Origin of the sequence: Helcococcus ovis, from assembly GCF_004524775.2 — a bacterium.
Taxonomy (GTDB): domain Bacteria; phylum Bacillota; class Clostridia; order Tissierellales; family Peptoniphilaceae; genus Helcococcus; species Helcococcus ovis.
Genome location: NZ_CP119081.1, coordinates 403,700 through 519,042 on the forward strand (window position 1 = coordinate 403,700; position 115,343 = coordinate 519,042).

The window sequence follows — 115,343 nt, forward strand, 5'->3', positions numbered from 1 at the left end:
GCAAAAAGAGTTAGAAGAACAAAAATTAATGGAACAGTTAAAAGAAGATATAAAAGGAGTAAATGCAAAATAGTTTGCATTTTATCTTTTTTTATCATACAATTATATTAACTTAATAATATTATCAAGAGAGACTGAGGGAATAGCCCCAATGAAGTCCGGCAACCTATTAAGTTAGGTGCTAAATGCTACAGGTGATCACCTGAAAGATAAGACAGACAGCCTTACTTTTCAGTGAGGTATTTTTGTTTTAAATAAAAATTATTTTAAGAAAGGAAGAGTTATGAAAAAATTATTAACATCAGAATCAGTTACACAAGGTCATCCGGATAAAGTATGTGACCAAATATCAGATGCTATTTTAGATGCTTATTTAAGTCAAGATGAAAATTCAAGAGTTGCATGTGAAGTCGTAGCTTCTTATAACACTTTGTTTATAACAGGAGAAATCACATCAAAAGGCAATGTAGATGTAGAACAAGTTGCAAGAGATGTTATTGCAAAAATAGGATACAATAAAAAAGAATATGGTTTTGAATCTAAAAATTGTGAAATTATTATAAAATTAAATGAACAATCTCCGGATATTGCATTAGGAGTAGATAATTCTCAAGAAGCTAAAGGACACAGCACTGACCCATATGATAAAATCGGGGCAGGAGATCAAGGTATGGTATTTGGATATGCAACAGATGAAACAGAAGAATATATGCCAATGCCTTTGATTCTATCCCACAAGCTAGCTAAGAAACTAGCAGAAGTTAGAGAAAATGGAGAACTAAGCTATTTAAGACCAGATGGGAAAACTCAGGTAACAGTTGAATATGTTGATGGTAAGCCTAAAAAGATAGAAACGATTTTAATTTCAACGCAACATGATGAAGACGTGACATTAGAAACAATTAGAAAAGATTTAATGGAAAAAGTTATTGCACCAATAATTGATAAATCTCTTGTGGATGAAAATACGAAATATCTTGTAAATCCAACAGGTCGATTTGTTATTGGTGGACCTGTAAGTGATAGTGGACTAACAGGAAGGAAAATAATAGTTGACACTTATGGGGGCTTTTCAAGACATGGCGGTGGAGCATATTCAGGAAAAGATGCATCTAAAGTTGATAGATCTGCATCATACATGGCAAGATATATTGCTAAAAATATGGTTGCAGCAGGACTTGCTAAAAAGTTAGAAGTAGGAGTTGCTTATGCAATAGGAATCGCAAAACCAGTTTCAATTTATGTGGATAGCTATGAAACAGGTGTTTTAGATGATGATAGATTGACAGAAATTGTTAAAGAAAAATTTGATTTAAGACCAGCAGCAATAATTGATACTTTAGGATTAAAAAAACCAATATTTGCACAAACTGCAGTATATGGACATTATGGTAGATGTGATGTAAATTTACCATGGGAAAGATTAGATAGAGTTGAAGAATTGAAGAAATTAATATAGTAAACCAAAAATCAACTTACGGCACTAGTCCTCGCTTCTTGAACTGTCCAAAAAAGTTGATTTTTGGTATAACTTTTTTGGACAGTTCACCTGTGGAACTAAGGAAGTGTCTACGTTGATTTTTGGCTTTTTATTAATATAAAATATATTTTGCAGTCAATATATGAAACTTTCATAAATTAATAAGATTATTTCTAAAGTATGATATATTATAAAATAATTTATAAGGTAACACTTATTTGTTTTAAACTAAAAAATAGAAAAAAATATATATTGATTGATAGTTATGAATTAACAAAATATTAAAATAATATGTTAGGTAATAATAGATATGTGACAAAAAAATAAAAAAATAGGAAGCCATCTGGTAATATAAATTTAACAACAAAAAAATTATCAGAAAGAAAGGCTTCCTATGAAAACTAGTATAACAGAAGAAATGAGATTTCGTCAAAAAGTTGTGGAATATGCGATAAAACATAAAAATAATGCAAAGGCTGCAAGAAGATATAAAACTAGCAGACAACAAGTACAAAGATGGCTAAAAAAATATGATGGAACAGTAAAATCTTTAGCAAATAAATCAAGACGTCCACATAGTCATCCTAATGAACATACAAAAGGTGAAATAGAATTACTTAGAAAAAAATATCAATATCACAAACATGAAGGACTAGGTCAGGTATATAGAAAATGCCTTGATTCAGGATATAAAAGAAGCTATGGTTCAATGTGTAAACAAATAAAGAAATTTAAGAATTATGAGAAACCTAAGAAAATAAGCTATCCAAAAAGCAAATATAAACCATTAAAAGGAACTTACCCAGGTGAATATGTAGAAATAGATGTAAAATATGTACCACTTGAATGTATTGGATTTAAGAGTAATTATGAAAGGTATTATCAAATAACAGCAATAGACTTATACAGTAGAAAAAGAAAACTTAAATTAGTGGTTTTTTGTCAAATAGTGTTGGTAAAGAATTAAAGTAATATATTTAGAGAATTAGAGAGTAAAATTTCTAATTCTCTTTTTAATTTCTTAACATCTTTTTAAGTTTTCTAGTAATTAATATTCTGTATTCACCTTGGAAAAATGGTGTAGTAGAAAGAAGTCATAAGATAGATAATGATCTATTTTACAGTAAAAAAAGAGTTAAGAGCGAAGAAGAAATGTATAAGGCATTTCAAAGATATAGCGTAAGAACAAATAATATAGCAAGAAGAGTATTAGAATTTAAGATACCAAATTAAATGGTTGAGGGATATTTCAAAAGAGCATCATAAGTCTACAAAGAATGCATATTCCAGTCAAGGGTCGCTTCGCTTTTTCCTTGACAGAAATATGCATTCTTTGTTAATGCTTATTAAGCCCTTTGAAAAATATTATTAGATTGGTTTCTTGTCACATATGTTTGACAACTCTAGATAAATTAACAAAATATTAAAAAAATAATTATTGACATATACAAAAAAATAAGTACTATTATATAGTAGATATTGTATTTAAACATAATATTAAATTTTAATTAAATATTTTCAATCTCTATCTACTAAATTTATTTTGTAAAGGAGGAACATATGTGGATTAAACCTAAAGTGATAGTTGCACCTATGTCTGTAATTGACATATCAAGTAATCAGGTAGCATGTGATAGAATTAGTTGCTGTTAGTGGAGAAAAAATGGAAAAAATTATTAACGATTTTAATTCTTATGAATATTTTAAGGAAATTGCATATAATAATAATAATTTATTATTTTCTGCAGAAATAGACGTAACTGCAAGATGCAATGCTAATTGTATTTTTTGTTTTCAAGGGAATATTCATAATGAGAAAGGTAATCTTACTCTATCAGATTATAAAACTTTATTGAATGATTTAAGAGAAATGGGAGTTTATAATCTTGGTTTTTCTGGTGGAGAGCCTTTTTGTAGAGAGGATTTTTTAGATATTTTAGATTACTCAAAAAAATTAGGATTTAGAGTTTCATTTATTACCAATGGACAATTAATGAAATTTAGTGATATTGATAAATTATATAAAATTAATGTCGATAGAGTAACTATTAGTTTTCATTCTTTAAATAGAAGTACATATAATTCCATTTTCGGCATTAATAAGGAAACATCATATAATAGAGTATTGTCAAATATAAAGTATATATTAGATAAAAATATACCAATAGGAATTGCTGTTACAGTTACTAAATATAATATTGATGAATTGGAACATATCAAGAACTTTTTTATTAATCTAGGAGTGCAAGAAAAATATATTAACTTTAATATGTTGCTTACAGGAGCAAAAAATATAGAAAAATTAAGACCTACAATTGAACAAATAGAAAGAAATAAATATTTATTAAATTATAATAAAAAAAACAGTAATGGATTTTTATGCAGTGCTGGAAGAATTTCTTGCTCTATTGATTCAAGAGGTAATATTTATCCGTGTACATTTTTTAATTTTAGTGCTGGGAATATTAAAGATAATTCTATTAAGCATATATGGAATAATTCTCATTTATTTAAAATTATTAGAAGTATAAATAGTAAGCATTTTGATAAGTGCAATAGTTGTAAGAATAGATTAAAATGTAATGTATGTCTGGTTACAAATATTAATGAGACTGGAAATATTTTTATTCCATCTGAGGAATATTGTAATTCAAAGGAAGGAAAAATAATAAATGAATAAAGATATATCATATACAATATTAACAAATAAAACTTTAATAGTTAATAAAGGTAATAATAAATCTATAGTTTTAGATAAAAGCGGTACAGAAATTTGGCGTTTAATTCTTGATAAAAAATCTAAAGAAGAAATAATTGAAATATTATCAGATAGATATAAGGGTTTTAGTGATGAAATAAAAAGTGACGTCTCAGAATTTTTTGAGATATTAACAAAGTACGAAGTGATTTGAGGCTTGATATGGATAATTTTAAGAAATATAAATCTAAGACAATAAGTATAATTTCTTTTATTATATTTATTTTATTACAACTTATAACGTTAGTTCCGCCCATTATTATGAAAAATATAGTAGATGAATATATTCCTAAAAATAGTGTAGATAAGATTTTCTTAGGTATATTTTTATTTGTCCTAATTCCGTTTACATATATTACAATTCAGGCTATATTTAATTATATAACTATTGTATTTGCAAGAAAAAATGGTAATAAGTTATCTATAGATATTTTAAGTAATTTAATTAATCAAAATAAATCTTTTTTTGATAAAAATAATTCAGTCGAGTTGGCTACTTATGCTTCAAAGGAATCTGTAAATTATATAAATTTTTATGTATCTGAGCTTCCAAAATATTATGGCTTTATAATTACTTGTGTAGTGATTTTTGGATTAATATTAAGATATTCAATTTATCTATCTTTATTGCAATTATTTATTATACCTTTAGCTATATTTCCAATTAAAATAATATCTTCAAAATTAGATAAAAACATACGTAGTGTTTTAGAAAATAATGCTAAGTCAAATCAAATTAGAGCGGATATATTTAAAAGAATAGATACGGTAAAATCTTTAAGAATTGAGAACCAAAAGATTGATGAGGTTAAGGTAATAAATTCAAAAACATCAAAGATATGGGGGAAAATAGCAGCACTAGATATGATAACGGGTATTTGGATGACAGGATTTTTATCTATGTTATTTACCGGTTTAACATTTGGTATTGGAGCATATATTATTAGTCAAAATATCGAAATGATTTCTATTGGTGAATTGATATCTATACTCTCATTAGTTTCTATTTTGTATGTAAATATAAATAATATATTTAGAACTAATATTGAAATAAAAAAACATGATGCTGAAAATCATAAGTTATTTTCATATTTAACCTTAATAGGCGAGGATACGAAAGACAAGATAAATCTAAACAGCATAGATAGCATAAAAATTAACAAACTAAGTTTTTCATATAATGAAAATAAAAGTATAATAAAAGACTTTGATTTTGAATGTAAAAAAGGTGATTTTATAGGATTAATAGGGAAAAGTGGAGTAGGGAAATCTACCATTTTTAATTTATTACTTAAATTTTATGATGTGGAAAACAATACAATATTTTATAATGATATAGATATTAATAAAATAAACCCGTTAAGTATTAGAGATAATGTAACAAAAATTTCACAACAAATTGATTTATTTCCTGGAACTATTGAATATAATCTAAGACTTTCAAATGAAGAAGTATCGAATGAAGAAATACACGAAATATTAAAATTCGTTAAATTAGATAATTATATTTCAAGTTTAGAGGAGGGTATAAATACCGATATAGGAGAGGCTGGTAAGCTAATGTCCGGTGGAGAGATGCAAAGATTAGCATTAGCACAAGGTTTACTTAGAAAAAATAAAGTGTTATTACTGGATGAAATAACATCAAATATTGATAAGAATACGGAAAGAATTATTAGAGAAAATATACTGAAATTGCATAATACAGGGGAATATATTATAATAGCAATCAGTCATAACAAGGAATTTCTTGAGGATTGTGATAAAATTTATGAACTTAAATAGAATTAAAATAATAATTTTTTAATGTCTTTATCATTAAAATAAGGGAAAATAGAAAAACTAAAATAAAAAAAATCAACGTAGGCACCTCCGCAGAGTTCGCAAGAACTAGAGGATTAGTGCCGAGAGTTGATTTTTTTATTCTTTAATAAACACTAACCTATTTTCTTCTGACAATTCTTCACTATATGACAATTCATCTTTAATCTTTTTTAATTTTTCTGTAGATTTAATATTATTTTTTGCAAGATATGATACCATCCATCCACGTCCTTTTTTTGAGGTTGTTGAATGAGTTTTTAATTTACCATTTTTATTTTCATAAAATTCAAAGTCTATCCAATTGTAGTTTGATTTATCGAATAAATCTGAAAATTCATTACTTGCAAGGTTTAATACAGTTTCACCATTTGGAATTTCTAGATTGTATAATGGTTTCCAAAAGGATTTTAGAGTTTTATTATCAATTTTTATTTTTGATAAAAAGTCCAGTCTATACGGCTTTATAAGTGTATTTGGTAAAATAGGGCCATATAGAGCAGATAATATAAGTAAATGTTGATTCAAATATTTTAGTTCTGCATCATTGAATGAAGATGGATTCATAGTTCTGTAAGATAGACCATTGTACATGAAAAGAGCAGGGTAAGTTACATTCTTTCTGAATTCTGAAATGTAGCCTTTTACTGTTTCTAAAATATTTTCATTAATTTTTAATTTTTTCTTTAACTCTTCATCTGATAATTTTTGTAATTCATTAATTATTTTGTGTGTTTCTTCTGTTAAAATCCAATCTGTATCAATTGGATTTTCTAAATTCATATCTTTTGTAGGTGAGAATATTATTTTCATAGTAATCCTTTCTAGTTTAATACTTTAATTATAGCAAAAAATACAAGAGTTTATGTGATATAATTTATATAAGTGAGGTTTTATGGATTTAGAATACTTTATGAATGAGGCAATAAAAGAGGCTAAAAAGGCTTTAGAAAATGGAGAAGTTCCAATTGGAGCAGTTGTGGTTTTAGATGGAAAGATTATTGGGAGAGGACACAATATGGTTGAAACTAATAATCATGCATTTGAACATGCAGAAATAAACGCAATAAAAGAAGCTGAAGATTATATTGGAGATTGGAGACTTGATGGTGCGGTTTTATTTACTACATTGGAGCCATGTATAATGTGTGCAGGGGCAATAATTCATAGTAGGATTAAAACTTTGGTATTTGGTGCGAAGGATGTGCAAAGAGGATTTGCAGGCTCTATATTAAATGTTGTTGATGATGGTATTTTTAACCATAGAGTTGAGGTTGTTTCAGGGATTAAATCTCAAGAATGTAAAGAATTAATAGATAATTTTTTTAAGGAAAAACGTAAGAAGAAGTAGGTGATATACATGGAATTTACACATTTACATTTACATACAGAATATAGCCTTTTAGATGGTTTTGCTAAAATTGACAAAGTATTAGATAGATGTGTTGAATATGGAATGAAATCTGTAGCGATTACAGACCATGGAGTGATGTTTGGAGTTATAGATTTTTATAAAAAGGCAAAAAAAAGAGGAATAAAACCAATTATTGGGTGTGAGATATATTTAAGTGAGGGCTCTTATTTAGAAAAAACACCTCAAAATAAAAAAAGATATCATTTAATTTTACTTGCTGAAAATTGGATAGGATATCAAAATTTAATAAAAATTGTTTCAGAGAGTTTCATCAATGGATATTATTACAAACCTAGAGTTGATAAAAGTGTATTGAAAAAATATTCTGAAGGGATAATAGCATTGTCAGCTTGCATGAGTGGTGAAGTCCAAATTCATATAAGAAATAATGAAATAGAATTTGCTAAAAAATCTGCTTTAGAATATAAGGAAATATTTGGTGAAGATAACTTTTATTTAGAATTACAAGATCATGGGCTTTTAGAACAAAAGAAAATTAATAAATATCTAAAAGAATTTAGTAAAGAATTAGAAATTCCACTAGTTGCTACAAATGATGTTCATTATACAGATCAGGAAGATGCAAAAATTCAAGATATTTTAATGTGTATATCAACAGGAAAGACTGTTGATAATCTTGATAGAATGAGATTTCCAAATTCTCAATTTTATTTTAAGAGTCCTAAAGAAATGGAAAAATTATTTCAGGATACTCCAGAGGCACTTATAAATACACAAGTTATAGCAGAAAGATGTAATGTTGATTTTAAGTTTCATGATATGCATTTACCATTTTTTGATATTCAAGAAAATCATGAACAATATTTAAGAGAACTTGTGTTTAGCGGACTTAAAAATAAATATAATGAATTAACTGAAAATATAATAAATAGAGCTAATGAAGAACTTGATATAATCAATAAAATGGGTTTTACGGATTATTTCTTAATTGTATGGGATTTTATTGACTATGCTAAAAAGCAAGGTATAGCTGTAGGACCTGGAAGAGGGTCAGCTGCCGGGTCAATAGTTTCGTATTCATTGGGAATTACAGGATTGGATCCTATAAAATATGATTTACTTTTTGAAAGATTTTTAAATCCTGAGAGAGTATCAATGCCTGATATTGATATTGATTTTGATTATGAAAGAAGAAATGAAGTAATTGAATATGTAAAAGAAAAATATGGGGAAAGTAATGTGGCTCAAATAGTTACATTTGGAACGTTAGCTGCCAGAAATGCAATTAGAGATGTAGGTAGAGTTACATCAGTTAATAGTGATGTTGTTGATAAAATTGCAAAGCAAGTACCTCAAGAAATAAATATGACTATAAAAAAAGCTCTTAATATCTCGGAAGATTTTAGAAAGTCTTATGAGGCTTCCGATGAAAATAAAAAACTTATTGATACAGCGATGCAAATAGAAGGAATGCCGAAAAATACATCTACTCATGCAGCAGGTGTAGTAATAGCATCTAAACCATTAAATGAATTTGTCCCATTATATATAGGAGATAAATCTATTCTTACTCAATACAATATGACGGAACTTGAAGAATTGGGTTTATTGAAAATGGATTTTTTAGGTCTTCGTACGCTGACAGTTATAAGTGATTCTATAAAATTGGTAAAATACAATAAGGGAATAGATATAGATATTGAAAATATAGATTTAAATGATAAAGAAGTTTTGAATATTTTTAATGTTGCAGAAACAATAGGGGTATTTCAATTTGAATCAGAAGGAATGCGAGCGTTTTTGAAAGAATTGAAACCTACGAGGTTTGATGATCTTATAGCAGCAAATTCACTATTTAGACCTGGCCCCATGAATGAAATTCCAAATTATATCAGAAATAGACACAATAAAGAGTTAGTAACATATCTTCACCCTTTATTAGAATCTATTTTAGAGCCAACATACGGAACGATAGTATTTCAAGAACAAGTTATGCAAATTGTACAGAAGTTAGCAGGTTTTTCATTAGGAGAAGCTGATAATTTAAGACGTGCAATGGGGAAAAAGAAAATGAAAGTCATGGAAGAAAATAGAGAATATTTTATTTATGGAAGGATTGAAAATGGAGAAATATCAGTTCCGGGATGCCTTAGAAATGGAATTGATGAAGATATAGCAAATAAAATTTATGATTTGATGATTGATTTTGCAAAATATGCATTTAATAAATCACATTCTGCGGCATATTCCTTTGTTGCATTTCAAACAGCTTGGCTTAAAGTTCATTATCCGGAAGAGTTTATGGCATCATTATTATCTTCTGTAATGGGAAGCTCAGACAAAGTTTATCTTTATATAAAAGAAGCAAAAAAAATGGGAATAGAAATATTATTGCCTAGTGTAAATTCATCTTATAAAAATTTTTCGGTAGAAGGTAGAAAAATCAGAATTGGACTTTCTGTAATAAAAAGCTTAGGAGTTAATATTGTTGAAGCAATAGTAAATGAAAGAAAAAAGGGCAAATTTAAGGATTTTGATGATTTTGTTGAAAGAATGGTAAATAATTCAGAAGCCAAACTAAACAAAAAATCTTTAGAATATTTAATTTTTTCCGGAGCTATGGATGGATTTGGACTGAATAGAGCACAGATGGTTTCAATATGTGAAAGAGCTGTAGAGAGATATTCAAAAAGCAATAACAATATAATTGGACAGGAAGATATATTTTCAATGATAAATGGAAATAATTTTAAAATTGAAGTCCCAAAAATACCGGAATTTTCAAAGGTAGAGATGTTAAAAAAAGAAAAAGAATATATAGGGGCATATATTACAGATCATCCTTTTAGTTCGTATGAGAAATTAGTTTCCAATTATGTTGATTTTACTACATTAGATTTAATTGAGGAAAAAGTTAAATATGATAAAAATGTAATATTTTCTGGCATAATAATTTCAGTTAAAGCAATTTTTACAAAACAAAATAGAAAAATGTGTTTTATAGAGTTAGAAGATATTTACGGAAAAATAGAAGCTGTTGTTTTTCCGCAAATATATGAAAAATACAAGGAAATATTAATAGAGGATAAGGCGGTTCTCATAAATGGAAAATTACAAATAAATGATAATAGAGTTGCAAATATAATAATTAATAATATAAGAGAAATAAATAACGAAATTTTTTCACAAAATAGTGAAAGAAATGGTATAATATACGAGGACAAAGTTCTATATTTAAAAATGAAATATTCAGATAAAAATATATATTCTAAAATTAGAAATGAATTACTTAAATATAAAGGAAAATCTGAGGTAGTTATTTATTTTTATGATATAAGTAAATCAGTTTCATTAAAAAATATAAAAATAAATTTAGATTTAACTTTGATAAATAGTTTAGTAAATTTACTAGGCAATGATAGTGTAATAATAAAGTAGGAGGAAGTATGAAGACAATTGGTATCTTGACTTCAGGTGGAGATGCACCTGGGATGAATGCCGCTATTAGAGCTATTGCAAGAACTGCATTTGCAAATGGTTTAAGAGTAAAAGGAATAAGAAATGGTTTTGATGGTTTAATCAAAGGTGATATATATGAAATGAATATATCATCTGTAGCAGATATTGTTCACAAAGGTGGTACAATTTTAGGTTCTGCAAGATCTTTGGAATTTAAGACTAAAGAAGGTCAAGACAAAGCTATGGAAATCATTAAAAACTTTGATATAGATGGAATAGTTGTATTAGGTGGAGATGGATCATTCCAAGGAGCAAATGTATTACATGAAAGAGGAATTAAGACAATAGGGATACCATGTACCATTGATAATGATATGGGATATACAGATTGGACAATAGGGTTTGATACAGCCGTTGAAACATGTAAAGAAGCTATAAGCAAATTAAGAGATACATCATCATCTCATGGTAGAGGAAATGTGGTTGAAGTAATGGGAAGAAACTGTGGGGACATTGCACTTTATGCAGGTGTTGCAGGAGGTGCGGAAAGTATTTTAGTTCCTGAAGTTCCGGTTGATATGGAACAGGTTATTTCAAGAGTTCAAAGAGGTAAAGCTAGAGGTAAATTACATCATATCGTTGTTGTAGCTGAAGGTATAGGAAATCCACAAAATATAGCAAAAGAAATCCAAGATAAAACAGGAGTTGAAACAAAATTAACTATTTTAGGTCATGTTCAAAGAGGTGGAAGCCCTGCATTAAGAGATGCAATCATGGCAAGTGAAATGGGGGTTAAGGCTGTTGAATTGTTGATGGAAGGTAAGAGCTCTTTAGCAATTGGTATTAAAGGAGGCAAAATATTTTCAATGTATATACCGGATGCTATAAAAATTAAGAGTGAATTTAACACGGAATTATACACGATAGCTAGTATATTAGCAAATTAGGAGGGATTATAATGAAAAGAACAAAAATTGTATGTACAATTGGACCGGCTTCTGAATCAGAAGACAAATTAAAGGAATTAATGGAAATGGGAATGAATGTTTGTCGTTTGAATTTTTCACATGGCGATCATTCAGAACATTTACAAAGAATTCAAAATATTAAAAAAGTTAGAGAAAAATTAGGCAACTATACTGCGATTATGTTGGATACAAAAGGACCAGAAATTAGAATTGGTACTTTTAAGGATGGTATGGTTGTAAGTTTAAAATCCGGGGATAAATTTACACTAACAACAAGAGATATTGTTGGTGACCAATCAATCGTTTCAGTTTCATATAAAGATTTACCAAAAGATTTAGTTCCGGGAAATAGAGTTTTAATTGATGATGGTTTAGTAGAATTTGTCGTAGATTCAATTGAAGATACAGAAATTCATACAACTGTTGTTAACTATGGTGATATTAAAGATAGAAAAGGATTAAATGCACCAAGTATCAAAATTAATCTACCAGCATTAACAGAAAAAGATATTAATGATATTAAATTTGGTGTTGAAAACGGAATTGATTTTATTGCAGCATCATTTATCAGAAAAGCAGATGACGTTTTAGCAATTAGAAAAGTTTTAGAAGAATGTGGCGGAGAACATGTACACATAATCTCAAAAATTGAAAGTGAAGAGGGTGTTGAAAATTTAGATGAAATCATTGAAGTATCAGATGGTATAATGGTTGCTAGAGGGGATTTGGGTGTTGAAGTTTCAAATGAAAGAGTTCCTTTGGTACAAAAAGAAATTATTAGAAAATGTAATTTATTAGGAAAACCTGTTATAACAGCTACTCAAATGTTAGATTCAATGATAAGAAATCCGAGACCAACAAGAGCTGAAGTAAATGACGTTGCTAATGCTATTTTAGATGGTTCTGATGCAATTATGTTATCAGGAGAAACAGCAGCAGGTAAATATCCGGTTGAAGCTGTAGAAACGATGAAAAGAATTGCATTACATATTGAATCATCAATTGACTATAAAAAAGCTGTTGAATCAAGAAAAGAATGGATTGAAAGTGATCCAACTAATGCAATTTCTAATTCGGTATCAAGAATTGCAGAGCAATTAAATGCTAATGCTATTGTTGCAGCTACAACATCAGGTGGTACAGCAAGATCAATTTCTAAATTTAGACCTGAAACTCAAATTATTGCTACAACACATATCCCAGAGGTTGCAAGAAAATTATCATTGGTATGGGGTGTTTATCCAATATTAACAAAGAGAGTTGAATTAACAGATCAATTAATTGACAATTCAATTTCAGAAGCACTGAAAAATAAATTTATCAATGAAGGTGATTTAATAGTATTATCAGCAGGGATTCCAGTTGCGACACCTGGTTCAACAAATATGTTAAAAGTTCATACTGTTGCTAAAATTCTTTCACAAGGACAACCAATAGGAAAGAGTTCTGTAGTTGCGAGAGCTTGTGTTGTTGAAACATCAGAACAACTAAAGGATAAATTTATGGATGGAGATATTATTGTTGCTAAGTATACAGATGCAGAAATGATTCCATTCATTGAAAAATCAGCAGGTATTATTGTAGAACAAGGTGGTTTGACATCTCATGCAGCAATTACAGCATTAAATTACAAATTACCGGCAATTATCGGTGCTGATTTGACAAAAGAAAAGATTGAAAATGGACAATTAATAACATTAGACGCTTATGCAGGTATCGTATACGACGGTTCAGCAAAAGTTATGTAATAAAAAAATTTAAGTATAATTTAAAATATTAAAATAAACAAGGGGGTATAGCAAAATAACTAAAAATGTTATTTTGTAATTCTCCCTTGTTTTATTTTTTTTTATTTATTTTTTTGAAAACTTTCGCATTAAATTTTATTTTATTAAAATAAATTAACTTTTTTGTAACTTGTGTAATGTTTTTTAATCTTTTTGTAACTTTTTGTGTTATAATATTTTTTGGGTAGGTACATATGATTAGATTTGAAAATGTTAATAAAAAATATTCAGATAAAATTGTAGCGATAAACAATGTTTCATTTGAAGTAAAAAATGGAGAATTTGTATTTATTACAGGTGCAAGTGGAGCAGGAAAATCTACAATTACTAGATTATTATTAAAAGAGATAGACCCGGATGGTGGGAAGTTATATCTGATGGATGAGGATATTACAAAAGTTTCAAGAAGAATGATTCCAAAAATAAGAACAACAATAGGAGTAGTTTTTCAAGATTTTAGATTATTAGCAAATAGAACGGTTTATGAAAATATAGAATTTGTTTTAGATGTAAAAGGTTTATCAAGAAAAGATAAAAGAGAAAAGATAGATGAAGTATTAGATATTGTTCATTTAAAGCATAGAAAAAAGGCTTATCCGAATGAATTATCCGGAGGGGAAAAGCAAAGATTATCTATAGCTAGAGCGTTATCCATTGAACCAAAGATAATATTAGCTGATGAACCAACCGGTAATTTGGATCCTAATACTGCGTGGGAAATTATGGATTGTTTTGAAGAAGTTAATAAAAAAGGCACAACTGTAGTTATAAATACACATTCAAAGGAAATTGTTGATAAAATGCAAAAAAGAGTAATTTCTTTGGCAAACGGAAATATTATTAGAGATTCCGTAGGAGGTTATGATGAAAGCATTTAGAAAATTAATTAATACCCTTAAAGAGGGACTTAAAGGAATATGGAAACATAAAAATTTAGGTCTTGTATCAATAACATCGACATTTTCTACACTTTTTGTAATAGGTATTATAATTATTATTACAGTGAGCATAAATAATGTAGCTTTACAGATACAAGGTAAAGTAAATGATGTTGAAATTTTTATAAAAAAAGATGCTACAGAAGTGCAAATTGCAGAGTTAAAACATAAAATAGAAACATCTCCAATAAAAAAGATTGTAGAATATAGATCTTCAAAACAGGCTTTGTCTATAATGAAACAGAGTTGGGGTGACAATTCTAAGTTGCTGGATAATTTAGAATTGGAAAAAGTTTTACCATCATCATTCATAGTAAAATTAGAAGATATATCTCAAACTAAAGAATTTGCAAAATCTTTACAAAGTGACAATATCATTGAAGAAATAAATTATTATAAAGATTTAGTTGATAAAGTTTATAAAGTATCAAATTATGTAAAAATATTTGGAGCGATTTTGGTTGCTGTATTGATGGTAGTATCATTGTTTATAATTTCAAATACTATAAAATTAACAGTAGTTTCTAGGATAAATGAGATTGCGATAATGAAAAACGTTGGTGCAACTAATAATTACATAAGAATACCATTTATTATAGAGGGGATTTTTTATAGTTTATTAGCATCTATATTATCATTTATGGCTGTGTATTACCTATATAGATTTGTTTATATAAATTTTGGGGCGAGATTACAAAGTAACTTTACAATATTAAGTTTAATTAACCCTGAATTGTTGAAAGTAAGTTTATTCCAAATTATTAATTCATTGGGATTAGGAATAGGTGTAATAGGATCAATTTTCTCAATAAGGAGATATTTAATTAATAGAGAGGTAAAATATGTCAAGTAGGAAAAAATATATAAGATTTACAGCTTATGTTTTATCTATGATTTTGTTATTTGGAAATACAAAGTTTAATCATGCTTCTAATTTAAATCAAGAATTAAATAATACAAAAGATTCTTTGAATAAAATTGATTATGATATTGAAGCTAGAAATTATAAAATTGATAGTTATCAAGAAGAAATTGATGTAAATAAGGATGTTAAAAAGTCAATAAATGAAGAGCTTTTGAAATTGCAGAAAGATAAAGCCTCTCTAGAGGAGCAGGTTGGTTTTTTAAATGGTGAGATTCAAAAAACTTTAAATAAAATCTATGAAAATGAAACTCAAATTTTAGAAATAAAAGATAAAATAATTAAAAATGAAAAAGAAGTAGAAGAAGTAAAGAAGAAAATATTAAAAAATACAAAATTATTAAAAGAAAGATTAGTAATTATGTATAAAATGGGAGATGCTCAAAAAGTAGAGGTTTTATTATCATCGAAAAATTTTAATGATTTTTTATCAAGAAATAAGATGATGACAACAATTACAAAAAATGATAAAAGTTTAATTCAAACATTAAAAACAGATAAAGAAAAATTAGATAAATTAATAAATGAATTAAATGGTCAGAAAAAAGTTTTAGAAATTACAAAACAAAATCTAAAAAAAGAAAAATCTGATTTAGATTCTCAGAAATCAGTTAAAGATAAATTGTTAAATGAAGTAAGAGCTAAAGAAGGGGAAAAATCTAAAAAGATTGAAGAATTAGATAAATATATAAGTGACTATGAATCAAAAATAAGTGAAAAGATTTCTGAAAAAAGGAGTTTACAAGAAAAAAAAGAATCTTTACAAAGTGAAATTGCAGATTTGGAAAGAAAAATTGAAGAAGAGGCTGAAGAAGCAAGATTGGAAGCTCTTAGAATCAAGAAAGCGGAATTGGATGAAATAAATACTTCAACTCACAATCATGGCAATGGTCAATTAGCATGGCCAACTGATGCAACTTATATTTCAAGTTATTTTGGATGGAGATCCGGTTTTACATTACAAGATGGTTCTTGGTATAATGGAGGATTCCATACTGGAGTGGATTTAGCCGGACCATTAGGCACAAATATATATGCAGCAGAAGATGGGGTTGTAACATTTGCCGGATGGAATGATTATGGTTATGGGAATTTAATTATAATTGATCATGGCAATGGAATGACAACAAGATATGCTCACCTAAATAGCGTACCTGTTTCGGTTGGACAACGTGTAAGTAGAGGACAATATATTGCTCCTATGGGAACTACGGGATATTCAACCGGTTCACATTTGCACTTTGAAGTAAGAATAAATGGAGAAGCTCAAAATCCATTGTCTTATATTAGGTAATAAGATTAGGTACTATTACAAAATGACATTAGGCTATTTTGTAATAGTACCTTTTGTATTATATGTAATATGTAATATAATATATGTATAATTTTTGGAGGTAATATGAATAAAAAAGTTAAAATTATTATGTATTCATGTATTGTTGTTTTAATTTCTTTGGTTAGTTTTAATTTTGGAAGAAAGAGTATGCAACAAGATATAAAAAATACAACAATAAATTCAAGCAAAAAAGAAATTAAAATATTAAATTTTGATAGAGTTAATAAAAATATTTCATCTTTAGTTGATTTGATAGAGATAAAATATTTACACAAATTTAAATATGAAGATTTAGAACAAGGTATATATAAAGGTATGATTGATTCATTGAAAGATCAATATTCAACATTTTTTAATGAAGAAGAATTTAAGGAATTAATGAATCATACTTCAGGAGAATTTTCAGGGGTTGGTATACAAGTAGGGGTATCTGAAGATGGATATATTGAAGTTATTGCACCAATAAAGGGATCTCCTGCTGATAATGCAGGTGTTAAACCGGGAGATAAAATTTCTAAAATAAATGGTGAAGTATTTTTAGGAAAAGATTTAAATAAGGCCGTTAAAATAATGAGAGGAAAAGAAGGCGAATCAGTTGTTCTTACAGTAAAAAGATTAATAGACAATAAAGAACAAGATATTAATATTAAAATTACAAGAGCTGTAATTAATTTAGAGTCTGTATATCCAAAAATGTTGGATAATAATATTGGATATGTTTTAGTAACAAATTTTCAGGAAAATACAGCTAAAGAATTTGAAAAAGCTATAAAGGACTTAAAATCTCAAGGTGCTCAAAAATTGATTTTGGATTTAAGAAATAATCCAGGAGGACTTTTGGATTCGACGGTAAACATTGCAAATATGTTAATGAATAAAGGGATACTTATAACTGCTAAAGATAAAAATGGAAATGTGGAAAAATACGAGACTAAAGATGGTACATTAACAGATATGCCGATGGTAACATTAATTAATAAAGGTTCTGCATCAGCATCAGAAGTTATGTCCGGAGCATTAAAAGATAGAAAAAGGAGTATACTTGTTGGTGAAAATTCATATGGTAAGGGAGTAATTCAACAAATATTTCCATTTAATATAGATAATAAAAAAGAAGGATTAAAGATTACTATAGCTGAGTTTTTCACACCTAATGGAAATCAAATAAATAAAAAAGGTATAAAGCCTGATTATGAAGTGAAAATTCCGGGAAACGTGAAAAAAATAGGAGTTGATAATTTAGAAAATGATACACAACTACAAAAAGCTATTGAATTATTAAAATAAAGAAAAGAGTAATAATGACAGAATTTAATTTACAATCAAAATTTAAACCGATGGGAGATCAATCAAATGCAATAAAAACTTTGGTTGAAGGATTAAATAATGGAGATAAATTTCAAACATTAAAAGGTGTAACTGGTTCAGGTAAAACCTTTACTATGGCTAATATAATACAAAATGTAAATAGACCTACTTTAGTTTTAGCTCATAATAAAACTTTAGCTTATCAGTTATTTCAAGAGTTTAAGGAATTTTTTCCAAATGATTCTGTTGAATACTTTGTATCATATTATGATTATTATCAACCTGAAGCCTATGTATTTGCAACAGATACATATATTGCTAAAGATTCGTCAATAAATGATGAAATTGATAAAATGAGACACTCTGCAACAGCTGCTTTATATGAAAATAGAAATGTAATTATAGTGGCATCAGTTTCTTGTATTTATGGTTTGGGAGATCCGATTGATTATGAAAAGATGACAGTATCTTTAAGACCCGGAATGGAAATAGAAAGAGATGAAGTTTTAAAGAAATTAATCAATATACAATTCATGAGAAATGATATCGATTTTTCAAGAGGTACATTTAGGGTTAGAGGAGATATTGTAGATATATTTCCTGCTAATGCTACTGAAAATATATATAGAGTAGAGTTTTTTGGGGATGAAATAGATAGAATCTCAGAACTTAATTACTTAACTGGTGAAGTCATAAAACATTTAAATCACATCATGATTTTCCCGGCATCTCATTATGCAACTTCTAGAGATAAGATAAGTCTTGCAGTTAAGAGTATAGGTGAAGAACTACAAGAAAGATTAAAATGGTTTAATGATCATAATAAATTATTGGAAGCCCAAAGATTAGAGCAAAGAACAACCTATGATATTGAAATGCTTACAGAAGTTGGATTTGTATCGGGTATTGAAAATTATTCAAGACATTTAAGTCAAAGAGCTCCCGGTTCTAGACCATTTACATTATTAGACTATTTTCCAAAAGATTGGCTTTTGCTAGTTGATGAGTCACATGTTACTTTACCACAAGTTAGAGGAATGTATGAGGGAGACAGATCCAGAAAACAAAACCTTGTAGATTATGGATTTAGGTTACCATCAGCACTTGACAATAGACCTTTAAAGTTTAATGAGTTTGAACATTTGATAAATCAGGCTATATTCGTTTCAGCAACACCTGGAGAATATGAAAAAAATCATCAAAGTATAGAAGTTGAACAGGTTATTAGACCAACAGGATTGTTAGATCCTATAGTTGAAGTTAGACCAACAGAAAACCAAATTGATGATTTGTTTAATGAAATTACAGAAAATACAAAAAATGGGTATAGAACGCTTGTAACAACATTAACAAAAAGAATGGCAGAAGATTTGACTGATTTTATGAAAGATCATGGTATAAATGTTACCTATTTGCATTCAGACATAGATACAATAGAAAGAGTTGAAATTTTAAGAGATTTAAGACTTGGGAAATATGATGTTTTAGTGGGGATTAACTTATTAAGGGAAGGTTTAGATCTTCCTGAAGTGTCTTTGATAGCCATTATGGATGCGGATAAAGAAGGATTTTTAAGATCTGAAACATCTTTAATCCAAACTATTGGTAGAGCTGCTAGAAATGAAAATGGTAGAGTAATAATGTATGGGGATTCTATTACAAAATCAATGAATGTAGCGATAACTGAAACTAATAGAAGAAGAAAAATTCAAGAAGAATATAATAGAAAACATAATATAAAACCAAAATCAATTATAAAAGAAATTACAAATATCGTTACTGTATCAATGGCGGCTGAAAATTCTGAAATATATAAAACGGATACAAAATCTGTATCAACAGAACAAATGCATGAAATCATTGTAAATCTTGAAAAAGAAATGATTTCTGCTGCTGAAGTTTTGGATTTTGAAAAAGCAGCAAATTTAAGAGATCAAATAAGAAAATTAAAAAAAGAGTATGGAATTTAGGTGATTAGATGAGTTTAGAAAAAATAATAATAAAAGATGCAAGGGTAAATAACTTAAATCACATTGATCTAGAATTACCTAGAGATAAGATGATTGTTTTTACTGGACTTTCCGGTTCAGGAAAATCTTCTTTAGCGTTTGATACAATTTATGCAGAAGGGCAAAGAAGATATGTAGAGTCATTATCATCATATGCTAGACAATTTTTAGGTCAAATGGATAAACCTGAAGTAGAATCTATAGAGGGTTTATCCCCTTCTATTTCAATTGATCAAAAAACTACTAATAGGAATCCACGTTCAACAGTTGGAACTGTAACTGAAATATATGATTATCTAAGATTGTTGTTTGCAAAAGTTGGTCTTCCTCATTGTCCTGTATGTGGAAAAGAAATAAAAGCTATGTCTATCGATCAAATGGTTGATAGAGTATTAGAACTTGAAGAAAGAGATAAAATTTTAATTTTGTCACCAGTTATTGTTGCAAAAAAAGGTGAACATAAAAAGATTATTGAAAATATAAAGAAACAGGGATTTACAAGAATAAGAGTAGATGGAAATGTTTTAGATTTATCTATTGATGAAATCGAATTGGAAAAAAATAAAAAACATGATATTGAAATAGTTGTTGACAGATTAGTTATTAAAGATGGTATTGAATCAAGATTAGCCGGTTCGTTAGAAACTGCCTTAGATTTATCTGACGGAAGGGTTGTAGTTAATGTCATAAATAAAAAAGAATTTGTTATGTCATCATCACTATCTTGTCCTGATGGACACATGTCTTTAGGGGAAATATCTCCAAGATTATTTTCATTTAATGCTCCTTTTGGGGCATGTAGTGCATGTGACGGTTTAGGATATCATAAAGCGGTAGATCCGGAACTGGTAATACCTAATTATGAGGAATCTATCGATGATGGTGCCATTAAACCATTTGCAACAGCAAAAAAAGGGACGTTTTACTACGAAATATTTAGAGAATTAGCAAGGTTAAATAATTTTGATATGCAAACACCATTATCAAAAGCACCTAAAAAATTAATTGATGAAATACTTTATGGTTCGGATAAAAAATTAAAAATTAATTTTTCGTCACATTTTAAAGACGGTGGGAAAGATTTTAAAGTTGTAATGTGGGAAGGAGTGATTGAAAATTTAACAAGAAGACAAAATCAAACTTTTTCTGATGCAATGAAAAATAAAATAGAAGAATTTATGTCAGAGAATCAATGTGAAGTTTGTCATGGAAATAAATTAAAACCTGAAGTTTTATCCATTACAATTAATGATAAGTCTATTATTGAGGTAACTGATTTATCAATTAGAGATGCATACAAATTTATAGAAAATATTAAATTTAGCGAGTCACAAAGTATTATTGCTCAGCCTATAATTAAAGAAATTAAAGCAAGATTAAATTTTTTAAATGAAGTAGGATTAGATTATCTTACAATGTCAAGACAAGCGGGCACCCTTTCAGGGGGAGAATCTCAAAGAATTAGACTTGCTACACAAATTGGTGCTGGATTAGTAGGAGTTGTTTATGTTTTAGATGAACCAAGTATCGGTTTACATCAAAGAGATAATGAGAAATTGCTTAAGTCATTAAGAAATTTAACTAATTTGGGAAATACATTAATTGTTGTAGAGCATGATGAGGATACTATGAAGGAATCCGATTTAATTGTTGACATTGGGCCAGGGGCAGGTGTGCATGGTGGTAATGTCGTTGCTAAAGGTACTTATAATCAAATAATGAAGAATACTAAATCTATTACTGGTCAATATCTTTCGAGAAAAAAATTCATACCTGTTCCTGCTAAAAGAAGAAAACCATCTGGATTTATTGAAATAAAAGGGGCTAGACAAAACAATTTAAAAAATATTGATGTAAAAATTCCTTTAGGAGTAATGACATTAATTACAGGAGTTTCAGGATCTGGAAAATCATCACTGATTAATCAAATTTTTTATAATGGACTTATGAAAAAATTACATGGTTCAAGAGTTATAGTTGGAGAACATGATGAAATAACAGGTGTGCAACAAATTGATAAAATTATACAAATTGATCAAAGTCCGATAGGTAGGACACCACGTTCAAATCCTGTGACATATACAAAGACATTTGATAATATCAGAGATGTTTTTGCGATGACAAATGAAGCTAAAATGAGAGGATATGATAAAGGCCGATTTTCATTTAATGTAAAGGGAGGACGTTGTGAAAATTGTGATGGCGACGGTGTAATAAAAGTTGAAATGCACTTCTTACCGGATGTTTATGTTCCATGTGAAGTGTGTGGAGGTAAAAGATACAATAGGGAAACACTTCAAGTAAAATATAAAGATAAAGATATTTCGGATGTATTAAATATGACTGTTGAAGAGGGGCTTGAATTTTTCAAAAACCATGAACCAATAAAAAGAAAACTTCAAACATTAAATGATGTTGGGTTATCATATATCAAATTGGGGCAGCCATCAACACAACTTTCAGGTGGGGAAGCTCAAAGAATTAAGTTATCTAGCGAACTAGCTAAACGTTCAACAGGGAAAACTCTATATGTTTTAGATGAACCAACAACAGGTCTTCATACGGCTGATATTCATAAATTGGTTAAAGTATTAAATGATTTAGTAGAAGCAGGTAATTCGGTTGTAGTAATTGAACATAATTTAGATGTAATAAAAACAGCTGATTATATCATTGATTTAGGACCTGAAGGTGGAGATGGTGGTGGTATGATTGTCGCAGAAGGTACACCTGAAGAAATAGTAAAAGTAAATGAATCATATACAGGAAAATTTTTGAAACCTTATTTGGAAGAAAAAAATAAATAAAATATTGATTTATATAATTTAATATGTTATTATATTCCAAGAAAAAAATTAGGAGAAATAATATGCTAAAAAAATCAATTTTAACAATGGATAAATTAAAGAAAAAAGATATTTATAACATTTTAGATGATGCATTATTATTTTCTAATTCTTTTAAAGATTGGCATTTATCTCGTAAGAGATTAATTGCCAATCTTTTTTTTGAGCCAAGTACTAGAACACACTATTCATTTATATCAGCAGAGAATCAGTTGGGATTAAATATTGCAGATTTTAATCCTCAGACTAGTTCTCTTACAAAGGGAGAAAGTCTTTACGATACGGTAAAGACTTTTTCTTGTATAGGATATGATGCAGTTATTATTAGACATACTCAAGATAATTATTTTGAAGAATTGGAAAATATTGATGTACATATAATTAATGCTGGAGATGGTAAGGGAAATCATCCAAGTCAATCGCTTTTAGATTTGTATACTGTTTATGATGAATTTAAAACTTTTGAAAACATTAATGTATTAATTGTAGGAGATGTGAAGCACTCTAGAGTAGCACATTCAAACATACATGCTTTTGAAAAGATGGGTGCAAATGTTAAAGTTACCGGACCATTAGAACTTATGGATAAAGATGATAAGAGATATGTTAATTTTGACAAAGGGATAAAGTGGGCAGATGTAGTTATGCTTTTAAGAGTTCAATTTGAAAGACATGGAGAATTGTTAAAAATTAAAAAAGATGAATATCTTAAAAAATATGGTTTGACTATTGAAAGATATGAAAAAATGAAAAAACATGCAATAATAATGCATCCCGCTCCGGTTAATAGAGGCATAGAAATAGATGATTTACTTGTGGAATGTGAAAAATCAAGAATATTTAGACAAATGACAAATGGTGTATATATTAGAAAAGCCATGATTAAATATATTTTTGATGAAGAATTTTAGGAGTATTTATGATTATAAAAAATGCAAAAATTGTTGTAAAAGGCAACGAAACAAGAATAGTAGATATTAGGATAGAAAATGGTAAGATAAGTAAAATTTTAGATAATATTGAAAATGCAGGAAATGAAAAAATAATTGATGCTGGAAATAATTTAACAATTCCCGGAGGAATTGATGTACATGTTCATTTAAGAGAGCCGGGATATGAATATAAAGAAACTATTAAAAACGGTACTATGGCAGCAGCTAAAGGAGGATATACAACGATATTACCAATGCCGAATTTGAATCCTCATCCGGATAATGTAAAAGCTTTCGAAAAATATTTAAATAAAATAAAACAAGATGCAGTAGTTAAAGTAATTCCTTATTCATGTATTACAATTTCATCTAAAGGTGAAGAACTTGTAGATATGGAAGCTCTAAATAAAATATATGGAGTTAGATATTTTACAGATGATGGAGTTGGTGTAGATACAGAGAAAATTATGAAATTAGCAATGATAAAGGCTAAAGAAATAAATGGTCTTATAGCGGCACATACAGAAGATATGAGTTATAGAAAGCTAAATTCATGTGTTCATGATGGTGAAAATGCTAAAAAAAATGGATGGGTGGGAATCCCATCAGAAACAGAATTTAAGCAGATTGAAAGAGATTTAAGATTAGCGGAAGAAACAGGAGCTAAATATCATATTTGTCATATTTCTGCAAAAGAATCCGTTGAACTGTTAAGAAAATCAAAGGATAGAGGAGTTGATGTTAGTGGGGAGGTAACTATTCATCATTTATTATTAACCGAGGATGATGTTAAGGATACAAATGCTAAAATGAATCCACCACTTAGAACAAAAGAAGATAGAGAATCTTTAATAAATGGATTATTAGATGGAACAATAGATTTTTTAGCTAATGATCATGCCCCTCATTCAGAAGAAGAAAAAAAACAAACTATGGAAAAAGCTCCATTTGGAATTGTTACTATAGAAACTGCAATACCACTTTTTTATACAAATTTTGTAAAAAAAGGAATAATAACTTTAGAACAATTTATTGAATTTACTTCATTGAAACCGGCGAAAAGATTTGAAATAAAAGGAAAAGGTAAAATTGAAGAAGGATATGATGCAGACATTGTTATTCTTTCAGATGATGAAGAAGTAATAAATAAAGAAAAATTTTTGTCAAAAGGGAAAAATACCCCATTTGATGGATATATTTGTCAAGGATTTCCTAAAATTACAATATGTGGAGGTAAGATAGTATGGGAAAAGTAAGGTATTTGATATTAGAAGATGGAAGCTATTTTGAAGGGAAAGCATTTGGTGGAGATAATTTTAAAATTGGTAAAATTATCTCTAATACGTCAATGTTAGGTTACCAAGAGATACTTTTAGATAATAAAAATTCAGGTAAAATAGTTACATTAACTTATCCGATGATTGGTAGTTATGGAATAACTAGAGAAGGTTTTGAAAATATGAATCCTTATATATTTGGAATTATTGTTGGAGAAAAGACAGATGGTCCAAGTAATTGGAAAAGTCAAATGACATTGAATGAATATTTACAAATTAAAAATATTCCTGCTATAGAAGGAATTGATACGAGAATGTTGGCAAAAAAAATAAAGAAATCCGGAGAGTTAAAGGCGACTTTTTCTGACACAATAGAAAATTTGGAAGATGTAGTTAATGAGCTTAAAATTTCATTATTAGATGAAAACTTTATTGAAAAAATTTCTGTAAATAAGCCATTTAGAATTTCAAATAATGGAGATAAAATTTTAGTTATTGACAATGGTTGCGTAGAAGAAATTTTAAGGGAATTAAATTGTAGAGATAAAGATATTTCGGTTGTACCTTACAATTTCTCTTCAGAAGATATATTAAAAGTTCATTCAAAAGGGGTTATTATTTCAGATGGGCCGGGAAATCCTGAATTAATGACAAAGCAAGTTGAAAATATAAAAAAATTAATAGGAAACATTCCACTTTTTGGAATTGGACTAGGGCATCAATTAATTTCTCAAGCATTAGATATTAAAGTGCGAAGATTAAAATATAGTAAGAGAGGTGGAAATTATCCGGTTAAAAATATTTTAACTGGAAAAATTAAAAATGTAGAAATGAATAATGAATTTACATTAAAAAAAGAAAACTTAAGAAAAGATGTGCAAATAACACATATAGATGTAAATTCTGGAGATGTTGAAGGAATAAAATTAGATTCTAGTTTTATAAATAGTATTCAATATAAACCTGTATATTTCGAAAATGAAAAAATTGAAGAATATGAAACTTTTTATAGTAATATTGCTAAATTTGAAATAAGTAAAAAGGAGAAAAAAAATGCCTAAAAGAACTGATATAAAAAAAATATTAGTAATAGGATCTGGTCCGATTATAATAGGTCAAGCTGCAGAATTTGATTATTCTGGGTCGCAAGCGTGTCAATCACTAAAAGAAGAAGGTTATGAAGTTGTTTTGGTAAACTCAAATCCTGCAACAATAATGACGGATATTAATATTGCTGATAAAACATACATAGAACCGTTAACTGTTGAATTTATTTCAAGAATAATAAATATTGAACATCCTGATGCAATTTTAGGTACATTTGGTGGACAGACAGGATTAAATTTAGTTGTTGAATTAGATAAATCCGGTGTACTGGAAGCTAATAATGTTGAAATAATCGGTACTACATTAGATGCTATTGAAAAAGCTGAAGATAGAGAAAAATTTAAAAATTTAATGATAGAACTTGGAGAACCCATCCCTGATTCAACAATTGTTCATACATTGGAAGAGGCTCGAAAATTTGCAACTGAAATAGGATATCCGGTAGTTGTTAGGCCTGCATTTACACTTGGAGGAACAGGTGGAGGATTTGCAAGAAATGATGAAGAGCTAAGAGATATTACAGATAATGGATTAAAATTATCTCCGGTAGGTCAATGCTTGATTGAAAAAAGTATTGCTGGATTTAAAGAAATTGAATACGAAATGATGAGGGATAATAATGATAATGCAATAGTTGTATGTAATATGGAAAATGTTGATCCTGTAGGAATTCATACAGGTGATTCAATAGTTGTTGCACCTACTCAAACTTTAACAAATGATCAACATTTAAAATTAAAAAAGGCATCATTAAAAATTATAAGAGCGTTAGGAATAAATGGGGGGTGTAATGTTCAATTAGCTTTAGATACTGATACGGATAATTATTATGTAATAGAAGTGAATCCAAGAGTATCTAGATCATCAGCATTGGCCTCAAAAGCTACAGGCTATCCGATAGCAAAAATAGCGGCTAAAACTGCGGTAGGAATGACTTTAGATGAAATTGTAAATCCTGTTACAAAAATTAATTATGCTGCAACAGAGCCTTCAATAGATTATATAGTAGCAAAATTTCCAAGATTTGCTTTTGATAAATTTATAAGTGCGGATAGGAGGATGGGAACTCAGATGAAGGCTACCGGGGAAGTAGTTTCAATGGGGAGAAATTTTGAAGAAGCAATATTGAAATCCATAAGATCAAATGAAATGAAGACGGATCATATTATATTAAAAGATATGCCACAAACTGAAGAAGAACTTTATAAAAAGATTAAGTTTAGAGATAGCGAAAGAATATTTGCCATCATGGAGTATCTAAGAAAAGGATATGATTTGGAAAAAATTTATCAATTGACAAAAATTGATAGATTCTTTTTAGAAAAATTAAATCATATTAAAGAGTTAGAAGAAAAAGTAGATAATAAAGAGTTTGAAAATCTTAAAGAATTTAAGAAATATGGATTTTCAGATAGCTATTTAGCCAGAAAATGGGATATAACTGAACTAGAATTATCTGAAATGAGAAAGAAAAAGGGGATTATACCTGTATTTAAGAGAATTGATACTTGTGCGGGTGAATTTGAATCCAATACTCCATATTTCTATTCAACTTATGCAGATGAAAATGAAAGTGAATCATCAGATAATAAAAAAGTTATAGTTTTAGGTTCCGGACCAATTAGGATAGGTCAAGGTGTAGAATTTGACTATACTACGGTAAATTGTGTAAAAACATTAAAAAAATTAGGATATGAATCAATAGTAATAAATAACAATCCTGAAACGGTATCGACAGATTTTTCAATTTCAGATAAATTATATTTTGAACCGTTAACGGTTGAAGATGTTATGAATATCGTGGATTTAGAAAATCCTTTAGGTGTTATTGTTCAATTTGGGGGACAAACTGCAATAAATCTAGCTTCATCACTTGAAAATAGGGGGGTTAAAATTTTAGGTACATCTCTTCAATCAATTGATAAAGCAGAGGATAGGAAATTATTTGAAGAAATGTTACAAAGATTAGAAATCCCACAACCTAAAGGATATACATCAACAACAGTTGAAAAGTCTGTAAAAATTGCAAACGAAATAGGATATCCCGTTTTAGTTAGACCATCATATGTTTTAGGTGGTAGAGCTATGGAAATTGTAAAAAATGATGATGACTTAAGAAAATATATGAAAGAAGCCATAAAAGAAATTACGCATGATTCTCCTATTTTAGTAGATAGATATATTAAGGGAAAAGAAATAGAAGTTGATGCAATATCAGATGGAGAAACAGTATTTATACCAGGAATAATGGAACACATTGAGAGTGCGGGAATCCACTCTGGTGATTCAATGTCCGTATACCCAACTCAAACCTTAAAACAAGAAATTAAAGATAAAATTGCAGAATATTCAATAAGAATAGGGAAGGGATTTAATTTCGTAGGACTATTCAATATTCAATTTATTGTTGACGAAAATGATAAAGTATATGTACTTGAAGTAAATCCTAGATCAAGTAGGACGGTGCCGTTTTTATCTAAAATTACGGGAATTAAAATGTCAGATATTGCGACTCAACTTATCATGGGGAAAAAATTAAAAGATTTTGGGCTTAAGGATGGCGTGTATAAAGAATCATCAAAAGTTTTTGTTAAAGCACCAGTATTTTCATTTGCAAAATTACGTTCGGTAGATACAACATTAGGCCCTGAAATGAAGTCTACAGGTGAGGTTATGGGATCTGATGATAATTTAGAAAAGGCTTTGTATAAAGCGTTAGTATCAGCAGGAATAAAAATCCCAACGTATGGATCTGTTTTATTAACAGTTTCCGATGAAAATAAAGAAAATATTTTAGAACTTGCAAAAAGATTTGCAAAAGTAGGATATAGAATTTATGCAACACCTGGTACTTATACATTTTTACAAAAAAATAAAATTTACTCTAAAAAAGTATCAAAAATAATGGAAAATGAAGAAGAAAATGTTTTAGATTTAATTGTTAAAGGAAAAGTAAACTTTGTAATTAACGCAATATCACAAAATAAAGAAGCTGCAAATGATGGATTTATGATTAGAAGAGTTTCAGCTGAAAATTCAATACCATGTTTTACATCTTTAGATACAGCTAATGCAATACTAAAGGTAATAGAATCACAAACATTTAATTTATTATCAATGAATGAATTGGAGAACTTATAATGATAAAATATCAAATTATAAAATCAAATGAATTGATTGCTAAAGATACATATAAAATGGTTGTATTTTGTGAAAATACCTCAGATATTAAACCTGGACAATTTATAAATATTAAAGTTGAAGGATTTTCACTTAGAAGACCAATTTCTATATGCTCGATAGATGATGATACATATACAATAATATATAAAATTTTTGGAGATGGCACAAAAAAAATGTCTAAAATGAAATCAGGAGATTGCATTGATGTAATGGGATTTTTAGGAAATTCATTTCCTATTTTTAAGAATCAGGATGAAATTTTAATTATAGGAGGTGGTATAGGAGTTCCACCATTATATGAAGTTGCTAAACGATATAGAAGGTTAGGAAAAATTGTAAATGTTGTTTTAGGTTTTAATGATAAAGACTCAATATTCTTAAAAGATGAATTTTCTAGATTAGGCTGTAATATTTATGTAGCTACAATAGATGGAAGTTTCGGATTTAAGGGAAATGTAATTGAACTAATTAAACATTTTAATTTAAAGGGATTTGTGTACTCTTGTGGTCCCAATATAATGTTAAAAGCTGTTGAATCAAATTTTAGAGATGGTTATATTTCTAAAGAATCAAGAATGGCTTGTGGAGTAGGAGTTTGCATGGTATGTGTATGTAAAGCAAAAAAAAGTGAAGATAATTATTATAGAATTTGTAAAGAAGGGCCTGTATTTAAGATTGGAACGGTGGAATGATGGATATAAGTACTGAAATTAATGGTTTAAAATTCAAAAATCCAATTATGCCGGCGAGTGGATGCTTTGGCTTTGGAGAAGAATTTTCAGAATTTTATGATTTAAATATTTTGGGAGGAATAGCAATTAAAAGTATTACCCCGGAAACTAGATTTGGAAATCCAACACCTAGAGTTGCAGAAACTCCATCAGGAATGCTTAATTCAATTGGATTACAAAATCCTGGCTTGAATAAGGTTATAGAAAATCAGCTTGTATTTTTAGAACAATTTGATACTAGGATTTTAGCTAATGTGGCAGGGGCAACAGAAGAAGATTATATAGAAGTTATTGAGGCATTAAATGATTTAGACGTTGTAGATGCATTTGAATTAAATATTTCATGTCCAAATGTTAATCATGGTGGTATTGGATTAGGAACAAATCCGGAATTGGCATTTAATATTACAAAATTAGCAAAAAAACATTCAAGAAAGCCTTTATATGTAAAATTATCACCTAATGTTACAAACATTGTGGAAATAGCTCAGGCGGTTGAAAAAGCGGGAGCAGATGCAATAGTAATGATTAATACTTTAATTGGAATGAAAATAGATATTAAGTCAAGGAAAACTCTTATAGCTAGAAAAATTGGCGGATTAAGCGGACCGGCAATTAGACCTATAGCTATAGCGATGGTATATAAGGTATATGAAGCGGTAAATATCCCGATAATTGGAGTTGGAGGGATTGAGACTTGTGATGATGTAATAGAATTTTTAATGGCTGGAGCGTCAGCTGTTCAAATAGGTATGCAAAATTTTATAAATCCTTATGTTTGCAAAGAAATCATAGAAGAATTGCCAAGTAAATTAAAAGAGTATGGTTTTAATTCAGTTAAAGAAGTTATAGGAGTAGCACATGAATAAATGTATTTTAGCATTAGATTTTGAAAATGCAATCGATGCGGTAAGTTTTTTGGATAATTTTGATGAACCTATATATGTAAAAGTAGGAATGGAGCTATTTTATGGATCTGGTTTGCAATTAATAAATGAAATAAAAAATAGAGGGCATAATATTTTTGTAGATTTAAAATTACATGATATACCTAATACTGTTAAAGGTGCAATGAGAAATTTAGCTAAATTAGGTGTTGATATGGTAAATGTACATTGTGCAGGTGGGATAAGCATGATGAAAGCAGCTATTGAAGGACTGGAAGAGGGAAAATTAAATAAGAAAAGACCGTTATGTATTGGAGTTACACAATTAACATCCATATCACAAGAAATTATGAATGAAGAACTTTTAATTAAGGGAAATATTACTGATACAGTACTACACTATGCAATAAATGCAAAAAAAGCGGGATTAGATGGGGTTGTATGTTCGGTTTATGAATCAAAAATTATTCATGAGGTATGTGGTAATGATTTTCTAACAATTACACCGGGTATAAGACTTAAAGGTGATTGTAAGGATGATCAAAAAAGAGTTGCAACACCTGAATTAGCAAAAGAAGAGGGCGGTGATTTTATAGTTGTTGGTAGAAGTATAACAAGAAGTAAAAATCCAAATAAAACATATATTAAAATTGAAAATATTATGAGAGGTTGATATGCAAGAATATAAGAAGGAATTTATTGATTTTATGCTTGAAAGTAATGTTTTAAGGTTTGGAGATTTCACACTTAAAAGTGGAAGAAAATCACCATTTTTTATGAATGCGGGATTATATAAATCTGGAAGTCAATTAAAAAAAATTGGAGAATTTTATGCAAAAGCCATTAAAGAAAATTTCGGTTTAGAATTTGATGCTATTTTTGGACCGGCATACAAAGGAATTCCATTATCAGTTACGACATCTGTTGCACTTTATGATTTATATGGTAAAGAAGTGGTTTATTCTTCAAATCGAAAAGAAATAAAAGATCATGGAGATACAGGAATATTTTTAGGCGATAAACTTAATAGTAAAATGAAAGTTTTAATTATTGAGGACGTAACAACCTCTGGAAAATCAATTGAAGAAACATATCCAATAATAACACAAAATAAAAATATAGAAGTAATCGGTTTAATTGTATCATTAAATAGAATGGAGTATGGAAATTCAAAAGATAAAACAGCATTAGAGGAAATTTCTGAAAAGTATAGAATAAAAACTTGTTCAATTGTATCAATGGATGAAGTTATAAAATATTTAAGAGAAAATACTGAATTAATAAATAAACAAATAGAAAACTCTTTAGATGATTACTATAATAAATATGGAGTAAAATTTGAAAAATGAAAAATATTTGGTTTACCTAAAAAAATGCTTTACAATAAATAAATAAAGTGTTAATATATCCATATAGAAAGAAAATAAAGGAGATTTTTATGAAAAAAGGTAAACATATATTACTCTCAATTATGCTTTTATTAAGTATAGTTGTAGTTGGTTGTCAAGCACAAAAAACAAAAGAAACTAAAATGGAAAAAGAAAAAAATGTTAAGACATCTGAAAAGAAAACTGTAACTGTTACAACTTCATTTTTACAAGATATGGTTGATGTTTTAATTGGAAACAAAGTTAATACAGAACTTGTGATTCCAGCTGGCGAAGATCCACATTTATATGTAGCTAAACCGGAAGATTTAGGAAAAATACAAAAAGCTGATTTACTTTTATATCATGGACTTCATTTTGAAGGTAAAATGGTAGAAGTATTAGAAAAAAAAGGTGTAGCTGTAAGTAAGGATTTTGATAAATCAAAAATCAATCAAATGGAAGAAGATGGAAAGATGCAAATTGACCCACACTTTTGGTTTGATTTAGGATTATACAAAGATGCATTTACAGTTGCAAAAGATTCTTTAGTAAAATTATTACCTGAAGAAAAAGAAAATTTGGAAAAAAATTATAAAGCTTATGTTGCTAAATTAGCAGAATTAGATAAAGAAAATAAAGAAAAATTAGGACAAATTCCAAAAAATAGTAGATACTTAATTACTCCACATGATGCATTTCAATATTTCTCGAAAGCATATAAAATTGAAGTAATGGCACCTCAAGGTGTAAGTACAGATTCTGAAGTTGCAAATAAGGAAATAGAAGGAACCGCAAAATTTATTGCAGAACACAAGATAAAAGCGATATTTGCTGAAAGTACAACAAATCCTGAAAGAATGAAAAAATTACAAGATGTTGTAAAATCAAAAGGTTTTGATGTTAAAGTTGTAAGTGGAGATGGTAACGAATTATTCTCCGATTCATTGGCACCAAAAGGTGAAAAAGGTGATAATTTCTTAGATATGTATAGACACAATATTGAATTAATTGTTAATAACTTAAAATAAACGTATATAATAAACATATATATTGCTAAAAAGATTAGATTTGCTATCTTTTAGCTTTCTCCCTATTAAAATTAGATAAAAATAATCCCTACAAAACACTATGATATGCTATTTATAAATTAGATAGGTAAAAAGTACTTATTAAGAAAGTTATAGTTTTATTGGTGTTGTTGGGATTATTTTTATTTATAGCATATTTAAATAATATAAAGAATTAAGAAGTTAAGAATGTTATAATAGTTATAATATAATATAAAGATGGTAAATAATTTAAAATGAGGATAAAATGACAGATATTATTATTAAAGTTGAAAATTTAACTACATCATATTTAGATAAAGTTGCGATAAAAGATATAAATTTAAATATACCTAAAGGAGTTAGATGTGCTATTGTTGGTCCAAATGGAGCGGGCAAATCAACATTGTTAAAATCAATCTTGGGTTTAGTTAAATATGATAATGGAAATGTTGAAGTTTTTGAAAAAACAATAAAGGAAGTAAGTAAAAATATAGCGTATGTACCACAAAAAGGATCGGTAAATTGGGATTTCCCAATATCTGTTTTTGATGTTGTTTTAATGGGAAGATATGCATATATTCCTGTTGGAAGAAGACCATCAAAAAAAGATAAAGAAATAGCAATGAAATCTCTAAAAATAATGAATATGACAGAATTTAAAAATAGACAGATTTCCGAACTTTCTGGAGGACAAAAACAAAGAGTTTTTTTAGCTCGTGCATTATGTCAACAAGTGGATTTATATATGTTGGATGAGCCATTTACCGGAATAGATATAACAACAGAGAAGCTAATTGCTGATAAGTTTTTTGAATTACAAAAATTAGGAAAGACAGTTATTGCTGTTCATCACAATTTGAATACTGTTAAGGATTATTTTGATTATATAGTAGTTTTAAATGAGAAGGTTGTATATAGTGGAAGTATTGATAATCCGGAATTAGATAAAAAATTAGAGATTGCATTTAGGGGTTGATATGGAAATATTAAAAACATATTCTTTTCAGATTGTAGCTATTGGAACTATAATTTTAGCTATTGTTTCTAGCTTTGTTGGAAGTATAAATGTTTATAAGGGACAAAGTTTAATAGGTGATGCTATGGGGCATTCAACATTTTCAGGTATTGTGCTTTCTTTCATATTGTTTTCCAGTAGAAATCCGGTTATTTTATTAGGTGGAGCAATGCTATCAAGTGCAATTTCTTATTATTTAATCCAATTTGGAAGAAAACATTCAAAAATAGGTTTAGATGCTAATATGGCTATATTTTTGTCAGGATTTTTTGGCTTAGGAATGGTTTTAAAATCATATATCCAAGGAAATAAGGCGTTTTCAGGGGTTTCACAAGCTGGATTAGAAAACTATATTTTTGGACAAGCAGCATATTTATTAGAAGAAGATGTTAAGTTGATTTTAATTGCATCTATGATTTGTATTTTTATAATATTATTCTTTTTAAAAGAATTTAAGGTTTATTTATTTGATAAAGAATATGCTAAATTAATTAGAATAAATACGGGATTATTAGATTATTTAATATTATTTATGACTATATTAGTTATTGGAGTGGGAATTAAAGCTGTTGGAGCTGTTTTAATTAGTTCATTTTTAATTATTCCTACCGTAAGTGCCAGTCAATGGACAAATAGATTTTCAATATTGCTTTTGATTAGTTCGGTTTTTGGAGCAATTTCGGCATTTGTAGGAAGTTATGTCTCAACAGTATTTGCTGGCTTTTCAACGGGTCCGTCCATTATATTAATTTCAGGAATTTTATTTGTTATTTCATTTATTTTTGGTCGAAATGGCATAAGAAGAAAGGTGGGGTAAAATGACAGATGCATTATTGGTTTTAATTTTTACTGCCATTTCATGTAGTTTGCTTGGCGTTTTTATGGTTTTAAGAAAATTGTCCATGGTAACAGATGCTATAAGCCATACTGTTTTGTTAGGGATAGTTTTAGTATTCTTTTTTGTTAACGACTTAAGATCTCCGCTTTTAATATTTGGAGCAACAGTTATAGGTGTGTTAACGGTTATATTAATTGAATCTTTGGGTAATTTAAATACAATAAAATATGAAGATAGTATAGGTGTTATTTATCCGGTTTTATTTTCAATTGCAGTAATTTTAATTAGTAAGTATTTCAGAGGAGTGCATTTAGATACAGATATTGTATTAGTTGGAGAAGTAATATTTTCAAGTTTAGAACATGTAGAAATTTTAGGTTTCAATATTTCTAAAAGTGTATTGCAATCAGGGATTACGTCTATAGTTGTATTAACATATATTGTTTTGTTATTTAAAGAATTAAAGGCTACTACATTTGATAGAGATTATGCAAAATTAATAGGAATTAATACTTTATTTATATTTTATTCTTTAATGACAATGAGTTCATTTGTATCGGTTATATCTTTTGAAGCTGTAGGAGGAATGCTGGTAATATCATTTTTTATAGCACCTGCAGCAACGGCTTTGATAATAACTAAAGACTTGAAATATACATTATTGTATACAGCAATTATTGCGACTATAAATTGTATAATAGGATATATTTTTTCGCTATATTTAAATGCATCCATGTCAGGAATGTGTTCATTTGTAAATATGCTTACATATATTGTCTTTTTATTATATAATAAATATAGGAATAAAAATAATTAGAATTAGAGAGGGTTCAAATGGAAGTAAATGCACAAAGAGAAGACTATTTAACAACTATTTTCAAATTAAATAGAACAGGTGGAGGTGCAACTAACAAGTCTATAAGTGAATGGCTTGATATTAGCCCTGCTTCTGTAACTGAAATGATAAAAAAATTGAAGACAGATGGTTTATTAAAAGATTCTAAAAAAATAGAACTTTCTGAAGTAGGTGAAAAACTTGCTAAAGATATTCTTTCAAAACATAGACTATGGGAAACATTTTTACAAAACGTTTTAGATTATGATTGGAAAGATGTTCATGAACATGCTAAAAAATTTCAATCTGTTACTAATGATGAATTGTTTAATAGATTAAATAAATATTTAGGATTTCCTGATTATTGTCCACATGGATCAATAATCTATGTAAATAGTGAAGAATCTAATCACGACTTGATTCGTCTTTCAAATGCAACTCCTAATACAGAGTATAGAATTCGTAGAATAAGAGATAATAGAGATTTATTAAACTACGTTGAAAAAATAGGATTCGATATAGGAGATAAAATATTTGTAGAAGGATTTGATCCTTTTGATGATACGGTCATTGTAAATGTTAATGGGAAAAATTTAAGAATTTCTCCTAAAGCTAGTGTAGATATCTATTTAAAAAAATAATGCAGGAGAATAAGTTGAAAAAATTAACTTTAATTGGTGATAGTATAACAGAATATAACTATAGAGCTGCAAAAAATTGGGCAATGTGGTTAGAAGAAAATACTGATTATGAAATACAAAATTTAGGAATTAGTGGAACGGGGTTTTATGTTACAAGTCCATATATCAATAGAATTTCAAAAATAGATAAAGATGTTGATATTATAGGGATGGCAATTTCATTTAATGATTTAAATCATGAAATAACTTTACCATCAGGCACTGCTGATGATGAGGGTAAGGATACATTATGTGGTTGGGCGATAAAATTTTTTGATGAATTAATTTATAATTTTCCTAATACCCCTATAATTGTATATTCTCAAGGCCCATGGCAAAAATATAGACTTGGAGTAAAGGAAAGTGATCAATATTTAAGAAGTATATCTAAAATATGCGAAGACAGAGGATTACCATTTTACACTGATTTATATTTTAAAGGGTCGGTATTAAGACCTTGGATTGAAGAAAATAGAAAAAAATATTTTACATCAGACAACTATGAATTAGGAGATTATGGGGTAGTTGACAATATCCATCCTAATTCATTAGGACATAAAGTTATTTATAAGTATTTAAAACATTTATTTGAAATAAATACAATATAATTTTTCTAAATGTATTATAAAAATATGAAAAATTTTCATTTATTAAGAAAAGTTAATCTTTATAGAAAAAAAGATTGACTTTTTTATTTTTAAATGATACATTTATTAAATACTAATATAAAAAATGATAATGGGTTATTAGGCTAATTTTTCATTTTTAAAAGGTATTTGATAGTTGTAAAACGGCCAAAATCCGCAAAATATACTTAATGAGAGGTGGCATATATGAATAATCATACAACAGTGTATGGTATAAGAAATAGAGAAAGTTTCTCTAGAATTCCAGAAACATTGCAACTACCTAATTTGTTAGACATTCAAAAAGGTAGTTATGAGTGGTTTTTAAAACACGGATTAAAAGAAGTGTTTGAAGATATATCTCCAATTGTAGACCATTCAGGAAATATACATTTACAATTTTTAGATTATCATTTTGATGAAAAACCAAAATATTCAGAACAGGAATCTAAAGATAGAGATGCAAACTATGCTAAAAAAATGAAAGTAAATGTACGTCTTATAATTTTAGAAGATGGAAAAACTAAAGAAATAAAAGAAGAAGAAGTTTTAATGATGGATGATTTTCCACTTATGACTGATAATGGTACATTTATTATAAATGGTGCAGAAAGGGTAGTTGTATCTCAATTAGTTAGATCACCGGGAGTATATTACAGTGAAGATTTTGATAAAAACGGAAAAAAAACAATTTCTTCTACGATTATTCCTAATAGAGGAGCATGGATTGAATATGATACAGATGCATATGGTGCTTTGACAATTAGAATTGATAGAACAAGAAAATTACCAGCTACTACATTAATTAGAGCTCTTATTTTAGATAATAATGATGAAATAAAAGAAGTATTTGGTGAATCGGAAGTTTTAGGTGAAACATTAGAAAAAGAAGTTTCAAGGTCTAAAGAAGAAGCATTGATTGAAATTTACAAAAAATTAAAACCGGGAGATCCTGCATCAGTAGAAGCTGCAAGTTCTTTGTTACATAATCTATTTTTTGATACAAGAAGATATGATTTATCAAAGGCGGGCAGATATACATTTAACAAAAAATTAGCAATAAGAAGCAGAATTAGGGAAAAATATGCAGCTAACGATATTGTTGATGAATATGGTGAAATTTTGGCATCCAAGGGAGAATTTATTACTCTAGAAAAAGCAATTGAAATTGAAAATGCAGGTATAAATTCTGTAGATATTAAAGTTTCCGAAGACAGCTCTGAAATAGTTAGAGTTGTAGGTAATCATTATGTTGATATAAAACAATTTGAAGAAATAAAGGATCTTGATTTATCAGAATTAAGGTTATCGGAAAAAGTTTTTTATCCAGAAATGAAGAAAATTATTGAATCATTTACAGATGATATGACTGATAAGCAAAAAGTTAAATTAATTTCTGATAATAAGGAATTAATTTCTTCAAATACAATAACAATGGAAGATATTATTGCAAGTTTTTCATATCAATTAAACTTATACCAAGGGGTTGGGAAAATTGATGATATAGATCACTTGGGAAATAGAAGAGTTAGATCTGTGGGTGAATTATTACAAAATCAATTTAGAATTGGTCTTTCAAGAATGGAAAGAGTAATAAGAGAAAGAATGACAACATCTGATCCTAATATGTTAACTCCAAAAGGATTATTAAATAATAGACCAGTTTCAGCTGCAATTAAAGAATTCTTCGGTTCATCACAATTATCTCAATTTATGGATCAAACAAACCCTATTTCAGAATTAACGCATAAGAGAAGACTATCTGCTTTAGGACCTGGTGGTTTGTCAAGAGACAGGGCAGGTTATGAAGTTCGTGACGTTCATACTTCACATTACGGTAGAGTATGTCCAATTGAAACACCTGAAGGACCAAATATCGGTTTGATTACATCTTTAACAACATATGGAAGAATTAATGACTATGGATTTATTGAAACACCATATAGAAAGGTTGAAAAAGGGACCGGTAGGGTAACGTCTGAAATCCACTATTTAACAGCTGATGAAGAAGATATCTACATAAAAGCTCAAGCTAATGAACCTTTAGATGAAAATGGTGTATTTATAAATGAAAGAGTTTCCTCAAGAGGTATAAATGCGGTTAATGACGTTTATCCAAAAGAGGAAATAGATTATATGGATGTTTCACCACAACAAATAGTTTCAGTAGGGGCATCATTGATTCCATTCTTAGAAAATGACGATGCAACTCGTGCATTGATGGGTGCAAACATGCAAAGACAAGCTGTGCCTTTATTAAAATCAGAAGCTCCAATTATAGCAACCGGTATAGAGTATAGAACAGCTAAAGACTCAGGAGTTGTAATTGTTGCTAAAAATTCTGGTACAGTAAAATACGTAGGGGATGAAAGAATTCAAATTGAAAAAGACATCCCTGATGAAAATGGAAAATATGATGAATATACAGTACTAAAATTTAAGAGAGCCAACCAAGGTACAACATTTAACCAAAGACCAATTGTTAAAATCGGTCAACACGTTGAAGCTGGAGAAATAATTTCAGATGGACCTTCAACAGATTTAGGAGAATTAGCTTTAGGTAAAAACATCTTGATAGCATTTATGACATGGGAAGGTTACAATTATGAAGATGCCATGTTATTAAATGAAAAATTGGTTATTGATGATGTTTTAACATCTGTTCATATCGAAGAACACACAGCTGAGGCTAGAGAAACAAAATTAGGACCTGAAGATATCACTAGAGATATACCAAGTATTGGTGATGATATGAGAAAAGATTTAGATCAAGATGGTATTATAAGAATCGGTGCTGAAGTACAAGCTGGAGATATCTTAGTTGGTAAAGTAACTCCAAAAGGAGAAACAGAATTATCACCGGAAGAAAGATTATTAAGGGCTATCTTTGGCGAAAAAGCTAGAGAAGTTAGAGATACTTCTTTAAGAGTTCCTCACGGTGAAGCCGGTGTTGTTGTTGATATTAAGAAATATTCAAGAGATAATGGAGATGAATTAGCTCCGGGAATTAATCAAGTTATAAGGGTTTATATTGCAACAAAGAGAAAGATTTCTGTTGGAGATAAGATGTGTGGTCGTCACGGTAATAAAGGGGTTGTATCAAGAATATTGCCAATTGAAGATATGCCATTTTTACCAAATGGGGATCCGGTTCAAATAGTTTTAAATCCATTAGGGGTGCCTTCACGTATGAATATTGGACAAGTACTAGAAGTTCACCTGGGTATGGCTGCGAAAAAACTGGGATGGCATGTAGCTACTCCGGTATTTGATGGGGCTTCAGATAAAGATATTGAAGAAGCTTTAGAAGCGGCAGGATATAGCAAAACAGGTAAAATTCAGCTTAGAGATGGTAGAACGGGAGAAACATTTGCAAATAATGTTACAGTAGGTTATATGTATATGTTGAAACTTCACCATCTAGTTGATGAAAAAATTCACGCAAGATCTACGGGACCATATTCTCTTGTAACACAACAACCATTGGGTGGTAAAGCACAATTTGGTGGACAAAGATTTGGAGAAATGGAAGTTTGGGCATTAGAAGCTTATGGGGCAGCACATACATTACAAGAAATGTTAACTGTAAAATCAGATGATATTATCGGCAGAGTTAAGACGTATGAAGCAATTGTAAAAGGTGAAAATATTCCGGAACCGGGTACACCTGAATCATTCAAGGTTTTAACTAAAGAATTACAATCATTAGCATTGAATGTAAAATTATTAGATGAAAAAGGCGAAGAAGTTATTTTAGCTGAAAATACAGAAGAAAATGATGATTATCGTCAAATCGAAAGAATGGTTGAAGATAAAGAAGATTATCCAGAACAATCATTTATAAATTAAGAATAACAGAAAGGAGCATTTCTTAATGGCAAGTTTTAAAGCGATGCAAGTTGGTTTAGCTTCTCCGGACATGATTAGAGATTGGTCAAGAGGAGAGGTAAAAAAACCTGAAACAATTAACTACAGAACATTAAAGCCAGAAAGAGAAGGTCTATTTTGTCAAAAAATATTTGGACCAATCAAAGACTATGAATGTGCTTGCGGTAAATATAAAAGAATAAGATATAAAGGCGTAGTATGTGAAAAATGTGGTGTTGAAGTTACGAAGTCAAAAGTTAGACGTGAAAGAATGGGACACATTGAATTAGCTACACCTGTATCTCATATTTGGTACTTCAAAGGAATTCCTTCAAGAATGGGATTACTGTTAGATATGAGTCCAAAATCTTTAGAAAAAGTTTTATATTTTGCAAATTATATTGTAACTGATCCGGGGGATTGTGATGAAGTTTCATATAAACAGGTATTAACTGAAACGGAATATAATAAATTGTATATTGAATATGGTGATGATTTTACTGCTTCAATGGGTGCGGAAGCAATTGAAAAATTACTGTCAGATATAAATTTAGAAGAGTTACATGCAGAATTAACAGAAGAGTTAGAAACAGCTTCCGGTCAAAAAAGAGTAAGAATATACAGAAGACTTGAAGTAATAGAATCATTCTTGCAATCAAAAAACAGACCTGAATGGATGTGTTTACATGTTTTACCTGTTATTCCACCCGATTTAAGACCTATGGTTCAATTAGAAGGTGGTAGATTTGCTACATCAGACTTGAATGATTTATATAGAAGAGTAATAAATAGAAATAATAGATTAAAGAGATTGTTAGAAATTGGAGCTCCTGATATCATTGTAAGAAATGAAAAAAGAATGCTTCAAGAATCAGTAGATGCTTTAATTGATAATGGTAGAAGAGGTAAACCGGTTACTGGAGCTTCAAATAGACCATTAAAATCATTATCCGATATGTTAAAAGGTAAAACAGGTAGATTTAGACAAAACTTATTAGGTAAGAGGGTTGACTACTCTGGTCGTTCGGTAATCGTTGTTGGACCGGAATTAGAATTTTACCAATGTGGTTTACCAAAATATATGGCATTAGAATTATTTAAGCCATTTATTATGGAAAGATTAGTTTCTAAATATGAAGCTAAAAATATTAGATCTGCTAAAAAATTAATTGATAGAAAAGACCCTATTGTATGGGGAGCATTAGAAGAAGTAATTAAGGATCATCCGGTATTACTTAACCGTGCACCTACACTTCACAGATTAGGGATTCAAGCTTTTGAACCGGTATTAGTAGAAGGAAAAGCTATTAAATTACATCCTCTTGTATGTACAGCTTATAATGCTGACTTTGATGGGGATCAAATGGCTGTTCACGTACCATTATCAGCAGAAGCTCAAGCGGAAGCTAGATTATTAATGATGAGCACAAATAATATTTTGGCTCCAAAAGATGGTAAACCTATTACAACACCTACACAAGATATGGTTTTGGGTTCATATTATTTGACATCAGAATTTACAGTAGAAGATACAGACTATGTATTTAGTGATTACGATGAAATGATTAAAGCTTTAGAAAATAAAATAATTCATTTACATTCCAGAATTGGTGTAAAGATTAAAAAAGATGAAAAAGATAAAGGTAAGGTTGTAAGATCAACAGTAGGTAGATTTATCTTTAATAGTGAAATTCCTCAAGATTTAGGATTTGTCGATAGAAATAAAGATCCATATTCATTAGAAGTAGATGTTCTTGTAGATAGTAAAATGTTGTCTAAAATTATAGATAAAGCATTCCATAAATATGGAAATATAAGAACTGCAAGATTATTAGATTATATTAAGAAAACAGGATATAATTATTCAACAAAAGCCTCAATTTCAATTGGTATGGCGGATGTTATAACTCCTGATGATAAAGAAGCTATAATTAAAGCTGCGGATGATAAGATTGTTGAAATTGAAGAATATACAAATATGGGATTATATACTGAAGAAGAAAGATATAATCAAGTAATTAAAACATGGGAACAAGCTACAGAAGATGTAACAAAAGCTCTAATGGAAAACTTAGATAGTACAAATACAATAGCTATCATGGCTAACTCCGGAGCTAGAGGTAGTGTTAGACAAATAAGACAACTTGGTGGTATGCGTGGACTTATGGCATCAACAACCGGTAGAACAATTGAAATTCCGGTTAAAGCTAATTTCCGTGAAGGTTTATCGGTACAAGAGTTCTTTATCTCAACACACGGTTCTAGAAAAGGACTTTCAGATACTGCTATTAGAACTGCTGACTCAGGTTATCTAACAAGAAGACTTGTAGATGTTTCTCAAGATGTAATTATTAGAGAAGATGATTGTGGTACGGATTCATATATTACAGTTAAGGATATACTTGAAGGTAAAGAAGTTATCGAAAAGTTAAGAGATAGAATTGTTGGTAGAACATCATTTGAAGATATATTAAATCCTGTTACAGGACAAATTATTGTTCATAAAAATGAAATAATTACTGAAGAAATGGCTGATGAAATTACTAAAGAACATGTAATGGAAAAATTTGGTGGGGATTCAGAAATTATTCAAATTAAAGAAGTTAAAATTAGATCGGCACTTGAATGTAAATCGGAATTTGGCGTATGTTCAAAATGTTACGGTAGAAATTTAGCTACAGGTAAGGAAACAAACATTGGAGAAGCGGTAGGTATTGTTGCTGCTCAATCAATTGGTGAACCCGGTACACAGCTTACAATGCGTACGTTCCACTCTGGTGGGGTTGCCGGAGGAGGAGCTATTACTCAGGGGCTTCCTAGGGTTGAAGAATTATTTGAAGCGAGAAGACCAAAGGGGCAAGCTATTATTGCTAAAAATTCCGGAACTGTTACTGTTGACGATAGTGAAGAAAGAATTAAAATCTTTATTAATGATGGTGAGGAAACATCTAAATATATTTTGCCTTTCAATGTAAATCCTAAACAGGGGATAGTTGATGGTGGACATATCGAAAAGGGTGATAAAATTACCGAAGGTTCTATAAATCCACATGAATATCTAGAATTATTAGGAACTCAAGCTGTTCAAGACTATATAATTAAAGAAATTCAAAAAGTTTATAGATTACAAGGGGTAGATATTGATGATAAACATATTGAAATTATCATTAAACAAATGCTACAAAAAGTTAATATTACTGAAAGTGGAGATTCTGAATTCCTAGTAGGAACAATGCCAAATAGAAGACACGTCGATAATAGAAATAAAGAATTAATTGAACAAGGTAAAAAACCGGCAGAATACGAATATGTGTTGCTTGGTATTACCAAAGCAAGTATAGCTTCAGATTCATTCTTATCGGCTGCATCATTCCAAGAAACAACAAGAGTATTAACTGATGCTTCAATAAAAGCTAAGACGGATGATTTAGTCGGATTAAAAGAAAATATAATTATTGGTAAGTTAATTCCGGCTGGTACAGGTCTAAGTAAATATTCAACGATTTTAGAAGAAGAAAAAGAAGAAATAAGTACTGAAAAATAGTACAAAAGTTGACATAAATTAATAGTTTTGATAAAATATATTAGTCAGTGGGCATATTATATTTAAATATAATATGTCCATTGATTAAGACTATTTCAACATATGTTGATATATAAATTTAAGTAAAAGGAGGTGCAAGAATGCCTACAATTAACCAACTAATTAGGAACAATAGAAAGAGTGAAAGCAAAAAGTCAAATACTCCTGCTTTAGGTTATAATTTTAATACTCTAAGAAAGAAAAATACTCAAGTAAATTCTCCTCAAAAGAGAGGTGTATGTACATCAGTTAGAACAACAACACCTAAAAAACCTAACTCAGCTTTACGTAAGATTGCCAGAGTAAGATTGACAAATGGAGCGGAAGTTCTATCATATATTCCTGGTATCGGACACAACTTACAAGAACACTCTGTTGTACTTATAAGAGGTGGTAGAGTAAAAGACTTACCTGGGGTAAGATACCACATTATTAGAGGAACATTGGATACAGCTGGAGTTTCAGGAAGAAAACAAGCTAGATCTAAATATGGTGCTAAGAAGGCTTAATAGCACAAAAATATAAAATAAAAAAATTAAGTGCTTTTGTTTAGATTTATATATCAGCAAGCACTATCGATGAAAAATCGAGTACCAATGAATTATTATATGGTAAGGAGGGAAGAACAGTGCCAAGAAAAAATAGTGTACCTAAAAGGGACGTACTACCAGATCCAATATATGGAGATAAAGTAGTAACTAAGCTAATCAATAATGTTATGCTTGACGGTAAAAAAGGTGTTGCTCAAAAAATTGTTTATTCTGCATTTGAAAAATTAGCAGAAACAACAGGTGAAGATGCACTTGAAGTTTTCCAAAAAGCTTTGCAAAATGTTATGCCGCTTTTAGAAGTTAAAGCAAGAAGAATAGGTGGGGCAACATACCAAGTTCCTATGGAAGTAAGACCTGCAAGAAGACAAACTTTAGCTTTAAGATGGTTAGTAACATATTCAAGAGCTAGAGGCGAAAAAACAATGATGGAAAGACTAAGCAAGGAAATTTTAGACGCAGCAAATAATACCGGATCAAGCGTAAAGAAAAAAGAAGAAATGCACAGAATGGCTGAAGCTAATAGAGCTTTTGCACATTTCAGATATTAATATAAATTAATAAGGAGAAAGAAGTGCCAGATATTAGTTTAGAAAAAATTAGAAATGTTGGGATAATGGCTCACATAGATGCTGGTAAAACAACAGTAACAGAGCGTATATTATTCTATACAGGTAAAATTCATAAAATGGGTGATACTCACGAAGGGACTGCGGTTATGGACTCCATGGCTCAGGAACAAGAAAGAGGTATCACAATTGCTTCAGCTGCAACAACAGCATACTGGAAAAATCATAAAATTAATATTATCGACACACCAGGGCACGTTGACTTTACAGTTGAGGTAGAAAGATCTTTAAGAGTTCTTGATGGATCAGTTGCATTATTTGACGCTAAGAGTGGGGTAGAACCTCAATCAGAAACAGTTTGGAGACAAGCTGATAAATATGGTGTTCCAAGAATTTGTTATATTAATAAGATGGATGCAACAGGTGCTGACTTTATAATGTCAGTAAATACAATTAGAGATAAATTAAAAGCTAATGCAGTTCCAGTTCAATTACCAATCGGTAATGCACATACATTTAGAGGTATTATTGATTTAATTGAAATGGATGCAGTTGTTTACGATGAAAATGATGAAACAGGAGAATCAGCAAAAGTTGTTGAAATTCCAGAAGACCAATTGGAATTAGCAAAAGAATACAGAAATCAATTAATAGAAGCTGTATCAGATTCAAACGAAGAAATTATGATGAAATTCTTAGAAGAAGAAGAAATTACAGTTGAAGAGTTAAGAGATGCTGTAAGAGTTTCAACAATTAATAGAGATATCTATCCTGTATTATGTGGTTCAGCATACAAGAAGAGAGGTGTTCAATCTCTTATCGATGCTATGGTATATTACTTACCGTCACCAGTGGATGTACCTGCTATTAAAGGTACAAAACCAAAGAAAACAGAAGAAGAAGAAACTATAGAAGATGAAAGACATCCAAGTGTTGAAGAACCATTCTCAGCTTTAGCATTTAAGGTTGTGGCTGACCCATTTGTAGGTAAATTAACTTACTTTAGAGTTTATTCAGGTCACATTGAATCAGGTTCATATGTATATAACTCAACAAAAGGTAAGAGAGAAAGATTAGGACGTATCCTAGAAATGCACTCAAACCAAAGAACAGAGTTAGATCATATTTCTGCAGGTAATATCGGAGCAGCAATTGGATTAAAAGATACAACTACAGGTGATACATTATGTGATCAAGATAATCAAATTATCTTAGAAAACATGGAATTCCCAGAACCGGTTATTTCTGTTGCTATTGAACCTAAGACAAAAGCATCTCAAGAAAAGATGGGTATTGCTTTGGGTAAATTAGCAGAAGAGGATCCAACATTTAAGACATATACAAACCAAGAAACCGGCCAAACAATCATAGCAGGTATGGGTGAGTTGCACTTAGAAATTATCGTAGATAGATTGTTAAGAGAATTTAAAGTTGAAGCTAATGTAGGTAATCCGCAAGTTTCATATAGAGAATCTATTACTAAAGAAGCAGAAGCTGAAGGTAAATTTGTACGTCAATCCGGTGGTCGTGGTCAATATGGTCACGTAAGACTAAGAGTTAAACCAAATGAACCGGGTAAAGGTATAGAATTTATCGATAATATTGTCGGTGGGGTTGTTCCTAGAGAATATATAGGTTCTGTAGAAAAAGGTGTTAGAGAAGCTTGTGAAGCTGGTGTATTGGCAGGATATCCAATATTAGATATTATTGTTACTTTATACGATGGATCATATCACGAAGTTGACTCATCAGAAATGGCTTTCCAAGTTGCAGGGGCTATGGGATTAAGAGCAGCTGTAGAAAAAGCTGGTCCAGCTTTATTAGAACCTATCGAAAAAGTTGAGATTGTTACTCCGGAAGAATATCTTGGAGATGTTATGGGTGACGTTTCATCAAGAAGAGGTAGACTTGATGGTATGGGAACAAGAGAAGGTGTTCAAATCGTTGATGCATTTATTCCATTATCGGAAATGTTTGGATATGCAACATCATTACGTTCAAACACACAAGGACGTGCAACATACTCAATGCAATTTGACCACTATGAACAAGTTCCAAATAGTATAAAAGAAAAAGTATTAGAAGGCAAAAAGTCATAATAAAAAATTAGGAGGAAAAAATGGCTAAAGAAAAATTTATTAAAGACAAACCACACGTAAACGTTGGTACAATCGGTCACGTAGACCACGGTAAAACAACAACAACAGCTGCTATTACTCTTGTATTAAACAAGAGAAATGGTACAGGTACATTTGTTGATTATGCAAATATTGATAAAGCACCTGAAGAAAGAGAAAGAGGTATTACAATCAATACTTCTCACGTTGAATATGAAACAGCAAAAAGACACTATGCTCACGTAGACTGTCCAGGACACGCTGACTATGTAAAGAACATGATTACTGGTGCTGCTCAAATGGACGGTGCTATCTTAATCGTATCAGCAGCTGATGGTCCAATGCCTCAAACAAGAGAACACATCTTATTAGCAAGACAAGTTGGGGTTCCAAAAATTGTAGTATTCTTAAACAAAGAAGATCAAGTTGACGATCCAGAATTAATCGAATTAGTAGAAATGGAAGTTAGAGAAATGTTATCAGAATATGATTACGATGGAGATAACACACCATTTGTAGTAGGTTCAGGATTAAAAGCTTTACAAGAACCAGATGGAGAATGGGGAGATAAAATCGTTGCATTAATGGATGCAGTTGATGAATGGATTCCAACACCAGAAAGAGATAATGATAAACCATTTATTATGCCAGTTGAAGACGTATTTTCAATTACAGGTAGAGGTACAGTAGCTACAGGTAGAGTTGAAAGAGGTGTTGTTAAAGTTGGTGATAGTGTAGAAATCGTTGGTTTAGTAGACAAACCTCAAACAGTTGTTGTTACTGGGGTAGAAATGTTTAGAAAACAATTAGACTTAGCAGAAGCTGGAGATAATATCGGTGCTCTATTAAGAGGGGTTACAAGAGATGATATCGAAAGAGGTCAAGTTTTAGCAAAACCAGGTACAATTCACCCACATACAAAATTTGAAGGCGAAGTATACGTATTAACAAAAGAAGAAGGTGGTAGACATACTCCATTCTTCTCAGGATATAGACCACAATTCTATTTAAGAACAACAGACGTTACAGGTGATATCAAATTAGCTGACGGTGTTGAAATGGTTATGCCTGGAGATAACGCAACATTTACAATCACATTAATTTCTCCAATCGCTATCGAAGAAGGATTAAGATTTGCGATCAGAGAAGGTGGTAGAACAGTTGCTTCAGGTGTTGTATCAAAAATTATTGAATAGTAAACATTTAAAAGTATCAGAAGAAATTCTGGTACTTTTTTTTTATTTAAGATATAATAGTAAAAGATTAATTTTTGGAGAGTATTATGGCGAAATTATATTTTAGATATGGTGCAATGAATTCGGGAAAGTCAACTTCACTAATGCAAGTAGCACACAATTATGAAGAAAGAGGAATGAAAGTAAGGTTACTAAAACCTTCAATTGATTCTAAAGGTGATGATAAACTTGTTTCAAGACTTGGAGTTACAAGAAAAGTTGATTACATTGTAAAAGAAGATGATGATTTATTTGAAAATTTTTCTAAAATTGAAAATGGAGAAAATATTTCATGTGTGTTAGTTGATGAAGTACAATTTTTGAATAGTAGACAAATTGATCAATTAATGAAAGTTGCAGTTATAAAGGATATTCCTGTTATATGTTATGGACTTAGAACTGATTTTCAAACTAATGGATTTGAAGGTTCATCAAGATTACTTTTAATAGCTCATTCTGTAGAAGAATTAAAGACTATTTGCAGATGTGGAAAGAAGGCAGTTTTTAATGGAAGAAAGATTGATGGTCTTTTTGTATTTGAGGGTAGTCAAATTGCAATTGATGGGGAACATGAAGTAGAATATGAATCGATGTGTGCTAAATGTTATTTTGATAGATTAGAAGAGGAAAAACAAAGGAATAGTGATAAACAGCAAGTGATTGATAAAATTATTTAATATAAAAAGGTGTTGACTTTTCAACACCTTAATTTTTTATAATTTAGATAATTCTAAAGAAAATACATTCAACATTTTAATTACGTTTTTTAATGTTATATCATTAATATCCTTCATAGGATTAAATTCAACGAAGTCAATAGAACGCACCAATTTTGTTTGTATTATTGATTTTATGAGTTTTTCAGATTGTTCTATATTCATTCCGTCTTTTTCGGGCGTACCGGTTCCGGGAACAAGTTTCTCGTCCAAAGAATCTATATCATAACTTAGGTGTATATTTTTTGTATTTTTTTCTTTTAATTTTAGCAACAATTCTTCGATACAAGCTTCTATACCTTTTTCTTTAATATCATTCATATACCAAACATTAACATTGTGTTTTTCTAAAATTCCATATTCTCCATCATCAACACTCCTTGCTCCTAATATATAAACATTATTGCCATTGATTTTTTTTCCATTAAATAAAATGTTATTTAACTCTGTATTTCCTTCACCTAAAGAAATACTTAATGGCATTCCATGTATATTTGCAGATGGAGAGGTTTCTATTGTGTTTATATCCGTATGAGCATCAATCCAAATTACAGCTAAATCTTTATTATGAAATTTAGATGTTGCGGCAATGGATCCTATGCCTAAAGAATGATCTCCTCCTAAAACAAATGGTAAAATACCTTCTTTCAATGTTTCATATAACTTATTTGCAAGATCTTTATTTGCGTCGAGTATACCTTTATAGTATTTTAATTTTTTACTTGTAGCAAATTTTTCCTGCTCACTATATTTATCTACATTAGTGTTAAATATTTTTTTAATTATATTACCTTTTTTTTCAAAAATATCAATTATATTATTTTGTATCATTGTATCAGGACCAAGTTCAACTCCAGGTCTGTCAGAACCATAGAAAATTGGAACTTTTATAAAATTGATTTTCATATTTTCTCCGTAAAATTTATTATAATATGTAGTATAATATATATTATACTACATAAAATTTTTTTAGGAGCAAAAATGAAAAAATTAAATGATATTATCGAAATTTTAAAAAAATTTAGTTTATTTATAGGTTCTAATATAGAAGATAGAGATATAGAAGAAATTACTTATGATTCCAGAAATGTTAAAAACAATACATTATTTTTTTGTAAAGGATTAAATTTTAAGGAAGAATATTTATTGTCATCAAAAGAAACCGGTGCTGTATGTTATGTTTCAGAGAAAAAATATGATGTTGATATGCCTTATATTTTAGTTAATGATATAAGAATAGCAATGATGGAAATTTCTAGATTTTTTTATGATTATCCTGATAGAAAAATAAAAACTATCGGTGTTACCGGTACAAAAGGCAAATCTACTACGGTAATGTATATTAAAAATATTTTAGATGAATATTTACGTAAAAATTCAAAAAAACCTGCCGGATTAATTTCATCAATTGATGTTTATGATGGTATATCAAAAATTGGAGCATCTTTAACTACACCGGAAGCTATTGATTTATATAGATATATTAAAAATGCTGTTGATTCAGGGTTAGAATATATGATAATTGAAACATCATCACAAGCATTAAAATATTATAGGGCGAATAATTTAGATTATGACGTTACAGTTTTTTTAAATATTGGAGAGGATCATGTAAGTCCATTAGAACATGATTCTTTTGAAGATTATTTTAGTTCAAAGTTGAAAATATTTACAAATAGCAAATTTTCCATTTATAATAAAGAAATGGATTATGTAGATAAAGTTGAAAAAATCATAAGAGAAAAAAATCTAGACTCAAGGACATTTTCAAAGAAAGAAAATTCAGATATAAACTTATTAGATTATGAGTTTAAAAATAATTATTTGGAATTTAAAATTAAATACAAAAATAAAATTGAAAAATACGAAATTCACCAATTTGCGACTTATAATATAGAAAATGCAATGGCTGCAATTTTAGTTTCTAAACATTTTGATGTTGATTATGATTCGATCTTTAATGGATTAAAAACAACAGAAGTGGATGGGAGAGAAAGTATATTTATATCAAATGATGAAAAATATGTATTGTATGTTTCCTATGCACATAATGAATTGAGTTTCCAAAAAACTTATGATTTCATTAAAGAAAGATTTAAAAATTATAGTATAATTTCAATTTATGGTATAAGTGGTAATGTTGCTGAAAATAGATTAAACGGATTAGTAAAGACATCAACTAAAGTTTCAGATTATATATATATTGTACCAGAGGATTCTGGATATACTTCTTATGATGATATTTCTAAAAAAATAATTAATAAGATAAGTCCGATTACAAGTAATTATATGAAAATGGATGATAGGGAAGAAGCTATTAGATATGCTTTTGAAAATTCCGGTGATAAAACAGTTATATTTATTGCAGGCAAAGGAAATGAAGATTTTCAAAAAATTAATGGAAAAAAAATAAAAATAAAAAGCGATTATCAAGTAGCAAAGGAAATAATGAAAGATTATAATTTAAGAGATTAAGAGTATATTATGAAAAAAAATTTTATTAATAACATAAAAAAAATTAAATCAAATAAAGAATTAATATGGGCATTTTTAAAATATCAAATTATAACTAAAATTTTTTTGATATTGGTAATTTTTCCAGTCTTAAAATATCTTTTAAGATTAGTATTATTGTCAATGGGCAGAAGGTCATTAACAAGTGGAGATTTTGTTAGTGGTTTATTAAGTTTTAGAGGTACCGGTATTCTTATATGTACCTTACTTATTATTTTCTTTTTAACAATTTTTGATATAAATACTTTTATAGTATCAAGTGCATTGTATAAAGAAAATAAATTTAATCCGGGCTTAAGAAATATGATTTTACTTGGAATTAAATCATTTAAAAATTTATTGAATATTTCAGGAGTTTTTATAGCTATTTATGTAGCTTTAGCTTTTTCCTTATTAGGATTTAGGATAATATACACTCCTATTAAAAATTTTCAAATACCAAATTTTATTAAAGAATTTTTATTCTCCAATGATATATATTTTTTAGCATATTATATAATTGGTTTTATTATAATAATTACTCTAATAATTTATATATTTACTTTTCATTTTTTAACTATAGAGGATATGTCTTTAGTTGATGCCATGAAGAGCTCTCGAAAATTAATATTAGAAAATAAAAAAGATTTTATTATAAGGTTTATCATACTTAAGATGTTAATGTGGTTTATAGTATATGTAGGATTTAACTTTTTAATTTTAACAATTATTAATTATATTAATAGCTTAAATATTTCTATGTTTATATCAAGGGTATTTACCATATTTTTATCTTTTAGTTTATATCAATTTTTGACGTTAGTTATACTTATGATAGCACCATATTTTATAAGTGAATTAACAAATCTTTATTATGATTATAGAAAAAATAATCTTGATAATGAAAAATTTATAAAATATTACTCTATAGAAAAACAAAATGTAAAAAGCAAGATAGATTTTAAGAAATATGGAATTATTTTTGGTGTAGGGTTATTTGTATTTAATGTTTTATTTTCTATAATAAATTCTTATTTTTTTGATAATTTATATAGAGAATCTAGTGTGATAAATATTGTTGCACATAGAGCGGGTGGATTTTTAGAAGTTGAAAATAGTATAGAAGGGCTGAAAAAGGCAATAGAATTTAAGGCAGCTTATAGTGAAATAGATGTTCAAAGAACCAAAGATGGACATTATATTATTAATCATGATAATACATTAAATAGATTAACAGGGGTAGATTTAAAATCAAGCCAATTAAATTTAAAAGAAATCAAAAAATTAAATTTAAAAACAAGTTCGAATTCTTTTAAGAAGGGGCAAAAGATTGCTACAATAGAAGAAATGTTGGATGTATCAAAGGGAAAAATTAAATTATTAATTGAGTTGAAGGGTGCTACTGCTGATAAAAAGATGGTTGATGATTTAGTAAAAATTGTTAAAGAAAGAGATATGATAAATGAAACTGTATTAATATCTTTAGACTATAATTTAATTAAATATATTGAAGAAAAATATCCTGAAATTTATAGCGGATATTTGTACTATTTTTCATTTGGTGATTTAAGTGATTTAAAATGTGATTATTTCTTAATGGAAGAAAATCAGGTGACAGAATCATCTTTAGAAAAAATAAAATTGATGGGTAAAAAGGCTATGGTTTGGACTGTCAATAGTTATTATAATATGAAAAAGTTTACTAATATGAGTTTAGACGGTATTATAACAGATAGGGTCGAAGAATTAAAAAATCTTAAGGAAATCTTAAGTAAGAGAAGTGATTTTGAAATTATTTTAGATAATTTCTTATTTAATTAATAAAATATAAAAAACTGTATTAATCTTTCACTAAAAAGTAATTGATAATACAGTTTTTACATTTTATTTTACAATCCCATTTTCATCTACTAAAATACATTCAATTCCAAAAAGTTTAAGAGATTCAATTATTTCTGGATCTGCATCAGAATTAGTAATTAAAATATCTACATCTCTTACATCTCCTGATACAAATGCACTTTTATGATTCAATTTAGAGCTGTCAACACATAATATAACTTTGTTAGCTCTTTCAATCATTGCTTTGTTGATTGCTACTTCATCAATATTAGCTGTTGTAATGCCTTCAGTAATGTGAAATCCACTTGCTCCTAAAATTGCTTTATTTGCCTGAGTATTTATTATATTATTTAGTGCGAATTCTCCCGTTAAAGCAGATTTTGGTTTTTTTATTTCTCCGCCGGTTAAAATTATTTTTATTTTAGGTAATGTATGCATGGTTAAAACATTTCCATTATTAGTAATTACTGATACAAACTTTGAAGGTTCTATATATTTTATACTTTGTATACTTGTATATGCCGAATTTATAAAAATTATATCGTCATCATTTATTAGTGTCGCAGCTATTTTAGCAATTTGATTTTTTTTGTTTTCCGTTATAGATTTTCGTATTTCATTTGAACTTATAGCTGAAACATATCCATGGTATTTATATATTAAATTTTTATTATGTAGATACTCAATATCCCTTCTAATAGTTGGAAGGGAAACGTTTAATTTTTCTGCTAGATTAATATTTGTTGATTTTTTTAATTCATTTATTAATAGTAATAAATTTTTTCTTCTTTTATTAATTATATCTTTGCTATGTTTCATAATTTTCCTTTTAAATAATGTAATGAGGTTTAAATCTGTATTTTTATTAGATTATACTCTTTGAAAATATTTTAGTCAAATATTAAAAATAATTAATAATAAGGTTTTCGTATTTAATATTTCAAAAGAACATAAAAAATAATCGAAACTTATTTATATTTTCTTTTTTATTCAAAAGAAAATAAAAAAGAAAAATTTTATGTTTTTATTTAAATAAAATAATTGACTTAAAGAAAGAAATGTTTTACAATCCATTTGTAAAGGTAATCATAAAATTATTAGGAGGGTATTATGTCAAAAATTGATGAAATTACAAGGGAGTCATGGATACTAAAAACATTTCCTGAATGGGGTACATGGCTAAATGAAGAAATAGAAAACGAAATTGTTGCTGAAAATAAAGTTGCTATGTGGTGGCTTGGAAATATGGGATTATGGGTTAAATCTCATGGGGGAGCAAATTTGTGTGTGGACTTATGGGTTCAAACAGGAAAAAAGACTCAAAAAAATAAACTTATGAAAGAAAAACATCAACATCAAAGAGCAGTTGGATGTGTAGCACTTCAACCAAATTTAAGAACAACACCATGTGTTATTGATCCATTTGCAATTAAGGAATTAGATGCTATAATATCTACACATTCGCATAGTGATCATATTGATATAGATGTTGCAGCTGCAATAATGCAAAATACTAAAGATACGAAATTTATCGGACCTAAAAGCTGTACTGATATTTGGAGAAAGTGGGGTGTTCCTGAAGAAAGACTTGTTACAGTGAAACCTGGTGATGAATTTGAAATAAAAGATACGAAACTTAAAGTATTTGATTCATTTGATAGAACTATGCTTTTAACTGTAGATGAAGATGTTGTATTAAAAGATAATATGCCACCTGAAATGTCAGAATTAGCAGTTAATTATTTAATAGAAACAAGTGGCGGAAATATTTATCACGCAGGCGATTCACATCATTCAAACTATTTTGTAAAACATGGTAATGAAAATAAAATTGATGTTGCAATAGTTGGATATGGCGAAAATCCTAGAGGAATGACTGATAAATTAACATCATCTGATGTATTAAGGGTAGCGGAAGAATTAAAGACACAAGTTGTTATACCTGTTCATCATGATATTTGGTCAAATTTTTTAGGTGATCCAAAAGAAATAATGATGTTGTGGAACTATAAGAAATATAGATTAAATTATAAATTTAAGCCATATATTTGGCAACCTGGTGGAAAATTCATTTTCCCTGATAATAAAGACGATTTAGAGTATATGTATCGTAGAGGATTCGAAGATGCATTTACAATTGAACCTGATTTGCCATATAAAGCATTTTTATAAAATAAATAATTAGGATGGAGGAAAAAATGGAATATTTGGAAATGGTATGGAAATTTATAGTATTTAATATACTAACTAAACCTGCATATTTAATAGGTTTTATGGTTTTTTTGGGATATATTTTGCTAAAGAAACCTTGGTATGAAAGTTTAAGTGGGTTTATAAAAGCTACAGTAGGGTATTTTATATTAGCAGTAGGTTCTGGTGGACTTGTAAGGACTTTCAGACCAATTTTAGTTGGATTAAAGGAAAAATTTAATTTATCAGCTATGGTTATTGACCCATATTTTGGACAAAATGCTGTGCAATCAGCTATGACAAAATTAGGAAGGTCTTTTTCTCAAGTTATGATACTTCTTCTAATTGCTTTTATATTTAATTTGATTTTAGTAAGATTACAAAAATTCACAAAATTAAGAGCAGTATTTACAACAGGGCACGTTCAAATGCAACAAGCGGCAACAGCTTTTTGGTTAATATTATATGCATTTCCGGGACTTGGAGATACACCAATGTTAATTATAATGGCTATTTTACTTGGAACATATTGGGCTGTAGGATCAAACCTTACAATTAAACCTACACAAGAAGTTACTGATGGTGCAGGATTTGCACTAGCTCATCAACAAATGTTTGGAGTATATTTGATGAGTAAGCTATCAGAATATATCGGGAAAAAATCAAAAAATTCTAAAAAATTAGAGGATATAGAATTACCAGGTTGGTTATCAATTTTTAATGATAATATGGTTTCAACGTCATTATTAATGACAGTATTTTTCGGAACTATATTATTAATTTTAGGACAAGACTATTTAATAGCTGCAAAATTCTTAAAACAAGGAGATTCATTTGCTTTTTATATACTAACGACTGCATTACAATTTGCAGTATATTTAGCAATATTGCAATTAGGTGTTAGAACATTTGTTACAGAACTTACGGTTTCATTCCAAGGTATCTCAAATAAATTGTTACCGGGTGCTGTACCGGGAATTGACTGTGCAGCAGTTTATGGTTTTGGATCTCCAAATGCAATAACAATAGGATTTTTATTTGGTGCATTAGGACAATTCTTAGCGATAATAACTTTAATTTTATTAAAGAGTCCTACAATTGTAATAGCAGGATTTGTACCTGTATTCTTTGATAATGCAACTATTGGGGTTTTTGCGAATAACAAAGGTGGATTAAAGGCTGCTATTATAACACCATTTATAAGTGGTTTAATTCAAGTATTTGGTTCAGCATTTATAGCATCATTAGTTGGGTTATCATTACATGGTGGATATTTAGGAATGTTTGACTGGGCAACAGTATGGCCTGCATTTACAATTATAATGAAATATTTAGGATATGTGGGAGTTGGAATAATTACTATAGTTTTATTGATTATACCTCAGTTACAGTATAAAAAAGATAAAGAAAATTATTTCTTGATAACTTCTGATTATGAACAATACAAAAAAAATAAAAATAAATAGGAGATAAAAATGAAAGTTTTAGTTTGTTGTGCTAATGGAGCAGGGACAAGTTTATTAATGGAAATGAAAGTTAAACAAGCATTTGCTGAATTAAATATAAAAGCTGATGTTTCTCATACATCATTATCAGAAGGTAAAAATTCATCAAGAAATTATGATGTAGTTGTATGTAGTTTAGCATTTGAAAAAAACTTTGATGAATCTAAAAATTTAGGAGTTAAAGTTATAGGGATTAAAAATATTTTATCATTAGATGAAATTAAAACTAAGTTAGTTGAAGCAGGTATTGCAAATTAATTTTAGATTCGGAAAGTAGGAAGTAATGTACGATTTAAGAAATTTAACAATTGATGATATAGAGCTTAATATTGACTCAAAGGATTGGATAGATTCAATAAGAAAAGCATCAGTTAAATTAATAGATAGAAAGATTATTGAAGAAAAGTATGTAGATGCGATGATAGATAGTGTACTAAAATTTGGACCTTATATAGTTATAGCTAAGAATGTTGCTTTAGCTCATGCAAGACCCGAAGATGGTACTATTGAGACAAAATTGTATTTTACAACATTAAAAAATGATATTGAATTTGGTGAATTTGATAATGACCCGGTAAAACTATTGATAGTTTTATCTGCTAAAGATAGTGACAGTCATTTGGAGTTATTGTGTCAGTTAGGCACTATATTAGAAAATAGAGAAATAGTTGAAAAGCTTTTAGATGCTAAAACAAAAGAAGAGTTTCTAAATGTTATTTTGGAGGCTTTAGATGAAATTCAATAAACAAATAATTGCAGAAATGGAAAAAGCATATTCTGTTAATAATTTTATTGTTGACGGAAAATTAAAATTTATAGTTGGTACTGAAAAAAATGGGCCATTAAACTTATTTGATGCAAATGGTAAATATGAGGAAACTATTGTAGAGGAATATGGAGGGGTAATGTCAATTATCCCCGTTCCAAATCAAGAAAATAGCTTTTTAACCACATATAAATTTTATTCTCCAAATGATGGATATGATGCTAAAATTGTTCAGGTAAAAAAACGTAATGGGAATTGGACTGTTAATGTGATAACTGATTTACCATTTGTTCACAGATTTGATATTTTAAGCAATGGTAAAGAAAACTATTTAATAGCATGTACAATAAAAAGTGGATTTGATTTCAAAAATGATTGGAATCAGCCCGGAAAAATTTATATTGCAAAATTACCTGAAAATTTAGATAACTTTAATGAAAAAAATCAATTAAAGGTTGAAGTATTAAAAGATGGATTAACAAAAAATCATGGATTTTATAAGGTAAATGGTGAGAAAGAATATGCTCTAATCACATCGGAAAATGGAATATTTAAGGTTATCCCACCTCAAAAAAGCGATGAATGGTTAATAGAAAAAATTTTGGACCAATCGACGTCAGATTCTTTAATATATGATTTAGATGGTGATGGAAAAAATGAATTAGTAACATTTTCAGAATTTCATGGCGATCATCTAGATATTTATAAAGAGGTTAGTGATAACAATTATGAAAAAATATATTCATATAAAAAACCTATAAGATTTTTACATGCACTTAATGTTCAAGTTATAAATGGTAAACCTTTATTATTTGTTGGACATCGTGGTGGTGAAAGAGATTTATTTGCATTAACATTTAATGATACTCTTAATACATTTGATAGAATTGATATTGATAGTAAAATTGGACCTGCTAATGTATCATCTTATATTTTTGAAAATAAGTATAGAATTGTATCAGCTAATAGAGAAACTAATACTGTTACATTTTACACATTGGAGGACTAAATGAAATATCAATTAGGACTTTATGAAAAAGCATTACCTAGTAATTTAACTTGGGAAGAAAAATTTAATATTGCCAAATCTGCGGGTTATGATTTTTTAGAAATTAGCATTGATGAGACAGATGAAAAGTTAAGTAGATTAGATTGGACTAAAGAAGAGATTAATTCATTGATTAGTATTATGCAAAAAACAGATTTTCCTATTAGATCAATGTGTTTAAGTGGACATAGGAAATATCCTTTGGGATCATTAAATGAACAAACCCGTCTGAGAAGTATTATGATTGCAGAAAAAGCTATTAATTTAGCAGATAAATTAGGAATTAGGATAATACAATTAGCAGGATATGATGTTTACTATGAAAAAAGCAATGATGAAACTAAAAAACTATTTGAAGTAAATTTAAGAAAAATGGTAGAAATGGCATCTGCTAAAGGAATATTATTAGGTTTTGAAACTATGGAAACTGAATTTATGGATACAGTATCAAAAGCGATGGAATATGTAGAGAAAATTAATTCACCATATTTAGGGGTGTATCCTGATTGTGGTAATTTGAATAATGTGGCAATAAAATATGATAGAGATATTTTAGATGATATAGATGCCGGTGTGGGGAAAATACTTGCTTTTCATATTAAAGAGACTGTTCCGGGTAAATATAGAGATATGCACTTTGGTGAAGGCGATGTAGATTTTGATAAAATATGTAAAAAATTATATGAATTAAAGATAAATAGATTCGTTACTGAATTTTGGCATTTAGGTGAAGATAACTATATAGAAATTGTAAATGAACAATGCAAATTTGCTAAAAATGTTCTTGCTAAATATTACAATTAGGAGGGATTATGCTTGAAGAATTGAAAAAAAGAGTTTATGAGGCAAATTTACTTCTTCCAAAATATGATTTAGTAAAATTTACTTGGGGAAATGTAAGTGAAATTGATGAAGATAGCAAAATTGTCGCTATTAAACCCAGTGGCGTTGATTATGATAAATTAAAAGTTGATGATATAGTTTTAGTGAATCTTGACGGAGAAATAGTAGAGGGGGATAAAAAACCTTCATCGGATACGAAAACACATTTGGAGATTTATAAAAAATTTCCGGAAGTAAAAGGTATAGTTCATACTCATTCTCCATATGCAACATCATGGGCTCAAGCCGGGATAGATATACCATGTTTTGGAACTACGCATGCAGATTATATTTATGGCGATGTACCGGTTTTAAGAAATTTAACTCAAGAAGAGATTGATGATGATTATGAAAAAAACACAGGATTATTAATAGTTGATTATATGAAAGATAAAGAATTTACAAAAACTCCAGCTGTTTTATTGAAAAATCACGGATCATTTGTTTGGGGAAAAGATTGTTTTGATGCGGTGCATAATTCTGTTGTATTGGAAGAAGTTGCAAAAATGGCTACTTTTACAATTTTGATAAATCCAAATGCTGAAAAAACACCAAAAAGAGTTCAAGATAAACATTATTATAGAAAACATGGTAAAAATGCTTATTATGGACAGTAATTGATAAGGAGATAATATGAAGTTTTTTTTAGATACGGCAAATGTTGATGAAATAAAAAGAATAGACGATCTAGGGTTGGTAGATGGGGTTACTACAAATCCTACACTAATTTCTAGAGAAGGAAGGGATTTTGAAGAAGTAATCAAAGATATTTGTTCATTTGTAAAGGGACCGGTTTCTGCAGAAGTTATAGGTTTAACATCTGAAGAAATGGTTAAAGAAGCTAGAATAATTTCTAAATGGGCAGATAATATTGTTGTTAAAATTCCGATGACTGAAGAAGGATTAAAAGCAATTAAAATTTTATCACAAGAAGGAATAAAAACTAACTGCACTTTAATTTTTTCAGTGGCTCAAGGGCTGTTAGCTATGAAAGCCGGAGCTACATATATAAGTCCATTCATTGGAAGAATAGATGATTTAGGTAAATCCGGTATAGAGTTAGTTGAAGATTTGAGATATATAATAGATATGTATAATTTCAAATCGGAAATTATAGCTGCATCTGTAAGGACATTAGCTCATGTTGAGGAATCAGCAAAGGCAGGAGCACATATTGCAACAATACCTGGAACATTATTCCCTAAATTATGGAATCATGCTTTAACTGATAAAGGAATTAATGATTTTTTAAGTGATTGGGAAAAATATAAAAAATCTATGAAATAATTTTATATAACGGGAGAAAATGAAAATTGTCATATCTCCCGTATATTTTATAAAAATTTAGTGTAATTTTAGAGAGGAATATTATGGAAAAGAAAGTTATTGATACGATAAGAGTATTATCTGCAGAAATGGTTTTAAAAGCAAATTCTGGACATCAGGGGACTCCAATAGGGGCTTCTCCAATAGGATATGTTTTATATAATGATGTAATGAAATATAATCCTAAAAATCCGAAATGGTTTAATAGAGATAGATTTATTTTATCAGCAGGTCATGCATCAGCTTTACAATATTCTTTATTACATTTATTTGGTTTTGATTTAAGTATGGAGGATATAAAAAATTTCAGACAATTGGGCTCAAAAACACCGGGACATCCAGAATATGGATACACAGATGGTGTTGAGGTTACAACCGGACCATTAGGACAAGGTGTTGCTAATGCTGTTGGCTTTGCAATGGCGGAAAAACATTTAGCTGCAAAATATAATACAAAAGAAATAAAATTAATAGATCATTACACATATGTGTTAGCTGGTGATGGATGTTTGATGGAAGGTGTGTCAAATGAAGCATCATCTTTAGCGGGTACATTAGGACTTGGAAAATTAATCATGTTGTATGATTCTAATAAAATTACGATTGATGGAACAACTGAAATAGCATTTTCTGAAAATGTTGCAAAAAGATATGAAGCATTAGGATGGCAAGTATTAGATGTAAAAGATGCAAACGATATTAATGCGATTAGAGAAGCTATTGAAGATGCTAAAAAAGATAGTAAAAGACCAACATTAATAGAAATTCATTCTAAAATAGGATATGGAACTAATAAGGAAAATACATCAGCTGTTCATGGTAATCCCTTAAAATTGAATGATATAGAAGAAATGAAGTTAAATTTAGGATATAATGTTAAAGAAATGTTTACAATCGATAAGGATGTAAGGTCATATTTGGATAATGTAATATCAAGACATAAAACATATGAAGATGAATGGAATAAATTATTAAATGAATATAAAAATAAGTATCCTGAAAAATATGAATCATTTATAAATGCTGTTAATAATTCTTATGATTTTAGTTTTCTGAATGAAGAAGATTATTATAAATTTGATAAGGATTTGGCGACTCGAGCTTCTTCCGGAGTTGTAATTAATAAAATTGCAAAATATTTTGATGGATTTTTTGGAGGTTCTGCTGATTTAGCCGGTTCAAATAACACTACAATAGAAGATGAAACATTCTTTTCGAAAGAAAATCCTATTGGAAAAAACATTCATTATGGTATAAGAGAACATTCAATGGCTGCTATGGCGAATGGAATAAGCTTACACGGAGGTTTATTACCATATACAGGTACATTTTTATCATTTGCTGATTACATGAAACCTGCTATAAGATTATCTGCTTTAATGCATCAAAAAGTAGTGAATATATTCACTCATGATAGTATTGGATTAGGAGAAGATGGTCCTACACATCAAGCTGTTGACCAATTACCAATGTTAAGGTCAATACCAAATTGTATAACTCTTAGACCTGCTGACAACAGAGAAACTGCGGCATCATGGTCATATATATTACAATCTAAAGGTAGACCTGTTAATTTAATACTAACAAGACAAGTTGTGCCATCAATAGAAAATACAGGAATCAATTTATTTAAGGGAGCATATATCTTAAAAGATTTTGGAGATAATCCTGAAGTTATATTAATGGCATCAGGCTCAGAGCTTCAATTAGCATATAAAGTTGCTGAAAAATTATTTGAACAAGGAAAATCTTCAAGAGTTATTTCTTTCCCTTCAATTGAATTATTTGAGGAACAATCAGATGAATATAAGAAAGATTTATTACCGGATAATATAAAAAATAGGGTATGCATAGAAGCCTCATCAGAAAAATCATGGTATAAATACTTAGGCATAGATGGGTTATTAATAGGAATGGAAACATTTGGAACATCAGCACCGGCTGAAGTTGCTTTTGAATATTTTGGGTTTACAGTAGATAAAATTTTACACAAAATTAATAAAAAATATTATAACTAATAGTAAAAAAGATAGTATAAATTATTTTAAGTTAAATAATTTAGCTATCTTTTTAATATTTAAAAGTTCTAAAAATAATTTTAAATATTAATTTTTTGTAACAATAATGACAGTTACAAATTCTAAAAATATGTTAATATAAATATATAAAGTTTAAGGAGGTAATTTTGAAAAATATAAAAATATATATGCTTGATTTTGTTTATTCACAGCATTTATGTAAATTATTAAACCGTTATGATGATATAAATTGTATTATTGTCGAAGAATATAATAAAAAAGATACAAATTATATATATGTTACAGACTTTTACGTTGAAGATAATATTAATTTAATAAAGTTAACAAGCGAAAAGGAAAAGTATCAAAATGTTGACAATATATATCAAATGATTATTAATAAATATACTTTAATTAATCATTATTCTAAAGAAGTTAAAATAATTTCATTTGTAAATATTACAGAAAATAAGCCTTGTAACAAATTAGCCACTGATTTATATAAGGAATTTAATAAAAAATATAATTCTCTTTTATTAAATTTTAATTACTATTACAATTATAATTTGGTAGAAAATGAATTAGGAATAGACTCTTTATTATTTGTAGAAGAAAATAGTGGAGATGTTGCTGTTAATAGTTATAAAAATTTTAATTATATTGGTGCTTCTTCTATACCGATTGAAACAAATAAACTTGAAAATACTAAAAAAATATTAAAAACTATAAAAAAATTAAATTATAATTATATTATAGTCGATTTAAATTTTAATTTAACACAAAGAAATTTAGAAATCTTAAAATATTCAGATATAATTATATATTATTTTCCTACAAATTCCGACGAAATTTTTATTTCAAAAAACATTCAAAATATAAATAATTTTCTAAATAATACCAATGATACAAAATTGACAATTGAAATTAGGCCTATAAAATCAGGATATAATTTAAGACTTAATAATGAAAATATAGAAATCAATTCTTTATCAAAAATGGTTGATTTAATATGATTGATTATAAAGATGTAAAAAAATATATTAAGAGTTATGAAATTATAACGCTTAATGATAATCAATTAAATCAGTATTTTAATAATGCAATCTTAAATTATTGTAATGCAGAAAAAATAACAATTGATATTGATGAAATAAAAGTTATTATAAAAGATTTATATTTTGAATATAGAGGGTTAAGCATAATAGATAAACTGTTAGAAGATGATGAAATAAATGAAATAATGGTTAATTCATTTAATAATATTTTTATAGAATATAAAGGAAAAATGGTAAAAAGTAATCTTAAATTTTCTAATGATGAACATTATAACAGGATTATACAAAAAATAGTTAGTGATGCTGGAAGAGAGGTTAATGTTTCAAATCCAATAGTTGATGCAACATTATACGATGGGTCAAGAGTTAATATTGTTCTTCCTCCAATTTCTAAAGATAATCCTTCAATGACTATAAGAAAATTTTCTAATAAAGTAATTACTATAGATGATTTAATTCAATTTAATACAATTGATGATAAAGTTGCTAAATTTATTAATGATATAGTAAAAGCTAAGTATAATTTAATAATTAGTGGAGGGACTTCAACAGGTAAGACAACTTTTTTAAATGCTATTTCAGAATTTATTTCAAATGATGAAAGAATCATTACAATAGAGGATTCTAGAGAACTTAATTTAATTAATAAAGAAAATTTAATAAGCTTAGAAACTAGAAATTCTAATAATTCTAAAAGAGGGGAGATTAACATTAAAGAACTTATTAAAACATCATTAAGAATGAGACCTGATAGAATAATTGTAGGTGAAGTTAGAGCTGATGAATCATTAGATATGCTGCAAAGCATGCAAACTGGACATGAAGGAGCTTTAACTACTATTCATGCCAATTCTGGAAGAGATTTATTGTCAAGGCTTGAAACAATGGTTTTAAGAGCGAGTGATGATATTCCGTTGGAGGCTATTAAAAGATTAATTAATTCTTCAATAGAAATTGTTATTCAATTAAAAAGAGTTAATTATTTAAAAAGAAGAGTTGTAGAAATATCTGAAATAATGCAGGCTGAAAATGGAGATACCATTATAAATCAAATTTATAAATATAATTATAAAACTGATAAATTAGATAAAATAGGAGAAATTAAAAATGTAGAAAAACTTGAAAGGTTAAACAATGAAAAATAAACAAATTTTGAGCTATTTTATATCATTTTTTTTAGTATTTTTGTATACATATATTTTTTTTAATTCCTTAGTATTTTCTATTATATTTTCAATTTTAGTATCAATAAAATTTTATAAACATATTTTTGAAGTTTTTGAAAAGAAAAATTTAAGATTAAAAAGAATAATGTTTAGAGAATTTTTAGATATTTTGAATTCAAATATTATTTCCGGTGAAAATTTTTATAATTCATTAAAAAACACATCGAAAGAAATAAAAAATATTTTCCATGATAATACTTATTTAGTTAAATATCTTGATGATTTAGTTTTAGATATTGAAAATGGTAAAAATATCTCGACTGCCTTAAGTGATTTTAAGAAAAGAGCTGATTTAGAAGAAATAGACATTTTTGTAGATAGTATAATTTTATCAATTCAAATGGGTATAGATTTATCTAAAATTATAAATAATAGTAAAAATATGTTATCTGACAATATAAGTTTGGAGTTAGAGCTATCAACTATAGTGGATAATTCCAAAAAAGAATTTTTAATAATGATTTTTTTACCGATTTTTGTATTGCTTTTAGTTAATAATTCTTCTATTCATGGATTAAGACTATCAGATTATTTAATAAGAGTTCCTGTGTTTATTTCATTTGTTTTTGCATTTTTTTTAGGTGATAAAATTGTGAATTTGGAGGTGTAATATTAAATATTTATTTTTGATTTTATTTACAATTATTATTTTAACATCAAATATATTTTATATTATAAATTATAAAAAAATAATTTCTATTAAGGATACTTTTGATTATAAATCTGAATGGAAAAATAATTTAATTTTACCTTTTAATTATTTGGTAAATAAATATTATTACTTTTTTTCTAAACTTGTGTCTCCAAAATTAAAAATTGTAATTAAAAATTTATATGGAGAAGAAAATCTTAAATATCAAGAAATTTTATTTATCAGTATTAAGATTTGTATTTTATATAATTTAATTATTTTATTTTTATTTCTAATTTCGATATTTTATAATTTTCTATTGTTTGTCCTATTTTTAATTTTTATATTCATTTTTAATCATTATATAAATACTATAAATATTATTAAATATGAAAAACAGAAAAAGAAATTCAAAAATGATTTGCCGGCTTTTATATCAAGATTATCCTTAATGATAAATTCAGGAATACAGTTGAGAGTCGCTATAGATTTTATAACTAATAATTCAAATGGTGAAGTTGTTGAAAGCTTAAAATTAGTAAATTCTTTGATAAAAAATGGAATGAGTGAAGTAGAAGCTTACAATCTTATATTATCTAGAACTGATGATTTACTGATCAGAAAATTTATCAGTAATATTATTCAAAATATTGAGAAGGGAGGTGATGACTTAGAAAATATTTTAAAAATGGTAAAAAAGGAAGGTGATGAATTTAGAAAAAATGATCTAATACTTAAAACTCAAGAAGCAAATAGAAAACTGTTAATTCCAAATATAATTATTTTTATAGGAATATTACTTATGGTAATGATCCCGATTTTATTAAATGTTGCATAGGAGGAAAAATGTTAAGAAGAATATTTAATTCGTTTATCAAGAACAACAAAGGAGAAGTTAATATGATAGCTATAGTTTTAATATTATTAGTTGTAATTATATTAGCTGTTATATTTAAGGATGGATTAGCTAATTTATTAAAATTAATTTTTACAAGATTAGAAAATGATATTAGTAATTTTCAATAAAATAATAAAAAATGAGAAAGGAGGAGTACAATTTATAGAATCAGCAATTATATTTCCGGTTTTACTATTGTTTCTTAGTTTGTTGTTTGTTATATCTATAAAGATATTTAGTGCTAGTTTATTAGCTGAAAAATCATATGTTGAAGGTAGAAAACTTTTATTAAAAACGAAAAGTGATTTTAGATTGGCTAAAACTATTTCAAAAGAAGAAGTATTAAAGACTAATTTAGATTTACGAAATTTTTCAACAAATTTTATAAAAGATAAAATTAAATTAAAATTGTATGAAAATATATTTTATAATATTGTAAATATCAATAAAAATCAAGAATTGATAATAAGCACTAAAAAGATTTATCAATCTGATATAAATAGGAAATTAGATTTTGCGAAAGAAATATTGAATGATGTTAAGGATGTAAAATTTGGAAAATATACACTAAGTGGAATTTTTGATTGTGTAAAAGGATTAGCGGATAATATAAAAAATAAAATGATAAAATGATATACAAAAATAGGGGAGTAATATCAATATTTTTAGCTTTAATAATTCTTCCTGTATATTCATTTGCAATATTGACCATTGATATTGTTAAAATTTTTACTGCACAAACGCAGTTGCAAATAACCAATGAAAAAGCTATAAATTCTGTATTATCATATTATGATAAAAATTTGTACAAAAAATTTAATATTTTTGGAATAAATTATGATAAAAATTTTTTAACAGCTTATTTAGATGATGTATTAAGAGAAAATATAGAAAATGATACTAGCAAGTTCTACAATTCTTCACTAAAATCATCAGCGATAAAAATAAATGAGTCAGATTATTTATTGAATAATTCTAATTTAGAAAGACAAATAATTGATTACATGAAGCTTAAGGGACCGTATATGCTAAGTAAGGGAGTTTTAAATTTAATTGATATTACAAAAAATACAAAAAAATTTAATCATGTATTAGAAAAAAAATTAAACTATGAAGAAGAATATTCAAAAGTAAATGGAGGTTTAGATGATTTATTTAGATATATGAAGCAGTATGATGAGAAATTTGAAGAAATAAACTTAAATTTTTTTAATATAAATAAAAATTTAGATAAGTTAAAAAAAGAATTGAAAGAAAAATATAATTTGAATATTGGAAAAGACTTTAAGGGGGGATTTGATAAATTAGAAAAAACAAAAAAGATAGAAATTAATAATATAATAAAGGAGTATAACACTGCAAATTATAAATTAAGATCTGATATATCAATATTAAAAGTTTTATATGAAGATATGATTCATTCACTTAAATCTTTAAGTGAGTCATCAGACAATTTGCAAAAAAAGCTTAATGACTGGGGAAATTCAATTAAATATATGGAAAATTCAGAAGTTAAAAATAATTTTACTGCTGATTATAAATCAACTAAATTCGGTTTTACAAAGGATAATATTTATAGATTATTGAATAAATTAACTGAAACGCAGGGAAATATTGATAAAATGTTAAATATTTTAGATCCAAGCAATTCAGTTTATAATCTTAATATTGATAAAATTTCAAAAACAGTTGCTAAATTTGATATTAATCACATAAAAAAAATGCCCAGTTTGCGAAATTTTAAGATATATAAATTTGCATTAAACAATTTTAAATCAAAAATAGACTCAAAAAAATCATATGAAGCTAAAAAAAATAGAAAATTTTTAGAAAAATTTGGAGAAAATTTAGATGAAGTAAATAAAAAAAGTACAAATAAATCTTTAACAGATTTTATAAACTCTGAAAATAAAAATAAAATTATTGATTATTCATCATATGAAAATTTTAATATTAAAAATAAAAATAATATATCTAACTATAAAAATATACTAAATAATATCTCAGAAATATTTCCTTCTAACATATCTAAAAGTTTAGAAAATATATTAATATCACAATATATAATTGAAAAATTCAATAATAAACTTAAATACAATGAAGAGTTTAATAATCAAGTTGAGTATATTTTATTAGGAAATGACTTATTAAATAAAAATGAATCGAATATTAATAATTATATTTTTGGAATAAGATTTATCTTAAATTCTATTTATGCATATACAAATTCTGATTTAATAAATGAAGCAAATATAATTGCTACTGCAATAGCAGGTTTTACAGGATTTGGAGTTCCATTAATCAGATCTATGATACTTGCTTCAATGAGCTTTGGAGAAAGTATTATAGATTTAAAAACTCTAAATTCAGATAAAGCTTTAGAAGCTTTTAAAAACAAATCTAATTGGATTGTTTCTATCAAAGGATTACCAAAACTTTTGGGGAAGACTGTGAAAGATATTTCAAGTAGTGCTATAGATAATATTTATGAAATAATATCAGATTATACTGATGATAAGGTTGATAAATTAAATAAAAACTTAGATGAATTTATAAACCAAACTATAGATGGTGTAAGTCAGTCAATTATATCTGAAATTATTTCACCTCTACAAGTGGCGATTATAAATTCTGTAAATTTAGAAAAAGATGAGATTAATGAAAATATTAATGAAGCAATAAGAGATATTGAAAACTCTATAAATTCTGACGAATCCAATATAAAGGAGCTTAAAATAGACATTTTAAATTATCTCAAAAATAATATTAAGATATCCGAAAAAATAAAAGAAATATCAATGGATAATTATTTTGTGGATTTAACTAAAAAAATAGAATTTAAAATTATTAATTTTACATCTAAATATTCAAGAGAATTAAAGGATAAAATAAATTCAATATTAGATAAAAACAAAATTGATCAAAAAGAAAAAGTAAATAATTATATAGATTCATATGTCAAAAAATTAGGTTACAGCGGAGAAATTAAAACAAGAGGCGGTACAAGTGGAATGAGTTTTAAATATAAGGATTATTTAATATTATTAGGGTTTATTAGGCTATCAAGCGGAGATCGAGAAAATATAATTAAAAGAATAGGGCTTTTGATAGATTATGAAATAAAAAAAATTGATTCGAAATTTGATATTACAAATTTAATTGTAAATTTGTCTTTTGAAACGAAAATTGATATAAATACTTGGTTATTAAAAAAATACATATTTTTAGAAGAAATAAAAAGAGAGATTAATGGAGGTTATTAATGAAAAAAATACTAATTTTATTTACTATTATAGGGATTATTTTAACGGGTTGTCAAAATAAAGATTTAAGCCAAGGTGAAGATGAATTTGAGTTTAAACAAAAAATATCAGGAGTTAATATTTATTTACCTAAGAATTGGTTAACAAAAAGAGGCATATATGGTGATTATTATAATGAGATACAAAATTTTATATTATATAAAGATATTGAAACAGATAATCCTGAAAAAGAAATTATAGAATCGTTAAATTTTTATAGACATGATGATTTTAAAATGACTGAGGAATTTTCTAATTTATTAAGTAATAATGAGATAGAAATAGAAAGAAAAAATAATATTTTCAAATATATTAAAGGTAAAAAATTAGATAAAGTTATTGTGCTTATTGCATCAAAAAACAAAGAAAATTTGAATGACATTTATGAAAAAGTATTTAAATAGGGGATCTTTAACTATAGAAGCAAGTTTAGTTTTTATTCTATTTACAATAGGATATTTTATCGTAAATAATGTTGCCATTAGTATAATGACAGAATCTTTGACAAGAAAGGCATTATTTGAAACTGGTTTGGAATTTAGCACATATATAGAAGTTATAGATAAATTTGAATATACAAATTCATTAAAAACAACAACTTTTGATATAAAAGAGTACGAAAATATAATTACTGATGGGATAGGGAAAGAAATAAGTTTTGAAAATTTTAATGTTATTATAGCAGATTTGAAAAGATTATTAAAACATGATATGAGTGGTGAGTTTAAAAGAATAGTTTATAACAATATATTAAAAAAAATATTTTTAGTTAAATTAAATGATATTTCTAAAAATTTTAATTTAAATAAATCCACTATAATAAATGGAATTACGGGAATAGAGTTTTTTAATTCAAAAATTTTAGAAAACTCAAATAGATTAGAAATAAATTTGAAATATAAAAATGAAATTGGTAAATTTGGGTTTTTATCATATAAAAATGAGGTAATTCAAAAGTTTTTAATAGATACTTGGATTGTAAATCATAATAAAAAACATAAAAAATCTATTTGGGATGAAACAAATTTTGAAAGAGGCAGATATTTTGCCGGAAATGTTAGAAAAAATGACAAACTAATTGAAATAAAAATAGGAAAGGGTATTGATTTGTTTGATTTTGAAAATAATACTGCGATTAAAGTTTACTCAATAAATATTTTTGAAGAATTTTATTCAAATAAAAATTTAGATAAATATCAAATAAAAGAAGAATTTTTTAATTTGATTAAAACATATAAAAACAAATTTAAAAAAGACTTAATAAAATACAAAGAAATAGAAAGTATTTCAGGAAGAAAAATAAAACTAAATAATCCCAAAACTAAATTAATTTTAATCTTACCTGAAGAAGCTAAAAAATTAAGTGATATAGAGGTATATATTAAAAAGATAAATGATATTATACCATATGAAATAAGATATATGGAGAAAGCGTTTAATGATAATTAGTTTAATATTTTCATTATATATGAAAAATAAAAGGTATATAAATTATAAATATATATTTATAGCTTTAATGATTATAAATTTTTTAAATTTTAATTTATTCAATTATCATGATTATTTTATTATATCTATTTTATTGATTTTAAGCTTTATTGATATAAAAGAAATGATAGTTCCGAATTCTTTGGTATTAATTTTATCATTGTTTTCCTTAAAAAATTTCAATTATAATTTGCAAATCGAATTTTTTGATTATATTACAATAATATCTTTTATACTTCTAATATTTTACTCAGGAATCAAATCACAAATAGGAATGGGAGATGTGAAACTTTTAATATCTTTATATTTAAATAAAGGATTTGAATTTACGGGGCAGTTATTTTTTGTCATATCTATATTAGTTTTTTCTACATCAATATTTCTTTATTATAATTATAGAAAAAGTACAATCTCATTCCCTATGGTTCCTTTTATAACATTATCATACGTTTTACTAATGGGGGTATTATGAATAAATATATAAATTTTTTATTAATTTTATTTGTGTTTTTTTTGTGGATATTTATAACAAATAAAGATAATGAAAACATTAAAATTTCTAAAGAATATATAAAAAATGGTGATATGTATTTTGATAAAAAAATTTATTTAGATGCATTAGAAAATTATAAAAAATCATATGAATTAATTAATGATAAAAATATAAAAATAAAGATTTTTGAATCATATTTAGGTTTGGGCAAAAACAAGGAAGCTTTTTTATATCTAAATTCATCCAATTTTGATAATCAATTTATTTTAAAAAATCAGGAAAGAATATTGAATAAATTCATAAAACAAAAAGATTATAAAAATTATAATAAATATCTTAAACTATCGGACAAAAGCATTTATGAAAAATTTAATAATAAATATTTCGGAAAAATAATATATTTTGAAAACTTTTATGATGATGTTAATTATATTCCTTTGGATAAAGATAAATTTATAGTGAAAAATAGTGGTTGGAAATTTGTTAATAACAAGGGAAAGTTTGTTAGCCAAAGATACGATAAAATTTATGGATACGAAAATAATTTTATGACCGTAAATGACAAAAATATAAATATTATTATTGATAATAATAAAAACATAAGAGGAAAAATTATAAGTGGTAATATCTACAACTTTCAAAATAATTATATTGTAAAAAAAGAAAATGGAAAGTATATTTATATAACACGTTCTGGTGAGGAAAAATCATGTAGCTTTAATAAAGCTAGTAATTTTCAACAAAATTATGCAGTTGTAAATAATAAAATTATAAAAATAATTGATAAAAACTTTAATACAGTAAAAGTGTTGAAAGGAAATGACTTTAAGGTAGATATAAGAAACAATGCTATTTATAACAATAAAATAATTATTAAAAATAATAATAAATATATGCTATATGATATAAAAAAAGATCTATATTCAGCGGAATATGAGGATATTGATTTTGATTATGAAGGATTAATAGCTGTTAAAAAACAAGGCAAATGGGGATACATTGACTCAGATTTTAATAAGAAAATAGACTTTATTTATGATGATGCAAAATCATTTAGTAATGATGTTGGTATAGTAAAAATAAAAAACGAATATTATCTTGTAAATAAAAAAAATGAAAATATAAAAAAGTTGGATTTTGAAATATTTACGTTTAATAAAGATGGTATAAGTTTTGCTAAAAAACAGGGAAAATATGTAATGGTAAAATTAATGAGGAGAATTAATGATTAAAGAATTAAAAAATGAAAATATAAAAGATAATATAATCCTTAAAATGATTGAGTTAAACGAAATTGAAAATTTATTAAAATTCAAAATATACAAAAATAATATTGAATTTAATATTGATGGGAAAATTTCATTAGAACAAAAATTTAAGGGGCAAGTAAATGATAAATATTTCTTGGAAATATTTTATAAAATATTAGATGCATTATCAAAACTTGAAAAATATATGATTACATCTAACAATATATACTTAAATAGAAAAGAAATATATCTAGATCAGGATAATAATGTTTTTTTTATGGTAGATCTAGTTGGAAAATCAGAAAGTGATATTAAGGACATATACCAATATTTTATGGTAAATGTTAATTTTGATATTAAAAACAATTTAAATGAGTTATTTAGAATAAACACATATTTAAATTCAGAGTATTATACAGTAAATGGATTTAAAAATATATTAGAAGAAATATTAAAAGAAGAAATATTAAAAATAGATGAAGGCATTAGCCATAATAAAAGTGAAAAAGAAAAAGAAGATAAAATAGATAAAAAATTAATCAAGAAAAATAGAATATTTGAAGGCATAAGTAGTTATATCAAAAAATTTGATAAAAAAATTTGACAAAATAAAAAAACTAATGTAATATAAAAAAGTCGCTTGAAGTGATAAAAATATTTTGGAAATATAAAAAAATAATATTAAAAAAATATTGACAAAGTGATAAAAATAATGTATTATTAAATAGTCGCTTGAGAGAGTTTGAAAATAAAAGACTTGACAGGGGAAAATAAATATAGTATATTAAATAAGTCACATAGTGGCCCTATGGTCAAGCGGTTAAGACATCGCCCTTTCACGGCGGTAACCCGGGTTCGAATCCCGGTAGGGTCACCAAATATATGGGCGTTTAGCTCAGTTGGGAGAGCATCTGCCTTACAAGCAGGGGGTCATAGGTTCAAGTCCTATAACGCCCACCATATATACTTTTAATTAATTGGCCCGGTAGTTCAGCTGGTTAGAATGCAAGCCTGTCACGCTTGAGGTCAGGGGTTCGAGCCCCCTTCGGGTCGCCAATTATATTTTTGATAATTAAATAAGTAGTACGCTGGTGTAGCTCAATCGGTAGAGCAATTGATTTGTAATCAATAGGTTGGTGGTTCAAGTCCTCTCACCAGCTCCAAAGATGGAGGAGTTCCCGAGTTGGCCAAAGGGGACGGACTGTAAATCCGTTAGCTTCGCTTTCAGTGGTTCAAATCCACTCTCCTCCACCAATTAAACTTTATAGGTTTATTCAAAAATTTGCGGGTGTAGCTCAGTGGTAGAGCCCCAGCCTTCCAAGCTGGTTGCGAGGGTTCGACTCCCTTCACCCGCTCCAACTTGGACCTATAGCTCAGCAGGATAGAGCAACGGCCTTCTAAGCCGTGTGTCAGAGGTTCGAATCCTCTTAGGTTCGCCATAATGGGGTATAGCCAAGTCGGTAAGGCACAAGACTTTGACTCTTGCATTTCCTAGGTTCGAGTCCTAGTACCCCAGCCAAATATGACCCGTTAGCTCAGTCGGTAGAGCACTTGGCTTTTAACCAAGGTGTCCGGAGTTCGAGCCTCCGACGGGTCACCATTTTTTTATAATTTATGTTCTTAAGGTACGGAGGGGTACCGAAGTGGCCATAACGGGGCGGTCTTGAAAACCGTTTGTGTGAAAGCACGCGTGGGTTCGAATCCCACCTCCTCCGCCAACTTTGGAGAAGTACTCAAGTGGCTGAAGAGGCTCCCCTGCTAAGGGAGTAGGTCCTTTACGGGACGCGAGGGTTCAAATCCCTCTTTCTCCGCCATAAGCACTTCTGTATTTTGTAAGAGAATTAGCCTGGATAGCTCAGTAGGTAGAGCAACGGATTGAAGCTCCGTGTGTCGCTGGTTCAATTCCGGCTCCAGGCACCAATTTAACCAACTTAATAGCCTTAGGGGTATAGTTCAGTTGGTAGAACGTTGGTCTCCAAAACCAAATGCCGAGGGTTCGAGTCCTTCTACCCCTGCCAATTATTTTGTTTATGGACCTGTAGCTCAGGTGGTTAGAGCGCACGCCTGATAAGCGTGAGGTCGATGGTTCGAGTCCATCCAGGTCCACCATCCTAATTTATAGGGGCCATTAGCTCAGTTGGTTAGAGCGGCCGGCTCATAACCGGTAGGTCCTTGGTTCAAGTCCATGATGGCCCACCATATAACTAATCTGTGAGTTTATCACGGATTTTTTATTTTTAATAAGTTTTTATAAGCCTATAATCTAATGATTATATTTTTTTTAGGTTCTTTGTAAAATACCCATAGGGCACAAATAGTGTTGGTGAAGAACTAAAGTAACATATTTAGAGAATTAGAGAGTAAAATTTCTAATTCTCTTTTTAATTTGTTAATATCTTTTTAGGTTTTCTAGTAATTAATATTGGTTATTTGTCAAATAGTGTTGAGTATAAAATTAACTTGCACTATTTGTTGTAGAACCATTTTTATAGATAGATTTTTTATGAAAAAAATATAATACTTATGGTTATTTTTATATTGTTATTAACTACATGTACAGAAAATAAGACTTTTTCAAAAAATATTTCTACAGCTTAAAAAAGTAGTGCTATCGGTTTAAATAAGAGGATTATTTTTAGATTATAATATGTACCATTGCAATTTTAGTATATCATTTCAAAAATACCACTTAAAAATCAATTTTTAAAATTTGAGATGTAAAATTGGTTTAGATTATGGTCAAGTCCTAAAAGTAGTGCTACGGGAAAATTTGAGTCGAAAAATCTTAAAGGCGTGACAGATGCGGATTTACAGTTTGGAAAATTGAGAAACCAAGGAAATAATAATAGTCAAAAAAAAAGAAAACAAAATTGTAAAAGATGTTAGAGTAGGTGTAATTAAGTTTATTGAAGAACAATTTGCTAATGTAAATATAAAAAAATTGATAACAATAACCTTAAATATTATGTAAATAATAAATTTAACAAAAAAAATTATCAGAAAGAAAGGCTTCCTATGAAAACCAGTATAACATAAGAAATGAGATTTCGTCAAAAAGTTGTAGAATATGCGATAAAACACAAAAATAATGCAGAAGCATCAAGAAGATACAAAACTAGCAGACAACAAGTATAAAGATGGCTAAAAAAATATTGTTAGATGGTTTTCTTATCACATATGTTTGACAACTCTAGAATGTAAATGATAAAATGAATTTTAACTTAAATGAAATTTCGGGAATAAGATTAACGGGGAATACAATAAGTTTTATCCTAGAGTTTTAAATATAGAACTTTGTGATTATTGTAATTTTTATTGTGGACACTGTTATAAAAATGCTCATAGAAAAAATAAACAATTTTTAGAATCGTAATAATTTTAAATATAATTTAGGTTTTATGATTAATAGGACATATTTAGAGAAGAGTAAAGAATATAATAAATTTATCAATAGCTTAAATTATAATAAAATAATTTTTCTTTTGCTGAAATTACAGGTAGATTAAAATGTAATGACAATATTTGGATATTGAAAAAATCCGAAAAGAAATATATAGTAGAAGAACTTTTATCAAATATTAATAAATATACTAAAGATGAAGAATATAGTTTTGATAAATATAGAAGATGTACTGCTGGTACTTTAAGTTATAGTATTGACGAACTTGGAAATTTAGGGTTTTGTCAAGTTTTGGGAAGTAAAAATTATATTTTGGGAGATATTTTTACTATAGAAGAAAGAGCAAAAAATAATACTTTTGATATTTTAGATGAAGTTAAAAAAATAAACTAAATAATTCAATAAATCGAATGTGTAGATATTATGGGGTTTAGGTGAGATGAAAAAAAAAGAATTTATATTGAAGAATAAAAAAATATTTTTTTTAATTATGTTTTTCACGTTTTTAAGTACAGCATTTATTTCATTGGTTCCTATATCTACAAAAAATATTATAGAGAATTATTCTAATTTGAATCTGGAAAATGTACTAAGATATGGTTCTATTTATATAATTTCTATTGTTTTATTTTTATACTTTGAATATAAAAAAAAGGTTACTATTGCGTTATTTGGTTATAACTATTTTGTCCAGACAAAACAGGAAGTTTTTAATTCGATTTTGAAAATTACACCTAAGAAATTAAGAGAAAAAAATTTAGGAGATGTAATTAATGCTATTACAAAGGATACTGAATTAGTTTATGAAAACTATATACATAGTTATATTTCATTGTGTATTAGCATTATATCTTTTATTGTTTACGTTAGTTATATGATTTATCTTAATTGGATCTTAACTATAATAATTATTTTGAGCTCAGCTATATCATTCTTTATTCCTAAAATAGTCGGTAATAAAATGAGTTATATGAGAAAAGAATATAGTGATAGTTGCTCTGAATTAATTTATAATTTAGAAAATTTATTGGGTGGAGTGGAAATATTTAATTATAAGACAAATAAATATTTTTCAAGAAAATTTCAAGACTATAACCAAAAGACTGAAGAAAAGGGATTAAATTTACTCAAATATATATCGTTTACGAATATTTTTTCAGGAGCATCTTTATATTTTATTAATATTATGACTTTTGTCATAGGGATGATATTAGTATCAACAAATATGATAAAGATATCAGAATTGATTGCGATAATAGGATTTGTTGATTTGGTTGCTATACCAACTAGAGATATAATTCAACTGATTATAACAATGAAATCCACATCTGACATAATTAAAAAACTAGATTTTTATCTGATTGATGAAAATAAAAATATTCAAAAGATAGATAGTTTTGAAAAAATTGAAATAAAAAACTTAAGCTATAGTGTGAATAATTTTAGAATAGATGATATAAATATTAATTTACAAATAGGTAAAAAATATGTAGTAATTGGAAAAAATGGAAGTGGCAAATCTACAATTATGAAGTTGCTTTCAAAAAGAATTCAGCCTAATCCTAATCAAATATTTATAGATGGTAAAGATATTATTAATTTAGAAATAAGAGATTTAATACTTTATCTTTCTAAGTTATTTATAATAAATGATACTATAGATCAAAATATAAAAATGTCTAATTCTAATATTAAAATAGATGATAAAATTTTTAGTATTGTAAAGGGTATAGAAAATCAAGAATATAAAAGTTTAAGTATGGGTGAAAGAGCAAAAGTAAATATTGCAAGAGCACTTAATAGTTATCATCCAGTTTTAATATTAGATGAGTTTTTTGCAAATATTGATGAAAAAAGTGAAATAGATCTAACGAAACTTTTAATTAAGTCGGATAAAACAATCATTTGTATAACACATAATTTAGAGAAAGAATATTTGAATATGTTTGATGAGGTAATTCAAATATAAATATTCCAATTAAAAATGAACTGACCCCAAAAAGTTGGACCTAAAAAAACAATTTTTAGGAGGTCAGTTCACTTTTTTTTTGGGGGTATATGTTTATGTTTAATATTTATTAAATTCATATTCCATTATATTTTTTATTATATTTTTTATATTGTTTAGATAATATTTTGTATCAAAAATTACTATAAATTCATCTTGTAAATTATAATTACTTTCATCTTTTATTTTATTTAAAGTATTTATATATACGTAAGCTTTTATATTATCAGAGACATATCCTTCAAGGACTTTAATTTTTATATCTATGCCATTTTTAGTCCAATTGATTGTATAGATTTCATTTTCAAATGCATAATCTATGAAGTTATAAGTAGTTTCAATATTAATTTTTAAGAAGTCTTTTTCAATAATTAAGTTTGAAATTTTTAATAATTTTTCTTCTTTTTTAATATGAATAATTAATTTTTTACTTTCTTCTATTTTTTTTATTAAGTTAAGTAATTTTTCAGTATTGATAACATCATATTGATTATGTAACAAAACTTTACTTATATCTATATTCTCAATTTCCTGATAAAATTTTACATCATCGTCAATTTCAAAATTTTCATGTCTTTCTAGTTCATTAAATTTTTCTATATCTTGAAGAGAAAATTTTCTAAAATCCATAATTAATCTATTTGATATAAAATATCTGTATATATCAAATTGCGATTTTTCTTCAAATACTGATAATCCATAAAATTCATACCTAGCTTTTAAAAAGGGAATATCAAAATTTTTTCCGTTAAATGTGATAATATTCTTATTATCTAAAAATGGAAAAATTTCATTTAATAATTTTTCTTCCTCTTTATCATTTTCAACAGCAAATTGATAGAAGTTTTCTTGATAAATAAAACCAATTACATAAACTTGAGAATGAATCCTTGATACGCCATTAGTTTCTATATCGAGTATTATTGAATTTTCATCTAAATTTTTTATATTTATTGATTTCTTTAGATTATACATTATATATCCTTATTTGTGCTATAATATTCTATAGATTTATGATAACACAAAGAAGGTACTTTATGATATATTTTGATAATGCATCAACTACAAAAATGGATGAAGTTGTTAAGAATGCTGTTGATGAAGCCTATGAAAAATATTGGGCAAATCCATCATCATTACATAGTTTAGGATTTAATGTTGAAAAGGAAATAAAAAAATCAAGAGATATAATTGCGAAAAAATTAAACATTAATCCTAAAAGTTTATTTTTTGTTCCAAGTGGTACAATTGCAAATAATTCTGTTATAAATTCAATAAAAAATAATAAAAAAAATATTGTTATTTCAAGTGTGGAACATGCTTGTGTTTTTAATGCAGCAAAAAATTCTGAAATGGAAGTAAGGATTGTAAATGTTGATAAATTTGGATTCGTTGATGAAGAAGATTTGTATTCAAAAATTGATGACAATACAGTATTAGTTTCTATTATACATGTAAATAATGAACTAGGAACTATTAATAATATAAATAAATTAGCAGAAATAAGCAAAAATAAAAATCCTAAAATCTTATTTCATTCAGATGGAGTGCAGGCGTTTAATAAGATAAATGTAGATTTGAGAAATATTGATTTTTACACTATATCTTCACATAAGATAAACGGACCAAAGGGAATAGCGGCGTTGTATATTAAAAATGCTAAAATTTTTAATAGTTTATATTTTGGTGGTGGGCAAGAATCGAATTTGTTTTCGGGTACTGAAAATGTTCAAGGCATTATTGGATTTGCTAAAGCATCCCAATTAGATAATAATTTTGTTTATATTTCAAATATAAATAAATATTTAAGGCAAGAATTGTCAAGTATGAAAGGTATTGTTATTAATTCACCAATAGATAATGTTTCACCATATATTTTAAATGTATGTTTTGAAAAAATTGGTGCAGAAATTTTACTCCATTATTTAGAAATGGATGATATATATATTTCTACAGGCTCTGCTTGTAGCAAAGATAAGGGAAGTAGAGTTTTGGAAGCTATAAATGTAGAAAAAAATTATAAAGAAGGTTGTATCAGAATTTCTTTATCAAAAAATTCTACAATGGATGAAGCAAAGCTATTTGTAAAAAAATTAGAGGAAAAAGTTGAAATAATAAGGGGAATATTAGGATGAGATGGTTATTAGGTGTTAGCTTTGGTGAGCTAATGTTAAAAGGTAAAAATAGAAAGAAATTTATAAAAAATTCAATTAAACAGGTATTAAAAGCATTGCATGGATTTAACATTGGTGAACATTTTTTGGATCATGAAAAATTATTTATAGAAGTTTTAGATACAACGGAATTTACAAAAATTATTGAAAAATCAACAATGGTATTTGGGTTATCATATGTTTATCCATGTATTCAATGTGGGAAAAATTTTGAAGATATTGAAAAATCAATAGTAGAACTAATAAAAAATAAAAACTATGATGAAAAAAAATCATTTAAGGCATTTGCTGTTAGGGCTGATAAGTCATTTGAAATGAATTCAATGCAGATAGCGGCAAAAGTCGGGGGTATGGTTTTAAGAAATTTTGATAATTTTTATGTAGATATTAAAAAACCTGAAGTGCATGTTCATGTTGATATTAGGCAAAAATGTTATGCTTATTTAGAAAAATATTCAACGATAGGTGGTTTACCAATAGGTACCGGAGGTAGAGCATTATTACTTCTATCAGGAGGAATTGATTCGCCGGTAGCAGGATTTGAAATGGCGAGAAGAGGTGTTGAAATTGGAGCTATACATTTCCATTCTTACCCATTTACTAGTGAAAGAGCTAAAGATAAGGCTCGTAGATTAGCAAAACAAATGTCTATATATGTGGGTGAAGTGAGATATTTTGAAATCAATATGTTAAATATTTATACTGCGATAAATAAAAATTGTAGAGAGAGATTTACAACAATTCTTTCTAGAAGATTTATGATGAGAATTGCTGAAAAACTTGCTGAAAAATATAGATTTGATGGATTTGTTACAGGTGAAGCACTGGGCCAAGTTGCAAGTCAAACAATTCAATCTATTTCAGTTGTAAACGATGCAACAAGATTGCCTATATTTAGACCACTTATAAATATGGATAAATCTGAAATAATTGAAAAAGCAAAATGGATAGATACATATGATATTTCTATCGAACCATATGATGATTGTTGTTCATTTTTTGCTCCGGAACGTCCAGTAACAAAACCAAGATTGTATGATATTGAAGCAGAAGAAAATAAATTAAATATAGATGAATTAGTTGAAAAAGCACTTGAAACATTAGAAATCTTTGATATTATAGTAGAGTAACATATAAAAAAGTAAGGAGAGAACAATGTAAAATATAGATAAAAATAGAGAAAAAAGTTTTATTAAAAATATACTAGGAGGCTAGATGAGTAATTTAAAATATATATTTTGGTATTTTAAGAAATACAAAAAAAGATATGCCATAGGTATTGCTTCTCTACTTTTATGCTATTTATTTATTCCTATACCTAATTGGATGATTGGAAAATTTGTTGATTTAGTTAAAAATAAGCAATTAACTCAGCAAACATTGATTTCTCATTCATTAATTTTATTTGGTTCAATAATAATATTATATATTGTAGAGTATATTTGGCATTATTACATTTTTGGATATAGTTTTCAATCTGCTACAGATTTTAGAAAACGATTAGTGACAAAGATTATAAAACAATCACCAACATTTTTTTATCATAATTCAACAGGCTCATTGATGAGTAAGGCAACTCAAGATGTTGGGGCAGTTCAAACATTAACGGGATATGGAATACTTGCATTTTTTGATTCTACAGTATATCCATTGAGCATTATTATGATAATGGGATTTACAATTTCATGGCCAATGACTATTGCATCAATTATATTTTTACCATTATTAATTATAGTTACAAAAGTTTTAGGAAGTAAGTTGCATGTAGGTTTTCTAAAAATTCAAAAATCTTTTGAAAAAATGAGTGAATCAGTGATGGAAAACATCACAAGTATTAGAGTAATCAAAGGATTTTCAACCCAAGAAGTTTCAAAAAATAGATTTGAAAAAAGCGCACAGGAGATGTATGATTCACAAATAGCTCAAGATAGATTGCATGCCATTTTTATTCCTACCGGAAAATTAATACCTTCCATTGCATTTGTTGTAGCATTACTATTTGGACAAAATTTAATGGGACAAGGGAAATTAACATTAGGGGAAATGACATCATTCTTTCTATATTTAAATATGTTAATTTGGCCTATGTATGCTTTTGGTGATTTAATCAATGTAATTCAAGAATCAACAGCATCATTAAAAAGGTTGGAAGAAATTAATTCATATAAAGAAGATTTGATTGATAGAAAAAATGTTGAAGAGTTTAATTGTGAAAAATCATTGGAATTTAAAAACTTTAGCTTTAAGTATCCAGGCGAAAAAGCTTATTCATTAAAAAATGTTAATTTGAAAATAAATAAAGGGGAGACTCTGGGAATTGTCGGTAAAATCGGTTCGGGGAAAACTACACTATTAAAGCAATTACTGAGATTTTATCCTGTAGAGGAAGGGTTAATCTTATTAGATGGAAAACCCGTAGAACAATATTCTATAAAGAGTATTAGAGATAAGTTGGGGTATGTACCGCAGCAACACCTATTATTTTCGAAATCTGTATATGATAATATTGCATTTGGAAAAATAAACCCAAGTGAAAAAGATATAATGGATGCAATTGAATTTGCTGATTTTACTAAAGATCTTGGTACTTTGCCGAATGGACTTGAAACTATGATTGGAGAAAAAGGTATATCTATATCAGGTGGGCAAAAACAAAGAATTTCAATTTCCAGGGCGATAATAAAAGACCCGGAAATATTGATATTGGATGATTCTTTATCAGCTGTTGACTCTATTACAGAAAAGAAAATTATAGAAAATATTATTAATCACAGACAAGGAAAGATAACTATTATCGTAGCACATAGATTATCAGGACTTAGACATGCTGATAATATTATTGTTTTAGAAGATGGTAAGATTGTTGAAGCTGGAAATCATAAAGAGTTAATAGAAAGAAAAGGTTGGTATTATAGCCAATATGAATCTCAAAAGTCAGGAGGTTCAGATGAATAATAAAAATATTGAAGAAAAGGGAAGTTTCATAAAGGAAGACTATAAGCAAAAAGCAAAATTTAGAAATAAAAAACTTTTAGAATATCTACTTAGATTAAAGGGATTATTTTTTGTAAGTATGATATTTACTGTAATTGCCATTTTTATGGAATTAATAGGTCCATATATTTTAGGTAAATTATTAGATGGAGAATTAATAGAGGGTATAGGAGCAAGGGATATAAATAAATTTTATCTTCTAGTATTACTTTATTTCGGCACAATAGTTTTAGCAGCGATAGTTTCATATTTTGGTTCACTTGCTTTTTCTAAATTGGCAAATAGATTAGCTAAAAATATTAGAACGGATGCATTTAATCATGTATTATCTTTACCTGTTCAATTTTTTGATAAATACGCAATAGGAAAAATTGTCAACAGAATTACAAACGATACAAGAGACATAAGAATGCTTTTTAATTTAATATTTGCTCAGATTTTAACAACATTTGTAAGAACTATAGGGCTTATAATTGCCTTATTCTTTATAAATTGGAAATTAGGTATGTTGAGTATTATTGCAACTCCAATTATTTATTTTATTTTTAGGGATTATTTTAATAAATCCACTGAAACGGAAAAAAATTTGAAAAAATATAGATCTGACTTAAATGGTAATTTGGCAGAAACAATTCAAACTATGGAAGTTATCCAAGCATTTAATAAAGAAGATGAGATTTACAATGAATTTGGGAAAATTAATGATAGTATAAATAAACAAGGATGGAATTTAGCAACGCTTTGGGCTTATTCAGGATTTAATGGAACAAATACATTAGGTAATATTATAATAGCTATAGCAGTTGTAGCGTTTGGATATTTTTTCCTAAAAGGAGAATCATTTATTACAGTTGGCGGATTATTTGTATTTATCGACTATAATAGAAGGGTATATCAAAATATAAACGCTTTAATGGATCAATCAGGTAGACTACAAAGCTCTAAATCAGCGGCAGATCAATTATTTGAGCTTATGAGAGTTGGAAGTTTTGAAGAAGGCACAGAAGAAATTGAAAATATGGAAGGAAATATTAAGTTTGAAGATGTTTCATTTGCATATAATCAAGGCGAATATGTAATTCATAATTTAGATTTAGATATTCCTAAAGGAACATCTGCTGCATTTGTTGGACATACTGGATCCGGTAAATCAACAGTAATGAATTTGATATATAAATTTTATAATATAAATAAAGGAAAAATAAAAATTGACGGACATGATATAAATAAACTTAACATGGAAAAAATTAGAAACAATATGGCAATTGTTTTTCAAAATCCATATATTTTTGAAGGGACGGTTTATGAAAATATATCATTATTCGATTCTTCTATAAGTAAGAATGATGCTGAATTGGCATTGATTTCTGTTGGGGGAGAAAAAATTCTTCAAAGAGAAAGAGGTATTGATACTACTGTAAGAGAATCCGGAGCAGGCTTCTCATCTGGAGAAAGACAAATTATTTCATTTGCTAGAGCTATGGTAAGAGATCCAAAGATTTTAGTTTTAGATGAAGCAACAGCAAATGTTGATTCTGAAACAGAAGAATTAATTCAATTTGGATTAAATAGATTAAAAAAAGGAAGGACTACATTAATAATAGCACATAGACTTTCAACTATTAAAGATGTTGACAAGATTTATTTATTAGAAAAAGGTAAATTAATTGAATCGGGAAGTCATGATGAGCTAATAAAATTAAATGGAATTTATGCACAGATGTATAAAAACAGTTAAAATTATTAATAAACTGTTGATATGATAAATTTTTATAAGTATATAGTTAGTACTGGTAAAATATTTAGAGAGTTAGGAAGTAAAATTCCTAATTCTCTTTATTATATTTAAATAAATTTTAATCTTGACTAAAATAGTTGACTTTAATATGTAAAAATGATAAATTATTGTATATAGAATTAGGGGAACCTAAAAATGGAGGTAAAAATGAAAAAAAGTAAATTGGTTTCAGTTGTTTCAATTTTAGCATTAGCTGTTGTATTATCAGCTTGTGGAAATAAAAAAGATAATAAAAAGCCGGTAGAAACTAAAGTTGAACAAAAAGTAGAAAAAAAAGATGATAAAAAGGTAGATAAAAAAGAAACAAATAAATCTATCAATCTGGATAAATGGGCTGGAAAATGGGTAAACTATGCTTCATTTGCAGATACAAAAGAGGTTAAAGATGCATTTGCTTCATTGGAAAATGGTGATAAAGAATATGAAAACTTTAAAAAGAGAAATGAAGTTGGATTTAATGCATTAGAAGCTCAAGGAAATAAATTAAAATTTTATGATATGGCTAAAGATGGTAAAGTTATATCAGAATCAGAATATGAATACATAAAAGACCATAAAACAAAACATGGTAAGAGAGAAGCTAAATGGCATGAATTTAAGGCTAAAGATCCAAACGCAAAATTTCCTGTTATACTTTTAATGCAACCTCATGGTGAAGAAGTAATGCTACACTATCATTTTAAGGTAGGAAAAGATGGAGAAACAATCTTAAAGGATAAATCTATTAACTTTGGTACATTTGTAAAGGAAGACATAAAACCATCACAAATAGCAAATGCTATTAAAATAAGATTTGAAAGACAAAAAGCTCAAAAACAAAAAGAGGAAAAGAAAAATTAATCACAATATTTTGAAATCTTAATATAAACAATATGAAAGGTGAAATCGTGAAATTAAAAAATAAAATTTTATGTATATTTTTTGCAGTTTCTATGATTTTCATTTTATCGTCTTGTATAAGCAGTAAGACTACCGGTCCTAAAAAGCCTGTAGTCTATACTTCTTTTTATCCTATTGCAGAATTAACTAAGGAAATAGCAGGAGATACAGTGGAAGTTAGGACATTTATGCCCGAAAATAAAGATCCACATTTGTGGGAGCCAAGTCCTAGAAATATGAGGAAATTATTAAAATCAGATATGCTTATAGTAAATGGAGCCAATATGGAAAACTGGCTACCTCAAATAAAAGACGTTGCTCCGGATTTGAAAATAGTTACACTTTCAGATTCTGTTGATTTGATAACATATAAAGGAGCTGCTGCTATCGGAGATTTTCAATATATGGCTCAGCAAAAATCCAAACAGGGTGAAACATATAAATTTGACTTTGGTCATACACATGAAGATGTAATGAGAGTATCATTTATAAATAATAATGATAAGAAAAGTAAAGATGAATTAATTAAAATTGGTAAAAATAATATGAAATCAAAGGGGCAATTAGTTCCCCAAGATTCAACAATAGATGTCGAAGAAAATAAAGTTTATGCATTAGAAATGGGACATGAATCGGGACAAATTTTCTATAAATTTCCTAAATCGGGAAATTGGGTTTTAGTTTCAGATAGGATTTCAGAAGATCTATTACCATATAATTTAACCGATAAAGACGGAGAATTATTGGAAATCGAAAAAATTTTAGAGGGTTCGACCTCCGGGTTAGATAAAATAACATATGATCCTCATTCTTGGATGTCAATTGTAAATGCTAAAAAGTATCTTAATGTTATTATGAATGAATTGTCAGATAAATATCCTCAATATTCAGACAAATATAGAGAAAATAAGATTAAAATTGTAAGTGCTCTTAGTGAATTACAATTTGAGTATAAAGAAAAATTTGATAAATTAGATTTTAAACATTTTGTTGTAACACATAATGCTTATGCTTATCTAGCAAGAGATTTTGGATTAAAACAGTATCCATTGCAAGGCTTAGTAAGTACGGAAACGCCTAGTTTAAAAACAATAAAAAAAGCTATTGATTTTTGTGAATTTTATGGAGTCAAGACAATTTTTTATGAATTTAACGGACAACAAAAAGGAGCTGATACAGTTGCAAGTGAAATAGGAGGAAAAAGTAAACCTCTTGCTTCTATGGAATACAATTTTTCACTTAAAGAATCAGGACTTGATTCATATAAAAAAATTATTAAAATGAATTTAGATAACTTATATGAGTCTATGAAGGAGGTAAAATGAGCTATGTAGAGGTTAAGAACTTATATTTTGGATATTCCGGGGAATATGTATTAAAAAATTTGAATCTTAAAATTGAAAAAGGTTCTTTGATTGCAATTACAGGTGAAAACGGATCTGGAAAATCAACATTATTAAAATTGATTTTGGGAGAAATAAAACCTGATAAGGGAACTATTTTATTTGATAATCAAGATATATCTAAAATAAAGTCTTTTAAGCAAATAGGCTATGTGCCTCAAGTACAAAATTTTGAAAAAATAGCATTTCCTATTACTTGTTTAGAACTGGTAACTCTTAATCAATATGAGGATTTTGGATTTATAAAAATCGCAAGAAGAAAACACAAAGAAAAGGCAAAGCATTCATTAATAAATTTGGGCTTGGAAAATTATATAAATACACCATTTAATGAATTATCAGGCGGATTACAGCAACGTGTAATTATTGCCAGAGCTATGATTAATAACCCGCAACTTTTGATTCTTGATGAACCAACAGCCGGAGTTGATAAAAACAGTAAAAAAGATTTTTTACACTTAATAGAAAAAATTAACAAGGAATCTAAAGTTACAGTTTTGATAGTTACACATGAATTAGAATTAATAAATAAGACACTAAATCCAAGTAAAATATATAAAATTGAAGATGGAGGTATATCCTATGTTTGAAATTTTTGAGTTTGATTTTATGAGAAGAGCTCTTTTAGCCGGTCTTATGCTATCTATTATGATTCCACTTATAGGAGTTGTAATGGTTAATAGAAAGACATCAATGATAGGAGATGCATTATCACATACTTCATTAATGGGTGTTGCCTTAGGCTTAATATTAAGTATAAATCCTGCATTAGGAGCAGTTGTAATAGCTGTTATTTCCGCATTTGCAATAGAAATTATCAGAAAGAAATTTCCGCAATATGGAGATATGGCAACAGCTGTAATAATGAGTTTAGGCTTAGGATTGGCTGCCATTTTATCAGATTTTGCACCCGGTGGAAATACATTTGAATCATATTTATTCGGCTCAATTTCTGCTGTAACGAAAAATGATTTAATTTTTCTTTCAATAATTTTTATAGGTATTTTGTTTATTTCAATTATATACTATGGAGGATTACTTGATATATCTATAAATCCCAATTTAGCTAGATTATCCGGCGTAAATGTAAAATTTATTAATTTTCTGTTTACATTGTTTTCTGCAATAACAATCGCCTTAGCGGCTAAAGTTATAGGAGCTCTTATGGTTGCATCATTAATTGTATTACCGGTAGCTACGGCATTATTTATTGCAAGAAGTTATAAGCAATCATTATTTATTTCTGTTTTTTTAGGCGTAATTTACATGCTTTTTGGATTAGTTATTTCATTTTATTACGATATTAGACCCGGTGGGTCAATAGTTGTAATTGCAATATTAGGCATGTTAATAGTAGGAATTATATCTAAATTTAGAAAATTAAAAAAATAATTATTTAAGTTAATTAATTAAGAGGACTGTTGCAAAATAACTAAAAATCTTATTTTGCAATAGTCTTTTCTTTTTAATTGAATTGTCAATTTTTCTTGTGGATTTAATCCCTTCTGAATAACAATAGATTAAAATCTGAAATATTGAAATTGGAGCTATTACTGGTTTTCTCCCTTTTTTAGAGCAAGCATTTTCTATTAGATCTAAATTTAATTCCTTTACTAAATTTTTCAAAATCTAAAATTTGCGATAATTTTGATAATTTTATTGAAAATAGTGTGAAATTAATATTTTTTATTTTGTAATGAAATTAAATATTTACTAAAAATCTGATTAATTTGAGTATTAATCTTATTGTTAGAAGAACTTCTATAAAACAACTAAAAAATTTATTTTACAACATTCTTTTATTATTAAAAAATTAATAATTTTATATAAAAAACACAAAAAATTAAACTTTTAGGTATTGTATTTTATGTTTTTTTTGTTATAATTATATTTGTGTTTAATATATTAAGTTTTTTACTTAAAAAAATATTAGAGAGGAGATAAGATGGAAATAGGGGATAAAATAAAAAAACTTAGGAAAAAGATGGATTTGACCCAAGAAGAATTAGCAGAAAGATCTGAGTTGACAAAGGGATTTATATCTCAACTTGAAAGAAATCTTAATTCTCCTTCTGTTGATACTTTAGCTGATGTTTTAGAAGCTTTAGGTACTAATTTAGGGGATTTTTTTACAAATAAAGAAGAAGAGCAAATTGTTTTTAAAGAAGAAGATTTTTTTGTTGGTACAAATGATAAATTAGGTCATAAAATGGAATGGATTGTTCCAAATTCTGTAAAAAATAATATGGAGCCTGTGATGTTTACACTAGATAAAGATGGTTGTAGCAAGATATATACTCCAAATGAAGGTGAAGAGTTTGGATATGTTGTAAAGGGTGAAATTAAATTAGTTTTTGGTGAAAAAGAATATAGATTAAAGAAGGGTGAAACATTTTATTTCTTTTCTGATGAGGAAAGATATATAAAAAATGTACATAAAGGGCAATCAAAAGTATTGTGGATATCAAATCCACCAAATTTCTAGGAGGTCAAATGAATATTATAGAATTAAAAGGATTAAATAAATCCTTTGGAGATAATAAAGTATTGGATGATATAAACTTAAATATAAAAGAAGATGAATTTCTTACATTATTAGGACCTTCTGGGTGTGGTAAAACTACGACTTTGAGAATTATTGGAGGATTTGAAAGTTCAGATTCAGGGGAAGTATTGTTTGATGGTAAAGAAATTCAGTCAATCCCGGCATATAAAAGAAATATAAATACGGTATTTCAAAAATATTCCTTATTTAAGCATTTAAGCATTTTTGACAATATTGCATTTGGACTTAAATTAAAAAAAATTCCAAAAGATGAGATAGAAAAAAGTGTAAAGGAAATGTTAAGACTTGTAAATTTGGAAGGGTTTGAAAATAGATCCGTAGATTCTCTTTCAGGTGGACAACAACAAAGAGTTGCGATTGCTAGAGCGTTAGTAAACAGACCAAAAGTTTTATTGCTGGATGAGCCTCTTGGAGCTTTAGATTTAAAACTTAGAAAATCAATGCAAGATGAACTAAAAAGAATTCAAAGACAAGTAGGTATTACTTTCATTTATGTTACTCATGATCAGGAAGAAGCATTAACTATGAGTGATACAATCGTTGTTATGAATAATGGTAAAATTCAGCAAATAGGCTCACCTATAGATATCTATAATGAACCGGAAAATAAATTTGTTGCAAGGTTTATCGGTGAGTCAAATATTTTAGATGGTATAGCTATAAGAGATAAAAAAGTTAAATTTTCAAATACAGAGTTTGATTCAGTAGATGTGGGATTTGATGAAAATGAAGAAGTAGATATTGTAATCAGACCGGAAGATATTGAACTTACATCTCCTGAAAATGGTATGATTCAAGGCGAAGTTGTAGAACTTACTTTCAAGGGAGTTCATTGGGAAATTATTGTTGATGTTGACGGATTCATGTATAAGATTCATTCTACATGGGATAAACCGGTTGGAGCGAAAGTTGGTTTAGTAATTATTCCTGACCATATTCATGTTATGGAAAAAGGAGGAGAAAATTGAAAAAAATAAAGCAACTTGCATTTCCGTATTTTTTATGGTGTGCAATATTTATAATCGTTCCTTTATTTATGATATTTTATTTTGCTTTTACCAAAAATGGAAACATTTCTTTTGAAAATTTTATAAAAATTTTCGACATTACCACACTAAAAATGATTTATACGTCTATTAAGATAGCATTTGTAACATCCGCTATTTGTTTAATAGTAGGGTATCCCTTTGCATATATAATGTCTAAACTTAATGTAAAATATAGAACTGTAGCCATGTTATTAATTATGATACCAATGTGGATGAATTTTTTATTAAGATCCTATGCATGGGTGTCTATTTTATCTCAAAACGGTGTATTAGATAATTTATTAAAAATTTTTGGCATAAACTATGATAGTTTCTTATATACAGAAGCATCCGTAATTTTAGGTATGGTATATAACTTTTTACCATTTATGATACTTCCAATTTACACATCACTTGAAAAAATAGATAACAGTTTGATAGAAGCGGCTCATGATTTAGGAGCTAATGACAATAAGACATTTTGGAAAGTTATTTTTCCAATGTCCTTACCCGGAGTATTTTCAGGATTAACTATGGTATTTGTTCCTGTGATTTCTACTTTTGAGGTTTCATTGTTACTTGGTGGTGGAAAAGTAAATATGATTGGTAATGTTATTGAAAGACAATTTACAAAAACTCAAAATTGGGGATATGGCTCAGCTTTAGCGACATTTTTAATGATTATAATTTTATTGAGTTTAATTTTTGATAGAGAATCAGTTGAAAAGGGAGGTATAAATGAATAAAAAAACTAACTTTTTAGAAAAATTTTATTTAGTATTTGTTTTTATATTTCTATATGCTCCTATCGCTGTTTTAATATTTTACTCATTTAATCAATCGAGAATTTTAGGCGTTTGGTCAGGTTTTTCACTAAAATGGTATCAAAGACTATTTGAAGATAGAGCTATATTAAGTGCAGTTAATACAACACTTTTAGTTGGGGTGGTGGCTACTATAGTTTCAACAATTGTGGGGACTTTTGCTGCGGTAGGAATATCTGAATTCAGTAAAAATAAAAGAAGAATAATTTTAGGTATTAACGATATTCCGGTATTAAATCCCGACATTGTTATCGCTATATCACTTATGGTTTTATATGGTATGCTACAAATTCCAAAAGGACTTTTGACCTTGATATTATCACATATTGCATTTACGATTCCATATGTTGTATTATCCGTATTACCTAAAATAAAACAAATGGATAAGAATCTTATAGATGCGGCTTTAGACTTAGGAGCTACACCATTACAAGCTTTAGTTAAGGTTGTAATTCCTGAGATAAAACCGGGGATTATTGCTGGAGCAATGATGGCATTTACATTATCAATAGATGATTTTGTAATATCATTCTTTACAGTGTCTCCCGGACTTAATACTATTGCTACAACTGTGTTTTCAATGACTAAAAGAGGCATAGAGCCGACAATTAATGCATTGTCTACATTAATGTTTGTTGCAGTTTTAATTTTATTAATTATTGTAAATATTTTACAAAATAAAAATATGAAAAATAAGGAGAAAATTGATATATGAAAAAGAAAATTATGACTTTAATGATGGCGTTATTTGTCTTTATTTTAGTTGCATGTGGTGGGCAAAAGAAACAAAAAGTTTCATTTTATAATTGGGGTGGAACAATTAATAAACAAGTTTTGAAAGATTTTGAAAAAGAAACAGGAATAGAAGTTGTATATTCTGAGTTTGATGAAAATGAAAGAATGTACACAAATGTTAAAAATTCTATGAAAGATTATGATGTGATTGTCCCTTCAGAATATATGGTTGAGAAAATGATTAAAGAAAATTTATTAAATGAAATTGATTTATCAAAAGTACCTAATTTTAAAGAAATTGCAAATGTTTTCAAGAACAAAGGATTTGATCCTAATAATAAGCATTCAATTCCTATGTATTATGGAACATTAGGTATTTTATATAATAAAAAAATGGTAGATCCTAAAGATTTAAATGAATGGGATATAATATTTAATACTAAATACAAAGGGAAAATATATATGTTGGATTCATCAAGAGATACTTTAGGACCGGGTTTCTGGAAGTTGGGGTATAGTTCAAATTCAAAAGATGCAAAACAATTAGAAGAAGTTAAAAAATTAATGACGGATCAAAAGAAATTAGTTACAGCATATTTACACGATGAAATTAAGCAACAAATGGTTAACAAAAATGGTGCATTAGCTGTAGTTTATTCCGGAGAGGCTTCTGAAGCAATCTCTGAAAATTCAGATTTAGACTATTATTTACCAAAACATTCAAATTTATGGTTAGATAACTTTGCAATTGTAAAAAATGCTACAAACCTTGAAAATGCATATAAATTAATTAATTATTTATGTGATCCTAAAGTAGCGGCTAAAAGTGGAAATAATCAAGCTACACCTGTTACAAAAGCAAGAGAAATTGAACCGACAAAGTCCGTGAAGTCAAATAAAGTTTTATATCCAAATCTGGATGATTTGAGAGAACAAGAAGTGTTTAAGGATTTAGGAGATTTCGTAGAAAAATTTGAACAGGCTTGGGAAGATGTAAAAGCAAATTAATAATTCAAAAAAAACCATCTAAATGTTATAATTATATTTAAGATGGTTTTTTTATATTAAAAAGAGGTGTAAATGATATTAAATACTAAAGATTATATACATGAAATTAATGAAAAATTAAAAAATAAGCTTTCTGAGATTAATAAAAATATTAAATTAACTTTAATAAGAATCGGAAGTAACAAGTCAGCTATTTCTTTTGAAAAATCTATAATAAAAGAGGCTGAAAAAATTGGCATAGAAGTTATTAGTAAAGTTTTTGATTCTAAAGTATCCGAAAATGAAGTCTTATCATATATAAATAAAAACAATGATGATGAATATGTTCAAGGAATTTTAGTGTTTGTTCCGATTGATTCTGATTTAAATCAAAAGAAAATATTGAATTCTATTTCTATCCATAAGGATGTTGATGGATTAAATTCATTGAGTAAATTGAAGCTGTTTTCATCTAATGATTATGTAAATACACCAACTACAGCTTTATCAACTTTTGAATATTTAAGATCATTAACAGATTTAGAGGGTAAAGATGTTTTAATAATAAACAGATCGGAAATTATTGGAAAACCATTAGCATTGATGTTGATTAATGAGGGAGCAACAGTTCAAATTGCTCATTCAAAAACTAAAAATTTATATGAAAAAATTTCTAAATCGGATATTGTAATTTCAGCGATAGGAAAAGCTAAGATTATTGATACAAATAATTTTAAGGAAAATGCAATTGTCATAGATTTAGGATATGATGTTAAAGAAAATAAAATATTTGGAGATTTTAATTCTGAATTTTATGATGAAATTAATATTAAGTTTTTACCATCTATAGGTGGTATTGGTAGAATTAATGCTAATATGATATTAAGAAATGTAATAAGAAATGGAGAAAATAATGGAAAATAAAAAGACGGTTTTAAGTTTAGTTCAACCATCAGGAGAATTGACGATTGGGAATTACTTAGGGGCTATTCAAAATTTTATTAAATTACAAGATGAATATGATTGCTATATTGGAGTAGCAGATTTACATTCTATTACAGTTCCACAAGTACCGGCAGATTTAAGAAGAAGATCAAGAGAAGTTGTAGCTACTTATATGGCTTTAGGATTAGACCCTGAGAAGGTTACACTATTTATACAGTCACATAATGTTGATCACTTAAAACTTTATTGGGTATTAAACTCTATTTCATATATGGGTCAATTATCAAGAATGACACAATTTAAGGAAAAATCAGAAAAAAGCGAAGAAAATAAAAATGCTGCATTATTTACATACCCAACATTGATGGCAGCTGATATTTTAGTATATAATGCTGATTTTGTACCTGTTGGACAAGATCAAAAGCAGCACATGGAATTAACAAGAGATTTAGCTATTAGATTTAATAGTAGATATTCAGAAACATTTAAGATACCGCAACCGCTAATAAATGAATCCACAAGAAAAATTATGTCACTTAGAAATCCGGAAAAGAAGATGAGTAAATCTGATGATGATAAAAATGCTTCGATATTTTTACAAGATGATTTAAATGCTGCTAGAAAAAAAATAATGTCAGCTGTTACTGATTCCCTTGCAAATTTTGATTACAATGATGAGCAACCCGGATTAAAAAATTTAATTGATATTTATTGTGCCCTTACAGGAAAAGAAACAAGAGAAGTTGTTGAAAAATATAAGGGACAGGGATATGGTGAGTTTAAAAAAGATTTAGCTGATGTTGTAGTTTCCAAACTTGAAGATTTCCAAAATAAATTTAATGAAATTATGAAGGATAAAGATAAACTTGATGAAATTTTAGCTAAAGGTGCTGAAAAATCAAGATATAAGACAAGAAGATTAATGGATAAAATTTATAGAAAAGTAGGTTTTTTACAATTAGATAGATAACCGAAGAAGAATATCTCTTGCCTCTTCTACAATTTTGTTGGATTTTTACAATTAGATAGATAATCGAAGAGAGCTGTTGCTAAATGGTTAAAAATGTTATTTTGCAACAGACTTTTTTTTAGGAGAATATATGCTAACATATAAAATAATTAACAAAAATGATAATGTTTATAGATACATCTACTTTCCACTTGGTAAAGACTATAAGATAAAAGGTGGAGAGATTGATATAAATATCGACACTAAAAATTTTAATATAATATCAATTGCACAACTAGATGAAAAAAACACTCTATCAGATGATGAAATTGTAACCATTTTGACACATTTAAATGCTGAAAGAGAAAAAATAGGAGTTGAAAAATTATCATTTGAAGGTTTTAAACAAAATTTAATAAATTACAAATATGCTGAAAAGCTTATATATAGTATATTTGAGCAAATTGATAAAAATAATGTACTAGATAAGGGGATTATATTTTAGCACTCAAATAAATGTAACCGTTTTGAAACTTTTTTGTTGCATTTTATTAATTAATGATGTAATATAGATATATAAAAATATCAGGAGTGTTAAAATGAATCTAAAAAAAATAATTAAAATTGGGGGACTTGCTACATTTGCTACGGCAATAGCCTTTGCGGGAAGTTTTGCATCAAAAGCCGGAAATACATACAAATTGGTAAATACCGTTGATGGTTATTATACATCATATAATGCAAAATATAAGACTGAAGCAAAATTAAAATATTCAGCAGGTGACTACTATGTTTATAATGAATATGATGGGATGATAAATATAACTAAAAATCCAAATTATCCAGGAGCGTGGATAAATCCAAAAGATAATAAAACCGTAGTAGCGAAAGAAGAAGTAGCATATGCTGAATCAGGTGAAAGTTCAGAAAATACAGATTCTATAGGATATATAAATGATGATAATATGTTTGTACTTAACAAAAATGTAAAAGTTTATTATTCTGATTATGAAGCTAAACATAAATTAAATCCAAGAATGACATTTAGTGAGGGCACATATTATATATTCTCAAGAAGTAGAGGCATGATTAATATAACCCAATACAAAGGGGTCCCGGGAGGTTGGATTGATCCAAGTGATGTTGGTAGTGTAAAGAAAGATAAAACTTCAAAAGTAAAAGAAAATGTAAAAAATGAAAGCTCTTCAACAAATGCTAATTCAGAAATTCCATTTGAAACAACATTTTCAAAATATTCTTCATACCCTGTAAAAGTAAATTTAGAAGGATATGATACTGTGGAAGCTGCAAAAAATTATGGACAATCTACTGTAACATTTGAACCGGGTGATTATTATATTATAGGAACCAGTCAAAATATGATAAAATTAGGTTTTGATTATTCCGGAGAAGGATATTGGGTAAATCCAAATTCAAATAATGTAAGAGATACAAATTATCAAACATCAAGACCACAAGAGTTTATAGATAAAATAGCCAGTTATGCAGTAAAAGCAACTAAGGGAAGAGATGTTTATACATCAGTAATGATGGCTCAAACAATTTTAGAAACAGGATATGGTAAATCTACATTATCATCAGTTCCATATCATAATATGTTTGGTATAAAAGGAACATATGATGGAGCATCAGTTGTTATACCTACATTTGAATACGATTCAAATGGAAAATCATATAATGTTTTATCTGAATTTAGAAAATATCCATCATATTTAGAATCATTCCAAGATTATGTAAACTTAATAACAGGATATGAAGATTCTTCAAATTGGAGTTATAGTTATTACTATGGAGCAAGAAAATCACAAACAAATTCATATAAAGATGCTACAAGATATTTATCTAGAACATATGCTACATCACCAATTTATGCTGAAACATTAAATAATATAATTGAGTTATATGATTTAACACAATATGATAACTAGAATTAAAAAATAAAAGTTATAAATATTTTACTTATAATATATATTGAAAAGTCCGATATAAAGGAAATACCTTTATATCGGACTTTTTTGGTATATTTATAGAATATCTAACCTGACTTTTTGATTTATATATAAAAATATGGTGCTAAAACCTATGGATTATTTATTCATACTTAAATTGTTTATGCTGTTTAACTAGTTTTTTTTCTTCGGATAATTAGTTATAGATGTATTCGATATTGTTATTGGATATAAATTTGTAATTGCTAGTTTATAAAATTATGGCAGAAATGTTATAAAATGTTAATGCCAATATTGTTACATTTTTTTATAATTAAAAGCAGACAGATTTCAAAAATTTCCAGGTTTTGTCCGTAAAATTTTCAATATTTTGAAGAAAATAGCAGACAAAAAGCTTTTATTCGCCATTTTTGTCCGTAAATTTTAAGTAGGAATGTGAATTGCTTCGATAAAAGCAGATGAAATTAATGAAATTGAACATTTCATCCGTAAAATATGCTGATAAAAGCAGATTAAAATGTTAAAAATAGAGATTTCATCTGTAAAATAGTCAAATATCTATAAGTTCGTGAATATAACCAATAGGTTTATATGATTTATGAGCAGTATAGCCACGTTTTGGATCATAAAACTTGAATAGATTTGTAAATAATTTCCTTTTTTATATTTATATGATATCAAAAAAATAATTGAAAAATAAAAAAATATAATTAAAATACAAATAATTGCAAAAAAAAGTAGACTTTAATTTACAATGAAAAACTCATGAATTAAGCATAACCAAAAGTAGACTAAAGGCAGTTAATTCCTTGGTTAATCATATAACGAATGTATTTTTATTATTGTATCATAAATTGTAAATTAAAGTCTACTTTTTTTAACATTTGATGATAAATATATAAAAATTAGGAGGAGAAAAATGAAGAAAAAAGGACAAAAGAAAAAATTGTATTATGGTAGTGCGATAGCCTTATCGTCAGCTTTTATTTTGAATGGTTTAACGCCACTTAGTTTATTTGTACAAAAGCCCTCAACAGTATTAGCACAAGCTCAGGAATCTCAAAATGATGGCTGGATGGGCATTTGTAATGATAAAAGTAAAGATGATTTTACAGCAAAAGCTAAAGTGAATGAAACTGAAAAAACTGTAACCTTTGAATTTGACTTCTCGCATTGGAATGGAGGATTTAAAAATGAAGCTAAGTTAATGGGGGTTAATGGGCAATGGACACCAGGTATGGGAAGAGAATTAAAAGCTGATAATAGTAAAAAAACATACACCGTAACCTTATCTTTTGACGAAGTAAAAAGTATGTGTAAAGAAGGCGTTGAAAATTGTAAAAAAGGATTTAAGATATATTTACCTGAGTTAGCAAAAAACGGCAATACGAGTGATTGTTGGAGACCGTGTGATAGAAGTGGTGTGGGAAGTGGCAACGCACAAATTCCAGATTTTTTAATTAAAAAAATTAAAGAAGTAGAAGAAAAAATGAAACCGGTTCCAAAAGATCCGGAATTGGAAGCTAAGAAAAAGGAACTGGAAAAGTCAATAGAGGAAGTTCGTAATATTAATGGTGAATATAAAAAAAAATATAAAGTAGAGGGAGAAATCAATAAATATTCTGATTTAAGTAAAGATATAAGAAGAAAATTAGGTGAGGCTCAACAAGTTAAAGATTGTGGTGATAAAGATAAAATTGATTCAATAATAAAAGAATTAAAAGAACTAAAAGAAAAATATGAAGCATTAATGAAATCCAAAGAAGAAAAAGAAAAGCCTGAAAAAGAAGTGAAACCGGTTCCACCATCACCAGCACCATCACCATCACCAGAGCCAAAACCAGCACCTGCACCAGATCCAACTCCATCACCATCACCATCACCAGCTCCGGCACCTAAACCGGAAGAAAAAACTGACGAAACTAATAATGTAAATAGAAAAGAACTAAGTGACTTAATAGATAAAGTTCTTACTCTTCCATGGGATAAAATTATTGATAGTGAAGAACTAAAAGAAGCATTGGGTAAGGCTCGAAGAGCTAATGATTCACTAGAACCAACAAAAGAAGAAATTGATAAAGCAAAAAAAGGATTAGAAGAAGCATATAACAAGATAGTTAAACCGGCAGAACCAGAAAAACCTGATCAAAGAAAATATGAATTAAGAATAAAAGAAGTAGACGAAAAAGGAAATTCCATTCAATTTTTAGATGTTTTTGAAAATTTAACAGTTGAAGAAGTAAATAACAAAACAACCGAAGTAATTGGAAAAGATTATAAAGTAGTTAAAACGGATATATCGGATGATGTAAAAACAATAACGGTAAGTGTAGTAAAAATTACTTCTGAAAAACCTGTTGAACCTAAAAAACCTATAGAGCCAGAAAAACCAAAAGAAGAAAAACCTGCTCAAAGAAAATATGAATTAAGAATAAAAGAAGTAGACGAAAAAGGAAATTCAATTCAATTTTTAGATGTTTTTGAAAATTTAACAGTTGAAGAAGTAAATAACAAAACAACTGAAGTAATTGGAAAAGATTATAAAGTAGTTAAAACGGATATATCGGATGATGGAAAAACAATAATAATAAGTGTAGTAAAAGTTGTTGTTGAAAAACCGGAAGAACCAAAGAAACCTGTGGAACCAAAGAAACCGGAGGAACCAAAGAAACCGGAGGAACCAAAGAAACCGGAGGAACCAAAGAAACCGGAGGAACCAAAGAAACCGGAGGAACCAAATAAACCGGAAGAACCAAATAAACCGGAGGAACCAAAGAAACCGGAGGAACCAAAGAAACCTGTGGAACCAAAGAAACCTGTGGAACCAAAGAAACCTGTGGAACCAAAGAAACCAGAGGAACCAAAGAAACCGGAGGAACCAAAGAAACCGGAAGAACCAAATAAACCGGAAGAACCAAAGAAACCTGTGGAACCAAAGAAACCTGTGGAACCAAAGAAACCTGTGGAACCAAAGAAACCGGAGGAACCAAAGAAACCGGGAGAACCAAAGAAACCGGGAGAACCAAAGAAACCGGGAGAACCAAATAAACCGGAAGAACCAAATAAACCGGAAGAACCAAATAAACCGGAAGAACCAAAGAAACCTGTGGAACCAAAGAAACCAGAGGAACCAAAAAAACCACATGTAGACAATCCTGAAACAGGAGATGCATTTAATCCAAGCGTATATGCAGGTATTATGTCCGTTGTGGGAGGTTTATTAACATTCCTTGGAATAAAAAAAAGAAAAGAAGATTAAAAAATAAGTAAGAAAAATTTTTAATCACAATATGAGATTAAAAATAGGTTAACTAAAAAAATAACGATATTTTATTTATACATCAAATGATTAAAAAGTAAGAATTTAATTAATATTATTAAAAAAATATTATTCTATAAATATAGATACATATATAATTAAGAGGTATTTAATTTAGTTTTTTAGTCAAATACTAACAATACAAGTAGTATTGGCAAAGAATTAAAGTAACACATAGAGAGAATTAGAGTGTAAAATTTCTAATTCTCTTTTAATTTGTTAAATACTTATAATCTCATTTATTTGATGCTAGAATTAGGATAACAATTAACATTAGATAACTGAAAAATGTTTTAAGGGTTTGTCATTTACTTGACACAGTGGGTGACTTGTGGCATACTTATTTGTAATATAAATAGTGATTGTTATTTTAATGGTTACAAGTTTTATTGCATTTTTTAATATATAATTAGCAAAAATAAAGGTATGGATATGGGTAAAAAAGAAAGAAAATTAACTCCAAAAGAACAAAAAAGAAAAGAAAAATTTGAAGAGCTTTCTAGTGAGATGATTAAAATGGGATATAAAAAAACAGATTTGACATTGGGTACACTCACAGCTAATCTATTAGCCATACCAATAATGCTTCCTTTTATGGCATTAGGATTATTGATTTTTAAATTAACGCAAGCGAATGTTAAAATTATAATTATGATTGAAATTTTTGATTTAATTATATTATTTGGTATTTTATTAGTCCTAATTGTGATTCATGAATTAATTCATGGTTTGACATGGGGGGCATTTGCAAAAAATCATTTTAAGTCCATTGATTTTGGCTTTATTTGGTCAACACTTACACCATATTGTACATGTAATGAAACTTTGAAAAAATGGCAGTATATATTAGGCGGCTTGATGCCTACATTAGTTTTAGGTTTTGGAATTTTGGCAGCTGCTTGCATATTGCATAATATATTTTTATTTATGATCGCTGAATTAATGATTGTTTCAGGAGGAGGGGATTTCTTGATTGTATTTAAAATATTATTATATAAATCAAAAGGAAATGATGTGTATTATTATGACCATCCTTATGAATGTGGAGTGGTTGTTTTTGAAAAGTAAAATCATACTCAAAAAGGAAGGTTTGGAAATCCCAAAACCTTCCTTTTAACTTATTGATATTAGAATGCATCCATGATTCTAGTCATTTTTAGTTGTTTGTCTTTTAATGTTTTTTGTGCTGCTGCCAATCTTGAAATTGGAACTCTAAATGGAGAACAAGAAACATAATCTAAACCTAATTCATCAAAGAATGCTACGGATGATGGTTCACCACCATGTTCACCACAAACACCAAGTTTGATTCCCGGTCTTGTTTGTCTTCCTAATTTTACTGCATTCTTCATTAATTTACCAACACCTTTTTGGTCAACTACTTGGAATGGATCTTTTTCAAAAATACCATCATCTAAGTATTGTGATAAGAATTTTCCGGCATCATCTCTTGAGAATCCATATGTCATTTGTGTTAAGTCGTTTGTACCAAATGAGAAGAATTCTGCTACGTTTGCAATTTCATCAGCTAATAATGTAGCTCTTGGAATTTCAATCATTGTACCAACATGGTATTCAATTGTTTTGCCTTTTTCAGCAAAAATCTTTTCGACTTCATCTTTAATAGAATCAGCTACAACTGATAATTCTTTTGCATCCCCTGCTAGAGGAATCATTATTTCGGGAATTAAATTTACCCCTTCATCATGCAATCTTAAAGCAGCCCTTATAATTGCTCTTGCTTGCATTTGGTAGATTTCAGGGAATGTAATAGCTAATCTTAAACCTCTGTGACCTAACATTGGGTTTACTTCATGTAAATCATCAATAGCTTTCTTTTGTTCTAAAATTGTTACACCTAGTTCTTTAGCAACTATGGCAATATCTTCATCTGTATGAGGAACAAATTCGTGTAGAGGTGGATCTAATAGACGAATTGTAACTGATCTACCGTCTGCCACTTTGTAGATTTGATAGAAGTCTTCTTCTTGGATTGGTTCAATTTTAGCTAATGCTTTCTTTCTTTGTTCTAATGTTTTTGAAAGAATCATTTCACGTACGGCATTAATTCTATCTTCTGCGAAGAACATATGCTCTGTACGACATAAACCTACACCCTCTGCTCCTAAATCTAAAGCTTGTTTTACATCATGAGGAGTGTCAGCATTTGCTCTAACTTGTAATCTTCTTACTTCGTCAGCCCAACCCATAAATTTAGCAAATTTTCCTGACAATTCAGGATCTTTTGTTTCTAATTTTCCTTCATAAACTATACCTGTTGAACCGTCTAGTGAGATAATATCTCCTTCTCCAAGAACTTTATCTCCAATTGTAACTGTTTTTTCTTTTTCGTTTACTTTTACTTCATGTGCACCTGCGATACAGCATTTACCCATACCACGAGCAACTACAGCTGCGTGAGACGTCATACCACCACGAGATGTTAAAATACCTTTTGCAGAATCCATACCTTGTAAATCTTCTGGTGATGTTTCTGTTCTAACTAAAATTACAGATTCTTTTTTAGCATTTCTTAGCATAGCATCTGTTGCACTAAATGAAATGTAACCTGATGCTGCACCCGGTGATGCTGCTAAACCTTTTGTTAATACTGGAGCTTTATCCATAGCTTTTTTGTCAAAAGTAGGGTGTAGCAATTGATCTAATTGATTTGGTTCAATCATCATCAATGCTTCATCTTTTGTTCTTAAACCTTCTTCAACTAAATCTACTGCAATGTTTATAGCTGCTTCAGCAGTTCTCTTACCATTTCTTGTTTGTAATATGAACAATTTACCATTTTCAATAGTAAACTCTAAGTCTTGCATATCTCTATAGTGTTTTTCTAAGATTTGACCTGTTTCAAAGAATTGTCTATATACTTCAGGCATTTGAGTTTCCAATTCAGAGATATGGCTTGGTGTTCTTATACCTGCAACAACGTCTTCACCTTGTGCGTTCATTAAGTATTCACCAAATAGTGCCTTTTCACCTGTTGCAGGATTTCTTGTAAATGCAACCCCTGTACCTGATGTATCGCCACCATTACCAAATACCATTGATTGTACGTTTACAGCCGTACCTAAATCATGAGGAATACTATTTAATTTTCTATATAGGATGGCTCTTTCATTATTCCATGATGCAAATACTGCTGCTACGGCATCAAGTAATTGTCTTTCAGGTTGTTGTGGGAATTCTTCTCCCATTTCTTTTTTATAAATTTCTTTATATCTTCTTACAACTTCTTTTAAGCTTTCAGCTGAAAGATCTTTATCTAATTCTACTCCGGCTTTTTCTTTTTCATCTTCTAAAACTTCTTCAAATAATTCTTTATTGATTCCTTTTGAAACATCTGAGAACATTTGAATAAATCTTCTATATGAGTCATATGCAAATCTAGGATTTTCAGTATGTTTTGCTAATCCTTCTACTGAGATGTCATTTAATCCTAAATTTAAAACTGTATCCATCATACCAGGCATTGATATTACAGCACCGGATCTAACTGAGAATAATAATGGATTTTCATTATCTCCAAATTTTTTGCCTAATTTTTCTTCTGTTTTTCTAACATTTTTTTCGATTTCCTTTACAAGATCTTCCCATAATGTCTTATTTTCTTGATAGTATCTTGTACATGCTTCAGTAGTAACTGTGAAACCAAATGGTACATTTATACCAAGTCTTGTCATTTCTGCTAAGTTTGCACCTTTACCGCCTAGAAGGCTTCTCATTTCTTTTTTACCTTCATCGAAACTGTATACATATTTCATTTTTGTTGCTCCCTTCGTATATCAATAAGTTTTTTTATTCTTTCTGATGTCTCTTCTATTGAGATATGAGTGACATCAATGGACTGGCAATTTAATTTTTGGATTACTTTTTGAGAATAATCAAGTTCTATATTTACTCTTTCCAGAGTAGCATATCCTGAATCGACCGGAATACCTAAAGATTTGATTCTTTCTTTTCTTATTTCAATCAATCTGCTAGGGTCCATAGTCAATGCGATGATTTTATTTGGTTCAATTTTAAATAGTTCATCAGGTAAATCTATTTCCGGAACCAATGGAATGTTAGTTACTTTATATCCTAAATTAGACATATATATGGATAGGGGAGTTTTAGATGTCCTTGAAACTCCTATTATCACAATATCAGATTCATAAATAGACTGAGGATTTATACCATCATCATTTAATAAAGCGAAGTCAACATGATTGTTTCTCAAACTTTGCTCTAAGATTGATGGGATATTTCCGCCTTTAGAAATTTTAGAAAAAATACTACCCAGGAAGTTGTATACAACTGCATATACATCAAAGTATTTAATATTTAATTGTTTACATTTGTCTTTGATAAACTCAGACATTATTTTGTTTTCAAATGCATAATAAACGATTTGGTCATCCTCATAAATATTAAAATTATGAAGTTGGCCTAATTCATTTAAGTCATCATATATTTTTATGTCAATTTGTAATTCTTGCATAAAATAATTTCTAACTAATATATGAGTTAATGTCTTTGAATTTTTGTCTGATAATATCCAAACCTTTTCATTCTGCATTTCAATCTCCAAAATTAACTTACTATGTTTTTATTATACCAAAAAAAATAAAAAAGTCCATAAAAATACAAAAGGCATACATTTGCATGATTTTATGTGCATATATGCTAAAAAATACTATATTTTACTTAGTTACATTTTGAAAAAGATTACAAAATATATCATTTTTTCTGGAAAAAGTTGGTTTTGTAATATGTTTTTCACTCAATTATTTTGTAACTTTATATATTAATGTTTTTTATATTACAATTATTTATAGGTTTAAATTATCTAAAAAAGATTTGTCATATATAAGTGTTTTTATGGTGGAGTTTTATTGCGTATGTAAATTATGCAAATACAGAAAATTGATCATATATAGGTAAAAATTTAATAAAGAGATATCTGAAAGTTAAAAAAACATCTGTAGATTTGGAGAAAATATTGTAAACTTGACTATAATTAAGTTAAATACTATAATTAAAGAATATAAAAAGGAAAAATTATAATAATCTAGGAGAGTAAGATGAAAAATCTTGAAAAAAATTATAATCCTAAGTCCTTTGAAGATAGAATCTACAAGGATTGGGAAAATGGGGGGTATTTTACCGCTCAAGTTGATAAGTCTAAAGAGCCATTTACAATAGTCATGCCGCCACCAAATGTAACAGGAAATTTACACATGGGGCATGCATTGGTCTCAACTCTTCAAGATATAGTTATAAGATGGAAGAGAATGTCAGGTTATTCAACACTTTGGTTACCTGGTACTGACCATGCAAGTATTGCGACAGAAGCAAAAGTTGTAGAAAAAATTAGAAATGAAGGTCATACAAAATTTGAACTAGGAAGAGAAAAATTTTTAGAAGAAGCATGGGATTGGACTCACAAATATGGTGGAAATATAAAGAAACAACTTAGAAAAATAGGAGTTTCTGCTGATTGGTCAAGAGAAGCATTTACACTAGATAAAAATCTATCAAGTGCTGTTGAAGAAGTTTTTGTAAAAATGTACAATGACGGACTAATTTATAGAGGTGAAAGAATTGTAAATTATTGTCCATATTGTGATACTGCAATATCAGATGCAGAAGTTGATCACAAAGACGAAAAAGGTAATTTATGGTATTTTGATTATCCATTAAAAAATTTAGATAGAAAAATTACAATTGCTACAACTAGACCGGAAACAATGCTAGGAGACTTGGCTGTTGCAGTAGATCCAACTGATGAAAGATATCAAGATTTAATAGGGGAAATGGTAATTTTACCTATAGTTAATAGAGAAATACCTATTATTTCAGATGACTATGTTGATAAAGAATATGGTACAGGTGTGGTAAAAATTACACCATCACATGATCCTAATGACTTTGAAGTTGGACAAAGACATGATTTAGGTCAATGTGTTGTTATAGAACATGATGGTACAATATCTGATGGTTATGGTGAATTCTCAGGATTAGATAGATATGAAGCAAGAAAAAAAATAGTTGCAAAAATGGATGAATTAGGTCTATTAGGCAAAATAGAAGAATTAGAACATGCTGTAGGACATTGTTCAAGATGTGGGACAATAATTGAACCACTTGTTTCAAAACAATGGTTTGTTGCAATGAAAGAATTAGTAAAACCAGCTTTAGAAGCATATACTAGTGGAGAACTTAAAATCATTCCTGAAAGATTTGGAAAAATTTATGTAAACTGGTTGGAAAATCTAAGAGATTGGAATATTTCAAGACAGTTATGGTGGGGGCACAGATTACCTGTTTACTACACTGAAAATGGAGAAATCATTGTTTCCAAAGAACAACCGGATGAAAGTGTTTATGGAAAAGTTACAAGAGATAGTGATACACTTGATACATGGTTTTCATCTGCGTTGTGGCCATTTTCAACATTAGGTTGGCCAAATGAAAATGCTGAAGATTATAAATATTTCTTCCCAACAAATACGCTTATAACAGGTTATGATATTATTTTCTTCTGGGTAATAAGAATGGTATTTTCATCATTATATAATACTGGAAAACTACCATTTAACACAGTATATCTAAACGGAATTGTTAGAGATAGTCAAGGTAGAAAAATGTCTAAATCATTAAATAATGGTATTGACCCACTTGATGAAATCGATAAATATGGTGCAGATGCTATAAGATTTAATTTAGTAAGTGGAAATTCACCAGGAAATGATATGAGATATATCGACGATGAAGTTAAAGATAAGAGAAATTTTGCTAATAAGATTTGGAATGCATCAAGATTTATATTCATGAATATGGAAGATGAAAAAGAATATAAGTTAGATAGAGGTAAATTAACAATCGAAGATAAATGGATAATTTCTAGAATTAATACATTATCAAAAGATATTGATAGATTATTAAATCAATATGAAATTGGTATTGTTGCAGTAAACTTATATGAATTTATATGGTTTGAATTCTGTGATTGGTATATCGAATTTGTGAAAACAAGATTACATGATGAAGGAGAAGTAAAAGATAATGCTTTAGCAGTATTATTATATGCTTTAGAAAATATTTTGAAATTATTACATCCATTTATGCCATATATCACTGAAGAAATTTATTCTTATTTGCCAAATAAAGAAGATTTAATAATAGTTGCAAATTATCCAAAATATGAAGAATTAAATCATTATGAATGGGAAGAAAAAGCAGTTTCTAAACTTATCGATGCAATTACATCATTGAGAGCTCAAAGATTAGAATTGAACGTACCAAATAAGAATAAGTCAAAATTATATATATTTACTGAATCTGATGAAACAGCAGGAATTTTCTCTAAATTATCAAATAATTTAATTTCATTAGCAAACCTGAGTGAAGTTGAAATTATTAGAGAAGATAAAGAAATAGATAATGTTGCTGTAACAGTAAAAGATGATTATAAATTATATCTTTCATTAGATGGTCTTATTGATTTAAAAAAAGAATTAAGTAGATTAGAAAATGAAAAAGATAAGATAATTGCAGAGTTAAATAGAGCTAAAGGGAAATTATCAAATGAGAAATTCATACAAAAAGCTCCTAAAAATTTAGTTGATGCTGAAAAAGAAAAAGTTGAAAAATACACTAATATGCTTAATGAAGTAGAAAAAAGTATTGAAGATATTAAAAATAAATAATTATATTAAACTTTAATGGAAGGTAATTTATGAATAGAAAAAAAGTTGTATTATTTAGTGAAGAGCAAATTCAAGAAACTGTAAAAAGAATGGGAAAAGAAATTACAGAAGCTTACGGCAATGAACCAATTTATGCAATTTCTTTATTAAGAGGGAGTTTTGTATTTGCAGCTGATTTAGTTAGAAAAATAGAAACTCCAACAGTTGTAGAATTTATGACTACATCAAGTTATGGTGACAATGAAGAAACTTCAGGTAGAGTAGATATTATTAATGATGTAAGATTTGATTTGGAAGGAAAAAATGTTTTAATAATTGATGATATATGTGATTCGGGTATAACACTTAATGCTATAGTAAATCATATTAAAGAAAAAAATCCAAAATCTATTAAAACAGCCGTATTTTTAGATAAACCTGAAAGAAGAAGAGTTGAAATTTATCCCGACTTTATTGGGCAAGAAATTGAAGACTTATTTGTAGTAGGGTACGGACTAAATTATGGTGACTTCTATAGAAATTGCCCATATATTTTTGCATTTGTAAATAGTGAAGAATAATGTATAATAGATTTTCAGATTTTTATGATGAATTAGTATTTGATATTGATTATGAAAAATATGCAAACAATATTTTTGAAATATTAAATAAATATAATGTAAATAAAGGAAATATCCTAGAAATAGGATGTGGAACGGGAAATTTAACTCAAGAATTATCAAAAAATAAAGATTATAATATCTTAGCATTTGATAATTCTATTGAGATGTTAAACCACTCTTTTGTAAAATTATCGGACAAAGAGAATGTAACGATAATTTTACAAGATATGTACAAATTTGATTATAAATCATTTAAGCATGATGCGATTATAACTCTTCTAGATGTAATAAATTATATTACTGATGAAGCTAAGTTAGAAAAACTTTTTAAAAATATTTATGATGGGTTAAATGAAAATGGTGTATTTATTTTTGATTTAAATAGTAGGTATAAACTATTGGAAGTGTTGGGAAATAATCAATATATCTATGAAAGAAAAAATATTTTCTATACTTGGGAAAATAGACTCGTAGGAGATAAAGTTAATTTTTATTTAAACTTTTTTGTTAAAAATAAAGATGGACTTTATGAGAGAGTTGAAGAAATGCAAGTTGAGAAGTATTATTCAATTGAATTTATTGTAGAAAAATTAAAGACTGTTGGATTTCGTGAAATTGATTACATAGATGAAGATGGAGGAGTGTTTAAGGAAAATAATACTCAAAGAATTTTATTCTCTGCTAAAAAATAATTTGAATATATATTATTTTGTGATATTATATAGGCATAGTGAAAATAATTTCACTATAAATTTGGGAGGATAAAAATGGTAAAAGGTACAGTTAAATGGTTTAACGCTAAAAAAGGATATGGATATATTACTACAGAAGAAGGAAATGATGTATTTGTGCACTTTACAGCTTTAGAAGATAATGGTGAATTCAGAACATTAAAAGATGGTCAAGAAGTTGAATTTGAAGTTATTGAAGGTGAAAAAGGGCCTCAAGCTGCAAATGTAGTTAAACTATAGTAGTAAACAATTCTTAAATAATATTTGAATTGAACATTTTAGAGATTGAAATTAATTTCAATCTCTTTTTTATATTTTTAAAATTAGGTATAATATATGTATTAAGTAACGTGAGGTATTAAATGAAAAATTATTTAATTAGGGCTATAGATAAAAATAAATCAGTGAGAATTTTTATTGCTGATACAACTGAAATTGTTAGAGAAATAAGAAGGGTTCATCAAAGTTCAGCAACAGGAAGTGCAGCATTGGGTAGATTAGCAACCATTTCTCTTATAATGGGAGTTACTACAAAAAATGATAATGAAAAATTAACTATAAGATTTGATGGTGGTGGAGTAGGTGGTAAACTTATTGCCGTTTCAAATACAAAAGGTGAAGTTAAAGTAACAGCTACAAATCCTGAAGCGGATGCACCTTCAAAATATCCTGGGAAGCTTGATGTAAGTGCTTTTGTAGGTAAAGATGGTAATTTAGCTGTAATTAGAGATTATGGATTAAAAGAACCATATACCGGATTGTCAAATATTGTTACAGGAGAAATTGCAGAAGATATTTCTAATTATTATTTTTATTCCGAACAAACACCTTCAATTGTTTCGTTGGGAGTTTTAGTGGATACGGATTTATCTATTAGAGCTGCCGGTGGTATTTTTGTACAAGTATTACCAGGAATTAAAGATGAGGAATTAACTATTTTAGAAAAAATTGCTTCAAATCTGGATCCGGTTTCTAAAATGATAGATAACGGCTTAACACCGGAAGAAATTTTAGAAAAGTATTTTTCAGAAATAAAACCTGAAATTATCGAAAAACAAAAATTAACATATAAGTGTGACTGCTCGAGAGAGCGAATTGAGAAAGGATTGATATCAATTGGAAAAAAAGACCTACAACACTTATTGGATGAAGATGGGCAAGCTGAAGTAATATGTGATTTTTGTAAAACTAAATATGTATTTGATAGAGAAAATTTAGAAAATTTAATTAAAGAAAGTAAATAGGAAAATAAATGCAAAATTATATTTTTTATATTGAATTGATAGGGATAGTAGCTTTTGCTATTTCAGGTGCTCTAGAGGGCATTAAAAACAGGATGGACTTTTTGGGTGTTGTTATATTAGGTATTGTAACAGCAACAGGTGGAGGAGTTATTAGAGATTTGATACTGGGAATAAATCCTCCCTTATCATTTAGAAGTGGATTAAATATATATATTTCAATAATTACATCAGTTATAGTATTTGTTGTTGCTTTATTTAATGATAAGGTTAATAAAAGAACAGTTCATAAAGTTTTTGAAGATGCATTAGTGTATACAGATGCTGTAGGATTAGGAGTATTCACTGTTACAGGTATGCAAATAGCTTATTCTGTTAGTTATGAATATAGTGCAATTCTTTATATTTTTGTTGGACTTATATCAGGTGTAGGTGGAGGGGTAATAAGAGATTTACTTACAGATAATGTTCCATATATTATGGATAGACATGTCTATGCTTCCGCAAGTATTGCCGGCGGTTTTGTATTTCATCAACTACAATGGCAAACAATAATTCACGATGTTATTTCAATTCCTGTATGTATAATTATCATTGTTATTATTAGAGTATTTGCATATAAGAAAAAATGGAATCTTCCAAAAGCTACAAGAATAATAGATTAAATTAAAAAAAATTGCCGACGCCATTAGTCCTTGCTCATTTAAGAGCTGTGGATATGCCCAAGCAATTTTTTTATTTTAACTTAATCTGTGAATATTTAATTTTTTTTATTTCTTTATTGATATTCAAAAACATCTAATAATTTATTTGATTATTTTTAGTTATTTGTCAATTTTAATTTTTTTAATACTGCAAAAAATCCACTTAAAACAACTGCTGATACTGATGCTAATACCATCCCGCTTAATTTTATTGAACCGAATTGTACTGATAATCCGGATAAGCCTGAAATAAATACAACTGATGTAAGTACAAGATTTAAGCTTTTTGAGTAGTCAATCTTTTGATCTACTAACAATCTTATTCCTGATGTACCTATCATTCCATATAGTAAGAATGTTACCCCACCAATTACATTTCCGGGGATGGTTTTTATTAGTGCTGCTAATGGACCGAAAAATGCCATTAAAATTGAAATTACAGCTGCTCCTGCGATTACTTGTACTGAATAAACTCCTGTGATAGCCATAACACCGATATTTTCACCATATGTTGTAGTCGGTACACCTCCAACTAAACCGGACAATGCTGATGAAAAGTTGTCGGCAAAAATTGACCTATGTAAACCGGGTTCTTTAACTAAATCTTTTCCAACAATATTTGAAGTTACAACTTGATGTGAAATGTGTTCAGAAGTTATAACTAAAAGTACCGGAATCATTGCAACTATTGATTCCCATGAAAATTTAGCTAATTGGAAGTTTGGTATTGTAAATAATTTTGCTTCTAAAACTGGTGTAAAATCAACCATATTGAAAAATATAGCTGTGATATAACCGACAATTATTGATATTAAGATAGGAATAGTTGAGAAAAATCCTCTAAATACTACCGAGCCTATTATCGCAGTCAAAAGTGTAACTAAAAATACAATCCAATCAGCGTGTTTTGCCGTTTCAGTCATTAGATTTGCTCCGATAGCACCACCTGTAACAGTGTTTCCGGCAAGCTCAAATCCTATTAAAGCTACAACAGCTCCCATTGCAGCAGGGGGTAGGACTATGTCTATCCATTTTGTCCCGAATTTATATATAACAAATGCTAATAAACAGCCCAAAAGTCCAACTACAATAAAAGCACCTTGAGCATATTCAAATCCTTGTTTAGCAATAATAGCAGTACCGGGTGCTAAAAATGCAAAACTTGAACCTAAATAAGCAGGTGCTTTTTTCTTTGTTATTAAAATAAATAATAAAGTACCAATCCCATTCATCAATAAAACAATACCTGGATTAATACCAAAAATAATAGGAACTAAAATAGACGCTCCAAACATTGCAAATGTATGTTGTAATGAAAGTGGTAATAATAATTTTCCAGGAACTTTTTCTTCGATTTGATAAATGTGTTTCTTGTTTTTCATATATCCTCCTAAAATTTCACTGTGAATAACTTTACTATAGATTAAAATAAATGTCAATATATTTTTGAACGGTCTCTTAAATTTATATTTTAGTAATAAGAATTGGTGGTATTGTCATATTTTTCATTTCTTTTTATGATTTTCACTTTTTGAAGGGTATATCTGAAATTTCAATGTAAAAAAGCTATTACAAAATAATATTATTAATTATTTTGCAATAGCTCGTAAATTAAATTATTTTAAATATAAGACAACAGGGCAGTGGTCTGATCCTAATTGCTCCATATGAATACTTGCATCTAGTAGTCTATCTTCAAAATCCTTACTTACTACAAAGTAGTCAATTCTCCAACCGATATTTCTCTCTCTTGCCTTTGTGATATATGACCACCATGTGTACATATCAGTAATAT

The 115,343-nt window shown here is 27.9% G+C and carries 96 protein-coding genes, 15 tRNA genes and 1 riboswitch (2 of these 112 running past the window's edge); of the genes, 103 read left to right on the top strand and 8 right to left on the bottom strand.

The window, feature by feature from the left end; translation table 11 throughout:
• The 6 genes from EQF90_RS01915 to EQF90_RS01940 all read left to right on the top strand — a co-directional run.
• Positions 1 to 73: the 3' end of an epoxyqueuosine reductase QueH gene (locus tag EQF90_RS01915; RefSeq protein ID WP_134710394.1), read on the top strand. Its footprint begins 641 nt before the window's first position; 73 of the gene's 714 nt are visible here — the last part of the coding sequence; its start codon lies off the left edge, out of view; the stop codon is at positions 71 to 73.
• 45 nt (positions 74 to 118) lie between these two features.
• A riboswitch (SAM riboswitch) is annotated at positions 119 to 216 on the top strand.
• Positions 217 to 283: 67 nt separating this feature from the next.
• On the top strand, positions 284 to 1,459 hold the full coding sequence (gene metK / locus EQF90_RS01920) for a methionine adenosyltransferase (protein WP_134710396.1): 1,176 nt from the start codon (positions 284 to 286) through the stop codon (positions 1,457 to 1,459).
• Positions 1,460 to 1,874: 415 nt separating this feature from the next.
• Entirely contained in the window at positions 1,875 to 2,447 is a 573-nt protein-coding gene (locus EQF90_RS01925) for a helix-turn-helix domain-containing protein (protein WP_245152871.1), read from the top strand.
• A 696-nt stretch (positions 2,448 to 3,143) separates the two neighbouring features.
• Positions 3,144 to 4,160, top strand: a complete 1,017-nt coding sequence (locus EQF90_RS01930) for a radical SAM/SPASM domain-containing protein (protein ID WP_134710398.1) — start codon at positions 3,144 to 3,146, stop codon at positions 4,158 to 4,160.
• On the top strand, positions 4,153 to 4,392 hold the full coding sequence (locus EQF90_RS01935) for a PqqD family protein (protein WP_134710400.1): 240 nt from the start codon (positions 4,153 to 4,155) through the stop codon (positions 4,390 to 4,392). Before EQF90_RS01930 ends, EQF90_RS01935 begins: the two co-directional genes overlap by 8 nt.
• An 8-nt stretch (positions 4,393 to 4,400) precedes the next feature.
• A complete protein-coding gene (locus EQF90_RS01940) occupies positions 4,401 to 6,023 on the top strand; it encodes an ABC transporter ATP-binding protein (RefSeq protein ID WP_134710402.1) in 1,623 nt (540 codons plus the stop codon).
• Between the two features lie 135 nt (positions 6,024 to 6,158).
• On the opposite strand, the gene yaaA is transcribed toward EQF90_RS01940, so the two are convergent.
• The gene (gene yaaA, locus EQF90_RS01945) at positions 6,159 to 6,872 is read right to left on the bottom strand and encodes a peroxide stress protein YaaA (protein ID WP_134710404.1); all 714 of its coding nucleotides are present in this window, start codon (positions 6,870 to 6,872) and stop codon (positions 6,159 to 6,161) included.
• Positions 6,873 to 6,954: 82 nt separating this feature from the next.
• Here yaaA and tadA point away from each other — a divergent pair, with 82 nt between their 5' ends.
• From tadA to EQF90_RS02100, 31 genes are all read left to right on the top strand, one after another.
• Positions 6,955 to 7,410 carry a tRNA adenosine(34) deaminase TadA gene (gene tadA, locus EQF90_RS01950; protein WP_134710406.1) on the top strand — a complete coding sequence of 152 codons (456 nt, stop codon included), beginning with the start codon at positions 6,955 to 6,957 and terminating at the stop codon, positions 7,408 to 7,410.
• A gap of 9 nt (positions 7,411 to 7,419) precedes the next feature.
• Positions 7,420 to 10,872: a DNA polymerase III subunit alpha gene (locus EQF90_RS01955; RefSeq protein ID WP_407933646.1), complete on the top strand. Its 3,453-nt coding sequence runs from the start codon at positions 7,420 to 7,422 to the stop codon at positions 10,870 to 10,872.
• 8 nt (positions 10,873 to 10,880) lie between these two features.
• Positions 10,881 to 11,840 carry a 6-phosphofructokinase gene (gene pfkA / locus EQF90_RS01960; RefSeq protein WP_134710407.1) on the top strand — a complete coding sequence of 320 codons (960 nt, stop codon included), beginning with the start codon at positions 10,881 to 10,883 and terminating at the stop codon, positions 11,838 to 11,840.
• An 11-nt stretch (positions 11,841 to 11,851) separates the two neighbouring features.
• Positions 11,852 to 13,609, top strand: coding sequence for a pyruvate kinase (pyk, locus tag EQF90_RS01965; protein WP_134710409.1), 1,758 nt, complete (start codon positions 11,852 to 11,854; stop codon positions 13,607 to 13,609).
• 233 nt (positions 13,610 to 13,842) lie between these two features.
• Positions 13,843 to 14,526, top strand: a complete 684-nt coding sequence (ftsE, locus tag EQF90_RS01970; protein ID WP_134710411.1) for a cell division ATP-binding protein FtsE — start codon at positions 13,843 to 13,845, stop codon at positions 14,524 to 14,526.
• Positions 14,513 to 15,439: a permease-like cell division protein FtsX gene (gene ftsX, locus EQF90_RS01975; protein ID WP_167554136.1), complete on the top strand. Its 927-nt coding sequence runs from the start codon at positions 14,513 to 14,515 to the stop codon at positions 15,437 to 15,439. Before ftsE ends, ftsX begins: the two co-directional genes overlap by 14 nt.
• A complete protein-coding gene (locus EQF90_RS01980; protein WP_134710414.1) occupies positions 15,429 to 16,802 on the top strand; it encodes a murein hydrolase activator EnvC family protein in 1,374 nt (457 codons plus the stop codon). Before ftsX ends, EQF90_RS01980 begins: the two co-directional genes overlap by 11 nt.
• A gap of 105 nt (positions 16,803 to 16,907) precedes the next feature.
• Entirely contained in the window at positions 16,908 to 18,131 is a 1,224-nt protein-coding gene (locus EQF90_RS01985; protein ID WP_134710416.1) for a S41 family peptidase, read from the top strand.
• Between the two features lie 14 nt (positions 18,132 to 18,145).
• Positions 18,146 to 20,122 carry an excinuclease ABC subunit UvrB gene (uvrB, locus tag EQF90_RS01990; protein WP_134710418.1) on the top strand — a complete coding sequence of 659 codons (1,977 nt, stop codon included), beginning with the start codon at positions 18,146 to 18,148 and terminating at the stop codon, positions 20,120 to 20,122.
• Positions 20,123 to 20,130: 8 nt separating this feature from the next.
• Entirely contained in the window at positions 20,131 to 22,968 is a 2,838-nt protein-coding gene (uvrA, locus tag EQF90_RS01995; RefSeq protein WP_134710420.1) for an excinuclease ABC subunit UvrA, read from the top strand.
• A 62-nt stretch (positions 22,969 to 23,030) separates the two neighbouring features.
• Positions 23,031 to 23,918: an aspartate carbamoyltransferase catalytic subunit gene (locus tag EQF90_RS02000; RefSeq protein WP_134710422.1), complete on the top strand. Its 888-nt coding sequence runs from the start codon at positions 23,031 to 23,033 to the stop codon at positions 23,916 to 23,918.
• An 8-nt stretch (positions 23,919 to 23,926) separates the two neighbouring features.
• Positions 23,927 to 25,195 carry a dihydroorotase gene (locus tag EQF90_RS02005; RefSeq protein ID WP_134710424.1) on the top strand — a complete coding sequence of 423 codons (1,269 nt, stop codon included), beginning with the start codon at positions 23,927 to 23,929 and terminating at the stop codon, positions 25,193 to 25,195.
• Complete coding sequence (locus EQF90_RS02010; protein WP_134710426.1) at positions 25,183 to 26,277, top strand: carbamoyl phosphate synthase small subunit; 1,095 nt, start codon at positions 25,183 to 25,185, stop codon at positions 26,275 to 26,277. The genes EQF90_RS02005 and EQF90_RS02010 overlap by 13 nt, the downstream gene beginning before the upstream one ends.
• Positions 26,270 to 29,464 (top strand): carbamoyl-phosphate synthase large subunit, encoded by a 3,195-nt coding sequence (carB, locus tag EQF90_RS02015; protein WP_134710427.1) that lies wholly within the window; start codon positions 26,270 to 26,272, stop codon positions 29,462 to 29,464. Before EQF90_RS02010 ends, carB begins: the two co-directional genes overlap by 8 nt.
• A complete protein-coding gene (locus EQF90_RS02020) occupies positions 29,464 to 30,198 on the top strand; it encodes a dihydroorotate dehydrogenase electron transfer subunit (RefSeq protein WP_134710429.1) in 735 nt (244 codons plus the stop codon). The genes carB and EQF90_RS02020 overlap by 1 nt, the downstream gene beginning before the upstream one ends.
• On the top strand, positions 30,198 to 31,106 hold the full coding sequence (locus EQF90_RS02025; RefSeq protein ID WP_134710431.1) for a dihydroorotate dehydrogenase: 909 nt from the start codon (positions 30,198 to 30,200) through the stop codon (positions 31,104 to 31,106). The genes EQF90_RS02020 and EQF90_RS02025 overlap by 1 nt, the downstream gene beginning before the upstream one ends.
• Positions 31,099 to 31,797 carry an orotidine-5'-phosphate decarboxylase gene (gene pyrF, locus EQF90_RS02030; protein ID WP_134710433.1) on the top strand — a complete coding sequence of 233 codons (699 nt, stop codon included), beginning with the start codon at positions 31,099 to 31,101 and terminating at the stop codon, positions 31,795 to 31,797. The genes EQF90_RS02025 and pyrF overlap by 8 nt, the downstream gene beginning before the upstream one ends.
• A 1-nt stretch (position 31,798) precedes the next feature.
• Positions 31,799 to 32,473, top strand: coding sequence for an orotate phosphoribosyltransferase (gene pyrE, locus EQF90_RS02035; RefSeq protein WP_134710435.1), 675 nt, complete (start codon positions 31,799 to 31,801; stop codon positions 32,471 to 32,473).
• Positions 32,474 to 32,562: 89 nt separating this feature from the next.
• The gene (locus EQF90_RS02040; RefSeq protein ID WP_134710437.1) at positions 32,563 to 33,522 is read left to right on the top strand and encodes a metal ABC transporter solute-binding protein, Zn/Mn family; all 960 of its coding nucleotides are present in this window, start codon (positions 32,563 to 32,565) and stop codon (positions 33,520 to 33,522) included.
• A 286-nt stretch (positions 33,523 to 33,808) separates the two neighbouring features.
• Positions 33,809 to 34,519 carry a metal ABC transporter ATP-binding protein gene (locus EQF90_RS02045; RefSeq protein ID WP_134710438.1) on the top strand — a complete coding sequence of 237 codons (711 nt, stop codon included), beginning with the start codon at positions 33,809 to 33,811 and terminating at the stop codon, positions 34,517 to 34,519.
• 1 nt (position 34,520) lies between these two features.
• Complete coding sequence (locus EQF90_RS02050) at positions 34,521 to 35,375, top strand: metal ABC transporter permease (protein ID WP_134710440.1); 855 nt, start codon at positions 34,521 to 34,523, stop codon at positions 35,373 to 35,375.
• A gap of 1 nt (position 35,376) precedes the next feature.
• Positions 35,377 to 36,213 (top strand): metal ABC transporter permease, encoded by an 837-nt coding sequence (locus EQF90_RS02055; protein WP_134710442.1) that lies wholly within the window; start codon positions 35,377 to 35,379, stop codon positions 36,211 to 36,213.
• 17 nt (positions 36,214 to 36,230) lie between these two features.
• The gene (locus EQF90_RS02060; RefSeq protein ID WP_134710444.1) at positions 36,231 to 36,872 is read left to right on the top strand and encodes a metal-dependent transcriptional regulator; all 642 of its coding nucleotides are present in this window, start codon (positions 36,231 to 36,233) and stop codon (positions 36,870 to 36,872) included.
• Positions 36,873 to 36,886: 14 nt separating this feature from the next.
• The gene (locus EQF90_RS02065) at positions 36,887 to 37,519 is read left to right on the top strand and encodes an SGNH/GDSL hydrolase family protein (protein ID WP_167603976.1); all 633 of its coding nucleotides are present in this window, start codon (positions 36,887 to 36,889) and stop codon (positions 37,517 to 37,519) included.
• A gap of 225 nt (positions 37,520 to 37,744) precedes the next feature.
• Positions 37,745 to 41,386 (top strand): DNA-directed RNA polymerase subunit beta, encoded by a 3,642-nt coding sequence (gene rpoB / locus EQF90_RS02070; protein ID WP_134710448.1) that lies wholly within the window; start codon positions 37,745 to 37,747, stop codon positions 41,384 to 41,386.
• Between the two features lie 25 nt (positions 41,387 to 41,411).
• On the top strand, positions 41,412 to 44,948 hold the full coding sequence (gene rpoC / locus EQF90_RS02075; RefSeq protein ID WP_134710450.1) for a DNA-directed RNA polymerase subunit beta': 3,537 nt from the start codon (positions 41,412 to 41,414) through the stop codon (positions 44,946 to 44,948).
• A 140-nt stretch (positions 44,949 to 45,088) separates the two neighbouring features.
• On the top strand, positions 45,089 to 45,496 hold the full coding sequence (gene rpsL, locus EQF90_RS02080) for a 30S ribosomal protein S12 (protein WP_134710452.1): 408 nt from the start codon (positions 45,089 to 45,091) through the stop codon (positions 45,494 to 45,496).
• A 119-nt stretch (positions 45,497 to 45,615) separates the two neighbouring features.
• Positions 45,616 to 46,086 (top strand): 30S ribosomal protein S7, encoded by a 471-nt coding sequence (gene rpsG, locus EQF90_RS02085; protein WP_134710454.1) that lies wholly within the window; start codon positions 45,616 to 45,618, stop codon positions 46,084 to 46,086.
• Between the two features lie 65 nt (positions 46,087 to 46,151).
• Positions 46,152 to 48,203, top strand: coding sequence for an elongation factor G (gene fusA / locus EQF90_RS02090; RefSeq protein WP_245151234.1), 2,052 nt, complete (start codon positions 46,152 to 46,154; stop codon positions 48,201 to 48,203).
• 20 nt (positions 48,204 to 48,223) lie between these two features.
• On the top strand, positions 48,224 to 49,417 hold the full coding sequence (tuf, locus tag EQF90_RS02095; protein WP_134710457.1) for an elongation factor Tu: 1,194 nt from the start codon (positions 48,224 to 48,226) through the stop codon (positions 49,415 to 49,417).
• Positions 49,418 to 49,503: 86 nt separating this feature from the next.
• Positions 49,504 to 50,133 (top strand): thymidine kinase, encoded by a 630-nt coding sequence (locus EQF90_RS02100; RefSeq protein ID WP_134710459.1) that lies wholly within the window; start codon positions 49,504 to 49,506, stop codon positions 50,131 to 50,133.
• Positions 50,134 to 50,169: 36 nt separating this feature from the next.
• Here the strand turns inward: EQF90_RS02100 and rocF are convergent, their stop codons facing one another.
• The gene (gene rocF, locus EQF90_RS02105; protein ID WP_134710461.1) at positions 50,170 to 51,078 is read right to left on the bottom strand and encodes an arginase; all 909 of its coding nucleotides are present in this window, start codon (positions 51,076 to 51,078) and stop codon (positions 50,170 to 50,172) included.
• A 75-nt stretch (positions 51,079 to 51,153) separates the two neighbouring features.
• Between rocF and EQF90_RS02110 the strand changes: the two genes are divergently transcribed.
• A complete protein-coding gene (locus EQF90_RS02110) occupies positions 51,154 to 52,647 on the top strand; it encodes a Mur ligase family protein (protein ID WP_134710463.1) in 1,494 nt (497 codons plus the stop codon).
• Positions 52,648 to 52,656: 9 nt separating this feature from the next.
• Complete coding sequence (locus EQF90_RS02115; RefSeq protein ID WP_134710465.1) at positions 52,657 to 54,486, top strand: glycerophosphodiester phosphodiesterase family protein; 1,830 nt, start codon at positions 52,657 to 52,659, stop codon at positions 54,484 to 54,486.
• A 63-nt stretch (positions 54,487 to 54,549) separates the two neighbouring features.
• Here EQF90_RS02115 and EQF90_RS02120 read toward each other — a convergent pair whose 3' ends face one another.
• Entirely contained in the window at positions 54,550 to 55,326 is a 777-nt protein-coding gene (locus tag EQF90_RS02120; RefSeq protein ID WP_134710467.1) for a DeoR/GlpR family DNA-binding transcription regulator, read from the bottom strand.
• Between the two features lie 291 nt (positions 55,327 to 55,617).
• Between EQF90_RS02120 and ulaG the strand changes: the two genes are divergently transcribed.
• From ulaG to EQF90_RS02310, 39 genes are all read left to right on the top strand, one after another.
• On the top strand, positions 55,618 to 56,679 hold the full coding sequence (gene ulaG, locus EQF90_RS02125) for an L-ascorbate 6-phosphate lactonase (RefSeq protein ID WP_134710469.1): 1,062 nt from the start codon (positions 55,618 to 55,620) through the stop codon (positions 56,677 to 56,679).
• A gap of 26 nt (positions 56,680 to 56,705) precedes the next feature.
• Positions 56,706 to 58,163 (top strand): PTS ascorbate transporter subunit IIC, encoded by a 1,458-nt coding sequence (locus tag EQF90_RS02130; RefSeq protein WP_134710471.1) that lies wholly within the window; start codon positions 56,706 to 56,708, stop codon positions 58,161 to 58,163.
• 9 nt (positions 58,164 to 58,172) lie between these two features.
• Positions 58,173 to 58,460: a PTS sugar transporter subunit IIB gene (locus EQF90_RS02135; protein WP_134710473.1), complete on the top strand. Its 288-nt coding sequence runs from the start codon at positions 58,173 to 58,175 to the stop codon at positions 58,458 to 58,460.
• A gap of 25 nt (positions 58,461 to 58,485) precedes the next feature.
• Positions 58,486 to 58,947 carry a PTS sugar transporter subunit IIA gene (locus EQF90_RS02140; RefSeq protein WP_134710475.1) on the top strand — a complete coding sequence of 154 codons (462 nt, stop codon included), beginning with the start codon at positions 58,486 to 58,488 and terminating at the stop codon, positions 58,945 to 58,947.
• The gene (locus EQF90_RS02145; protein WP_134710477.1) at positions 58,934 to 59,977 is read left to right on the top strand and encodes a hypothetical protein; all 1,044 of its coding nucleotides are present in this window, start codon (positions 58,934 to 58,936) and stop codon (positions 59,975 to 59,977) included. The genes EQF90_RS02140 and EQF90_RS02145 overlap by 14 nt, the downstream gene beginning before the upstream one ends.
• Positions 59,978 to 60,820 (top strand): L-ribulose-5-phosphate 3-epimerase, encoded by an 843-nt coding sequence (locus tag EQF90_RS02150; protein WP_134710479.1) that lies wholly within the window; start codon positions 59,978 to 59,980, stop codon positions 60,818 to 60,820.
• A gap of 8 nt (positions 60,821 to 60,828) precedes the next feature.
• A complete protein-coding gene (locus tag EQF90_RS02155; RefSeq protein ID WP_134710481.1) occupies positions 60,829 to 61,515 on the top strand; it encodes an L-ribulose-5-phosphate 4-epimerase in 687 nt (228 codons plus the stop codon).
• 16 nt (positions 61,516 to 61,531) lie between these two features.
• Positions 61,532 to 62,185, top strand: coding sequence for a fructose-6-phosphate aldolase (fsa, locus tag EQF90_RS02160; protein ID WP_134710483.1), 654 nt, complete (start codon positions 61,532 to 61,534; stop codon positions 62,183 to 62,185).
• An 83-nt stretch (positions 62,186 to 62,268) separates the two neighbouring features.
• Positions 62,269 to 64,242 carry a transketolase gene (tkt, locus tag EQF90_RS02165; protein ID WP_134710485.1) on the top strand — a complete coding sequence of 658 codons (1,974 nt, stop codon included), beginning with the start codon at positions 62,269 to 62,271 and terminating at the stop codon, positions 64,240 to 64,242.
• A gap of 167 nt (positions 64,243 to 64,409) precedes the next feature.
• Positions 64,410 to 65,255 carry a hypothetical protein gene (locus tag EQF90_RS02170; protein ID WP_134710487.1) on the top strand — a complete coding sequence of 282 codons (846 nt, stop codon included), beginning with the start codon at positions 64,410 to 64,412 and terminating at the stop codon, positions 65,253 to 65,255.
• On the top strand, positions 65,252 to 66,442 hold the full coding sequence (locus tag EQF90_RS02175) for a CpaF family protein (protein WP_134710489.1): 1,191 nt from the start codon (positions 65,252 to 65,254) through the stop codon (positions 66,440 to 66,442). The genes EQF90_RS02170 and EQF90_RS02175 overlap by 4 nt, the downstream gene beginning before the upstream one ends.
• Complete coding sequence (locus EQF90_RS02180) at positions 66,432 to 67,133, top strand: type II secretion system F family protein (RefSeq protein WP_134710491.1); 702 nt, start codon at positions 66,432 to 66,434, stop codon at positions 67,131 to 67,133. Before EQF90_RS02175 ends, EQF90_RS02180 begins: the two co-directional genes overlap by 11 nt.
• A 187-nt stretch (positions 67,134 to 67,320) precedes the next feature.
• Positions 67,321 to 67,992: a type II secretion system F family protein gene (locus EQF90_RS02185; protein WP_280633447.1), complete on the top strand. Its 672-nt coding sequence runs from the start codon at positions 67,321 to 67,323 to the stop codon at positions 67,990 to 67,992.
• An 8-nt stretch (positions 67,993 to 68,000) separates the two neighbouring features.
• Positions 68,001 to 68,180 (top strand): Flp1 family type IVb pilin, encoded by a 180-nt coding sequence (locus EQF90_RS02190; protein WP_134710496.1) that lies wholly within the window; start codon positions 68,001 to 68,003, stop codon positions 68,178 to 68,180.
• Entirely contained in the window at positions 68,158 to 68,685 is a 528-nt protein-coding gene (locus EQF90_RS02195; RefSeq protein ID WP_134710497.1) for a hypothetical protein, read from the top strand. Before EQF90_RS02190 ends, EQF90_RS02195 begins: the two co-directional genes overlap by 23 nt.
• Positions 68,682 to 71,315, top strand: coding sequence for a DUF5702 domain-containing protein (locus EQF90_RS02200; protein WP_134710499.1), 2,634 nt, complete (start codon positions 68,682 to 68,684; stop codon positions 71,313 to 71,315). Before EQF90_RS02195 ends, EQF90_RS02200 begins: the two co-directional genes overlap by 4 nt.
• On the top strand, positions 71,315 to 71,758 hold the full coding sequence (locus tag EQF90_RS02205; RefSeq protein WP_134710501.1) for a hypothetical protein: 444 nt from the start codon (positions 71,315 to 71,317) through the stop codon (positions 71,756 to 71,758). Before EQF90_RS02200 ends, EQF90_RS02205 begins: the two co-directional genes overlap by 1 nt.
• A complete protein-coding gene (locus EQF90_RS02210) occupies positions 71,739 to 72,803 on the top strand; it encodes a hypothetical protein (RefSeq protein ID WP_134710503.1) in 1,065 nt (354 codons plus the stop codon). Before EQF90_RS02205 ends, EQF90_RS02210 begins: the two co-directional genes overlap by 20 nt.
• Positions 72,793 to 73,314 carry a prepilin peptidase gene (locus EQF90_RS02215; RefSeq protein WP_134710505.1) on the top strand — a complete coding sequence of 174 codons (522 nt, stop codon included), beginning with the start codon at positions 72,793 to 72,795 and terminating at the stop codon, positions 73,312 to 73,314. Before EQF90_RS02210 ends, EQF90_RS02215 begins: the two co-directional genes overlap by 11 nt.
• On the top strand, positions 73,311 to 74,567 hold the full coding sequence (locus EQF90_RS02220; protein ID WP_134710507.1) for a WG repeat-containing protein: 1,257 nt from the start codon (positions 73,311 to 73,313) through the stop codon (positions 74,565 to 74,567). The genes EQF90_RS02215 and EQF90_RS02220 overlap by 4 nt, the downstream gene beginning before the upstream one ends.
• Positions 74,560 to 75,189, top strand: a complete 630-nt coding sequence (locus tag EQF90_RS02225; RefSeq protein ID WP_134710509.1) for a DUF6382 domain-containing protein — start codon at positions 74,560 to 74,562, stop codon at positions 75,187 to 75,189. The genes EQF90_RS02220 and EQF90_RS02225 overlap by 8 nt, the downstream gene beginning before the upstream one ends.
• A 198-nt stretch (positions 75,190 to 75,387) precedes the next feature.
• Positions 75,388 to 75,462: transfer RNA gene (locus tag EQF90_RS02230), tRNA-Glu, on the top strand.
• A gap of 7 nt (positions 75,463 to 75,469) precedes the next feature.
• Positions 75,470 to 75,545: transfer RNA gene (locus tag EQF90_RS02235), tRNA-Val, on the top strand.
• 19 nt (positions 75,546 to 75,564) lie between these two features.
• Positions 75,565 to 75,641: transfer RNA gene (locus tag EQF90_RS02240), tRNA-Asp, on the top strand.
• 31 nt (positions 75,642 to 75,672) lie between these two features.
• Positions 75,673 to 75,748 (top strand) — tRNA-Thr (locus tag EQF90_RS02245).
• Between the two features lie 5 nt (positions 75,749 to 75,753).
• Positions 75,754 to 75,839: transfer RNA gene (locus tag EQF90_RS02250), tRNA-Tyr, on the top strand.
• A 30-nt stretch (positions 75,840 to 75,869) separates the two neighbouring features.
• Positions 75,870 to 75,943 (top strand) — tRNA-Gly (locus EQF90_RS02255).
• Positions 75,944 to 75,947: 4 nt separating this feature from the next.
• A tRNA-Arg gene (locus EQF90_RS02260) sits at positions 75,948 to 76,024 on the top strand.
• Positions 76,025 to 76,027: 3 nt separating this feature from the next.
• Positions 76,028 to 76,104, top strand: a tRNA-Gln gene (locus EQF90_RS02265).
• Between the two features lie 5 nt (positions 76,105 to 76,109).
• Positions 76,110 to 76,185: transfer RNA gene (locus EQF90_RS02270), tRNA-Lys, on the top strand.
• A gap of 29 nt (positions 76,186 to 76,214) precedes the next feature.
• Positions 76,215 to 76,303: transfer RNA gene (locus EQF90_RS02275), tRNA-Ser, on the top strand.
• Positions 76,304 to 76,308: 5 nt separating this feature from the next.
• Positions 76,309 to 76,399: transfer RNA gene (locus tag EQF90_RS02280), tRNA-Ser, on the top strand.
• Positions 76,400 to 76,429: 30 nt separating this feature from the next.
• Positions 76,430 to 76,505 (top strand) — tRNA-Phe (locus EQF90_RS02285).
• Positions 76,506 to 76,527: 22 nt separating this feature from the next.
• Positions 76,528 to 76,603 (top strand) — tRNA-Trp (locus EQF90_RS02290).
• Positions 76,604 to 76,617: 14 nt separating this feature from the next.
• Positions 76,618 to 76,694, top strand: a tRNA-Ile gene (locus EQF90_RS02295).
• A 13-nt stretch (positions 76,695 to 76,707) separates the two neighbouring features.
• Positions 76,708 to 76,784: transfer RNA gene (locus EQF90_RS02300), tRNA-Ile, on the top strand.
• An 840-nt stretch (positions 76,785 to 77,624) separates the two neighbouring features.
• Positions 77,625 to 77,720 carry a helix-turn-helix domain-containing protein gene (locus tag EQF90_RS08355; RefSeq protein ID WP_245151509.1) on the top strand — a complete coding sequence of 32 codons (96 nt, stop codon included), beginning with the start codon at positions 77,625 to 77,627 and terminating at the stop codon, positions 77,718 to 77,720.
• A 394-nt stretch (positions 77,721 to 78,114) separates the two neighbouring features.
• Entirely contained in the window at positions 78,115 to 78,378 is a 264-nt protein-coding gene (locus tag EQF90_RS02305; RefSeq protein ID WP_134710511.1) for a hypothetical protein, read from the top strand.
• Between the two features lie 46 nt (positions 78,379 to 78,424).
• Positions 78,425 to 79,954 carry an ABC transporter transmembrane domain-containing protein gene (locus EQF90_RS02310; protein ID WP_134710513.1) on the top strand — a complete coding sequence of 510 codons (1,530 nt, stop codon included), beginning with the start codon at positions 78,425 to 78,427 and terminating at the stop codon, positions 79,952 to 79,954.
• A 99-nt stretch (positions 79,955 to 80,053) separates the two neighbouring features.
• On the opposite strand, the gene EQF90_RS02315 is transcribed toward EQF90_RS02310, so the two are convergent.
• Positions 80,054 to 80,968 carry a ribonuclease H-like domain-containing protein gene (locus EQF90_RS02315; RefSeq protein ID WP_134710515.1) on the bottom strand — a complete coding sequence of 305 codons (915 nt, stop codon included), beginning with the start codon at positions 80,966 to 80,968 and terminating at the stop codon, positions 80,054 to 80,056.
• 62 nt (positions 80,969 to 81,030) lie between these two features.
• On the opposite strand from EQF90_RS02315, the gene EQF90_RS02320 reads away from it, so the two are divergent.
• From EQF90_RS02320 to EQF90_RS02410, 19 genes are all read left to right on the top strand, one after another.
• Positions 81,031 to 82,128, top strand: coding sequence for a cysteine desulfurase family protein (locus EQF90_RS02320; protein ID WP_167603978.1), 1,098 nt, complete (start codon positions 81,031 to 81,033; stop codon positions 82,126 to 82,128).
• Positions 82,125 to 83,297, top strand: coding sequence for a tRNA uracil 4-sulfurtransferase ThiI (gene thiI, locus EQF90_RS02325; protein ID WP_134710519.1), 1,173 nt, complete (start codon positions 82,125 to 82,127; stop codon positions 83,295 to 83,297). Before EQF90_RS02320 ends, thiI begins: the two co-directional genes overlap by 4 nt.
• A gap of 85 nt (positions 83,298 to 83,382) precedes the next feature.
• Positions 83,383 to 85,122 (top strand): ABC transporter ATP-binding protein, encoded by a 1,740-nt coding sequence (locus EQF90_RS02330; RefSeq protein ID WP_134710521.1) that lies wholly within the window; start codon positions 83,383 to 83,385, stop codon positions 85,120 to 85,122.
• Entirely contained in the window at positions 85,115 to 86,899 is a 1,785-nt protein-coding gene (locus tag EQF90_RS02335) for an ABC transporter ATP-binding protein (protein WP_167603980.1), read from the top strand. The genes EQF90_RS02330 and EQF90_RS02335 overlap by 8 nt, the downstream gene beginning before the upstream one ends.
• A 207-nt stretch (positions 86,900 to 87,106) precedes the next feature.
• Positions 87,107 to 87,799 carry a ZinT/AdcA family metal-binding protein gene (locus tag EQF90_RS02340; RefSeq protein ID WP_167554061.1) on the top strand — a complete coding sequence of 231 codons (693 nt, stop codon included), beginning with the start codon at positions 87,107 to 87,109 and terminating at the stop codon, positions 87,797 to 87,799.
• Positions 87,800 to 87,891: 92 nt separating this feature from the next.
• Entirely contained in the window at positions 87,892 to 89,163 is a 1,272-nt protein-coding gene (locus EQF90_RS02345; RefSeq protein ID WP_407933647.1) for a metal ABC transporter substrate-binding protein, read from the top strand.
• Positions 89,160 to 89,831, top strand: coding sequence for a metal ABC transporter ATP-binding protein (locus EQF90_RS02350; RefSeq protein ID WP_134710529.1), 672 nt, complete (start codon positions 89,160 to 89,162; stop codon positions 89,829 to 89,831). The genes EQF90_RS02345 and EQF90_RS02350 overlap by 4 nt, the downstream gene beginning before the upstream one ends.
• A gap of 1 nt (position 89,832) precedes the next feature.
• Complete coding sequence (locus EQF90_RS02355; protein ID WP_134710588.1) at positions 89,833 to 90,633, top strand: metal ABC transporter permease; 801 nt, start codon at positions 89,833 to 89,835, stop codon at positions 90,631 to 90,633.
• 553 nt (positions 90,634 to 91,186) lie between these two features.
• A complete protein-coding gene (locus EQF90_RS02360; RefSeq protein WP_134710531.1) occupies positions 91,187 to 91,726 on the top strand; it encodes a helix-turn-helix domain-containing protein in 540 nt (179 codons plus the stop codon).
• 8 nt (positions 91,727 to 91,734) lie between these two features.
• Entirely contained in the window at positions 91,735 to 92,775 is a 1,041-nt protein-coding gene (gene potA, locus EQF90_RS02365) for a spermidine/putrescine ABC transporter ATP-binding protein (protein WP_134710533.1), read from the top strand.
• On the top strand, positions 92,772 to 93,581 hold the full coding sequence (locus tag EQF90_RS02370; protein WP_134710535.1) for an ABC transporter permease: 810 nt from the start codon (positions 92,772 to 92,774) through the stop codon (positions 93,579 to 93,581). The genes potA and EQF90_RS02370 overlap by 4 nt, the downstream gene beginning before the upstream one ends.
• Positions 93,574 to 94,374 carry an ABC transporter permease gene (locus EQF90_RS02375; protein WP_134710537.1) on the top strand — a complete coding sequence of 267 codons (801 nt, stop codon included), beginning with the start codon at positions 93,574 to 93,576 and terminating at the stop codon, positions 94,372 to 94,374. Before EQF90_RS02370 ends, EQF90_RS02375 begins: the two co-directional genes overlap by 8 nt.
• On the top strand, positions 94,371 to 95,402 hold the full coding sequence (locus EQF90_RS02380; RefSeq protein WP_134710539.1) for an ABC transporter substrate-binding protein: 1,032 nt from the start codon (positions 94,371 to 94,373) through the stop codon (positions 95,400 to 95,402). Before EQF90_RS02375 ends, EQF90_RS02380 begins: the two co-directional genes overlap by 4 nt.
• A gap of 72 nt (positions 95,403 to 95,474) precedes the next feature.
• Positions 95,475 to 96,305, top strand: coding sequence for a bifunctional 5,10-methylenetetrahydrofolate dehydrogenase/5,10-methenyltetrahydrofolate cyclohydrolase (locus tag EQF90_RS02385; protein WP_134710541.1), 831 nt, complete (start codon positions 95,475 to 95,477; stop codon positions 96,303 to 96,305).
• Positions 96,295 to 97,296, top strand: a complete 1,002-nt coding sequence (gene trpS / locus EQF90_RS02390; RefSeq protein ID WP_134710543.1) for a tryptophan--tRNA ligase — start codon at positions 96,295 to 96,297, stop codon at positions 97,294 to 97,296. The genes EQF90_RS02385 and trpS overlap by 11 nt, the downstream gene beginning before the upstream one ends.
• Before the next feature lie 130 nt (positions 97,297 to 97,426).
• The gene (locus tag EQF90_RS02395; RefSeq protein WP_134710545.1) at positions 97,427 to 97,780 is read left to right on the top strand and encodes a hypothetical protein; all 354 of its coding nucleotides are present in this window, start codon (positions 97,427 to 97,429) and stop codon (positions 97,778 to 97,780) included.
• Between the two features lie 94 nt (positions 97,781 to 97,874).
• Positions 97,875 to 99,224 (top strand): glycoside hydrolase family 73 protein, encoded by a 1,350-nt coding sequence (locus tag EQF90_RS02400; RefSeq protein ID WP_134710546.1) that lies wholly within the window; start codon positions 97,875 to 97,877, stop codon positions 99,222 to 99,224.
• 940 nt (positions 99,225 to 100,164) lie between these two features.
• Positions 100,165 to 102,504, top strand: coding sequence for an LPXTG cell wall anchor domain-containing protein (locus EQF90_RS02405; protein WP_209021396.1), 2,340 nt, complete (start codon positions 100,165 to 100,167; stop codon positions 102,502 to 102,504).
• Between the two features lie 492 nt (positions 102,505 to 102,996).
• The gene (locus EQF90_RS02410; RefSeq protein WP_134710548.1) at positions 102,997 to 103,632 is read left to right on the top strand and encodes a DUF3267 domain-containing protein; all 636 of its coding nucleotides are present in this window, start codon (positions 102,997 to 102,999) and stop codon (positions 103,630 to 103,632) included.
• Positions 103,633 to 103,691: 59 nt separating this feature from the next.
• Here the strand turns inward: EQF90_RS02410 and ppdK are convergent, their stop codons facing one another.
• Entirely contained in the window at positions 103,692 to 106,340 is a 2,649-nt protein-coding gene (gene ppdK, locus EQF90_RS02415) for a pyruvate, phosphate dikinase (protein WP_134710550.1), read from the bottom strand.
• Entirely contained in the window at positions 106,337 to 107,137 is an 801-nt protein-coding gene (locus EQF90_RS02420; RefSeq protein ID WP_134710552.1) for a kinase/pyrophosphorylase, read from the bottom strand. The genes ppdK and EQF90_RS02420 overlap by 4 nt, the downstream gene beginning before the upstream one ends.
• A 505-nt stretch (positions 107,138 to 107,642) precedes the next feature.
• Here EQF90_RS02420 and EQF90_RS02425 point away from each other — a divergent pair.
• The 6 genes from EQF90_RS02425 (at position 107,643) to EQF90_RS02450 (ending at position 113,509) form a co-directional block, all read left to right on the top strand.
• The gene (locus EQF90_RS02425; RefSeq protein WP_134710554.1) at positions 107,643 to 110,270 is read left to right on the top strand and encodes a valine--tRNA ligase; all 2,628 of its coding nucleotides are present in this window, start codon (positions 107,643 to 107,645) and stop codon (positions 110,268 to 110,270) included.
• A 29-nt stretch (positions 110,271 to 110,299) separates the two neighbouring features.
• Positions 110,300 to 110,830 carry a hypoxanthine phosphoribosyltransferase gene (hpt, locus tag EQF90_RS02430; protein WP_134710556.1) on the top strand — a complete coding sequence of 177 codons (531 nt, stop codon included), beginning with the start codon at positions 110,300 to 110,302 and terminating at the stop codon, positions 110,828 to 110,830.
• Complete coding sequence (locus tag EQF90_RS02435) at positions 110,830 to 111,564, top strand: class I SAM-dependent DNA methyltransferase (protein WP_134710558.1); 735 nt, start codon at positions 110,830 to 110,832, stop codon at positions 111,562 to 111,564. The genes hpt and EQF90_RS02435 overlap by 1 nt, the downstream gene beginning before the upstream one ends.
• A 75-nt stretch (positions 111,565 to 111,639) precedes the next feature.
• Positions 111,640 to 111,843, top strand: a complete 204-nt coding sequence (locus EQF90_RS02440) for a cold-shock protein (protein WP_134710560.1) — start codon at positions 111,640 to 111,642, stop codon at positions 111,841 to 111,843.
• A gap of 122 nt (positions 111,844 to 111,965) precedes the next feature.
• Complete coding sequence (gene hslO, locus EQF90_RS02445; protein ID WP_134710562.1) at positions 111,966 to 112,847, top strand: Hsp33 family molecular chaperone HslO; 882 nt, start codon at positions 111,966 to 111,968, stop codon at positions 112,845 to 112,847.
• Between the two features lie 8 nt (positions 112,848 to 112,855).
• Entirely contained in the window at positions 112,856 to 113,509 is a 654-nt protein-coding gene (locus tag EQF90_RS02450; protein ID WP_134710564.1) for a trimeric intracellular cation channel family protein, read from the top strand.
• Positions 113,510 to 113,664: 155 nt separating this feature from the next.
• Here the strand turns inward: EQF90_RS02450 and uraA are convergent, their stop codons facing one another.
• Complete coding sequence (uraA, locus tag EQF90_RS02455; protein WP_134710566.1) at positions 113,665 to 114,930, bottom strand: uracil permease; 1,266 nt, start codon at positions 114,928 to 114,930, stop codon at positions 113,665 to 113,667.
• Positions 114,931 to 115,164: 234 nt separating this feature from the next.
• Positions 115,165 to 115,343: the final stretch of an exodeoxyribonuclease III gene (locus EQF90_RS02460; protein ID WP_134710568.1), read on the bottom strand. Its footprint extends 574 nt past the window's final position; the window shows 179 of its 753 coding nt (coding positions 575–753); its start codon lies beyond the right edge, outside the window; the stop codon is at positions 115,165 to 115,167.

What these genes read in the sequence shown, in the direction of transcription:
- metK (WP_134710396.1), top strand. Translation starts at nt 284, where the DNA reads ATGAAAAAATTATTAACATCAGAATCAGTTACACAAGGTCATCCGGAT.
- EQF90_RS01925 (WP_245152871.1), top strand. Translation starts at nt 1,875, where the DNA reads ATGAAAACTAGTATAACAGAAGAAATGAGATTTCGTCAAAAAGTTGTG.
- EQF90_RS01930 (WP_134710398.1), top strand. Translation starts at nt 3,144, where the DNA reads ATGGAAAAAATTATTAACGATTTTAATTCTTATGAATATTTTAAGGAA.
- EQF90_RS01935 (WP_134710400.1), top strand. Translation starts at nt 4,153, where the DNA reads ATGAATAAAGATATATCATATACAATATTAACAAATAAAACTTTAATA.
- EQF90_RS01940 (WP_134710402.1), top strand. Translation starts at nt 4,401, where the DNA reads ATGGATAATTTTAAGAAATATAAATCTAAGACAATAAGTATAATTTCT.
- yaaA (WP_134710404.1), bottom strand. Translation starts at nt 6,872, where the DNA reads ATGAAAATAATATTCTCACCTACAAAAGATATGAATTTAGAAAATCCA.
- tadA (WP_134710406.1), top strand. Translation starts at nt 6,955, where the DNA reads ATGGATTTAGAATACTTTATGAATGAGGCAATAAAAGAGGCTAAAAAG.
- EQF90_RS01955 (WP_407933646.1), top strand. Translation starts at nt 7,420, where the DNA reads ATGGAATTTACACATTTACATTTACATACAGAATATAGCCTTTTAGAT.
- pfkA (WP_134710407.1), top strand. Translation starts at nt 10,881, where the DNA reads ATGAAGACAATTGGTATCTTGACTTCAGGTGGAGATGCACCTGGGATG.
- pyk (WP_134710409.1), top strand. Translation starts at nt 11,852, where the DNA reads ATGAAAAGAACAAAAATTGTATGTACAATTGGACCGGCTTCTGAATCA.
- ftsE (WP_134710411.1), top strand. Translation starts at nt 13,843, where the DNA reads ATGATTAGATTTGAAAATGTTAATAAAAAATATTCAGATAAAATTGTA.
- ftsX (WP_167554136.1), top strand. Translation starts at nt 14,513, where the DNA reads ATGAAAGCATTTAGAAAATTAATTAATACCCTTAAAGAGGGACTTAAA.
- EQF90_RS01980 (WP_134710414.1), top strand. Translation starts at nt 15,429, where the DNA reads ATGTCAAGTAGGAAAAAATATATAAGATTTACAGCTTATGTTTTATCT.
- EQF90_RS01985 (WP_134710416.1), top strand. Translation starts at nt 16,908, where the DNA reads ATGAATAAAAAAGTTAAAATTATTATGTATTCATGTATTGTTGTTTTA.
- uvrB (WP_134710418.1), top strand. Translation starts at nt 18,146, where the DNA reads ATGACAGAATTTAATTTACAATCAAAATTTAAACCGATGGGAGATCAA.
- uvrA (WP_134710420.1), top strand. Translation starts at nt 20,131, where the DNA reads ATGAGTTTAGAAAAAATAATAATAAAAGATGCAAGGGTAAATAACTTA.
- EQF90_RS02000 (WP_134710422.1), top strand. Translation starts at nt 23,031, where the DNA reads ATGCTAAAAAAATCAATTTTAACAATGGATAAATTAAAGAAAAAAGAT.
- EQF90_RS02005 (WP_134710424.1), top strand. Translation starts at nt 23,927, where the DNA reads ATGATTATAAAAAATGCAAAAATTGTTGTAAAAGGCAACGAAACAAGA.
- EQF90_RS02010 (WP_134710426.1), top strand. Translation starts at nt 25,183, where the DNA reads ATGGGAAAAGTAAGGTATTTGATATTAGAAGATGGAAGCTATTTTGAA.
- carB (WP_134710427.1), top strand. Translation starts at nt 26,270, where the DNA reads ATGCCTAAAAGAACTGATATAAAAAAAATATTAGTAATAGGATCTGGT.
- EQF90_RS02020 (WP_134710429.1), top strand. Translation starts at nt 29,464, where the DNA reads ATGATAAAATATCAAATTATAAAATCAAATGAATTGATTGCTAAAGAT.
- EQF90_RS02025 (WP_134710431.1), top strand. Translation starts at nt 30,198, where the DNA reads ATGGATATAAGTACTGAAATTAATGGTTTAAAATTCAAAAATCCAATT.
- pyrF (WP_134710433.1), top strand. Translation starts at nt 31,099, where the DNA reads ATGAATAAATGTATTTTAGCATTAGATTTTGAAAATGCAATCGATGCG.
- pyrE (WP_134710435.1), top strand. Translation starts at nt 31,799, where the DNA reads ATGCAAGAATATAAGAAGGAATTTATTGATTTTATGCTTGAAAGTAAT.
- EQF90_RS02040 (WP_134710437.1), top strand. Translation starts at nt 32,563, where the DNA reads ATGAAAAAAGGTAAACATATATTACTCTCAATTATGCTTTTATTAAGT.
- EQF90_RS02045 (WP_134710438.1), top strand. Translation starts at nt 33,809, where the DNA reads ATGACAGATATTATTATTAAAGTTGAAAATTTAACTACATCATATTTA.
- EQF90_RS02050 (WP_134710440.1), top strand. Translation starts at nt 34,521, where the DNA reads ATGGAAATATTAAAAACATATTCTTTTCAGATTGTAGCTATTGGAACT.
- EQF90_RS02055 (WP_134710442.1), top strand. Translation starts at nt 35,377, where the DNA reads ATGACAGATGCATTATTGGTTTTAATTTTTACTGCCATTTCATGTAGT.
- EQF90_RS02060 (WP_134710444.1), top strand. Translation starts at nt 36,231, where the DNA reads ATGGAAGTAAATGCACAAAGAGAAGACTATTTAACAACTATTTTCAAA.
- rpoB (WP_134710448.1), top strand. Translation starts at nt 37,745, where the DNA reads ATGAATAATCATACAACAGTGTATGGTATAAGAAATAGAGAAAGTTTC.
- rpoC (WP_134710450.1), top strand. Translation starts at nt 41,412, where the DNA reads ATGGCAAGTTTTAAAGCGATGCAAGTTGGTTTAGCTTCTCCGGACATG.
- rpsL (WP_134710452.1), top strand. Translation starts at nt 45,089, where the DNA reads ATGCCTACAATTAACCAACTAATTAGGAACAATAGAAAGAGTGAAAGC.
- fusA (WP_245151234.1), top strand. Translation starts at nt 46,152, where the DNA reads ATGGCTCACATAGATGCTGGTAAAACAACAGTAACAGAGCGTATATTA.
- tuf (WP_134710457.1), top strand. Translation starts at nt 48,224, where the DNA reads ATGGCTAAAGAAAAATTTATTAAAGACAAACCACACGTAAACGTTGGT.
- EQF90_RS02100 (WP_134710459.1), top strand. Translation starts at nt 49,504, where the DNA reads ATGGCGAAATTATATTTTAGATATGGTGCAATGAATTCGGGAAAGTCA.
- rocF (WP_134710461.1), bottom strand. Translation starts at nt 51,078, where the DNA reads ATGAAAATCAATTTTATAAAAGTTCCAATTTTCTATGGTTCTGACAGA.
- EQF90_RS02110 (WP_134710463.1), top strand. Translation starts at nt 51,154, where the DNA reads ATGAAAAAATTAAATGATATTATCGAAATTTTAAAAAAATTTAGTTTA.
- EQF90_RS02115 (WP_134710465.1), top strand. Translation starts at nt 52,657, where the DNA reads ATGAAAAAAAATTTTATTAATAACATAAAAAAAATTAAATCAAATAAA.
- EQF90_RS02120 (WP_134710467.1), bottom strand. Translation starts at nt 55,326, where the DNA reads ATGAAACATAGCAAAGATATAATTAATAAAAGAAGAAAAAATTTATTA.
- ulaG (WP_134710469.1), top strand. Translation starts at nt 55,618, where the DNA reads ATGTCAAAAATTGATGAAATTACAAGGGAGTCATGGATACTAAAAACA.
- EQF90_RS02130 (WP_134710471.1), top strand. Translation starts at nt 56,706, where the DNA reads ATGGAATATTTGGAAATGGTATGGAAATTTATAGTATTTAATATACTA.
- EQF90_RS02135 (WP_134710473.1), top strand. Translation starts at nt 58,173, where the DNA reads ATGAAAGTTTTAGTTTGTTGTGCTAATGGAGCAGGGACAAGTTTATTA.
- EQF90_RS02140 (WP_134710475.1), top strand. Translation starts at nt 58,486, where the DNA reads ATGTACGATTTAAGAAATTTAACAATTGATGATATAGAGCTTAATATT.
- EQF90_RS02145 (WP_134710477.1), top strand. Translation starts at nt 58,934, where the DNA reads ATGAAATTCAATAAACAAATAATTGCAGAAATGGAAAAAGCATATTCT.
- EQF90_RS02150 (WP_134710479.1), top strand. Translation starts at nt 59,978, where the DNA reads ATGAAATATCAATTAGGACTTTATGAAAAAGCATTACCTAGTAATTTA.
- EQF90_RS02155 (WP_134710481.1), top strand. Translation starts at nt 60,829, where the DNA reads ATGCTTGAAGAATTGAAAAAAAGAGTTTATGAGGCAAATTTACTTCTT.
- fsa (WP_134710483.1), top strand. Translation starts at nt 61,532, where the DNA reads ATGAAGTTTTTTTTAGATACGGCAAATGTTGATGAAATAAAAAGAATA.
- tkt (WP_134710485.1), top strand. Translation starts at nt 62,269, where the DNA reads ATGGAAAAGAAAGTTATTGATACGATAAGAGTATTATCTGCAGAAATG.
- EQF90_RS02175 (WP_134710489.1), top strand. Translation starts at nt 65,252, where the DNA reads ATGATTGATTATAAAGATGTAAAAAAATATATTAAGAGTTATGAAATT.
- EQF90_RS02180 (WP_134710491.1), top strand. Translation starts at nt 66,432, where the DNA reads ATGAAAAATAAACAAATTTTGAGCTATTTTATATCATTTTTTTTAGTA.
- EQF90_RS02190 (WP_134710496.1), top strand. Translation starts at nt 68,001, where the DNA reads ATGTTAAGAAGAATATTTAATTCGTTTATCAAGAACAACAAAGGAGAA.
- EQF90_RS02195 (WP_134710497.1), top strand. Translation starts at nt 68,158, where the DNA reads ATGATATTAGTAATTTTCAATAAAATAATAAAAAATGAGAAAGGAGGA.
- EQF90_RS02200 (WP_134710499.1), top strand. Translation starts at nt 68,682, where the DNA reads ATGATATACAAAAATAGGGGAGTAATATCAATATTTTTAGCTTTAATA.
- EQF90_RS02205 (WP_134710501.1), top strand. Translation starts at nt 71,315, where the DNA reads ATGAAAAAAATACTAATTTTATTTACTATTATAGGGATTATTTTAACG.
- EQF90_RS02210 (WP_134710503.1), top strand. Translation starts at nt 71,739, where the DNA reads ATGAAAAAGTATTTAAATAGGGGATCTTTAACTATAGAAGCAAGTTTA.
- EQF90_RS02215 (WP_134710505.1), top strand. Translation starts at nt 72,793, where the DNA reads ATGATAATTAGTTTAATATTTTCATTATATATGAAAAATAAAAGGTAT.
- EQF90_RS02220 (WP_134710507.1), top strand. Translation starts at nt 73,311, where the DNA reads ATGAATAAATATATAAATTTTTTATTAATTTTATTTGTGTTTTTTTTG.
- EQF90_RS02225 (WP_134710509.1), top strand. Translation starts at nt 74,560, where the DNA reads ATGATTAAAGAATTAAAAAATGAAAATATAAAAGATAATATAATCCTT.
- EQF90_RS08355 (WP_245151509.1), top strand. Translation starts at nt 77,625, where the DNA reads ATGAGATTTCGTCAAAAAGTTGTAGAATATGCGATAAAACACAAAAAT.
- EQF90_RS02310 (WP_134710513.1), top strand. Translation starts at nt 78,425, where the DNA reads ATGAAAAAAAAAGAATTTATATTGAAGAATAAAAAAATATTTTTTTTA.
- EQF90_RS02315 (WP_134710515.1), bottom strand. Translation starts at nt 80,968, where the DNA reads ATGTATAATCTAAAGAAATCAATAAATATAAAAAATTTAGATGAAAAT.
- EQF90_RS02320 (WP_167603978.1), top strand. Translation starts at nt 81,031, where the DNA reads ATGATATATTTTGATAATGCATCAACTACAAAAATGGATGAAGTTGTT.
- thiI (WP_134710519.1), top strand. Translation starts at nt 82,125, where the DNA reads ATGAGATGGTTATTAGGTGTTAGCTTTGGTGAGCTAATGTTAAAAGGT.
- EQF90_RS02330 (WP_134710521.1), top strand. Translation starts at nt 83,383, where the DNA reads ATGAGTAATTTAAAATATATATTTTGGTATTTTAAGAAATACAAAAAA.
- EQF90_RS02335 (WP_167603980.1), top strand. Translation starts at nt 85,115, where the DNA reads ATGAATAATAAAAATATTGAAGAAAAGGGAAGTTTCATAAAGGAAGAC.
- EQF90_RS02340 (WP_167554061.1), top strand. Translation starts at nt 87,107, where the DNA reads ATGAAAAAAAGTAAATTGGTTTCAGTTGTTTCAATTTTAGCATTAGCT.
- EQF90_RS02345 (WP_407933647.1), top strand. Translation starts at nt 87,892, where the DNA reads ATGATTTTCATTTTATCGTCTTGTATAAGCAGTAAGACTACCGGTCCT.
- EQF90_RS02350 (WP_134710529.1), top strand. Translation starts at nt 89,160, where the DNA reads ATGAGCTATGTAGAGGTTAAGAACTTATATTTTGGATATTCCGGGGAA.
- EQF90_RS02360 (WP_134710531.1), top strand. Translation starts at nt 91,187, where the DNA reads ATGGAAATAGGGGATAAAATAAAAAAACTTAGGAAAAAGATGGATTTG.
- potA (WP_134710533.1), top strand. Translation starts at nt 91,735, where the DNA reads ATGAATATTATAGAATTAAAAGGATTAAATAAATCCTTTGGAGATAAT.
- EQF90_RS02375 (WP_134710537.1), top strand. Translation starts at nt 93,574, where the DNA reads ATGAATAAAAAAACTAACTTTTTAGAAAAATTTTATTTAGTATTTGTT.
- EQF90_RS02380 (WP_134710539.1), top strand. Translation starts at nt 94,371, where the DNA reads ATGAAAAAGAAAATTATGACTTTAATGATGGCGTTATTTGTCTTTATT.
- EQF90_RS02385 (WP_134710541.1), top strand. Translation starts at nt 95,475, where the DNA reads ATGATATTAAATACTAAAGATTATATACATGAAATTAATGAAAAATTA.
- trpS (WP_134710543.1), top strand. Translation starts at nt 96,295, where the DNA reads ATGGAAAATAAAAAGACGGTTTTAAGTTTAGTTCAACCATCAGGAGAA.
- EQF90_RS02395 (WP_134710545.1), top strand. Translation starts at nt 97,427, where the DNA reads ATGCTAACATATAAAATAATTAACAAAAATGATAATGTTTATAGATAC.
- EQF90_RS02400 (WP_134710546.1), top strand. Translation starts at nt 97,875, where the DNA reads ATGAATCTAAAAAAAATAATTAAAATTGGGGGACTTGCTACATTTGCT.
- EQF90_RS02405 (WP_209021396.1), top strand. Translation starts at nt 100,165, where the DNA reads ATGAAGAAAAAAGGACAAAAGAAAAAATTGTATTATGGTAGTGCGATA.
- EQF90_RS02410 (WP_134710548.1), top strand. Translation starts at nt 102,997, where the DNA reads ATGGGTAAAAAAGAAAGAAAATTAACTCCAAAAGAACAAAAAAGAAAA.
- ppdK (WP_134710550.1), bottom strand. Translation starts at nt 106,340, where the DNA reads ATGAAATATGTATACAGTTTCGATGAAGGTAAAAAAGAAATGAGAAGC.
- EQF90_RS02420 (WP_134710552.1), bottom strand. Translation starts at nt 107,137, where the DNA reads ATGCAGAATGAAAAGGTTTGGATATTATCAGACAAAAATTCAAAGACA.
- EQF90_RS02425 (WP_134710554.1), top strand. Translation starts at nt 107,643, where the DNA reads ATGAAAAATCTTGAAAAAAATTATAATCCTAAGTCCTTTGAAGATAGA.
- hpt (WP_134710556.1), top strand. Translation starts at nt 110,300, where the DNA reads ATGAATAGAAAAAAAGTTGTATTATTTAGTGAAGAGCAAATTCAAGAA.
- EQF90_RS02435 (WP_134710558.1), top strand. Translation starts at nt 110,830, where the DNA reads ATGTATAATAGATTTTCAGATTTTTATGATGAATTAGTATTTGATATT.
- EQF90_RS02440 (WP_134710560.1), top strand. Translation starts at nt 111,640, where the DNA reads ATGGTAAAAGGTACAGTTAAATGGTTTAACGCTAAAAAAGGATATGGA.
- hslO (WP_134710562.1), top strand. Translation starts at nt 111,966, where the DNA reads ATGAAAAATTATTTAATTAGGGCTATAGATAAAAATAAATCAGTGAGA.
- EQF90_RS02450 (WP_134710564.1), top strand. Translation starts at nt 112,856, where the DNA reads ATGCAAAATTATATTTTTTATATTGAATTGATAGGGATAGTAGCTTTT.
- uraA (WP_134710566.1), bottom strand. Translation starts at nt 114,930, where the DNA reads ATGAAAAACAAGAAACACATTTATCAAATCGAAGAAAAAGTTCCTGGA.